Annotated in this window: 85 protein-coding genes, 1 tRNA gene and 2 pseudogenes (1 of these 88 running past the window's edge); 38 read left to right on the top strand and 50 right to left on the bottom strand. The window is 67.6% G+C overall.

Translation table 11 applies throughout. The features are described from left to right. The 3 genes from IT184_03530 to IT184_03520 all read right to left on the bottom strand — a co-directional run. The coding region (locus IT184_03530; GenBank protein ID MCC7007863.1) for a preprotein translocase subunit SecA at window positions 1–1,225 on the bottom strand (1,225 nt) is incomplete at its 3' end. A gap of 208 nt (window positions 1,226–1,433) precedes the next feature. After that, window positions 1,434–2,285 (bottom strand): M23 family metallopeptidase, encoded by an 852-nt coding sequence (locus IT184_03525; protein MCC7007862.1) that lies wholly within the window; start codon window positions 2,283–2,285, stop codon window positions 1,434–1,436. A 150-nt stretch (window positions 2,286–2,435) separates the two neighbouring features. Continuing rightward, complete coding sequence (locus IT184_03520; GenBank protein ID MCC7007861.1) at window positions 2,436–3,944, bottom strand: YifB family Mg chelatase-like AAA ATPase; 1,509 nt, start codon at window positions 3,942–3,944, stop codon at window positions 2,436–2,438. A gap of 186 nt (window positions 3,945–4,130) precedes the next feature. Between IT184_03520 and IT184_03515 the strand changes: the two genes are divergently transcribed. Beyond that, the gene (locus IT184_03515) at window positions 4,131–5,033 is read left to right on the top strand and encodes a c-type cytochrome (protein MCC7007860.1); all 903 of its coding nucleotides are present in this window, start codon (window positions 4,131–4,133) and stop codon (window positions 5,031–5,033) included. Beyond that, entirely contained in the window at window positions 5,030–6,706 is a 1,677-nt protein-coding gene (locus tag IT184_03510) for an acido-empty-quinoprotein group A (GenBank protein ID MCC7007859.1), read from the top strand. Before IT184_03515 ends, IT184_03510 begins: the two co-directional genes overlap by 4 nt. 33 nt (window positions 6,707–6,739) lie before the next feature. On the opposite strand, the gene IT184_03505 is transcribed toward IT184_03510, so the two are convergent. From IT184_03505 to IT184_03495, 3 genes are all read right to left on the bottom strand, one after another. Continuing rightward, complete coding sequence (locus IT184_03505; protein MCC7007858.1) at window positions 6,740–8,410, bottom strand: transglycosylase SLT domain-containing protein; 1,671 nt, start codon at window positions 8,408–8,410, stop codon at window positions 6,740–6,742. A 166-nt stretch (window positions 8,411–8,576) separates the two neighbouring features. Continuing rightward, a complete protein-coding gene (locus tag IT184_03500; GenBank protein ID MCC7007857.1) occupies window positions 8,577–10,262 on the bottom strand; it encodes an aldehyde dehydrogenase family protein in 1,686 nt (561 codons plus the stop codon). Between the two features lie 45 nt (window positions 10,263–10,307). Next, a complete protein-coding gene (locus IT184_03495) occupies window positions 10,308–10,595 on the bottom strand; it encodes a BMC domain-containing protein (protein ID MCC7007856.1) in 288 nt (95 codons plus the stop codon). 78 nt (window positions 10,596–10,673) lie between these two features. Here IT184_03495 and IT184_03490 point away from each other — a divergent pair, with 78 nt between their 5' ends. The 10 genes and pseudogenes from IT184_03490 (at window position 10,674) to IT184_03445 (ending at window position 20,655) form a co-directional block, all read left to right on the top strand. Next, entirely contained in the window at window positions 10,674–11,561 is an 888-nt protein-coding gene (locus tag IT184_03490; GenBank protein MCC7007855.1) for a hypothetical protein, read from the top strand. A 138-nt stretch (window positions 11,562–11,699) separates the two neighbouring features. Further along, window positions 11,700–12,917 carry a type II secretion system F family protein gene (locus IT184_03485; GenBank protein ID MCC7007854.1) on the top strand — a complete coding sequence of 406 codons (1,218 nt, stop codon included), beginning with the start codon at window positions 11,700–11,702 and terminating at the stop codon, window positions 12,915–12,917. Window positions 12,918–12,919: 2 nt separating this feature from the next. After that, entirely contained in the window at window positions 12,920–14,560 is a 1,641-nt protein-coding gene (locus IT184_03480) for a type II/IV secretion system protein (GenBank protein MCC7007853.1), read from the top strand. 8 nt (window positions 14,561–14,568) lie between these two features. Beyond that, window positions 14,569–15,507: a pilus assembly protein PilM gene (gene pilM / locus IT184_03475; GenBank protein ID MCC7007852.1), complete on the top strand. Its 939-nt coding sequence runs from the start codon at window positions 14,569–14,571 to the stop codon at window positions 15,505–15,507. A gap of 4 nt (window positions 15,508–15,511) precedes the next feature. After that, on the top strand, window positions 15,512–16,105 hold the full coding sequence (locus IT184_03470) for a hypothetical protein (protein MCC7007851.1): 594 nt from the start codon (window positions 15,512–15,514) through the stop codon (window positions 16,103–16,105). Then, complete coding sequence (pilO, locus tag IT184_03465) at window positions 16,102–16,683, top strand: type 4a pilus biogenesis protein PilO (protein ID MCC7007850.1); 582 nt, start codon at window positions 16,102–16,104, stop codon at window positions 16,681–16,683. Before IT184_03470 ends, pilO begins: the two co-directional genes overlap by 4 nt. After that, window positions 16,680–17,282, top strand: coding sequence for a hypothetical protein (locus IT184_03460; GenBank protein MCC7007849.1), 603 nt, complete (start codon window positions 16,680–16,682; stop codon window positions 17,280–17,282). Before pilO ends, IT184_03460 begins: the two co-directional genes overlap by 4 nt. Before the next feature lie 33 nt (window positions 17,283–17,315). Continuing rightward, complete coding sequence (locus tag IT184_03455; protein MCC7007848.1) at window positions 17,316–19,715, top strand: hypothetical protein; 2,400 nt, start codon at window positions 17,316–17,318, stop codon at window positions 19,713–19,715. Window positions 19,716–19,731: 16 nt separating this feature from the next. Then, window positions 19,732–20,214 carry a type II secretion system protein gene (locus IT184_03450; GenBank protein MCC7007847.1) on the top strand — a complete coding sequence of 161 codons (483 nt, stop codon included), beginning with the start codon at window positions 19,732–19,734 and terminating at the stop codon, window positions 20,212–20,214. 66 nt (window positions 20,215–20,280) lie between these two features. Then, window positions 20,281–20,655 (top strand): annotated as a pseudogene (locus IT184_03445) (type II secretion system protein GspG). Window positions 20,656–20,679: 24 nt separating this feature from the next. On the opposite strand, the gene IT184_03440 reads toward IT184_03445, so the two are convergent. Then, window positions 20,680–21,417 (bottom strand): Ig-like domain-containing protein, encoded by a 738-nt coding sequence (locus IT184_03440; GenBank protein ID MCC7007846.1) that lies wholly within the window; start codon window positions 21,415–21,417, stop codon window positions 20,680–20,682. Between IT184_03440 and IT184_03435 the strand changes: the two genes are divergently transcribed. Beyond that, entirely contained in the window at window positions 21,416–22,216 is an 801-nt protein-coding gene (locus tag IT184_03435) for a hypothetical protein (protein MCC7007845.1), read from the top strand. The genes IT184_03440 and IT184_03435 overlap by 2 nt on opposite strands. On the opposite strand, the gene IT184_03430 is transcribed toward IT184_03435, so the two are convergent. Together IT184_03430 and murQ are read right to left on the bottom strand one after the other, a co-directional pair. After that, window positions 22,217–23,272 carry a beta-lactamase family protein gene (locus IT184_03430; GenBank protein ID MCC7007844.1) on the bottom strand — a complete coding sequence of 352 codons (1,056 nt, stop codon included), beginning with the start codon at window positions 23,270–23,272 and terminating at the stop codon, window positions 22,217–22,219. Window position 23,273: 1 nt separating this feature from the next. Further along, window positions 23,274–24,221, bottom strand: a complete 948-nt coding sequence (gene murQ / locus IT184_03425) for an N-acetylmuramic acid 6-phosphate etherase (protein MCC7007843.1) — start codon at window positions 24,219–24,221, stop codon at window positions 23,274–23,276. 149 nt (window positions 24,222–24,370) lie between these two features. Here murQ and xerD point away from each other — a divergent pair, with 149 nt between their 5' ends. The 3 genes from xerD to IT184_03410 all read left to right on the top strand — a co-directional run bounded on the left by xerD (window position 24,371) and on the right by IT184_03410 (window position 28,239). Next, complete coding sequence (gene xerD, locus IT184_03420) at window positions 24,371–25,300, top strand: site-specific tyrosine recombinase XerD (GenBank protein MCC7007842.1); 930 nt, start codon at window positions 24,371–24,373, stop codon at window positions 25,298–25,300. 80 nt (window positions 25,301–25,380) lie between these two features. Further along, window positions 25,381–26,529 (top strand): methionine adenosyltransferase, encoded by a 1,149-nt coding sequence (locus IT184_03415; GenBank protein MCC7007841.1) that lies wholly within the window; start codon window positions 25,381–25,383, stop codon window positions 26,527–26,529. Between the two features lie 42 nt (window positions 26,530–26,571). Continuing rightward, on the top strand, window positions 26,572–28,239 hold the full coding sequence (locus tag IT184_03410; GenBank protein ID MCC7007840.1) for a CehA/McbA family metallohydrolase: 1,668 nt from the start codon (window positions 26,572–26,574) through the stop codon (window positions 28,237–28,239). Here the strand turns inward: IT184_03410 and IT184_03405 are convergent. The 6 genes from IT184_03405 to recN all read right to left on the bottom strand — a co-directional run bounded on the left by IT184_03405 (window position 28,223) and on the right by recN (window position 36,041). Beyond that, window positions 28,223–30,532 carry an LptF/LptG family permease gene (locus IT184_03405; protein ID MCC7007839.1) on the bottom strand — a complete coding sequence of 770 codons (2,310 nt, stop codon included), beginning with the start codon at window positions 30,530–30,532 and terminating at the stop codon, window positions 28,223–28,225. The two genes, IT184_03410 and IT184_03405, sit on opposite strands and share 17 nt — an antisense overlap. Window positions 30,533–30,871: 339 nt before the next feature. Next, on the bottom strand, window positions 30,872–31,684 hold the full coding sequence (locus IT184_03400) for a ParB/RepB/Spo0J family partition protein (GenBank protein MCC7007838.1): 813 nt from the start codon (window positions 31,682–31,684) through the stop codon (window positions 30,872–30,874). Between the two features lie 13 nt (window positions 31,685–31,697). After that, window positions 31,698–32,453: a ParA family protein gene (locus IT184_03395; GenBank protein ID MCC7007837.1), complete on the bottom strand. Its 756-nt coding sequence runs from the start codon at window positions 32,451–32,453 to the stop codon at window positions 31,698–31,700. A gap of 83 nt (window positions 32,454–32,536) precedes the next feature. Beyond that, window positions 32,537–33,019 (bottom strand): bifunctional nuclease family protein, encoded by a 483-nt coding sequence (locus tag IT184_03390; protein MCC7007836.1) that lies wholly within the window; start codon window positions 33,017–33,019, stop codon window positions 32,537–32,539. Between the two features lie 9 nt (window positions 33,020–33,028). Beyond that, complete coding sequence (gene miaB, locus IT184_03385) at window positions 33,029–34,321, bottom strand: tRNA (N6-isopentenyl adenosine(37)-C2)-methylthiotransferase MiaB (protein ID MCC7007835.1); 1,293 nt, start codon at window positions 34,319–34,321, stop codon at window positions 33,029–33,031. A 28-nt stretch (window positions 34,322–34,349) separates the two neighbouring features. After that, on the bottom strand, window positions 34,350–36,041 hold the full coding sequence (gene recN, locus IT184_03380) for a DNA repair protein RecN (protein ID MCC7007834.1): 1,692 nt from the start codon (window positions 36,039–36,041) through the stop codon (window positions 34,350–34,352). Window positions 36,042–36,154: 113 nt separating this feature from the next. On the opposite strand from recN, the gene IT184_03375 reads away from it, so the two are divergent. Genes IT184_03375 through IT184_03345 form a run of 7 tightly spaced genes read left to right on the top strand, consistent with a single transcriptional unit; the run spans window position 36,155 to window position 41,538 of the window. Then, window positions 36,155–36,916, top strand: a complete 762-nt coding sequence (locus IT184_03375; protein MCC7007833.1) for a MotA/TolQ/ExbB proton channel family protein — start codon at window positions 36,155–36,157, stop codon at window positions 36,914–36,916. A 26-nt stretch (window positions 36,917–36,942) separates the two neighbouring features. Then, window positions 36,943–37,413, top strand: a complete 471-nt coding sequence (locus IT184_03370) for a biopolymer transporter ExbD (protein MCC7007832.1) — start codon at window positions 36,943–36,945, stop codon at window positions 37,411–37,413. Next, window positions 37,410–38,171, top strand: coding sequence for a TonB family protein (locus IT184_03365; protein ID MCC7007831.1), 762 nt, complete (start codon window positions 37,410–37,412; stop codon window positions 38,169–38,171). The genes IT184_03370 and IT184_03365 overlap by 4 nt, the downstream gene beginning before the upstream one ends. After that, on the top strand, window positions 38,171–39,577 hold the full coding sequence (locus IT184_03360) for a PD40 domain-containing protein (GenBank protein MCC7007830.1): 1,407 nt from the start codon (window positions 38,171–38,173) through the stop codon (window positions 39,575–39,577). Before IT184_03365 ends, IT184_03360 begins: the two co-directional genes overlap by 1 nt. A gap of 19 nt (window positions 39,578–39,596) precedes the next feature. Then, window positions 39,597–40,187 carry a peptidoglycan-associated lipoprotein Pal gene (gene pal, locus IT184_03355; protein MCC7007829.1) on the top strand — a complete coding sequence of 197 codons (591 nt, stop codon included), beginning with the start codon at window positions 39,597–39,599 and terminating at the stop codon, window positions 40,185–40,187. Between the two features lie 12 nt (window positions 40,188–40,199). After that, a complete protein-coding gene (ybgF, locus tag IT184_03350; protein ID MCC7007828.1) occupies window positions 40,200–41,054 on the top strand; it encodes a tol-pal system protein YbgF in 855 nt (284 codons plus the stop codon). A 31-nt stretch (window positions 41,055–41,085) separates the two neighbouring features. Further along, entirely contained in the window at window positions 41,086–41,538 is a 453-nt protein-coding gene (locus tag IT184_03345; GenBank protein MCC7007827.1) for a single-stranded DNA-binding protein, read from the top strand. 84 nt (window positions 41,539–41,622) lie between these two features. On the opposite strand, the gene IT184_03340 is transcribed toward IT184_03345, so the two are convergent. From IT184_03340 to IT184_03290, 11 genes are all read right to left on the bottom strand, one after another. Next, a complete protein-coding gene (locus IT184_03340) occupies window positions 41,623–41,976 on the bottom strand; it encodes a cupin domain-containing protein (protein MCC7007826.1) in 354 nt (117 codons plus the stop codon). Between the two features lie 28 nt (window positions 41,977–42,004). Then, a complete protein-coding gene (rapZ, locus tag IT184_03335; GenBank protein MCC7007825.1) occupies window positions 42,005–42,955 on the bottom strand; it encodes an RNase adapter RapZ in 951 nt (316 codons plus the stop codon). Window position 42,956: 1 nt separating this feature from the next. Then, window positions 42,957–43,502: an HPF/RaiA family ribosome-associated protein gene (locus IT184_03330; GenBank protein MCC7007824.1), complete on the bottom strand. Its 546-nt coding sequence runs from the start codon at window positions 43,500–43,502 to the stop codon at window positions 42,957–42,959. Between the two features lie 21 nt (window positions 43,503–43,523). Then, window positions 43,524–44,951, bottom strand: coding sequence for an RNA polymerase factor sigma-54 (rpoN, locus tag IT184_03325; GenBank protein ID MCC7007823.1), 1,428 nt, complete (start codon window positions 44,949–44,951; stop codon window positions 43,524–43,526). A 29-nt stretch (window positions 44,952–44,980) separates the two neighbouring features. Then, window positions 44,981–45,712, bottom strand: a complete 732-nt coding sequence (gene lptB, locus IT184_03320; GenBank protein ID MCC7007822.1) for an LPS export ABC transporter ATP-binding protein — start codon at window positions 45,710–45,712, stop codon at window positions 44,981–44,983. Then, window positions 45,712–47,847, bottom strand: coding sequence for a hypothetical protein (locus IT184_03315; GenBank protein ID MCC7007821.1), 2,136 nt, complete (start codon window positions 47,845–47,847; stop codon window positions 45,712–45,714). The genes lptB and IT184_03315 overlap by 1 nt, the downstream gene beginning before the upstream one ends. Further along, entirely contained in the window at window positions 47,844–49,580 is a 1,737-nt protein-coding gene (gene recJ, locus IT184_03310) for a single-stranded-DNA-specific exonuclease RecJ (protein MCC7007820.1), read from the bottom strand. The genes IT184_03315 and recJ overlap by 4 nt, the downstream gene beginning before the upstream one ends. After that, the gene (locus IT184_03305) at window positions 49,580–50,566 is read right to left on the bottom strand and encodes an acetyl-CoA carboxylase carboxyltransferase subunit alpha (protein MCC7007819.1); all 987 of its coding nucleotides are present in this window, start codon (window positions 50,564–50,566) and stop codon (window positions 49,580–49,582) included. The genes recJ and IT184_03305 overlap by 1 nt, the downstream gene beginning before the upstream one ends. Window positions 50,567–50,582: 16 nt before the next feature. Then, a complete protein-coding gene (gene dnaE / locus IT184_03300; GenBank protein MCC7007818.1) occupies window positions 50,583–54,077 on the bottom strand; it encodes a DNA polymerase III subunit alpha in 3,495 nt (1,164 codons plus the stop codon). Between the two features lie 4 nt (window positions 54,078–54,081). Next, window positions 54,082–55,617 carry a glutamine-hydrolyzing GMP synthase gene (guaA, locus tag IT184_03295; GenBank protein ID MCC7007817.1) on the bottom strand — a complete coding sequence of 512 codons (1,536 nt, stop codon included), beginning with the start codon at window positions 55,615–55,617 and terminating at the stop codon, window positions 54,082–54,084. A gap of 129 nt (window positions 55,618–55,746) precedes the next feature. Next, window positions 55,747–55,908: a hypothetical protein gene (locus IT184_03290; protein ID MCC7007816.1), complete on the bottom strand. Its 162-nt coding sequence runs from the start codon at window positions 55,906–55,908 to the stop codon at window positions 55,747–55,749. Between the two features lie 46 nt (window positions 55,909–55,954). Here IT184_03290 and IT184_03285 point away from each other — a divergent pair, with 46 nt between their 5' ends. Further along, complete coding sequence (locus IT184_03285; protein ID MCC7007815.1) at window positions 55,955–57,007, top strand: PQQ-binding-like beta-propeller repeat protein; 1,053 nt, start codon at window positions 55,955–55,957, stop codon at window positions 57,005–57,007. Here the strand turns inward: IT184_03285 and IT184_03280 are convergent. Then, complete coding sequence (locus IT184_03280; GenBank protein MCC7007814.1) at window positions 57,004–58,011, bottom strand: hypothetical protein; 1,008 nt, start codon at window positions 58,009–58,011, stop codon at window positions 57,004–57,006. The two genes, IT184_03285 and IT184_03280, sit on opposite strands and share 4 nt — an antisense overlap. A gap of 89 nt (window positions 58,012–58,100) precedes the next feature. On the opposite strand from IT184_03280, the gene IT184_03275 reads away from it, so the two are divergent. After that, the gene (locus IT184_03275) at window positions 58,101–61,946 is read left to right on the top strand and encodes a HAMP domain-containing histidine kinase (protein ID MCC7007813.1); all 3,846 of its coding nucleotides are present in this window, start codon (window positions 58,101–58,103) and stop codon (window positions 61,944–61,946) included. Here the strand turns inward: IT184_03275 and pssA are convergent. The 4 genes from pssA to tsaB all read right to left on the bottom strand — a co-directional run bounded on the left by pssA (window position 61,876) and on the right by tsaB (window position 64,902). Next, the gene (pssA, locus tag IT184_03270; protein ID MCC7007812.1) at window positions 61,876–62,673 is read right to left on the bottom strand and encodes a CDP-diacylglycerol--serine O-phosphatidyltransferase; all 798 of its coding nucleotides are present in this window, start codon (window positions 62,671–62,673) and stop codon (window positions 61,876–61,878) included. The genes IT184_03275 and pssA overlap by 71 nt on opposite strands. After that, window positions 62,657–63,304 carry a phosphatidylserine decarboxylase gene (locus IT184_03265; protein MCC7007811.1) on the bottom strand — a complete coding sequence of 216 codons (648 nt, stop codon included), beginning with the start codon at window positions 63,302–63,304 and terminating at the stop codon, window positions 62,657–62,659. The genes pssA and IT184_03265 overlap by 17 nt, the downstream gene beginning before the upstream one ends. Window positions 63,305–63,375: 71 nt before the next feature. Beyond that, the gene (locus IT184_03260; GenBank protein MCC7007810.1) at window positions 63,376–63,627 is read right to left on the bottom strand and encodes a YdcH family protein; all 252 of its coding nucleotides are present in this window, start codon (window positions 63,625–63,627) and stop codon (window positions 63,376–63,378) included. Between the two features lie 78 nt (window positions 63,628–63,705). Beyond that, window positions 63,706–64,902 carry a tRNA (adenosine(37)-N6)-threonylcarbamoyltransferase complex dimerization subunit type 1 TsaB gene (gene tsaB, locus IT184_03255; protein MCC7007809.1) on the bottom strand — a complete coding sequence of 399 codons (1,197 nt, stop codon included), beginning with the start codon at window positions 64,900–64,902 and terminating at the stop codon, window positions 63,706–63,708. Between the two features lie 110 nt (window positions 64,903–65,012). Between tsaB and mutS the strand changes: the two genes are divergently transcribed. The 3 genes from mutS to IT184_03240 are packed head-to-tail and all read left to right on the top strand — an operon-like array spanning window position 65,013 to window position 70,274. Next, a complete protein-coding gene (mutS, locus tag IT184_03250; GenBank protein ID MCC7007808.1) occupies window positions 65,013–67,595 on the top strand; it encodes a DNA mismatch repair protein MutS in 2,583 nt (860 codons plus the stop codon). Beyond that, window positions 67,592–69,184: an ABC transporter substrate-binding protein gene (locus IT184_03245; protein MCC7007807.1), complete on the top strand. Its 1,593-nt coding sequence runs from the start codon at window positions 67,592–67,594 to the stop codon at window positions 69,182–69,184. The genes mutS and IT184_03245 overlap by 4 nt, the downstream gene beginning before the upstream one ends. Before the next feature lie 13 nt (window positions 69,185–69,197). Further along, the gene (locus IT184_03240) at window positions 69,198–70,274 is read left to right on the top strand and encodes a deoxyhypusine synthase family protein (protein ID MCC7007806.1); all 1,077 of its coding nucleotides are present in this window, start codon (window positions 69,198–69,200) and stop codon (window positions 70,272–70,274) included. 13 nt (window positions 70,275–70,287) lie between these two features. On the opposite strand, the gene IT184_03235 is transcribed toward IT184_03240, so the two are convergent. Continuing rightward, window positions 70,288–71,007 (bottom strand): tetratricopeptide repeat protein, encoded by a 720-nt coding sequence (locus tag IT184_03235; GenBank protein ID MCC7007805.1) that lies wholly within the window; start codon window positions 71,005–71,007, stop codon window positions 70,288–70,290. Between the two features lie 73 nt (window positions 71,008–71,080). Next, window positions 71,081–72,025, bottom strand: coding sequence for an ATPase (locus IT184_03230; GenBank protein MCC7007804.1), 945 nt, complete (start codon window positions 72,023–72,025; stop codon window positions 71,081–71,083). A 148-nt stretch (window positions 72,026–72,173) separates the two neighbouring features. Between IT184_03230 and IT184_03225 the strand changes: the two genes are divergently transcribed. The 3 genes from IT184_03225 (at window position 72,174) to IT184_03215 (ending at window position 73,965) form a co-directional block, all read left to right on the top strand. After that, window positions 72,174–72,482: a hypothetical protein gene (locus tag IT184_03225; GenBank protein ID MCC7007803.1), complete on the top strand. Its 309-nt coding sequence runs from the start codon at window positions 72,174–72,176 to the stop codon at window positions 72,480–72,482. A 366-nt stretch (window positions 72,483–72,848) separates the two neighbouring features. Then, window positions 72,849–73,193, top strand: coding sequence for a hypothetical protein (locus tag IT184_03220; GenBank protein ID MCC7007802.1), 345 nt, complete (start codon window positions 72,849–72,851; stop codon window positions 73,191–73,193). A 610-nt stretch (window positions 73,194–73,803) separates the two neighbouring features. Next, complete coding sequence (locus IT184_03215) at window positions 73,804–73,965, top strand: hypothetical protein (protein ID MCC7007801.1); 162 nt, start codon at window positions 73,804–73,806, stop codon at window positions 73,963–73,965. A gap of 192 nt (window positions 73,966–74,157) precedes the next feature. Here IT184_03215 and IT184_03210 read toward each other — a convergent pair whose 3' ends face one another. Together IT184_03210 and IT184_03205 are read right to left on the bottom strand one after the other, a co-directional pair. Continuing rightward, complete coding sequence (locus IT184_03210) at window positions 74,158–76,848, bottom strand: ABC transporter permease (GenBank protein ID MCC7007800.1); 2,691 nt, start codon at window positions 76,846–76,848, stop codon at window positions 74,158–74,160. A 14-nt stretch (window positions 76,849–76,862) separates the two neighbouring features. Then, entirely contained in the window at window positions 76,863–77,192 is a 330-nt protein-coding gene (locus IT184_03205; GenBank protein ID MCC7007799.1) for a PadR family transcriptional regulator, read from the bottom strand. A gap of 468 nt (window positions 77,193–77,660) precedes the next feature. Here IT184_03205 and IT184_03200 point away from each other — a divergent pair, with 468 nt between their 5' ends. From IT184_03200 to IT184_03190, 3 genes are all read left to right on the top strand, one after another. Beyond that, complete coding sequence (locus IT184_03200) at window positions 77,661–78,710, top strand: hypothetical protein (GenBank protein ID MCC7007798.1); 1,050 nt, start codon at window positions 77,661–77,663, stop codon at window positions 78,708–78,710. A 502-nt stretch (window positions 78,711–79,212) separates the two neighbouring features. Then, the gene (locus tag IT184_03195) at window positions 79,213–79,548 is read left to right on the top strand and encodes a PadR family transcriptional regulator (protein ID MCC7007797.1); all 336 of its coding nucleotides are present in this window, start codon (window positions 79,213–79,215) and stop codon (window positions 79,546–79,548) included. Window positions 79,549–79,550: 2 nt separating this feature from the next. Beyond that, the gene (locus tag IT184_03190; protein ID MCC7007796.1) at window positions 79,551–82,169 is read left to right on the top strand and encodes an ABC transporter permease; all 2,619 of its coding nucleotides are present in this window, start codon (window positions 79,551–79,553) and stop codon (window positions 82,167–82,169) included. A 188-nt stretch (window positions 82,170–82,357) separates the two neighbouring features. Here IT184_03190 and IT184_03185 read toward each other — a convergent pair whose 3' ends face one another. From IT184_03185 to IT184_03140, 10 genes are all read right to left on the bottom strand, one after another. Next, a complete protein-coding gene (locus tag IT184_03185) occupies window positions 82,358–85,498 on the bottom strand; it encodes an efflux RND transporter permease subunit (GenBank protein MCC7007795.1) in 3,141 nt (1,046 codons plus the stop codon). A 7-nt stretch (window positions 85,499–85,505) separates the two neighbouring features. Further along, a complete protein-coding gene (locus IT184_03180; protein ID MCC7007794.1) occupies window positions 85,506–86,693 on the bottom strand; it encodes an efflux RND transporter periplasmic adaptor subunit in 1,188 nt (395 codons plus the stop codon). 88 nt (window positions 86,694–86,781) lie between these two features. Further along, window positions 86,782–87,081 carry an NIPSNAP family protein gene (locus IT184_03175; protein MCC7007793.1) on the bottom strand — a complete coding sequence of 100 codons (300 nt, stop codon included), beginning with the start codon at window positions 87,079–87,081 and terminating at the stop codon, window positions 86,782–86,784. Between the two features lie 326 nt (window positions 87,082–87,407). Further along, entirely contained in the window at window positions 87,408–88,844 is a 1,437-nt protein-coding gene (locus IT184_03170; GenBank protein MCC7007792.1) for a HAMP domain-containing protein, read from the bottom strand. Continuing rightward, entirely contained in the window at window positions 88,841–89,512 is a 672-nt protein-coding gene (locus IT184_03165; protein MCC7007791.1) for a response regulator transcription factor, read from the bottom strand. The genes IT184_03170 and IT184_03165 overlap by 4 nt, the downstream gene beginning before the upstream one ends. 108 nt (window positions 89,513–89,620) lie before the next feature. Further along, window positions 89,621–91,627, bottom strand: a complete 2,007-nt coding sequence (locus tag IT184_03160; GenBank protein MCC7007790.1) for a VCBS repeat-containing protein — start codon at window positions 91,625–91,627, stop codon at window positions 89,621–89,623. Window positions 91,628–91,747: 120 nt separating this feature from the next. Beyond that, window positions 91,748–92,482 carry a hypothetical protein gene (locus tag IT184_03155; protein MCC7007789.1) on the bottom strand — a complete coding sequence of 245 codons (735 nt, stop codon included), beginning with the start codon at window positions 92,480–92,482 and terminating at the stop codon, window positions 91,748–91,750. A gap of 71 nt (window positions 92,483–92,553) precedes the next feature. Then, window positions 92,554–94,293 (bottom strand): sodium:solute symporter, encoded by a 1,740-nt coding sequence (locus IT184_03150; protein ID MCC7007788.1) that lies wholly within the window; start codon window positions 94,291–94,293, stop codon window positions 92,554–92,556. A gap of 15 nt (window positions 94,294–94,308) precedes the next feature. After that, window positions 94,309–95,967 (bottom strand): bacillithiol biosynthesis cysteine-adding enzyme BshC, encoded by a 1,659-nt coding sequence (gene bshC / locus IT184_03145; protein MCC7007787.1) that lies wholly within the window; start codon window positions 95,965–95,967, stop codon window positions 94,309–94,311. A gap of 73 nt (window positions 95,968–96,040) precedes the next feature. Continuing rightward, on the bottom strand, window positions 96,041–97,372 hold the full coding sequence (locus IT184_03140) for a PP2C family protein-serine/threonine phosphatase (protein ID MCC7007786.1): 1,332 nt from the start codon (window positions 97,370–97,372) through the stop codon (window positions 96,041–96,043). Window positions 97,373–97,539: 167 nt separating this feature from the next. Here IT184_03140 and IT184_03135 point away from each other — a divergent pair. The 3 genes and pseudogenes from IT184_03135 (at window position 97,540) to IT184_03125 (ending at window position 99,652) form a co-directional block, all read left to right on the top strand. Then, a pseudogene (locus tag IT184_03135) lies at window positions 97,540–98,251 on the top strand (ABC transporter ATP-binding protein). After that, on the top strand, window positions 98,248–99,168 hold the full coding sequence (locus tag IT184_03130) for an ABC transporter permease (protein MCC7007785.1): 921 nt from the start codon (window positions 98,248–98,250) through the stop codon (window positions 99,166–99,168). Before IT184_03135 ends, IT184_03130 begins: the two are co-directional and overlap by 4 nt. Next, on the top strand, window positions 99,146–99,652 hold the full coding sequence (locus IT184_03125; GenBank protein MCC7007784.1) for a hypothetical protein: 507 nt from the start codon (window positions 99,146–99,148) through the stop codon (window positions 99,650–99,652). Before IT184_03130 ends, IT184_03125 begins: the two co-directional genes overlap by 23 nt. A gap of 104 nt (window positions 99,653–99,756) precedes the next feature. On the opposite strand, the gene IT184_03120 is transcribed toward IT184_03125, so the two are convergent. The 3 genes from IT184_03120 to IT184_03110 all read right to left on the bottom strand — a co-directional run bounded on the left by IT184_03120 (window position 99,757) and on the right by IT184_03110 (window position 100,796). Continuing rightward, window positions 99,757–99,833: transfer RNA gene (locus IT184_03120), tRNA-Arg, on the bottom strand. A 148-nt stretch (window positions 99,834–99,981) separates the two neighbouring features. After that, entirely contained in the window at window positions 99,982–100,500 is a 519-nt protein-coding gene (locus IT184_03115; protein MCC7007783.1) for an adenine phosphoribosyltransferase, read from the bottom strand. Between the two features lie 20 nt (window positions 100,501–100,520). Beyond that, complete coding sequence (locus tag IT184_03110) at window positions 100,521–100,796, bottom strand: acylphosphatase (protein ID MCC7007782.1); 276 nt, start codon at window positions 100,794–100,796, stop codon at window positions 100,521–100,523. Window positions 100,797–100,897: 101 nt separating this feature from the next. On the opposite strand from IT184_03110, the gene IT184_03105 reads away from it, so the two are divergent. After that, window positions 100,898–102,715: a TonB-dependent receptor gene (locus tag IT184_03105; GenBank protein MCC7007781.1), complete on the top strand. Its 1,818-nt coding sequence runs from the start codon at window positions 100,898–100,900 to the stop codon at window positions 102,713–102,715. A gap of 102 nt (window positions 102,716–102,817) precedes the next feature. Here IT184_03105 and IT184_03100 read toward each other — a convergent pair whose 3' ends face one another. Together IT184_03100 and IT184_03095 are read right to left on the bottom strand one after the other, a co-directional pair. Then, window positions 102,818–104,782 (bottom strand): VCBS repeat-containing protein, encoded by a 1,965-nt coding sequence (locus IT184_03100; GenBank protein MCC7007780.1) that lies wholly within the window; start codon window positions 104,780–104,782, stop codon window positions 102,818–102,820. A gap of 39 nt (window positions 104,783–104,821) precedes the next feature. After that, window positions 104,822–106,870 carry the 3' portion of a PQQ-binding-like beta-propeller repeat protein gene (locus IT184_03095; GenBank protein ID MCC7007779.1) on the bottom strand. The gene runs 330 nt beyond the window's last position, so the window shows 2,049 of its 2,379 coding nt (coding positions 331–2,379); its start codon lies beyond the right edge, outside the window; it ends in the stop codon at window positions 104,822–104,824.

Below are 106,870 nucleotides of genomic sequence, written 5' to 3'. Positions count from 1 at the left end.
TCGCGAACTCCTCGGCCTCGGTTTCGGCCGTGCCGGTCATCCCGGAGAGCTTGTCGTACTTGCGGAAGTAGTTCTGGAACGTGATGGTCGCGAGCGTCTGGTTCTCGCGCTCGATCTTGACCTTCTCCTTGGCCTCGACGGCCTGGTGCAGGCCGTCGCTCCAGCGGCGCCCAGGCATCAGCCGGCCCGTGAACTCGTCGACGATCACGACCTGCCCGTCCTTGACCATGTACTCGATGTCGCGGCGGAACAGCGTGTGGGCGCGCAGCCCCTGCTGGATGTGATGCAGCAGCGGCATGTTCACCGGGTCGTAGAGCCCGCCAGAGCCGGGCGCCAGGCGATGCGCCACGAGCTTCTCGGCCTTCGCCATCCCGCCCTCGGTGAGCTGCACCGTCTTGTGCTTCTCGTCGACGAGATAGTCGCCGGTGCCCTCGAGCCGCTCGCGATCCTCCGCCTTGACGTTGCCTTGCGTCACGGCGCCGGGCGTCAGCTTCGGGATGATGCGATCGACCTCGTAGTAGAGGTCCGTGGACTCCTCGGCCGGCCCCGAGATGATGAGCGGCGTGCGCGCCTCGTCGATCAGGATGCTGTCGACCTCGTCCACGATGGCGAAGCGATGGCCGCGCTGGACGAACTGCGCGAGCTCGAACTTCATGTTGTCGCGCAGGTAGTCGAAGCCGAACTCGTTGTTCGTGCCGTAGGTCACGTCGGCGCCGTAGGCGACCTGACGCTCTGCGTCGTTGAGGTCGTGCTGGATGACCCCGACCGTCATGCCGAGGAATCGGTAGATGCGCCCCATCCATTCGGAGTCGCGCCGCGCCAGGTAGTCGTTGACCGTGACGACGTGCACGCCCTTGCCTTCGAGGGCGTTGAGAAAGGCCGGCAGCGTCGCGACGAGCGTCTTGCCCTCACCGGTCTTCATCTCGGCGATCTTGCCGCCGTGCAGCACCATGCCGCCGATGAGCTGCACGTCGAAATGACGCATGTTCAACACGCGCCAGCCTGCCTCGCGCACCACCGCAAAGGCCTCCGGCAACACGTCGTCGAGCGGCTCGCCACGCGAGACGCGCTCGCGCAATGCCGTGGTCCTGCCGCGCAGATCGGCGTCGTTCAGATCGCGGACGGACGATTCGAGCTCGTTGATGCGCGCCACGGCCGGCCGCAGGCGCTTGAGTTCCCGTTCGTTCTGCGTGCCGATGACTTTGGCAAGTAGCGTGTTGATCATTCGGAGGATGCCCCTGATGCCGGAGGGCGACCAGAGGACACGGACGCGGCGCCGGCGTCAGGAGATTCCAACGATTCTACGGCACAGGCACGACCAAGGGCAAAGGGCAGAGGGCAAAGGGCAAAGGGGAGGGCAAAGGAGAAAGGAAGGGTAAAGGGAAAAGGGAAAAGCGGAAAGGCGCGGCGAACGGCGCCGTGCGACGGCCGGACTACGGACGCGCGAGCAGGCGGAGCGGGTTGACTGGCCGGCCGTTGAGGAGGATCTCGTAGTGCAGGTGCGGGCTCGTCGCCCGGCCGGTCGCGCCGACGTAGCCGACGACGTCGCCGCGGTGAACTTGCTGGCCGGGATGCACCGCCACTCTCGACAGGTGACCAAAGCGCGTCGAGATGCCGTACCCGTGATCCACCAGCACGGCGTTCCCGTAGTTGCCGCTGTAGCCTGCGGATCCCACGGTGCCATCCGCGGTGGCGTGCACGGGCGTGCCGCGGTCCGCCGCGATGTCGAGGCCGGCGTGGAAATCCGCCCCGCCGTCGAACGGGTCCTTCCGGTCGCCGTAGGTCGACGACAACCACCCGGCGAGCGGCCAGATCGACGGCGTCGCGCGCGCGAGCGCCTGCTGGCTCTCCACCTTGCTCTTGACCGACGCCAGACGATTCTCGATGGCGCCGAGCAGGCCCTTGAGCACGTCGAACGTGCCTTCGGGTGATGCCGATGCCGTCGACACTTCAGGGACGGGCGTCGGGGCGGTGCCGCCGCCGGCGGCCCGCGATCGAATCACGGCCGGAAGCTTCGACAGCGCATGACGGGCCGCCGGATCGAGCTCGGCCTGGTTGCCGAGCTGGGTCAAGGCGGACTGGAGCGACGAAATCTGCTCGGCCAACTCGCCGGTCGCCTCGCGGTAGCTCTCGTTCTCGACGCGCAGGTTCTGCACGGCCTGGCGCAACGCGTCCAGCTCCGCCGGATCGCTGCTGCTGGCGCCCAGCCCAATCAGCAGCGGCACCGCCATCAGCCCAATCGCCGACAGCGCCAGCACGCGCCGCGTCACGGTCAGCCGCCGCACCGCCCCCGAATTTCGGTTCGCGATCAGAATTGTGTAACGAGGCGATCGCATGGGCCCGTCAGATCCTCTCCCAAAGAGCAGCCGGTCGAAACCTCACAAAACCTGGAAACACTAGCATAGGTAGGGCGGCAACTCCTATGGAGTTCGCCACTAGGCCATCGAGTCGGGCAGGCGGAACTGCAAGGCTTCTGCCACGTCGGCGGGCGAGATCTCGGATCGAGCCGCCAGGTCGGCGATCGTGCGCGCCACGCGCAGCACGCGCGTGACGCCGCGCGCACTCATGCGAAATTTCGCCGCGCCGCGGCCGAGGATCGCCTCGGCCGCCGCGTTCCGTTCCAGCCGGCACGCCTCGCGAAGCGCCGCACCCTGCAGACGCGAATTTACACACCGCTGCCGGGCGATCTGCCGGTTTCTGCACAGGACGACGCGCTCGCGGACGGCGGCCGTGGGCTCGTTCGGCTGCTGACCCTGCAGATCTCGCCACGGCACGGCCGGCACCTCGATCGCGAGATCGAAGCGATCGCGCAGCGGCCCGGACAGCCGGCGGCGATAGCGATCCACGACGGCAGGCGGACATCGGCAGGCGCGCTGCTCGCTGTCCAGATAACCGCATGGACACGGGTTCATCGCGCCGACGAGCATGACGTCGGCCGGGAACACGACCGACCGGCTGGCGCGCGCGATGTGCACGGCGGCAGACTCGAGCGGTTGGCGCAGCGTCTCGAGCACCCGCCTCGAGAATTCCGGGAGCTCGTCGAGGAACAGCACGCCGCCGTGCGCCAGGCTCAGTTCGCCCGGCCGCGGGGCGGCACCGCCGCCGATGAGGGCCACGTCGGAGCACGTGTGGTGCGGCGCCCGGAACGGACGGCTGCGAATGAGCCCGCTCCCTTCGGCGAGCAGGCCGGCGACCGAGTGAATGGCCGTGACCGTGAGAGCTTCATCGAGGGCGAGCGGAGGCAGAATCCCTGGCAGCCGCCGCGCGAGCATGGTCTTGCCGGCGCCGGGCGGACCGCAGAGCAGAAGGTGATGGCCGCCCGCCGCGGCGATCTCGAGGGCACGCCTGCCCCTCAACTGCCCGTGGACGTCGGCGAGGTCCTCGAGTGGGGCCGCTTCGCCGCTGCACGCCGGGATTGCCGGACAGGGCGGCCGGTAATCGGACGTGAGCACACGCACGGCCTCGGCGAGCGACTCGACCGGACAGAGCGACGCCGGCAGCGCAATCGCGGCCTCGGCGCTGTTGAGCCGCGGAAACATGAGCGGCACGTTCTCGTCGCGCGCGGTCACCGCGATGGGCAGCAGGCCGCGCATGGCCGGGACGCCGCCGTCGAGCGACAGCCCGCCGACGACGAGGTACTCGGGCGCGTCACGCGTCGGGAGCACGCCGCCGCCGGCCAGAATGCCCAGCGCGATCGGCAGATCGAATGCAGCCCCGACCTTCCGCAGGTCGGCAGGCGCGAGGCTGACCGTGATCCGCTGGAACGGAAACGGGAAACCGGAGTTGCGGATCGCCGATCGGACGCGGTCGCGGCTTTCGCGTACGGTCGCATCGGGCAAGCCGACCACGGTCAGGCCGGGCAGTCCGGGTGACACATCCACCTCGACCGACACCGGCACGGCGCGGACGCCAACCACGGCGGCCGTAGCGACCCGAGCGAGCACGAACGGGACGGAGGCAAGATGCCGACCAGGCTTGCCGCGCGTTTCACGGCGCTTCCGTGAGGGCTTCGCATCGATTGCCACCTTTCAGGCCGAGGAGCCGTTGCAGGAATCGCGTACCGAACGGCGCGCAGGGCCGCGCAGGTATACTTCCGGTCTACTCAACGCTGTCGAAGCACGAGGTGCGTCGTGAACGTCCGAACGCGAGTCAGACGAGTGCAGGCGACGATCGTGGCGGGCGTGCTCGCTGGCGTGCTCGGGCACGCACAGGGTGGCCCTGCGCCGGCGCCTGCCGCTGGCGGCCGGGGAAGAGGCGCCGGAGCTGCGGGGGTGCAGGGCGGCGGCCGTGCGGCACCCACACCACGGCTGGACTACCCGCAGCGGGACGTCGATGCCTCGGCCGTCGAACGCGGCAAGGCCGTCTACAGCGTCAACTGCGCCTTCTGCCATGGCCCCGACGCCCGCGGGGGCGACGGCGGCGGTCCCAATCTGCTTCGCTCTCAGCTCGTGCTGAGCGATCAGAAGGGCGAGCTCATCGGCGAGGTCATCCGGAACGGCCGGCCCGGCACGACCATGCCGCCCATCGCGCTCACGCCACAGCAGATCACGGACATCGCCGAGTACCTGCACAGCTTCCGTGTCGGCGGCTACGACATCTCCCGCGTGACGCCGGTCAGCATCATCGTCGGCGATGCCAAGGCCGGGGCCGTCGCGTTCCGGGCGCGCTGCAGCGCCTGTCATTCGGCGACGGGCGATCTCGAGGGCATCGCCAGCCGATACCCCGAGCCTCGGCAGATGCAGGACGCCTGGCTCATGCCGACGACGGCGGGCGGGCGTGGCGGCACGACGAAGCCCGTCACCGTCACGGTGACGCTCCCGTCCGGCCAGCGGTTCGAAGGGCCGCTCGTGCGCATCGACGACTTCACGGTGGCGCTCCAGTTGCCCGATGGCACGTCGAAGTCGTTCACGCGCCGCGACAGGACACCGTCGATCGAGATCCACGATCCGTTGAAGCCCCACCGCGAGCTGTTGCCGCAGTACTCGGACGACGAGATCCACGACATCACCGCCTATCTGGTGAGCCTCAAATGACGCCGAATCTCCGCTCCCTGTGCGTGCTCCTGCTCTTGGCGCTGCCGCTCGCCGTCGGCAGCCAGGCGCTGTGGCTCGATCACGCGGAGCTGCTCAAACCGCTCGCCGACACGTGGCCCACGTACTCGGGCGACTACACGGGCAAGCGTTTCAGCGGGCTCACGCAGATCACGACGGGCAACGTGAAGCACCTCACGCTCAACTGGATGGCGCGCGTGTCGACCGCCGCCGGCGGAGGCGGGCGCGGCGGCGGCGTGCCGACGATCATCGGGGGCGAGGGGCCTGATGCGGGGCTGACGGCCGGGAACGCGACGATCAAAGGGTCGGTCCTCATGGTCAACGACGTTCTGTACGTCACGGCGCCCGACCATGTGTGGGCGGTCGACGCGCGCGACGGACGCACGCTGTGGCATTACGTCTGGAAGACGCGCGGTGGCACGCACATCGCCAACCGCGGCGTCGGCATCTACGGGGATTGGCTGTTCTTCGAGACGCCTGACAACTACCTCGTCAGCCTGGACGCGCGCACCGGCCGGGAACGATGGCACACGGTCATCGCCCCGTTCGAGCACCAGTACTTCTCGACGACCGCGCCCGTCATCGTCGGCAACCACGTGATCGCTGGAACGGGCAACGACCTCGACTCGCCGGGGTTCCTCCAGTCGTTCGATCCGGTGGACGGGAAGCTCCAATGGAAGTTCTACACGACGCCGCAGAATCCCGGCGATCCGGGCGCGGACAGTTGGGCATCGCTCGACGCGGCGCGGCACGGCGGCGCGCAGCCGTGGATGCCGGGCTCCTACGATCCCGAGCTCGGGCTCTACTACTTCGGCACGGGCAATCCCACGCCGGCCTACGTGACTGGTCCGCGCGGACCCGGCGACCATCTGTACACGGGTTCGCTCATCGCCTTGAACGTCGAGACCGGCAAGATGGCCTGGGCGTATCAGACCGCGCCGCGCGACACGCACGACTGGGACTCGGCGCAGACGCCCATCCTCTACGACGGTGAGCTCAACGGCCGGACGCGGAAGCTCATCATGACGGCCGCGCGCAACGGCTACTTCTTCGTCCTCGATCGCGTGACGGGCGACCACCTGCTGACCAGCACCTATGCCGACGTGATCAACTGGAGCACGGGCTTGAACGACAGAGGCCAACCGATCCCGAACCCGAAGAAGGACCCGTCCGTTGGCGGTTCGCTCGTGTCGATGACGACCGCGGGCGCGGTCAATTGGCAACCGCCGAGCTTCAGTCCCCAGACGGAACTGTTCTACGTGCCCGTCGCAGCGACCTACGCGATGTTCTACCTGACCGAGACCGATCCGCGAGGGGCCATGGGCCTCGGCGGAGCGGCGCAGACGCCGCTCGCCACGAACAGCAATTACCTGGCGGCGATCGACTACAAGACCGGCAAGACGGCCTGGCGGCACGAGTATCCTGGCTTTGGAACCGGCGGGGGCAACGGCGTGCTCAGCACGGCGGGCGGCCTCGTGTTCGCCGGCGACATCAGCGGGAACATCGTCGCCTACGACGCGAAGAGCGGCGCGGTGCTGTGGCGATCGCGCATCGGCGCCGTGACGAACGCGCCGCAGACGTACCTCATCGACGGCCGGCAGCAGGTGCTCGTCGCCGCCGGCGACGCCGTCTTCTCGTTCATGCTCCAGGATTAGGGCCGGCCTCGACGGCCGCGGACCGCCGTGCCGTTACCGCAGCGTCAGCCGATCGCCGACGTTGATCTGGTTGCCGCGCATGCCGTTCAACTGCTTCAGCGCGGCGACGGTCGTCTCGAACCGGCGGGCGATCCCGAACAGCGTGTCGCCGCGCTGCACGCGGTAGGTTGTCTGGCGACCGGCTGCCGAGCCCGAGGCGGTCTGTGCGGTTCTCGCCGACGACGTTGTCGCGCGGGCGACGGCCGTAGCCGATGAGGTGGTCGCGAGCGGGCTCGCGGAGCGCTGCGGAATCATCAGGCTCTGGTTGGCGCGGACCCGCGCTCGCGAGCCGAGGTCGTTGGCGGCGCGCAGCTCCGGCACGGGAATCTTGTACTTGCGGGCGATCGCGGTGAGCGTCTCGCCTCGCCGGACGGTGTGGAAGTTGAACTTGACGAAGAGCGAGGGATCGGCGGTCACGAGCTTCTGGCGCAGCGTGACGGCCGTGCCGAGCGGCACTTTCAGCTCGTGGTCGCCCATCGGCGTCGTCGTGCGGCGCAGCTCGGTGTTCAACGCGCGGAGCTGATCGACCGACACGCCGATCCACTCCGCGATGATCTTCAGGTCGAGCGCGTTCGGCACCGTCACGCGTTCGTAGGCGAGCGGATCCCCGGCGCCGACGGTGAAGCCGTAGAGCCCAGGGTTCCTGGCGATGACGGTCGCGGCCATGATCATCGGGACGTACTCGCGCGTCTCGCGCGGCAGGTATCGCGTCGAGGCCGACAGCGCCCAGAAATCGGCCGTCCGCGCGCGCTTGATTGCGGTCTGCAGGCGGCCTGGCCCGGCGTTGTAGCTGGCGAGCGCGAGGTTCCAGTCGCCGTCGAACATGGTGGCGAGCGATTTGAGGTACTTGGCCGCGGCGCGCGTGGCCTTCTCCGGGTCGGCGCGCTCGTCGATGAACCAGCTCTGGTCGAGCCCGTGTTCGCGGGCCGTGCCCGGCATGAACTGCCACATGCCGCGTGCGCTCGCTCGAGAGAGCGCCGTCGGCTTGAACGCGCTCTCGATGAGCGGCACGTAGGCCAGATCCGCGGGCACGCCTTCGGCCTTGAAGACGTCCCGAATCATCGGCAGATAGGTGAGGCTCCGTTCGAGCCCGGCCTCCATGAAGTCGTGCAGCCGCCCCTGGAACAACTCGACGTACGACAGCACCTTGTCGTTCGGCTCGATCTCGAGGTCGAACGACGCGCGCTGCAGTTCGCTCCGCACGGTTTCGGCGGTCGTGGCGGCCGGCGTGGGCCGTTCGAACATCGCCGCCCCGAGCAGCTCGTCGATTGCCGCCGGTTCAGATCGGGTTTCGGTGAGGCCGTCGCCCTCGCGAACGGCGATCAGGTCGAGCGCGCTGATCCGATCGAGCAGTCGATCGAAGGCCGCCGCGAGCCGGGGCTCGCTGCGCGCGCCGTCGGGCAGCGCCAGCAGCACGTCGACCGCGGCGTCGAAATGGCCGCGGGCCGCCGTCAGCCGGCCTGCGCGAAGCTCGCGCTCACCGGCGCCGACCTCGGATTCGACGCGCGTCAGCGTGACGGCCGTGGGATCGGGAACGATCGGCAGCTCCGGACCGCCGAAGCTGGCAGCGGAGGGCGTGACCTTGAAGCTCGTGGGCGCGACCGCGGGCGTGACGTTCGGCCGCGCATGCGCACCGCACCCGACGAGCAAGCCTGTGACGAACACGACTGGCAGTCGGGTGATGCGCGGCATGCGTCTAGGGTCGCGTGCTCACAGGAAGGTCTCGCACCGACGATACCCTAGCATCGGCCGTGCCGGCCGGTCAATCAGGCGAACGGCGAGTTTTGCGGGCTGCGACGTCCTGCTCGGCTTGCCATTCCGGGTCCGTGGATTACGATTTCGGCCACTCGGCCGCGACGAAGACCCGGCGCGCCTCGCCGAGATCGCGCGCCGACGGCGTGATGATCGTGCGATCGCCGATCACGATCTTGCGGCCGCTCTTCAGCGCCTCGCGCACATCGTCCTCGCACACGAAGGCGGCGACCGGTTGAGCGGCCACGTCCGCTGCTGTCGCTGGCGCGGGCGGCGCCGCCGGCGCCTGGAGGAACGCGTTGACGTGGCGCTGCATCGAGGCGACGTCCACTTCGTGCGTGGTGACCCGGCTTGGCGTCTTGGGCAGAGCCGGCGAGGGAACTGGCTCGAGCCGCCGGCCGGTCGAGGGCGCGTTGATCGGGCGAACCTCGTACGCCAGCCGCTTGATGTTGAGCAGGTGGCGCGGCGAGATGTTGTCGGACGTGATGTTCCCGCCGTAACCGCCGCACCCGAGGGTCATCGCCGGGTCGAGACCGGTCGTCAGGCCGATCGATCCATGGGTCGTCGGCGTGTTCACGACGATGCGAAACGCCGGCTTCTTCAAACCGAACTCGAGAATGACCTGCTCGTCGCGCGAGTGGATCGACATCGTGTGGCCCATGCCGCCGTACCGCAGGATCTGCTTGCAGCGCTCACAGCCCTCGCGCCAGTCGGCGACGACGTAGTACGAGAGCACCGGGCAGAGCTTCTCGATCGAGAGCGGGTAGTCGCGGCCGACCCCGTCCAACTCGGCGATGAGCACGCGGGTCGCCGGCGGCACCGCGATCCCGACGGTCGAGGCGATCGCGAGCGCGGACTTGCCGACGAGCGCGGGATTCGGCAGCCGTTGCGGCGTGACGAGCACGGCCGCCAGCGCGGCGGCCTCGGCGGGCGACAGAAAATGCGCGCCCTGGCGCACGAGCTCGCGCTTCACGGTGTCGGCCACGTCGCGATCGACGACGACCGAGTTCGGTGACGAGCACAGCACGCCGTTGTCGAAGCACTTGCCGGCGACGACGTCGGCGGCGGCCTTGGCGAGATCCGCCGTCCGCTCGATGTAGCACGGCGCGTTGCCGGGCCCCACGCCGTACGCCGGCTTGCCCGCGCTGTACGCAGCCCGCACGAGCCCCATCCCGCCGGTCGCCAAGATGACCGAGACGGCCCGGTGCCGCATGAGCTCCTGGGTACCTTCGGGCGTCACCGTCTGCATCCAACTGATTGCGCCGTCGGGAAGGCCGGCCTCGACACCGGCGTCGGCCATGACCTCGGCGGCGCGCGTGATCGACTTGGCCGCCGATGGATGCGGGCTGATGACGATCGGGCACCGCGCCTTGATCGCAATCAGGATCTTGTAGATCGCCGTGGACGTCGGGTTGGTCGAAGGGACGATGGCGGCGACCACGCCGAACGGCTCGGCGATCTCGACCACCTTGCGGGTCTCGTCGCGATGGATCACGCCGACCGTGCGCATCGGCCGAATGAAGCGATACACGTGGTCCGCAGCGAACAGGTTCTTCTGGACCTTGTCGGCGACCACGCCGTAGCCGGTCTCTTCGACGGCGAGCTTCGCGAGCTCTTCGACGCGGGCCATCGCCGCTTGTGCAAGACGGTCGACCAGCCTGTCGATCTGATCCTGGGTGAATTCGGCGAGGACGGGTGCAGCGTGTTTGGCACGCTCCGCCAGGCGCCGCGCCTCCTGGACGGATGACAGATCGCGATCGCTCACCGGTCGCTGAGCGGGAGCGGGATTGGCCGCGGCCACCGGCGTGCCTCAGGCCTTCTGGCCCGCGCGAGGCAGCACGCGTTCGACCTCGGCATGTGGCCGGGGAATGACGTGCACGGACACCAGCTCGCCGACGCGCCGCGCGGCCGCGGCACCCGCATCGGTCGCGGCCTTGATCGCGCCGACGTCACCGCGCGCGAGCACCGTGACCAGGCCGGCGCCGATGTACTCCTTGGCGACGAGCGTGACGTTGGCGGTCTTGACCATCGCATCGGCGGCTTCGATGGCACCGATGAGGCCGCGCGTTTCCACCATGCCGAGGGCGTCTGCTGTCATGCGGAGATCGTGTCGAAAAGCGCCGCAAGGCTAGCATATTGAAGCGCATGCAGCAATACAGTAGGATGCAGGGCCGTGATGACGCGCACGACGCCTGCAGCGGCGCTCCTCGTGATCGTCGCCGCGCTCGCGGCGGCCTGCTCACGCGGTACGCCAGCCCCTCCGGTCGCCACGGTCTCGCTCACCGCGAATCGCACGCGGCTGCCGCTCGGCAGTCCGATCGACCTGACGTACCGGTTCGACGTCGCACCGAACGGCTCCATTCCGGGCGACTATCGCGTCTTCGTCCAGGTGAAGAACCCGGACGGCCAGCCGCTCTGGCAGGACGATCACGATCCGCCGATCCCCACGTCCCAGTGGAAGCCCGGGCAGAAGATCGAGTACACGCGCACCCGCTTCGTCCCGCTCGTGGCGTATGTCGGCGACGCGACCGTCGAGATCGGGTTGTACAAGGACGACGAGCGGCTCCCGCTGATGGGCCCGAACGCCGCCGACAACGAGTCGTCCGCCCGCTCGTACAAGGTGGCGACGCTTCAATTCCAGAACCAGTCGGAGAACGTGTTCCTCATCTTCAAGAACGGCTGGCATCCTGACGAGTACGCGCAGGACAACCCGGCGCTGTCCTGGAAGTGGTCGCAGAAGTCGGCGGTCGTGTCGGCCCGCAATCCGAAGACCGACGTGACGGTGTACATCGAGTACGACGCCCGTCCGGACCTCTTCCCCGAGGCGCCGCAACAGGTCGCGCTCAAGGTGGACGATCAGACCGTGCAGACGTTTCCCGCCGCCGCGACCTCTCCGGCGATCGTCCGGGTGCCGGTGGCCGCCGCACAGCTCGGCACTGCCGACATGGTGGATTTCCGCCTCGACATCGACAAGGCGTTCGTGCCCGCCAAGCTGCCGTCCGGCGGACGCGACACGCGCGAGCTCGGCATCCGCGTCTACCACTTTTTCGTCGAGCCCAAGTAAACCGCTCCGAGAACCGTCCTTTCACGAAGGAGACGGCGGCCAACCGGTCGCTCCGATGGTCTAAAGGACCTGAGCCGGGGCTGGTATCCTTGAACGACCCGCAGCCAGCCCGGCGGGCACGGGAGGCGCATTCTTCGCGTGGAGTTCCGCTGCAGAGTGGCGACGGCCACCGGCCAGATCACCGAAGCCACGTACGTGGCGGAGAGCGAAGCACGGCTGAGGGTCGACCTCGAGGAACGCGGTCTGTTTCTCCTCTCCGCCCGTTCCGCCGCACGGGCTGCCTTGCCTGCACGGTTCAACCTGCCGCTGCCCAAGCGCCGCAAGGTTCCGACTGCCGACTTTCTGGTGTTCAACCAGGAACTGGCGACGCTGCTGAAGGCGGGCCTGCCGCTCGTGCAATCCATGGACATCCTGCGCAAGCGCGTGCCCAACGCCACGCTGCGCGCCGCGCTCGACGACGTACACGAGCGCGTGCGATCGGGCACGTCGCTGTCGGACGCATTCGAAGTGCAGCAGTTGTTCCCGGGCGTCTACACCGCCTCGCTCATGGCGGGCGAGAAGAGCGGCAGCCTGGAGCAGGTGCTGCGGCGCTACGTCCAGCACGCGAAGGTGTTGAACGCGGCGCGGTCGCAAGTCGTGTCCGCGCTGATCTACCCGGTCATCCTCGTCCTGCTCTCGATCGCCGTGGTCGGGCTGATCGTCTTCAAGGTCGTCCCGGAATTCGCCGCGTTCTACGCGCAATACGCCAACGCCGATCTCCCGTTGTCCACGCGGATCGTCGTCGCGTTGTCCATGAACGTGGTCGCGAGCGGAGGGCTCATCGCGATCGCGGTCGCGGCCTTCGTCGCTGCCGCCGTCGTCGTGCTGCGTCAGCCGGCGCAGCGGCGGCGCCTGCACGCCGCGTTGTTGCGGATCCCGTACTTCGGTCCGCTCGCGCGACGGTTCGCGACGGCGCAGCTCGCGCGCACGCTCGCCACGCTGCTCTCGGGCGGCATCCCGCTCGTCCAGGCCATCGACATCGCCGCCTCGGCCACCGGGAACCTCTCGATCGCGGAGCACCTCGATCTCGTCGCGCGCGAAGTGCGGGAGGGGCGCGGGTTGTCGGCCGCGCTGAGCGATCGTGGCGTGTTCCCGGACGTCGCGGTCGAGATGGTGGAAGTGGGCGAGTCGACCGGGTCGATGGCCGAGATGCTGAACAGCGTCGCGGACTTCTACGATGAGGAGAACCAGACGAGCCTGACCCGCTTCTCCAATCTGATCCAGCCGGTCCTGCTCATCGTCATGGGTGCGGTGATTGCCGGCCTGCTGCTGTCGCTCTACATGCCGCTCTTCCGGCTGTCCTCGCTGACCACCTGACCATGGCCGATCCGACTGCGCTTCCCGAGCCGATCGCCTCGCCGCCGGCGCCTGCACCCGACCCGGTCGCCGAAGAAGTCACCGCCCGGCGGCTGGCAGAGCGGTACGAGCTGGAGTTCGTGGACCTCGATCAGTTCCACATCGATCACGCGCTCTTTCGGAGCATCCCGGCGGATCTCATGCTGCGCTACGGCTTCGTGCCGTACCGGCGCGACGGCCGGACGCTGCGGATCGTCGTCTCCGATCCGCGCGATCTCCAGACCATCGACGAGGTCGGCGTCCAGCTCGGCGTGGCGATCCGGGTCTGCGTCGGCACGCCATCGGCGATCCAGGCCATCCTCAAGAAGAGCGAGAGCTCGCAGCGGGTGCTGGAGGAGGCCACCGAAGGCTTCCAGATCCAGATTCTGCGGGGCGACGAGGACGGCCAGGACAACCTGACGGTCGAACGGCTCACGTCCGACGCCAGTCCGGTCATCCGGCTGGTGGACTCGCTGATCTTCACGGCGCTGCAGCGCCGCGCATCCGACATCCACATCGAAACGCAGGACGAGGCCGTCGTCGTCAAGTACCGCATCGACGGCGTGCTGCAACCGGCGGCGAAGTCGATCGACAAGCGCCACCATTCGACCATCATCTCGCGCATCAAGGTAATGGCCGAGCTCGACATCGCCGAGAAGCGGGTCCCGCAGGACGGCCGGTTCAAGCTGCGCGTCAAGGGAAAGACGATCGACTTTCGCGTGTCGATCATGCCGAGCGTGCACGGCGAGGACGCCGTGATCCGGATCCTCGACAAGGAGTCGATGAGCGAGCAGTTCAGCGAGCTGCGCCTCGACATCCTGGGCTTCCCGTCCGAGGAGATCCGCCGGTTCCGCAAGTACATCCGCGAACCCTACGGGATGGTGCTCGTCACGGGCCCGACCGGCAGCGGCAAGACGACCACCCTGTATGCGGCCCTGTCGGAGATCAAGACGGTCGAAGACAAGATCATCACCATCGAGGATCCGGTCGAGTACCAGCTTCGAGGCATCACGCAGATTCCGATCAACGAGAAGAAGGGCCTGACGTTCGCGCGGGGGCTGCGATCGATTCTGCGGCACGATCCCGACAAGATCATGGTCGGCGAGATCCGCGATCCCGAGACGGCGCAGATCGCGATCCAGTCGGCGCTGACGGGCCATCTGGTCTTCACGACCGTGCACGCCAACAACGTGATCGACGTCCTCGGCCGCTTCCTGAACATGGGCGTCGAGGCGTATCAATTCGTGTCGGCGCTCAACTGCGTGCTCGCGCAGCGGCTGGTCCGCCGCATCTGCAGCCATTGCCGTCAGCCGGTCGACGTCTCGCCGGAGCTGCTCGCCGAGTCGGCCATCGATCCCCCCGTGGCGCGGGCGCAGACGTTCTACGAAGGCACCGGCTGCATCGAGTGCGGTGGCACCGGCTTCCGCGGACGAACGGCGATCTGTGAGCTGATGGATCTGACGGATCGCATCCGTGACATGATTCTCGACCGCCGCCCGACCTCCGAAATCAAGCGAGCCGCCCGCGAGGAGGGTATGACGTTCCTCCGGGAGTGCGCGGTCCGTCGAGTGTTCGACGGCGTGACGACTCTGCGCGAGATCAACAAAGTGACGTTCGTCGAATGACCGCTCCGGTGAAGACTTCCTGGCTGGCCGCTCCGCCGCCACCGGTCGCGATCGAGATCGCGAGCCGCCGCGTGACGGTCGCCTCGGTCGCCGAGTCCGGCGGCACGCTCGCCATCCGTGGCCTGGCGATCGAAGCGCTGCCCGAAGGCGTCGTCACGCCGGCGCTGACCGGACCGAACCTTCCTGGACGCGACGTCGTCGCGACGGCCGTCGGCCGCGCCCTGCAGCGCGGCGGTCTCGGCGGCACGAAGCGCGCCGCCTTGATCGTGCCCGACAGCGTGGCGCGCGTGTCGCTGCTTCCGCTGGCGACGATTCCGGCTCGCGCGTCGGATCTCGATCGAATCGTCCGCTGGCAGCTCCGCAAGACCACGCCGTTCCCGCTCGATCAGGCGCAGGTGACTTGCTTCACGGCGAGCCGTGGAGTGGAGGCGACGACGATCGCAGCCGTCGTGGCGCGGCGCGACGTCATCATGGAGTACGAAGCCGTGACTTCGAGCCTCGGCATCCATGCCGGGACCGTCGATCTCGCGAGCTTCAACGTCATGAACGCGGCGATCGCGTCGTCGGGATCCGCCGGAACCGACTCGCTGCTCGTCCATGCATCGACGGAGGCGACCACGCTCGCGATCCTCAGGGGCGGCGAGCTGATGTTCTACCGTCATCGCACCGCCGTCGAGGACGAGCCGCTCGGCGCGCTCGTGCACCAGACGGCGATGTACCACGAAGACCGGCTCGGCGGGGGCCGGTTCGCGCGCGTCTGGGTGGCGGGCGACGGCCTTCGCCCCGAGGTGCGCGACGAGATCAGCCGGCGGCTCGGCGTGGACGCCCAGATCGTCGACGTCCGTCCCGCCATCGCCCTGCCGGACCATGGCGCCGTGTCGTCCGACGTGCTCGATGCGCTGGCCGCCCCGGCGGGCATGCTGCTCCGCGACCGGAAGGCGGCCTGATCGCATGCTGCGCGGCAACCTTTCGACCCGGCCGTTCTACAACGAGCGCGCCGTGACGCTGGCGATCGGGCTCGTCGCGGTGGTGGTCCTCGCGCTGACGGCGTTCAACGCCACCGAGCTGGTGCGGCTCGCCGGCGAGCGGCAGCGCGTGCAGCAGCTCGTCGATCGGGATCTCACCTCGGCGGCGCGGATCAGAGAGACGGCGATTCCCGCCGAACGCGATGCGGATCGCGCGGTGTTGTCGACCCTCGCCGCCGCCACCAGCCTGGCCAACGATCTCATCGATCAACGGACGTTCTCGTGGACGGCGTTCTTCGGGCTGCTCGAGCGCACCCTGCCGGTCGATGTCCGGCTCGTCGAGGTCTCACCGCGCGTCGAACAGGGCGTGTTCCGCGTGACGATGACGGTGGTCGCGCGTGATCTCGCCGATCTCGGTGCCTTCGTCGACGCGCTGCGGGAGACCGGCTCGTTTCGCGAGGTCGCGGCCATCGACCAGCGCGCGAACGACGACGGCACGATGGGCGCTACGGTCGCAGCGGCGTACGACCCAGCGCGCGGGCCTCGGGGCGAGTCGGCCGCGCAGGGGAGCGGCCGGTGACGCTCTGGGCGCGCATCGTGCAGGAACGCAAACGGGTGCTGGTGCCGCTCGCACTCGGGCTGCTCGTGAACGTCGCCGTGCTGGTGGCGGCCGTGCTGCCGCTTCGCTCCGCGATCGCTGCGACGGAAGCGCGGTCGATCGAGGCGATGCGCGCGCTCGCCGACGCCCGTCGGCTGGATCATCAGGCCGCCCAAGCGAAGGCCAGCAGGCTCCGCGCGGACGAAGAGCTGCGCACGTTCTACACGAAGGTGCTGCCGTCGAGCTTCCAGGCGGCCGAGACCACGACCAATCTCTGGCTTGCGCAGGCCGCACGCCAGGCGGGGCTCCAGTTCAAGGGATCGCACTTCGAATGGAACGAGGTGCGCGACACGGCGCTGTCGCGCACCTCGGCGCGCATCACGCTCGAGGGCACGTATCCGAGCATCCGTCGGTTCCTGTACGACGTCGAGAACGCCGAGGAGTTCATCATCGTCGAGCGCGTCGAGCTCGCGGACCAGAGCGAACAGCCGGGGGCGGCCGGTCGTCTCGAAGTGTCGCTGATCGTCTCCACCTACTTCCCGACGACACCAGGCTCATGAAGCTGCTGCCACCGCCAGGTCCGGAACGGCGCCGGCAGATCGGCGCGCTCGCGCTCACGGTGCTGCTGCTCGGCGCCGTCTTGTGGTGGAGGTGGCCCTCGACCGACGTGCCGACCAGCTCGCCGGCCGTCGCGTCAAAACCCGCGGGTGCGGTCGCGGTTCCTGCTGTTGCTTCCCGCACTCGCGCGGATGCGCGCGCGGATGCGCTTCCGGCGCCGTTGAAACTGACCGAGCTGGAATCGGCGCCGGAACGGGTCGACGTCGGGCGAAATCCCTTCGCGTTCGGATTGCGGCCAACGCCGCCTCCGCCGCGCGTCGACGCCGTCCTGCCCCCGCCGGCCGCGCCTGCGACGCGCCTTCCGGCCGAGCCCGCCGGGCCACCGCCGATTCGGCTCGTGCTGACCGGCATGCTCGTGTTGCCCGGCGGCGGCCGCACGATGGTCACGCTGCGCGATCCGGATACGGGCGCATCCTTTCGGGCCTTCGAGGGCGACGTGCTCGATGGCCGATACCGTATCGTGAGCGTCGGTTCGCGGTCGGTCACACTGTCGTACATCGACGGCACCGGCCGGCGCACCATTTCGCTGGGGGGCGGATAGCCCGGATATGACTCAGCCCGAGGAACGTGTCCCGTGAACAAGCGAGCAGGACGAGGAAGAGGAACGGCGCTCGTCACCACGTTGGCCGCCGTGCTCGTCGCGGCGTGTGCGACGGGCGGTGCGATGCGCAACGCCGAGCGCGCCGTCCGCCGGGGCGACCTCGACGCGGCGGTTGCCTACTACCGGCAGGCGCTCGCCGCCGAGCCGGGGCGCGTGGATCTGCGCATCCAGCTCGAGCGGACCACGCGGCTCGCGGCCGTCGAGCACGTGAGGCGCGCGCGAGATCTCGAGCGGCAGGATCAGATCGCCGGCGCGCTGGCCGAGTATCGGCTCGCGGCGGATCTCGATCCGGCCAGCACGGTGGCCGGCACGAAAGCCGTGGAGCTCGAGCGCCGCCTGCGCGATCTGAGCGAGTCGGCGCGCCCGCAGCCGCGCATCGAGACGCTTCGGCAGCAGGCCGCGCAGGGCTCGCCGATTCCACGGCTGGATCCGCGCGCGCCCATCGCGGAGCTGCGGTTCGCGAACATCTCCGTACGCGACCTGCTGAAGGTCGTGGCGGATCTGACCGGCGTCAACGTCACCTACGATCAGGCGCCCGGCTTCGAGGCGCTGGTCTCGCGTCCGTACACGATCGACGTCCGTCAGATCTCCCTCGAGGAGGTGCTCGCCCAGGTACTGCAGTCCAACGGGCTGACGTTCAAGGTCGTCAACAGCCAGACCATCTTCGTCTACCAGGATACGCAGCAGAACCGGCAGCGCTTCGAGGATCAGTACCTCCAGACCTTCTACATCTCGAACGTGAACCCGCAGACGGATCTGCTGCCGATCCTCCAGCAGCAGATTGCGACCGGCGCCACGGGCGTGGCGCCGCGGATCACGGTGAACCCGTCGGCCAGCACGATCGTCGTACGCGCCACGGCGCCCGTGCTGCAGCTCGTCGAGCAGATCATCCGGGCCAACGATCGCCCGCGGCCGGAGGTGATGGTCGAAGCGGAGATCCTCGAAGTCGATCGCAGCTTCATCCGCCAGCTCGGTCTCGACCTGAGTCAGTACGCGCTCGGATTCACGTTCTCGCCGGAAGTCGCGCCACCCAACACGTCGTCGAGCGCCGGCGCATTCCCGGTGATGCCGCCGCCGTTCAACCTCAACACGATCAGCCGGGGCGCGAGCGCCGCCGACTTCTACCTCACGTCGCCGACGGCGCTCGTCCGCCTGCTCGAGTCGAACTCCACGACCCGTGTGCTGGCGAAACCGCAGAGCCGGGGCCGCGCCGGTGAGCCGATGCAGCTCAGCCTCGGCGACAGCATCCCGATTCCTCAGACGAGCTTCCAGGCCGCCGCAGCCGGCGGCGTCGCGACGACGCCGGTGACGTCGGTCACCTACCAGGAAGTCGGGATCAACCTGCAGTTCACTCCGCGCGTCACGTATCAGGACGAGATCGTGCTCGACGCGCTCCTCCTCGAGAAGAGCGGTCTCGGCAACTTCATCATCGTCGCGGGGCAGTCGTTTCCAACGATTGTCCGGCGGCGCGCGACCGGCTCGCTGCGCCTGCGCGACGGCGAATCGAACCTCATCGCCGGTCTGCTGCGCGACGACGACCGGAAGTCGCTGAAGTCGTTCCCCGGGATCGCGCGCATCCCGCTGCTGCGGGCGCTCTTCGGGAGCAGCGACCAGCAGGTCGACCAGACCGACATCATCATGATCATCACGCCGCACATCGTGCGGTCGCACGAGCTGACGCCCGCCGATCTACGGCCGGCCTACGTCGGCACGGGCCAGAACATCGGCACGAGCACGCCGCCGCTGATCTCGCTCGACGCGATCGGCGCGGGGGAGCCGGCGGCCCCCGGCGCGCCGTCACCAACCGCGCAGGCGCCCGCCGCACAGCCCGGCAACGGCCCGCCGGCGCCCGCCGCTGCCGAACCGCCGCCGCAGGCTGCGGCGGCGCGCGCACCCGGCGTCGTCGCGATCGAGGCCTTGCCGAACGCCGGCGCCAATCCTGCCCCGGCGCCATCGGGCGTCGCGCGAGTCACGCTCACGCCGCCGTCCGCTGAAGGCGCCTTGCTCTCCGGAAGCGGACCCCACATGATCGCGGTCACGATCTCGGGTGCACCGCCGCTCTCGTCCGTGGCGCTGTCGATCATGTTCGACGCGACGGCGGTGCGCGCGTCCGCCGTCATACCAGGATCGTTCATGGCGCAGGGCGGCGTCACGCCGGCGTTCGTCCCGCGCATCGACAACGGGCGGATCGACATCGCCATCGCACGGCCACCGGGGCAGTCGGGCGCGACGAACGACGGCGTGCTCGCGGCCATCTCGTTCACGGCGGGCTCGTCCGGCGCCTCGGAGATGACCATCACGGGCGTGGCGACGTCGGTGAGCGGCCAGGCCGTCCCGGTGGAGTTCACGGCAACCCGTCTGGTGATCAAGTAAGGCAGAAGGACGAGTCATGCGCACGTGGTTTCGGCGCTCGTCGCCGGGGTTCACCTTCATCGAGCTGATCATCGCGACGGCAGTGCTGATGGTGCTGGCGTCGGCGGCGCTGCCGCTCGCCAGGGTGTCGATTCGACGCCAGAAGGAAGCGGAGTTGCGCCGCACCCTGCGCGAGATGCGAACGGCGATCGATCGGTTCAAGGACATGGCCGACCTCGGCGCCCTCTCGGCCACCGTCCTGCGGCTCGGATGCGAGAGCTACCCGCCGAGTCTCGACGTCCTCGTCGAGGGCGTGCAGCGGACCAACACCGCCGCCGACATCAAGGTGAAGTTCCTCCGGCGGATCCCGGTCGATCCGCTCACCGGCCGGACGGACTGGGGCTTCCGTTCCTACACGGATCCGCCGGAAACCAGGACGTGGAGCGGCCAGTGCGTCTTCGACGTCTACTCGAAGGCCGAGGGCACGGCGCTCGACGGTTCACGCTATCGGGACTGGTAGCGCGTCGTGCCGATACCTTTCGCCCGGTTCCGCCAGACGCGCCGCAGCCCGTGGACCGGCCACGCTGGCTGGACGCTCATCGAGCTGCTCGTCGTGCTGTCGATCATCCTGATCCTCACGGCGATGGCCCTGACGCAGTACCGCAACTCGATCCTGCAGGCGAAGGAAGCGGCGCTGCGGAGCGACTTGTATCTGATGCGCGATGCGATCGATCAGTACTACGCCGACAAGGGCAGGTACCCGGAGACCTTGGACGCCCTGGTGACGGAGCGCTACCTGCGGACGGTGCCGAAAGACCCGATCACGAACGAAACGGACACGTGGCGGACGGTGCCGGCCGAACGCGAGTCCGGCTCGCTGTCGGCGGCGGCTGGGATCTATGACGTGAAGAGCGGATCCCAGGACACGGCGATCGACGGCACGCGCTATGCCGACTGGTGATGGGGCCGCGTCATGGGCGCACGGCTAGCGAATCGTGATCTGGATGGTGCCGGCGAGCGACGTCGCCGATCCGCCGCTCGTCGCCGAGACCGTGGCCGCGGCCGTCGTGGTCAGCGTCGTGCTCGCGTATCCGCTGGCATCGGTGACGGCGGTTGGCGGTGCCACCGATCCGCTCGTGGTCGTGAAGCTCACGGGGATGCCGGCGACGCCGTTGCCCTGTTGATCCTCGACGCGCGCGAACACGACGGAGGACCCGCCGCCGGAGGGCAGCGACTGCGGGTTGGCCGTCATGGCGAGGCGAGTGGCGCCGGCCGCGCCGATGTCGATCTCGAGCGTGTTCATCGCGCCGCCGGAGAACGCCGTCACCTTCGCCGTTCCCGAGCGGCCGTCGCCGTAGAGCTTCACGGTCGCGCGGCCGCGGCGCGTCTCGGCCTCGCTCGGCTCCAGGCGGCCCAGCGTCGTCGAAAACATCACGAGCGTGCCGTCATGGACCGGCGTGCCGATGCCGGCAATCACCTCGCCTCCGCCGCCGTCGGTCGACGCACCCTGGGCGCCCTCGATGACGATCGCGATGATCTCGGCCGACCCGTCGACCGGGACGAGGTTCTCGGACGCGAGCAGCGTCAGCGCAGACCCCGACGGGGCCGTGAGCGGCACGCGGTCGCAGGACGTCGACAGGAACGCGGGAAGCGCGAACAGCAGCGCCGCGCAACGCCACGTGCGGAACTCGGACCGGCGGCGGAACATCATGGAAGTCGTCATGGATAGTACGAGGGGCACGCGGACCGGTCAAGGCGGCGCGGCCGCACCCACCAGCCATTCAGACGCGCGCGGCTACATCATGGTCGCCCTGCTCATCGGCCTCGCCGTCACGGCCGTGTGGATGGGCGCGCTTCTGCCCGCGTGGCGGCATCAGACGACGCGCGAGAAGGAGGCGGAGCTGATCTTCCGCGGCGAAGCCTACGCCCGCGCCATCGCGTTGTTCTTCGTCAAGAACCAGACGCTTCCGCCCAACCTCGACGTCCTCGTCCAGCAGCGGTACCTTCGGCGGAAATACACGGACCCGATCACCGGCAAAGACTTCTTGCCTCTCGGCAGCGCGCAGGGGTTCGCCGTGGCCCCGGGGCAGACCGGCCGACTCGGACAGCCTGGGACGGGCGCGCGAGGTCAGACGCCGGCACCCGGCCAGGGAGTGGCGGTGGCGCCGGTTTCCGGGTTCTCCGGGATCTTCGGCGTGCGCAGCACGAGCACCGCAACCTCCATCATCGTCTACCAGGGACAGACCACGCACTCGCAGTTCCCGTTCGACTATCAGGTCGCATTGCAGCGGATTGGGGCGCGGGCGGGCGCGGGTCCAGCGATCACGGCACCGGGCCGCGGAGGCCGCGGCGGCGAGCTGGCGCCGGTCGCGCCTCTGCGCGGGGGACGCGGATTCGGAGGGAATGCCCCAGGGCCGCGCGGTGCGGCGCCGGCACGCGGCACGGCGCCGCCGCCAGTCTTCGGTGCACCATCGCCCGGACCCGCCGATCAGTCCGGCGGCCGCGCCGGTGGACGCGGCTGATCAGCGATCTCGCCGCTCCAGTGCGGCGGCGATCGCGTCGTGGATCCTGGGACGCCAGGCGAGCCACGCCTCGTTCGTCCGCGAGGGATGCACGCGGTTCGCGAGCAGCGCGACGTAGAGATCGCGCGCCGGATCGATCCACAACGACGTCCCCGTGAACCCCGTATGGCCGATCGCCGACGGGGACAGCAGCCGTCCGCAGGACGAGGTCGGCCGCATGGTGTCCCACCCGAGCGCCCGTGAACTGCCGGGGACGGCCGACGGCCGGATGAACTCGCGCATCAAGAGGGGCGATCCCAGCGGCGTTGGCTGGCGGAACGTCTCGAGCACGAGCCGCGCGAACGCGCCCACATCGGCTGCCGTTCCGAACAGGCCGGCATGCCCCGCAACGCCGCCGAGCGCCGCCGCGTTCTCGTCGTGGACTTCGCCTTGAAGGAGGCGGCCGCGCCAGCGGTCGTCTTCGGTCGGCGCCGTGCGGGCTCGAACGTCTTCGGACACGCCGAACGAGAAGCTGGCGCCACAGACGGCGGCGATGTCCCCGGCTTGCGCGTCGAGGGGACGGCCGTCACGCCGCTCCACGGCGAAGCCGAGGAGCATGAAGCCGGGATCCGAGTAAACGGCAGCGGTCCCGGGTGGCCGTTCGAGCGGCAACGTCGCGAGGGCGTGCGTGTAGCCGTCGCGCCCGCGCGTGTGCTCCCACAACCGTACGTGCCCCGGCAGTCCGCTCGAGTGATCGAGCAGGTGACGGAGCGTCACGGCTTGGCGATCGGCGGCGCGCCATTCGGCCAGCAGGGCAGACAGCGGCGTGTCGATCGCCAGCGTCCCGCGAGCGACCGCGCGCATCACGAGCGACGTCGTCGCGATCACTTTCGTCAGCGACGCGAGATCGAACGGCGTCGTGAGCTTCGCGGGAGGCGCGTCTGGCGCGTAGGTCAGGCAGCCGGCGGCGTGTTGCCACAGGACGTCCTCGGTCCGCCCGACTTCGAGCGTGACCGCCGGAGAGGCTCGGCTGGCGATGGCCTCGGCGATCAGGCCCTCGGCCTCGGCGAACCGCACGTCAGTGGCCGGTGTCGAGCAGGCGCCGCAGCGTGGGCTCGAGATCCTCGCCGAGCGCCGTGCGCATCGAGTCGTCGGCGGCGCGCAGCCGGCGCAGCGCTTCGGCATAGCCGGCGCCGGTCTTCTGCATCACGATGGCGGCCTTGACGTTCCACCTCGCCTTGCGGAGCAGGGAACCGGCGTCGTCCGGCGCGATGCCGGTGACGATGGACACGATGCGGCGCGCGCGGTCCTTGAGCTTCTCCGAACCGGTGAGCACGTCCACCATCAGGTTGCCGTACGTCTTGCCGACGCGGATCATCGTGATCGTCGTCAGCATGTTGAGCACCATCTTTGTCGCCGTGCCGGCCTTGAGCCGGGTCGATCCCGCGATGATCTCCGGGCCCACGGCGGGCGCGATGATGAGATCCACGTAGTTCTGCAGCTCGGTGCCGGGCCAGCAAGTCACGAAGATGATCCGGGCTCCTTTGTTGCGCGCGGCCGTGAGCGCCCCGCGGACGAACTGCGTCAGGCCGCTCGCCGACACACCGATCACCACGTCCCGCTTGTTCACGCGCAGCCGGCCGACACTGCGCGCCCCTTCCTCGAAGTTGTCGTCCACGCCCTTGCGGCTGCGGAACACGGCGTCCTGCCCGCCCGCCATGATGGCCTGCACCAGCTTCGGCGACGTCCCGAAGCTCAGCGGCATCTCCGCGGCTTCGAGGATGCCGAGCCGGCCGCTCGTGCCGGCGCCCACCAGAAAGAGCCGTCCGCCTTTCTTGAGCGCGTTCGTGACGATCTCGACGCCGTGGGCGATCCGCTCGCGTTCCTTGTGGACGGCGGAGACAACCCGACGGTCCTCGTTGTTGATCAGGTCGATGATCTCGAGCACCGGCATCTTGTCGATGCCGAGCGTGTCAGGGTTGATCGCTTCGGTGGGAACGTCCTGCCACTTCGAGTGGTATGCCAAGCTGATTGTCCGTGAGCGGCGGTGCCCGAGCCGCCAGCGTCAAGCGTAACCCCGGGCGCAGCCGGCTGTAAACGTACCGTGTCGCGGCGCGGGCCCGATCCCGCGAGCCGTCTTCACCCGCGCGCGCTCCTGCGTCATCATGAGCCCGCGTGGCCAAGGCATCGAATCCCGCCCCGGGTCCTGACCGAACGTCGGCGGCGGCCGTGGCCGCGTACCTTCGCCATCTCGAGGTGGAGCGTCGCGTCGCCGGTCACACGCTCGCCGCCTATCGCCGCGATCTCTCGAAGTTGGTCGCGTACGCGGCGAGCCGGGAGCTGACGATCGGTGCGCTGTCGCGACAGGATCTCGAGGCGTTCGTTCGTGCCGCGATGGGCGAGGGGCTCGCCCCGGCATCCGTGGCGCGGCTCGTGGCCTCGCTCCGCGGCTTCTACCGGTTCCAGCGCGTCGTCGGCGCGCTTCCGGAGAACCCGGCCGACGATCTGCGCGCGCCGCGGACGTTTGCCGCGCTGCCACGGTTCCTGTCGCTCGAGGACGTCGATCGCCTGCTCGCCGCGCCGGACGCGTCCACTCCCGCCGGCGTTCGGGATCGGACGCTCATCGAGGTGCTCTACGCGACAGGGCTTCGCGTCTCGGAGCTCGTCTCGCTCCGCATGGCGGACGTCCGCACCAGCGAAGGATACGTGCAAGTCGTCGGCAAGGGCGGCAAACCGCGGATCGTTCCGCTCGGCGACGTTGCGGCCGCCTGGGTGCGGCGGTACGTCAGCGACGTGCGGCCGGCGCTCGCGAGCCGGCGTGACTCTCCCTGGCTCTTCCTGAACGCGAAGCGCGGCACCGCGTTGTCGCGCAGCGGCTTCTGGCGGCTGCTGAAAGGCTACGGCCGCAAGGCGCAGATTCGCGCGCATCTCAGCCCGCACGTCCTGCGTCATTCCTTCGCGACGCACTTGCTCGAGCGGGGCGCCGACCTGCGCGCGATTCAAGTGATGCTCGGTCACGCGGACCTCTCGACGACCCAGATCTACACGCACGTGCTCGAGGCTCGGCTCCGGCACGTCTACGACGCGTTCCATCCCCGCCGCTGATTGACCCGCCCGGGGGGCTCTGGTACCGTAAGCCGATCGGTAGGCGCCGCTCAGGCCCGCCGGCAAGGAGACCGACTTTCATGGCGCGTGGCCGACATTTGTTCACGTCAGAATCCGTCACCGAAGGACATCCCGACAAGATTGCCGACCAGATCTCGGACGGGATCCTCGACGCGATCATCGCGCAGGATCCCGCCGCTCGTGTCGCGTGCGAGACGCTCGTCACGACCGGGCTCGCGATCGTGGCCGGGGAGATCACGACGAGCGGTTCCATCGACTACCAGACGGTCGTCCGCAACGTCATCCGAGACGTCGGGTACACGCGCGGCAAGTACGGGTACGACGCCGATACCTGCGCGGTGCTGTCGGCCATCCACGAGCAGTCTCGTGACATCGGCCAGGGCGTCGACACGGGCGGCGCGGGCGACCAGGGCTTGATGTTCGGCTACGCGTGCCGCGAGACCCCCGAGCTGATGCCGCTGCCGATCATGCTCGCGCACAAGCTCGTGCGCGAGATGTCGACGCTTCGTCGCGCCGGCGCCGTGAAGTACCTCCGGCCGGATGGCAAGTCCCAGGTCACCGTCGAGTATCAGGACGACAAGCCGATCCGGATCGACGCCATCGTGCTCTCGACCCAGCACAGCGCGGACGTCGCGCAGGAAACCATCCGCAAAGACCTCACCGAGTGTGTCGTCCGCAAGGTGATCCCCGGCGACATGATGGACGCCAAGACGAAGATCTACGTCAACCCGACCGGCCGATTCGTGACCGGCGGCCCGCACGGCGATGCCGGCGTCACGGGCCGCAAGATCATCGTCGACACGTACGGCGGCTATGCGCCGCATGGCGGCGGCGCCTTCTCGGGGAAGGATCCGACGAAGGTCGATCGCTCGGCCTGCTACATGGCGCGGTACATCGCGAAGAACGTCGTGGCGGCCGGCCTGGCCGACCGCGCGCTCGTGCAGTTGGCCTACGCGATCGGTGTGGCCGACCCGGTCTCGGTGCTGGTCGACACGTCGGGAACCGGCAAGGTCTCCGACGAGAAGCTGACCGAGCTCGTCCGGCGGCACTTCGAGATGACACCGCGCGGGATCATCGAGAGCCTCGATCTCCGTCGCCCGATCTATCGGAAGACCGCAGCGTTCGGCCATTTCGGCCGGACGGAGCCGGAGTTCACCTGGGAGCGCACCGACAAGGCGCCCGCCCTCAAGAGCGACGCGGGGCTCTGACGCCCACGCACGGTCTCTGCCGTGCACGGCTCTCTTCGTTTCGTGTTCGCCACGACGGCCGGCATCGCCGCCGTCGTGGCGCTCGCCGTCATCCTCACGCTTCCGCCAGCGGCCATCCGCCTCGAACCCGACCTGCCGCGCACGATGGCGATGGGCGCCTATCACGTGCACACGTCACGATCGGACGGCACGGGCGATCCCGACTCCATCGCGGCGGCGGCAGCTGGGGCCGGATTGTCGTTCGTCATCCTGACCGATCACGGCGATGGCACACGGCCGCCCGATCCTCCGACGTACCGCCATGGCGTGTTGAGCATCGATGGACTCGAGATCAACACGACCGCGGGTCATGTCGTCGCGCTCGGCCTCGGGGCCGCGTCGCCGTACCCGATCGCCGGGAGCGCCCCTGATGTGCTGGAAGACGTTCACCGCATGGGCGGCGTCGCCGTGCTCGCGCATCCGGATTCGCCGAATCCGCAGTTGCGATGGCAGGCCGGCGCAGCAACCGCCGACGGCCTGGAGTGGATCAACGTCGATTCCGAATGGCGCGACGAGGGCGTGCTCGACCTGCTCGGCACGGCACTCCACGGCATGATCCGGGGACCGGCCGCGATGGCCGCGTTGTTCTCGAGGCCCGGGCGGACGCTGGCCCGTTGGGACGCCGAAGCCGCCCGACGCCCGATGTTCGGAATCGCCGCCCTCGACGCCCATGCCAACATCGCCTGGCGCGGCGGCCGCGAGCCACGGCCGCGCGGGTTGCCGTTCCCTGGCTATGTGCTGATGTTCCGAACGCTCGCGCAGGTGGTCGACCTCGACGCGCCGTTCTCGGGCGATCCGATCGCGGACGCCGGCCGCCTGCTGCGCGCGATCGCCGCGGGACGGTCGTACTCGATCGTGCGCGGCTTCGCCGATCCTGCCGCACTCCAGTTCTCCGCGCGCGCCGGCGACACGCGGGTCACGATGGGCAGCCGCGTCGACGCGGGTCAGCCGCTGACATTCCGGGCGAGCATCACGGGTGACCCCGGAGCGCGGATCGCGATCCTGCGCCAAGGCCGGCTGGTCGCCCAAGGCGTCGGATCGGTGGAACACACGGACGCGACACCCGGAGTCTATCGCGTAGAGGTCTCGCTCCCTGGCAGGAGTGCCCCGTGGCTCGTCTCCAACCCGATCGTCATCGCCGCGCCGATTCCCCCGAACCAGGCACCGGAGCCGACACCGGATGGGGAAGTCGTGTCGTTGTCGCTGGACCCGTCGGTGTGGACCGTGGAGCGTGAACCGTCGTCGGCCGGCACGGTCGCTCGGGAACCCATGGGACTTCGCTTCACGTTCTCGCTGGGGCCCGGCACGCCGCGAGGTCAGTACGCCGCACTCGTGCGGAGCGTGCCGGCCGACATCGGCATCGACCGGATCGAATTCGTCGCCAGCGCCGATCGGCCGATGCGCGTGTCCGTGCAGATCAGGACGCCGGACGCCCTCGGCGGCCAACGGTGGCGGCGCTCGGTGTTCGTGGACCGGATACCTCGCCCGATCCGCGTGCCGCTGGAGGAGTTCGAACCGGCGGACGCCCCGACCAGTCGACGCCCGGTCGTCGCGCGCGTGCAGTCGCTGCTGTTCGTGGTCGACACGCTCAACACGCTCACGGGTGCGAGCGGCACGCTTCGGATCAGCGACGTCGGCGTCGGCACGCCACCGGTCACGTCCGAACGGTGAGCGTCAGGTAGGCGGCGGCCGCGAGAAACAGGATGTTGGCGGCCCAGGCGGCCAAGGCCGCCGGCAGCAGCGCGGCTTGGCCCACCGCAAGGAAGAACGTGTCCATCATCCAGTAGACGGATCCCAGGATCACTGCGACGCCGACACCGTACAGGGCACCGCGGCGGCCGGTCGTCGCACCGAACGGGATCCCCAGCAGCGTCATGACGACGGCCACGAACGGGAACGCGACGCGCGACTGCAGCCGCACCTGCGAGTCGGCGAGCGTCAAGCCGCTCTGCGCGAGCTCCCTGACCTGACGCCGTAGCTCCCCGTACGTCATCAGCTCGACATCCTGGTTGAGCAGGCCGGGAAAGCGCGAGGGCGGATCCAGGTTCAGCACGCGATCGTGGAACGTCTCGCGCACGGAGCGGTCGGCGCCCGCGAACCGCTGAACCCAGCCCTGTTCGGCGCGCCAGCCTTGCCTCGTGTAGGTCGCCTTCGTGACCCACGCATGGCTGGCGAGCTGGAATGGATCGTCGGTGGTCTCGAACACCGACAGCCCGTAGAGGACTTGCCGGGGCGAGTCGAAGGCCGTGTAGTAGTAGATGCGGCGCTTCGAATCGAGCAGCCAGTTCGCGTGCTGGATGGAGGCGGCGATCCGCGGCGGGTTGCCCTTGATCGTCTCCTCCAGCGTCTCCGCTCGCCGGTTGGCGTGCGCCAACACCCGATCGTCCAGCAGGAACAGCCCGGCGCCCCACACGAACGCCAGCACGACGAGGGGCATGGCGGCCCGGTACAGGCTCACGCCGCACGAGCGCATGACCACCAGCTCGCCCGAACGCATCAGCCCGCCAATCGTGGCGAGCACCGCGAGCAGAATGGCCATCGGCATGACATACGCGATGAACTGCGGCGTCGAGTAGTAGAAGTACTGGACGAGCATCCACGCATCCGCCTGGCCCTTGAAGAGCCGTTCCGACTTGTCGATGAACGTCCCGATGTAATAGAAGGCCAGCAGGCCCAGAAACGACACCGCGACGACGTTGAGATATCGGCGGCCGACGTAGAGGTCGAGCAGCCTCGGTCTCGGCAGGTGCCAGGCCGGCAGCCTGACGACGATGACGATGCGCGGCGGCGCGGCGGCGGTCCGACCGGAACGGAGGGGCCACCGGAGTCGGGGCAGCGTCAGGGCCATTTCGCGGCCGGCGGATCGGGTACGAAGCCACAGGGCCAGGATGCCGACGATGGCGAGCACGACGTTCGGCATCCAGCGCGCCCATTCGGCGGGGAACTTGCCACCCTTGGTGAGGTTCTCGAACAGCGCCATCACGCCGTAGTAGGCGCAGATGACGGCGATGCCGAGCGTGAAGCCGCCGAGCTTGCCATCTTTGCGCGTGTGCAGGCCGAGCGCGAGACCGATCACCGCGAACACGGCGCAGGCCACCGGGAACGAGAACATCTGGTGGCGCTGCATGATCTCGTTGTGCGGCGACAGCCCGGCGTCACGTTTCCGGACCTCCTCGGCGCGAAGATCGGCGATCCCCATCTCCGTTCGGCCGCGGACCACTGACAGGTTGCCGTCGGGGAAGACGGAGTCCGCGGGCACGGCGAACCGGAGATCCTGGGCCGTCGCCGTGTCGTAGACGCCATCCTGCCGCCCGGCGATGTAGCGATAGGAGAGGCCTGGCAACACGATGGCGACCTGCCGCTCGTCGGGATCGATCTCCAGGCGACCGCGATCCGCCACGGTCAGAACCGGTGCGCTCGGCTGGCTCACGTCGGCGAGCACCACGCCAGCCCACCCGGCGCCGTTCTGCAGGCGCTCCCGGACGTACAGCATCTTGCCCGGAAAGCCCTGGTAGAAGACGCCAGGCTTGATGTCGCCCTCGCTCTGGCGAACCAGCAGCCTGAAGGTCTCCTCCCGGAACCGCTGGTTCGAGTCGGGCACGAGGCGCGTGAGCGTGTAGAAGTTGGCGAGCCCGGCAACCACCGCGAGGAGCATGAGCGGCCGGAGCAGGCGCAAGGGGCTCACGCCACACGCCAGCAGCGCCACGCCCTCACGGTCGCCGGAGAGCCGGCCGAGGGCCATCAGGACGCTGGCCATGAAGGCCATCGGAATCGTGATGCCCAGCGCCTGCGGCAGCAGCAGCATCAGGAGGAACGCGACCGTGGGCAGCTCGATCCCCTTGGCGAGCAGCGCCTGGGCGTGATCGAGCATCGGCCGGACGGCGAACAGGAACGTGAACAGGCCGAGGGCCAGAGACAGCGGGCCGAGGGTCTCGCGGAGGACGTATCGGTCCAGGGTCTTCACGTCAGCGCCACGATAGCACGCGCCTCAGGCTCGAACGTCGGCGGGGCCAGACAGCCGCACAGAACATCCACAGGCCGGTCTTTCGAACGATATCGTTAAGGTCTGATAAGAAGTGTTATGTTGACTAACATCACAGATCCGGCGGCGGGCTCGACGCCGACCAAGACGTCAGGCGCGCCAAAGCCCCCTGGCTGCCGGCGAATAAGACATCGCACCGACCCTCTGTCCTAGAAGCTTCTTAGACCGGGCCTCATCCGCCGCTTCGGCCTCAAGTCGGCCCACGCAGTCAGACGAACTCGCCGGACCTTTCTTGGATACCCATGCAGCCGGATGAATGCGCTAAGCGTTTGCCTTGAGCTCGGCAAGGATGCCCTCGAGCGCTTCGATGACCTCGCCCCGGTCGACATCGGCTTTCCGGAATTGCAGCTTCAGATTGAAGTGCTTGGATTGGGGCCTGTACTGGAAGATGAACGCCTTCGGTCGGCCGCGTTTCGGCACGCCGGCCGAGGCCACCTGTCTCGCCCGATCTCTCGTCACGCCCTGGCCGCCATTGCGGGTCAACTCTTCGACGAAGGCGATCATTTTCTCAGGAGACTGTTGCCTAACTATCTGGAGAAGCAATGACTTAGAGGTAATGTCGGCGAGCCGACAAAGGTGGCGGACCTCGCTGGGCATCTCGGAGAGCGCCAGCGACTCGGTGATCGAGGTTCGCGACTTGCCCAGCTTCTTGGCGAGCTCCTCGTGTGTGTAACCAGCACGACCCGCGAGGCTCGCCATCGCCTCCGCTTCCTCGAACGGGCTCAAGTCCTTTCGCTGGAGGTTCTCGACGAGCGCCAGCTCGATCACTTCCCCATCATCCACGTCGCGGATCACTACGGGTAGCTCGCGCAGGCCGACACGCACGGCGGCCTGGTATCGGCGTTCACCTGCGACGATCTGGTACCGCTCACCTCGCTGGCGAACCACGAGCGGCTCGATGATCCCTTTCTCGGCGATCGAGGACATCAGCTCGGACAGGTCACCCATGACCTGACGAGGCTGGTCGGGGTTGGGATCCACCCGGTCGATCGGCACGAGCCGGCCGATCGGTGACCCTGCCGAGCTCGCGAGCGCCTCGACGTAGTGCTCGTCGTGTCGCATCTTCAACGTCATCGGAAGACCGCGCTTAGACACGATCCATGACCTCCTCGCAGAGACGGTAGTACTCGCTCGCGCCAGAGGACTCTGGCGCGAACTGAAAGATGGATTCCTTGTAGGCCGGGCTCTCTTCCAGACGGACGCTCTTGGTGATCACGGTCCGAAAGACCTTGGTGCCGAAGACCTTGTCGATCTGAGTGCGAATATCGCGCGCCAACGCGGTCCGCCGATCGTGCATCGTGATCACGACGCCGAGAATCTTGAGCGAGGGGTTTGCGCGGCTGCGCACTTTCTCGATCGTCTCGAGCAAATCGTCCGTTCCCTCGAGCGCGAAGTACGACGACTGGATGGGGATGAGCAGGTGCGTCGCCGCCACGAGCGCGTTGACGGTCAGCAGCCCCAGGGCGGGCGGACAGTCGATCACCACGGCGTCGAAGGCCGGCGTCAGCCTCGCGAGCTGGTCCTTCAGCTTGAAATGCGAGTCGAGCTCGCCGACCAGCCGCGCTTCGAGCTTGGCCAACGAGATCCTCGCTGGGGCCACCCACAGGTTCTCCTGGGTGGAGGGTTTGACGACGTCCGCAACGGAGACGTGGGGATCGACAAAGGCGTCGTACATCGAACGCTCGACCTGGGCGAGATCGAGGTAAGACATGGTGCTGTTGCCTTGCGGGTCGAGGTCGATGAGCAGCGTGCGTTTGTTGCGAAGTGCCAGCGCGGCCGCGAGGTTAATCGCTGTGGTGGTCTTGCCGACGCCGCCCTTCTGGTTGGCGATCGCAATGATCATGCAGTGCCTTCTGACGGTCGGATAAGGAGGGTCGAAGCAGGGCCATTGTAGGAAGGCGCTTGGGGTCTGTCAAGAAAACAGCACTACATCTTGTAGCCCAGGTCCTCCGGATCGAGGCTTTCGAGCCATCGCTGCAACTGCTCGTGGTCGGCGCGCTCGGACGAAACGTCGACGCTCCTCACCTGATCCAGAACCTTCGCGTGGACGAAGAGCCTGGCCTTGGCGCGCATCGCCAGCGCGATCGCGTCGCTCGGCCTCGCGTCGATGTAGAGCCGCTCGCCGTCCCGCTCGAGCTCCAAATACGCGAAGAACGTCGCGCCGCGCAGGTCGGCGATGACGACACGCTGGAGCGTGGCGCCGAGATCGCCGATCACATCGCGCAAGAGATCGTGGGTCATCGGCCGCGCCGGAGCCGTGTTTTCGATTTGCAGGGCGATCGCGTTGGCTTCGACCGGGCCGACCCAGATTGGCAGAACCCGCTCGCCGGCTGCGTCGCGGAGGATGACGATCGGCACGTTCTGGACCGGATCGATCATCAGCCCTTTGATGAACATCTCGTGCAACATGACCAAACCTCAGACTGCTGAACCCATAGCCTCGCCGCGCAGGCCATAGGGGGTCGACGCGGTGATGCGAACGTCGACGATGCGCCCGAGCCAATCGCTGGGGCCGCTGAAGGTGACGACCGCGTTGCCGGACGTGCGGCCGCCCAGCTCGCCCGGGCGCTTGTCGGAGATGGTGTCGACGAGGACCCGATGTCGGCGACCGACATGGCGCGCGAAGCCTTCGGTCTGTATCTCGCGCTGCAGGGCCTGCAGCACCATGATCCGACGCGTCTTCTCCGCTTCCGGCACGTCGTCCGGCATCCGCTTCGAGGCGAGCGTGTTCGGCCGCACCGAGTACTTGAACGAGAAGATCGCCTGATACCGAACTCGACGGACGAGATCCAGGGTCAGGTCGAAGTCTTCGTCGGTTTCGCCGGGGAAGCCGACGATGAGGTCGGTGGACAGGTCGATATCGGGGATGGCAGCCCTGGCGGAGTCGACCCACGAAAGGTAGTCGGCGCGGGTGTGCCGGCGACGCATGCGCTCGAGGATTCGATCCGAACCGGATTGCACGGGCAGGTGCAGGTGCTTGCACACGGCGGGCAGGTCGCGCAGCGTGGCGATCAGCCTTGGCGTGACGTGCCGGGGATGAGGGCTGGCAAAGCGCACCCGGTCGATACCCGCGACGGCGCTCACGCGCCGGAGGAGCTCAGGGAAGTCGCAGTCAGGATCGTCGGGCGCCCGGTAGTGGTTGACGATCTGGCCCAGCAACACGACCTCGACACGGCCAGAACTGGCCGCCTCCTCGACTTCGGCGACGATGTCGTGGACCGGACGCATGCGCTCATGTCCCCTCGTGTACGGCACGACGCAGAAGGCGCAGTACTCGTTACAGCCCTCGATGACCGTCACGAGCGCGCGGACCGGGTCGCCGCGGCGGACGACGCCCAGCGGGAAGGAAACATCGGTTTCGAGATCCGGCCTCACTGAGGCGCGGCCGGCGTCGCGCACCTGGCGAAGCACATCCGGCACGGCGTCGAGCTGCTGCGGACCCATGACCACGTCGACGAACGGTGCCCGAGCCTGAATGCGTGCACCTTCCTGCTGGGCGACGCACCCGGTGACGGCGATAGTCGGCTTGGTGCCTCGCGCCTCGGCGGCGTGTTTGATGCCTCCGAGCGCGGCGTACAGCTTGTCCTCCGCCCGTTCACGTACGCTGCAGGTATTGACAACGACGAGATCGGCGGAGGCGAGATCGGACGAAGGCTCGTAGCCGTCGCGTTCGAGCAGCCCGGACAGGCGCTCGGAATCGTGGACGTTCATCTGACAACCGAACGTCTCGATGAAGTACCTACGCGCCACGCTTCTGCCCTTTCGCTTTCGCCCGGTCGACTTTCGCTTTTGACTTGTCTTCGCTTTCGCCTCTGGCCGCGATGAGCTCCCGCGCGGACGACAGCAGACGGGGCGACACCTCGGCACCCGCGATCATCCGCGCGATCTCGAGCTCTCGTCCCTGCCGGTCGAGCCTGGTCACGGTGGTCGTCGTCCTGCCGTGGCGGACCTGCTTGGCGATCTGGAAATGCGTCCCAGCCCGCGCGGCAATCTGGGGCAGGTGCGTGATGCAGAGCACCTGATGGCGCTCGCCGAGCGCCTGCAGCCTCGCACCGACGGCATCGGCGGCCGCGCCACCGATCCCGGCATCGACCTCGTCGAATACGAGCGTGCGGCCGCCTGGACTGCTGTCGACGAGGACGCGAAGGGCGAGCATGATGCGCGACAGCTCACCGCCGGATGCAATGCGCGCCAGCGGCCGCGGCTCCTCGCCGGGATTCGCCGACAGAAACAGCTCGACCTTGTCCATCCCGGTCTCGGCCCAGTGATCCTCGCGATCCACGGTGCTCACCCGCACGTGCACGCGCGATTGAGGCATCGCGAGATCGGCGAGCGCGCGCTCGAGGGCGCTTCCGAGCGCAACCGCGGCTTCACGTCTCGCCGCGGAGAACGATCCGGCGGCGGTTCGGAAGGCGGCCGCCGCGGCGGTCGCGTTCGCCTCGAGCTCCGCGACGCGGCCCTCTCCGGCGCCGAGTGCCGTCAGCTCGTCGGCCAGTGCCTCCCTGCGCCGCAGCACGTCGTCGAGCGTCGGCCCGTACTTGCGCTTCAGCCGTTCGAGCGCCGCCAGCCGGTCCTCCACGGCCTGCAGACGATCGGGCGACGTGTCGAGGTCCGACGCATAGGAGCGCAAGAAGAACGCGAGATCTTCCAGGCTCGACTTCAGCGCCGCGCGCTCGTCGAGGTACTTCGCAAACCGCGGATCATAGGCGGCGAGATCGGCCAGCCGTTTCCAGACGAGGGCCAGCGAGGACAACGCGGCCGATTCCCCCTCGTAGAGCGCCGAGTATGCCTCGGCCGACAGGCGTGCCAGCCGATCGGCGTTCGCGAGCATCACCTGCTCGGCGCTCAGATCGTCATCTTCCGATGCCTTCGGTGCTGCGCGATCGATTTCCTGGAGCTGGAACGCAGCCACGTCGGTCCGCGCACGCTTCTCGCGATCATCGAGCCGCGATCGATCGAGCGCAGACGAAGCCTGACGCCACGCCGCGAAGGTCGTCGCCGCCGCGGCGGTCAGGTCGGGGCGGCCGAGGAACGCGTCGAGGTACCCGAGGTGTTCCGCAGGATCGAGCAGCGTCTGATGCTCGTGCTGCCCATGGAGATCGACGAACTGCTGGCCGAGCTCCTTCAACGCCGCCGACGTCGCGAGCGCGTCATCGATGAATGCGCGGCTGCGGCCCTGGCTGGAGACCTCGCGGCGCACGATGAGCTCCCGGCCATCCGGCCGCTCGAAGACGGCCTGAACCGTCGCGGTGTCCTCGCCGGTGCGGACGAGATCGGCGCTGGCGCGTCCTCCGACCAGCAGATCGATGGCTTCGACGAGCACCGACTTGCCTGCTCCCGTCTCGCCGGTCAGCAGGTTGAGGCCGGATTCGAACTCCACTTCGAGGCGATCGATCACCGCCAGGTGGCGGACGCTCAGGAAGCGAAGCATGTCGAAACCGGAACTCCCATGATATCAGACCTTTGACAGCCCTCGGCCGAAGTGCTACCCTCTCGAAGTCCGCGCTGTTCCCAGCGGCGCAATCACCACGTGAAGTGGAGGGCGTGTTGCGCGTGCTTGGATTGTTGATCCTGGCCCTGCAGGATCAAGGCGTCCCAAACCCGGCCGAAGCGGCTCCCCGAACCGACATCATCTCACTCGTCGCGAACGCCGACTGGATGGTGAAGGTCGTCCTCGCGACGCTGCTGCTGTTCTCCGCCATCTCGTGGGGCATCGTGGTGTTCAAGCAGCGGCAGCTTCGCCGCGCGACGGCACAGACCACGAAGTTCCTCGAAGTGTTCCGCAAGAGCTCTCGATTCTCGGAAGTGCAAGCCGTGTGCCCCAGCCTTCCGGCGAGCCCGCTCGTCGGGCTGTTCCAGTCGGGCTATGCGGAACTGAACGCGCAGTTGCGCGGCGCCCCGGAAGCCGGCCGGCCGGCCGAGAGCACGTCGCGTCCAACATTGAAGAGCCTCGACGCCGTCGATCGTGCCCTGCTGCGCGCATCGGCGGCCGAGATCTCCAAGCTCGAGTACCGCGTGTCGTTTCTCGCAACGACGGCGTCGATCACGCCGTACATCGGTCTGTTCGGCACCGTGTGGGGCATCATGACCGCGTTCCAGGGTATCGCCGGGGCGGGTTCAACGAGCCTGGCGGTGGTGTCCCAGCCGATTTCCGAAGCCCTCGTCGCCACCGGCGCCGGGTTGTTCGCGGCCATTCCGGCCGTCTACTTCTACAACGACATCACGAGCTCCGTGAAGAAGTTCGCCAACGAGATGGACGACTTCTCCATGGAGTTCCTGACCATCGCCGAGCGGAACTTCAAGTAACGCGGCCGGCTGCGGTAGGACCGATCATGCCCAGACTCGAGCCGATGGTCACGAGCGCCTCCCGGGGCGGACGGCGCGCGCGCGGGGCCCGCGTCTCGACCGCGCTCGCCGAGATCAACGTGGTGCCGCTCGTCGACGTCATGCTGGTGCTCCTCGTGATCTTCATGGTCGCGGCACCGATGATGCAGCAGGGGTTTCCCGTGAACCTGCCGCAGTCACGGCAATCTCGCGCCGTCACCGCTCCCATCACCGTCACGGTGCCGCGAAGCTTCCGGACCGATCGGCGCGTGCAGATCGGCGACGAGTTCGTCAGCTTCAACGTCCTCGCGGAGCGCATCCGTCAGGCCATCGACGCCCGCGGATCGAAACGCGTCATCGTCGCTGGAGACGGCGCGCTGACGCTGTCCGACCTGTCGATGGTGCTCGACGAGCTGAACGCCGGCGGCGTGGAGAACGCCAGCATCCAGACACAGCCGGCCACGAGCGACACCCGATGAACACGGCCGCACATCCGGCGCTCCGTCCGTCCCCTCAGGACATTCGAGGCCTGAACCGGATGCTCGGCTGGTCGATTGCCGTTCACGTCGGGATCGTGCTCGCGCTCGTCTTTCTGCCACGAGACTGGATCGCGGCGCCCCCGAAGCAGCCGTTGACCATCACCCTCGGCGGCACGCCGGGTCCGCGGTCCACCGGCACGACGAGCATCGGCGGGCGCACCGTCGAGCAGGCCGCGCCGCCACCGCGGCGGGCCGAACCCGTGCGCCCGACTCCCCCGGCCCCGCCGGCCATCGTCCCCAAGCCAACGCCGCCAGCCACGAAGCCGTCTGAGACTCGGAAGCCCGAACCGGTACCGGCGCGTCCGCCGACGACCGGTCAGCAGGTGACGCAGGGCAACACCCCTGTCGATACCGGGGCGCGCGGGCAGGGGGCTGGCCTGACGTTCGGTGGTGGCGGAACCGGCGGCGAGACCGACTTGAGCAGTTTCTGCTGTCCGGAGTACCTGCAGCTCTTGATTGGCAAGGTCTACGAGACCTGGCGCAAGGACCAGCCTGAACGTGGCACGGCGGAAGTCCGATTCACCATCGACCGCGGCGGACGCGTCTCGAGCGTGGAGGTCGCCAGGAGCAGCGGCAGCAGCATCCTCGATCGGATCTCGAGAGCGGCCATCACGGACCTCCCTCCATTGCCGCTGCCGCCGGCCTACACTGGCAGCGTGCTCACGATTCGCATGGTGTTTCCCTACGAGGGGCGTTGATGAAAGCGAGACTTCCACTCCGCGTGACTGCAGCGGTGGCCGTGCTCGGCGGCACGGTGGTCGCCTTGGCTCGTCCCAACGACGTTGCGCTGTCGCCCGTGCCGCTCGGACAGAACCAGCAGTCCGAGGTGACGATCGTGATGTCGAACCCGGCCTATCACCCGCGCGTCGGGGTGCCGGACTTCCTCAGCACGACGAACGACGCCGAATTGGCCACGATCAGCCGGACCATCGCGGACGTGCTCTGGAGGGATCTGCAGTTCGAGCGCGAGTTCTACATGATCCCGCGCGCCTCCTCCACATCGATCCCGTCGACGCCGCCCGAAGCGATTCCCTACGAGCGCTGGGCGGAGCTCGGCGCCGACGCCGTGCTCCACGGCAGCGTCTCCCGTAACGGCGCTGATCTCGTGGTCGACATCCGGCTGATCACCGTCAAGGGCGACGCCCGCGGCCGGCAGACGTTCGGCGCGCGGTATCCGAACTGCCGCGCGCAGAACCCGCGCGGCTGCGCCCATGCCATCGCCGACGACGTGCACAAACAGGTCCGCGGCCTGGACGGCGTCGCCCGCACCAAGATCGCGTTCGCCTCCGACCGCCATGGCAGCCGCGTGGCGGGGCGCCCGAGCCAGACGGCCGCCGCCAGCAAGGAGATCTACATCTCGGACTACGACGGCGCGAACCCGATGCGCGTGACCGTCAACGGATCGCTGAACTGCTGCCCGGCCTGGTCAGCGGCTGGCAACCTTCTCTCGTACGTGTCGTGGCAATCTGGCCTGCCGGACATCTACGTGGCCAATCTCGCGCAGCCTGGCCGTCCGGCCCGGCCTACGGCGTCGAACGTGGCCACGTCCAACTGGACGCCGGCGTGGTCGCCCGACGGCACACGGCTCGCCTTTGCTTCCCCTCGCTCGGGCAACGTCGAGATCTACGTCGTCAATCGGGACGGCACGGGACTCCAGAACATCACGAACAGCCCGTCCAGTGACGACGGGGCGCCGACGTGGTCGCCGAACGGCGCACAGATCGCCTTCACGTCGAACCGCGCCGGCGTCAATCAGCTCTACATCATGAACGCCACCGGAACCGGCGTGCAGCGGATCGTCTCGGAGCAGGTCGATCGTCCGACGTGGTCGTCGTTGAACTTCATCGCCTTCACGGTGGGGGCCGGGCCGGGGCACGACGTCGCCATCTACGACTTCGCGAATCCCGGCGTGAAGGTGCTCACCGACGGCGTCGGATCGAACGAGAGCCCGGCAGTCGCTCCCAACGGACGGCACATCGCGTTCGTCACGACGCGCTGGGGACGTCAGCACATCGCCACGATCGATCGCACGGGCGAGAACCTGCGACAGGTCACCGAGGCCGGCAACAACACCTATCCGAACTGGCAGCCGATCTCCCGATGACCGGGCGAAGGACAGCATCATGAGTGCGTCGAGCCCGAAATTCCTGGCGGTCGTCCTGATCGCTCTCGCGGCGGCCTGCGGCGGCAAACGTCAGCCTGCCACCACCGCAGCGCCGCCGTCGGCTCCCGCCGCGTTTCCCTCCGCCGGACCGGTGCCGCCCGCGCCCGGCCCGCCGCCAGCGGTCTCACCCGTGCCCCTGGCCGATACGCCGATCGCCTCGACGCCGCTCCTGCCGTGGGATGCGCAGCCGCTCGACGTGATCAACGGTCCTGATTCTCCGCTCAAGGCAGTGTTGTTCAAATACGACAGCGACGAGCTGACGCCGGAGGCCAAACAGGCGCTCGAAACCAACGCGGCGCTCCTGAAGACCTATCCCACCTGGGTCGTCACGATCGAAGGCCACTGTGATGAACGCGGCACGGCCGAATACAATCTGGCGCTGGGGGATCGGCGGGCGCTGGCGGCCAAGACCTATCTCGTGTCGCTCGGCGTCGGTCCGGATCGGATCCGCACGGTGAGCTACGGCAACGAGTTTCCGTTCGATCCCGGCCACACCGAATCCGCCTGGTCGCAGAACCGGCGAGCGCATTTCATGCTGACGTCGAAGTAGGAAGGACGCGACATGCGAACACGAGTGCTTGTTCTCGCCGTGCTGTTGTGCCTCCCGGTGCCCGGCGGGGCCCAGAGCCGCCAGGACCAGCAGATGAGCGCAGACCTGCGGATCCTGCAGGAGCAGGTCGCCAGGCTGCAGTTGGCCAACAATCAGCAGGCCGAGCAGTTGCGGGCGCTCGCGAAACGCCTCGACGACCAGGCGGCGGCCGGCCAGAAGCAGTTCGCCGACCTGCAGGTGCTCATCAACAACGTGTCCACGACCGTCAACACGGTCCGCGAGAAACTCGACGACAACAGCGTACGCGTGACACAGCTCATGCAGGAGCTGCCGTCGCTGCGAACGGGTCTGACGTCGGTGGCCGAACAGCTCAACACCCTCGTCAGCCTCCTTCAACCGCCTCCGCCGATCGTCAACCCGGACGGATCGCCCGCGCCCGGCGTGCCTTCATCGTCGAGCGCGCTCGGCACCGCGCGCGTTCCGGAATCACCGACGCGGCTGTTCGACGCGGCGAAGGCCGATTACGTCAGCAACCGCATCGACAGCGCGATCGAAGGCTTCACCGAATTCGTCGAGAAGTTTCCGGACGCGCCGCAGGCGGCCGAGGCGCAGTTCTGGATCGGCGAGTCGTATCGGCAGAAGCGCGCGCTGAAAGAGGCGATCGCGGCGTACGACAAGCTCATCGGCACGTACAAGACGGCGCCGGAAGTGCCCGAGGCGCAGTACATGAAGGGGCTGTGCTACCTCGAGCTCGGGCAGCGCACCGAGGCGCGACGGCTGTTCGAGCTCATCGTGAAGCAGTATCCGGGCACGTCCGCCGCGGCGCTCGCCCAGCAGAAGCTCGTCGCGCCGGCGAGCGGACGCTAGCCATCAGACCGTTTCAGGAGCAGACACCCTCATGGGCAGTGTGAACAAGGCAATCCTCGTGGGCAACCTCGGCCGCGACGCCGAGATGCGCTTCACCGCCGGCGGCACGCCGGTCGCGACCGTGAGTCTGGCCACGACGGAGCGCTACACGGATCGGGAAGGCCAGAAGAAAGAGGACACCCAGTGGCATCGCGTCGTCATCTGGGGAAAGACGGCCGAGTCGCTCCACGAGTACCTGACGAAGGGCAAGCAGATCTACGTCGAGGGGCGGATTCAGACGCGCGAGTGGACCGACAAGGACGGCAAGCAGGCACGCACGACCGAGATCCGCGCAGACCGCGTCGTGCTGCTCAGCAGCGGTGGGGGCGGCACGGGCGGCGGCATGGGCCGCGGATCGCGCGAGCGTCAGCACGGTGGTGCGACGGCCGATCACGAGCCGGAAGCGCCGATCGACGCGCCGAGCGACGACGACATTCCCTTCTAGCATCGGGATATCGGATCATCGCATCGAAGGATCGGGACATCGGATCGTCGACATCCCGATGATCCGGTGCCCCGCTGATTCGACTTATCGGTCGCCCCTGCCGTAACGATCCTCGAGCCGAACGACGTCGTCGAGTTCGGGCGTGGAGACCTCGAACACGTCGCAGTCCTCGATCGCCGTCATGCGGTGGATCGTCGGCGGCGTGACGTGCACGCAGTCGCCGGGCGACATCTCCCGTCTGGTCAGCGTCCCGTTCACGTCGAGCTCGAACAGCATCCTGCCGGACCAGAGGTAGATCGTCTCGTCCTTCACGTTGTGGTACTGCAGGCTCAGGGCGTGCCCCTTGTCGATGTGGATGATCTTGCCGACATAGCGGTCGGTCTTCGCCCAGCGCAGCTCGTAGCCCCACGGCTTCTCGACCCGTACGACATTGTCCATCTCCGGCTCCTGTGAATCGATGGCGGCGTCAGCTCTCGTCGACGTCGCGGTGCCGCACGCGAAACTGCGTGCCGCGCAGATGCTTGAGCCGCCCGACGATCGCCTCGGCGATCGCGACCGATCGGTGGCGGCCGCCGGTGCACCCGACGGCGATCGTGAGGTAGGCCTTGCCCTCGTGGATGTACTGCGGAATCAGGAATCGCAGCAGGTCGACCGTGAGCCGCAGGAACCGGCGGCTTTGCGGCGTCTCGAGCACGTACTGCCTCACGCCGGCATGACGGCCGGTGCGCGGCCGCAGCGCCCGCACGAAGTGCGGGTTCGGCAGGAAACGCACGTCGAAGACGAGATCGGCATCCTCGGGCACACCGTGGCGGAACCCGAAGCTCAGCACCGTGACGACGAGCGGCGAGATCGTGCGCGTGCCGCCGACCGTTTCCCGGATCCGGCGTCGCAGCTCGTGGACGGTGAGGCTGCTCGTGTCGAGCACCTGGTCGGCGAGCCGGCGAATCGGCTCGAGCAGGCGGCGCTCTTCCGCGAGGCCCTCGGCTACGGTCCGGTTGAGCGCCAACGGATGCGGGCGGCGCGTCTCGCTGAAGCGGCGCAAGAGCGCGCTCTCGGCCGCGTCGAGGAACACGAGCCGCACGGCGCCTGGGGCCGAACGCTTCAGTTGGCGGTAGAGCGCCGGGAACCTCGAGAGGCCCTGGCCCTCGCGGACATCGATGACGACCGCCGCGCGCCGTTCGCCTTCGGGCGCGTGCAGCGTCAGGTCCGCGAACGTCGGCACGAGTGCAACCGGCAGGTTGTCGACGCAGAGATAACCGAGGTCCTCGAGCGCACGGATGGCGTGAGACTTGCCCGCGCCAGACAGGCCGGTCACGACCACGAACGACGCGCGCGGCCCGGCCGCCTTGGGCGACGGGCGGCGTCTGGCGATTGCCGGCGCCCGCCGGCGGGTCGCGGCGGTCGCTGCCCGGGCCATATCAGACGCCGGTCGTCTCGATCAGTCCGAACGCGCCGTCTGCACGGCGGAAGAGCACGGCGAGGCTGTCGGACGTCGCGTGACGGAACACGAGCACCGGCGCCTGGCTCGACGCCAGCTCGAGCGCCGCGTCCGCGACGGTCAGCGGCCGCGCGGTGTAGCCGCGCGAGCGGACGACCTTCGGCACGGTCACCGGCGGCAACGCCGGCTCAGGCGCCGGCTTCTCGGCCACCGGCTGCGCGGTGCGATCACGACGCTTGGCCTTCCAGCGCTCCGTGAGCCGCCTGGCTTGGGGCACGAGCTTGTCCACGGCGGCGGCCGCGGCGCCGACGACGAGCGCGTGGCGGCCGACCGCGTGCAGCCGGTGGCCTCCGCGCGCGTGCACGCTCAGCTCGCAGACGACCATCTGCCGCTCCTGCAGGAGCACGCAGGTCGCGGACACGGCGTTGTCGTTCAGCACGCGCTCGAGCGCGCGCATCTTCTGACGGATTTCTGTCCGGGCGGGCTCGGACACCTTCAGGTGCCGGCCGGTAATCGTGAACGTCATGTGTCTGCCGCTGCGGGTCGATCAGTAGAGCATCTTGCGCTGATTGGACGTCGGGATCTTCAGTTCCTCGCGGTACTTGGCGATGGTGCGGCGCGCCAGCACGAGCCCCTCCTTCTGCAGGATGCTCATGATCTTCGAGTCGCTCAGCGGACGGCGGACGTCCTCGGCGCCGACGATCTTCTTGATGCGCTGCTTGATCGTGACCGACGACACGTTCTCGCCGTAGGAGCTGCTGATCCCGCTGTGGAAGAAGAACTTCAGCTCGTACACGCCCTGCGGCGTGTGCATGTACTTGTTGTTCACGACGCGCGAGACGGTCGATTCGTGCATGCCGATGTCGTTCGCCACGTCGCGCAGCACCAGCGGGCGGAGGTGCTCGATGCCGTGGTCGAGGAACGCGCGCTGGAAGTTGATGAGGCTCGTCGCGACCTTGAGAATCGTCTTCTGCCGCTGGTCCACGGACTTCAGGAGCCACAGCGCCGCACGGAACTTGTCCTTCACGTAGGCCCGCGTCTCGTCGGAGACTTCCCCGCCCTTGTCGAGCAGCCGGCGGTAGACCGGGCTGATCCGCAACTGCGGGAGGCCGTCCTCGTTCAGCACGGCACGATACCCGTCGTCGGTCTTGATGACGTAGACGTCCGGAATCACGTACTGCGAGTCGGTCGGACTGTAGCGGGATCCCGGCTTCGGATCGAGCCGCTTGATGACCTCGATGTGCTGTTTGACTTCCTCCGGCTCCATGCCGAGCACGCGCGCGAGCTCCGGGATCTTGTGATTCTGCAGGAGACGGAGATGGTCCCGGATGATGGTTTCGACCGGCGAGCCGGCGAGACCGAGGTGCTTGATCTGCAGCAGCAGACACTCTTGCAGATCGCGCGCGCCCACGCCAACCGGATCGAACGCCTGCACGTGCTCGAGCGCGCGTTCCACGGCGGCGGCGTCCCAGTCGCCGAGCGCGGCAATCTCGTTGACCGACGCCACCAGATAGCCGTCGTCGTCGATGTTGCCGACGATCGCCGTGCCGATCTCGCGAATCTCGGGATCGCTCGCCTGCAGGCTGAGCTGCCACATCAGATGATCGGCCAGCGAGCCCTTGCTCGACAGCGTGTTCTCGATCGGCGGCAGCTCTTTGACTTCCTGCGGCTGCCGCGGCCGATAGCCGTCGTCGAGGTACTCACCGAAGAAGTACTCGTAGTCCTGGTCGTCCCACGGGTCGTCTTTCCGCTCGTCCTTCTTCTCCGGCTCGGGCTGATCGGCGGCCGTTTGCAGGTCCTGCGCGGGATCCTCGACCGGCACCTCTTCGAGGAGCGGATTCTCGGTCATCTCCTGGTTCAGCAGCTCGGACAGCTCGATCGTCGTCATCGGCAGCAGCTTGATCGCCTGCTGCAGCGACGGCGTCAGGATGAGCTTCTGAACGAGCCGCGCGTGGAGTTTCTGCTGAATCGCCATGGATGCCGTTCGTCGGTGTCAGCTCAATCTTAGTCCAGCCGGAATTCCGCTCCGAGGTAAATTCTCTTCACGTCCTCGTCGGCGGCCAGGCCCGACGGGGTCCCGCTCCTGAAGATCACGCCGTCGTGAACGATGTACGCCCGATCGGTCATCTTCAGCGTCTCACGCACGTTGTGATCCGTCACGAGGACGCCGATGCCCCGGTCCTTGAGATGTACCACAATCTTCTGGATGTCGGCGACGGCGATGGGATCGATGCCGGCGAACGGCTCGTCGAGCAGGATGAACTTCGGCCGGTTGACGAGCGCGCGGGTGATCTCGACGCGCCGGCGCTCGCCACCCGAGAGCGTGTAGGCCTTGGCGCGCGCGAGCGGCGTCAAGCCCAGTTCCTGCAGCAGTTCCTTGAGCCGCGCTTGCCGCGTCGCGGCGTCGAGCGGCAGCGTCTCCAGGATCGCCAGGATGTTCTCCTGGACCGTCAACCCTCGGAAGACGGACGGCTCCTGCGGCAGGTACCCGATGCCCTTGCGCGCGCGCACGTACATCGGATCGGCCGTGACGTCCTGCCCGTCGAGGAGCACGCGGCCCGCGTCGGGTCCGGTCAGCCCGACGACCATGGCGAACGTCGTCGTCTTGCCGGCGCCGTTCGGGCCGAGCAGGCCGACGACTTCGCCCGACGACAGCTCGAGGTCCACGTTCCGCACGACCGTACGGCCGCCGTACGACTTGGTCAGGCCTTCAGTCCTGAGCGTCGATGCCGACATCACTTGCCGGCCGCCAGAAAGGCCGGACAGGCCTGCTTGGACGTGGACGTCGCCCCCGCGGGATTGTCGGCGACCGGGAACTCCGGCGCGCGGACGTCACGGCCGATGCGCACGAAGTTGCCGGTCTGGCTCGTACAGGTGCCGTCCGCATCGCGCGTCCACAACGTCAGCGGCTTGCCCCACAGCCGATAGACGTCGGCGACCGCGTCGTAGAGCAGCCGATCGCCCAGCGCCTGCCGCCCCTGCTCGACGCTCGTCCGAACGTTGCCGGTCGCCTCCAGCCGCTCGAGCGTGCGCCCCTCCCCGGTCAGCGTCAGCACGATCTCCGCCGCCACGGTCTCGTCCTCGTGGCTCTTGAGTGTGGCCGGCGCGCCGGTATACGTCACCGTACGCTTCTCGTCCTCGTAATGAAAAGTGGCCGCCGTCGCGCGATAACGCGTCGAGGTCGTCGACGTGCCGCTCGCGATCGCGAATACCGACTCGACCTGCCCTGTCGCGCTGAGATCCTGGGCGGGCTGAAGGAAGACGATGTCCCGGCCGAGGACGAAGCTGTCGTCGCTCTGCTTGAGTTGCGCGCGGGCCGCAGCGTCGCCCGCGTAGCGAAATCGCTCGGCGCCGGCCTCGTACCAGAACTCTGCACCGGTCCCGTAGAGCGGCTGGCTCGCGTCGAACATGGCGCTGCGACGTCCAGCCCCGGCGCTCCGGCTCACCGTCGTCACACCGCGCCTGGCATAGAGGTCGTTCGAGTCCAGATCGACGACGATGCGCTCGAGCGCTTCGACGATGACCTGACCGTCCTCCACGCGCGCCCGGCGGCCGGACGCGCCGCCGGGCCGCAGCTCCAACTCCGCCTGGCCGGCGCGATACTCGCCGATATCGGCCGTGCCGGTCATGTTCTGGCTCTTGAACGTCACGTCCCGCTCGAAGAGCGCCGCGTCGATCATGTCGAGCTGCCCCTTGACGGCGAGCGACAACCGCTGCGAACGTCCGGTACGCCGGGAAGCCGGCCGCCCTGCCGTCGCGCCCGCTGACTCGGTGAACTCCACGCCTCCGTCGAAGACCGCGGCGGTCAATCCGGCCTGATCGCTGCCCGACGCGGCGAGCGTTGCGCCCGTGATGGTGCGGCCCGCATTCGTCGCCGAGGGCGGCAGCGTCACCGAGACACGCTGCGACGCGTCGAGGCGCGTCAGCGTCGCGCCGTCTGGCGCCATCCTGAAGCTGATTTCCTCGCCGCGGATCACGCGCGTCCCTTGACCGCCACGCTGCGTCATCACGGCCTGCCGATGGAGCGCACCGCGCCGCAATGCGGTCCCGTCTTCATGGAAATCGAGCTCGAGATCCTGGGCTTGTAGATCCGGCATGTCGGACGTCCGGCCCGGCACCGGCTGCACGCGCGCATGACCTCGAAGCTCGATCGTCCGAAGCTGTTGCTGGCCGTCAGCCAGATAGACGGTGGCTCGATCCGCCGTCAGCGTCTCGGACTCCCGCCCGATGCGCGCCCGTTGTTCCAGCAGCAGCGTGCTGCCCCCCGCGACGACCGTGATCGTGCCGGCCGAGGCGTCGATGGGCGTGCCGCCGCCCTCGGGCGCGATCGTCAGCGACGCCTCGGCCAGCAGCTTGAAGGCGCCCGCATTGCGTTCGTACGTGCCGCCTCTGCCACGTCCCGTCATGCGGCCGCGCGTGATCGTGGCCGGTCCGGGGATGGACGCCATCCCGTTCGTGTCGTCATACGTGCCGGCATCGCCTTCGAGCGCCGCGCCGTCCGGCGAGCGGAATCGCACATCCCCCTCGGCCGTGAAGACCGACGGCTGCTCGCGATTCGCACCAGCGAACGTGCCCTTCACGCGGCGGGCGGTCAGGCTCGCGCCGTCTTCGAGCTCGAGCGCGAAGTCGTCCCACTCCATCCGGTCGTCGTAGCGGCGGACCTGCCCGTACTCCAGCCGCGCCACGAGCCGATTCCCCTCGTGACGCACGGTCTCGCCCGCGCCCGACTGGTAGCTCGCGGCCGGATCGGCAGGCGTCGTCGACGCCTGCGGCGCAACGGCCGGCCGGTCCTTCGTCAGCAGGACGATGGCAGCCGCCGTGCCGAGGCCGATGACGGCGACGATCACGCGCGCCGGCTTCTGCCACCTCACGCGGGCGCTCCGAAGGGCACGCGCACGTCGGCGACCGTCAGCTCGGTGACGCGCTCGCCTCGATACTCGCTCTCGTCCAGCGAGTACGCGAGCTCGAGGCCGTACCGGTTGGTGGAGAGGTAGTCCTCGCGATCCGCCGCTCGCCAGGCGATCGCGCGAAACGCGCGCCCGTCCTGCTTGACGAAGAGCGACAAGTGGCGGTCCTTCAGACGCCGAGGCGGCGCGACCAGATCGACCGGCGCCGCGCGAAACACCGGCTTCGGATTCGCCGCGCCGAACGGGCCGAGACGGCCGAGCGCGCGCACGACCTCGCCCGAGATGTCCCGCAGCCGCAACGGCGCGTCGATGCGAAGACGAGGCACGAGGTCCTCCGGGCTCAGACGAGCGTTCGCCATCGCGCACAGCCGCATCCGCAGCTCGTCGATGCGGTCGGCGTCGAGCGTCACGCCGGCCGCCTGTCGATGGCCGCCATAGCGGACGAACAGATCGGCGCAGGCATCGAGGCTGCCGAGCAGGTCGAAGGTGGGGATGCTGCGGGCCGATCCCACGGCCACGCCCTGATCGATCGACAGCACGAGCGTCGGCTTGTGATACAGCTCCGCAAGCTTCGACGCCACGATCCCGATGACCCCACGATGCCACTGATGGCCGGCGACGACCAGGAGGTTCTGGCCGCCGAGCGACGGATCGCCGTCGATGGCACGACGGGCGTCCGCCAGGATCGCGGCTTCCTGCTCCTGTCGAGCCGTGTTCTCCTCCGACAACCGGCGTGCGAGCTCCCGCGCGCGTTTCCGGGTGTCATCGTCCCGCCCGCGCAAGAGCAGCAGGTCCACGGCGAGGTCGGGAGACTGCATGCGGCCGGCGGCGTTCAGCCGCGGCGCGAGCATGAAGCCGACATGAAAGCTGTCGAGCGCGCGGCCGGCCAGACCGCTCTCCTCGAGCAGCGCTTCGAGGCCCGCGCTGTGCCGCCCGGCCGACAGGCTCCGCAAGCCGCAGCTCGCGATGATCCGGTTCTCGCCGACGAGCGGCACCACGTCCGCCATGGTGCCGATGGCGGCGACCTTGACGAAGTGCGGCAGCACGTCTGTCCCGCGCCCGCTGGCCAGCAGCAACCCCTGCACGACCTTGAGCGCGACGCCGGCGCCGGCCAGGTGCTTGTCGGGGTACGAACAGTCCGATCGCTTCGGATTGAGGATCGCGAGCGCCGGCGGCAGGGCCTCACCCGGCTCGTGATGATCGGTGATGATGAGGTCGAGCCCCAGATCACGGGCACGCGCAGCAGCCTCGGCCGCCCGAATGCCGCAGTCCACCGACACGATGAGGCGGGCGCCCGCCGCGTGCAGCCGGTCGATCGTCGCCGACTGCAGCCCATAGCCATCTCGATGACGATTGGGCACGAAGTGCACGACGTCGGCGCCGACGAGCTCGAGCGCGCGGCGCAGGATCACGGTGGCGGTCATGCCGTCGACGTCGTAGTCGCCGTGAATGCCGATGCGCTCACCGCGGGCGGCGGCACCGAGCAGCCGATCCACCGCCGCGCGCATGCCCGTCAGCCGGAACGGATCGTGGAGCTGGTCGAGCTCGGGATGCAGGAAGCGATGCGCCTCGGCCGGATCGTGGAAGCCGCGCTGACAGAGCAGCCGCGCGATGACCGCCGGCACGCCGATCGCGGCGGCCATCGTCAGGACGCGCTCGTCCTCGACGGGCACGTCTTCCCAGCGTCGCCGGAGCATCACTCCGCGCGGCGCGGCGACGCGCCGACGTCCTCGAACGCCTGGCCGAGCTGCCCCATCCGGCGGAACTTCGCATAGCGCGCGTCGAGCCGCTCGGCGGGCGTCAGATCGCCCAGCCGATCGAGCTCGGCCGCGACAGCGTCGCCCACGAGCGTCGCGGCGACGTCGTAGTCCTGGTGCGCGCCGCCCACCGGCTCCTCGACGATCCCATCGATGAGCCCGAGATCGAGCAGATCGGGCGCCGTGATCTTGAGGGCCTCGGCCGCTTCGACCTTCCGTGCGCTGTCCCGCCACAGGATCGCGGCGCAGCCCTCGGGCGGGATGACGCTGTAGATGCTGAACTCCTGCATGAGGATGCGATCGCCGACGGCCAGCCCCAAGGCGCCGCCGCTGCCCCCTTCGCCGATCACGACCACCACGATCGGCGTATCGAGCATCGCCATCTCACGAAGGTTGAGGGCGATGGCTTCGGCGACGCCGCGCTCTTCGGACTCGATGCCCGGATAGGCGGCCGGCGTGTCGACGAAGACGATCACCGGCCGGCGGAACTTCTCGGCGAGGCCGCAGAGCCGCAGCGCCTTGCGGTAGCCTTCGGGCTTCGCGTACCCGAAGTTCCTGACGATCTTCTGCTTCGTGTCCCGCCCCTTCTGATGGCCCATGACGGCGACGGGCGTCCCGCGGAACGTCCCGAGGCCGGTGACGATCGCCTTGTCGTCGCCGAAGCGCCGGTCGCCGTGCAGCTCGACGAACTCGGTGAAGAGCCGTTCGACGTAGTCGAGCATGCAGGGCCGATTCGGATGGCGCGCCACGAGGACGCGCTGCCAGGGCGCGAGCGACCGGAAGATCTCGGCGCGCAGCTCCTGCGCGCGCGCCTCCAGCCGCTCGATCGAGGCCAACCGGTCGCGCGTCTCCGGCATCCGACGCAGCGCCTCGACTTCCTTCAGGAGGAGGGCGACGGGCTCTTCGAAGTCGAGGGTCTCGGGCATCAGCGCGTCCGTCCTCTCACTTCAGCACGACCGCGCCGGCGCCGCAGATCGCCTCGACGTCGCGGACGAAGACATCGCTCGGCCGGATGCGCCGCGCCGTCGCCGCGCGGACGCGCAGCCTGCCCGGCTCGCCCTTGACGTCCACGACCACCGATACCCGCCGATCGCCTTGATGGCGCTCGAACACGTCGGCGAGCTCCCGCAGCCCGACGCGCTCCAGGCCCTTGCCCGCAAGCCGAATCTCGACTTCCTTCACCGTCCGCTCACGCACGAGGTCGAGCGGCACGATCTCGCTCACCACGAGCCGGCTCGACTCCTCGCCGCGCTCGTACTTCCCGCGCACGAGCAGCATGGCATCGTCGGCGACGAGGCCGCCGTAGCGGGTGAACGCCTCGGGAAACACGACGGCTTCCACCTTCGCCATGTCGTCCTCGAGCGAGAACACCGCCATCCGATCGCCCCGCTTGGTCTTCAGTTGGCGCAGGCCGGTGACGATGCCGGCGATGGCGCAGTCCGGCTCGGACTGGGTGAGCATCTCGAGCCGCCGTCCTCCGGCCGCGGCGATGGCCGCCGCGTATCGTTGCAGCGGGTGCCCGGAGAGGTACAAGCCGAGCGCTTCCTTCTCCGCCGCGAGCGCGTCGGTCTCGGTCCAGGGCGCCGCGGACGGCAGGGCCGTTTCGTCGAGGCTTCGGGCGTCCGCTGCCAGATCGCCGCCGAACAATTGGCTCTGCCCCTGATCGCGATCCCGCTGGTGCCGCGCGCCGTGGTCGAGGATGCGGTCCAGGCCCGCGATCAGCCTGGGCCGCCACGCGAGGTAGCCTTCGCGGCCGCCCGGCGACAACGAGTCGAACGCGCCGGCCTTCGTGAGCGCATCGAGCACCTTCTTGTTGACCGCGCGCAAATCGACCCGCTCGGCGAGCTCGAAGACTGAGCTGATCCGGCCGCCGAGCGCCTGTCGCGCCTCGAGGATCGACCGGATCGCGCCTTCTCCCGCGCCCTTGACGGCCCCGAGCCCGAATCGAACGCCTTCCGGCTCGACCGTGAAGGCCAGGCGGCTCGCGTTGATGTCCGGCGGCAGCACCGGGACGCCGAGCTCTCGGCACTCGGCCAAATAGAGGGCCACCTTGTCCGAGTTCTGCGATTCGATGGTGAGCAGCGCCGCCATGAAATGGCGCGGATAGTTCGCCTTCAGGTACGCCGTCTGGTAGGCGAGCAGCGCGTAGGTCGTCGAATGCGACTTGTTGAAGCCGTAGCCGGCGAAGAACTCGATGAACTCGAAGACCTTGGTCGCCTTCTTCTCGGGGATCTTCCGGTCGGCGCAGCCCTGCATGAAGCGATCGCGCTGCGCCTGCATCTTGGCGGCGTCCTTCTTGCCCATCGCGCGCCGCAGCTCGTCGGCTTCGCCGAGCGTGAAGCCGGCCAGCTCGCTGGCGAGGCGCATGACCTGCTCCTGGTAGGCGATGACGCCGTAGGTCTCCCGCAGCACGCCCTCCATCTGCGGCAGCTCGTACCTGATCTCGACCCGGCCGTGCTTGCGCGCGATGTAGTCGTCGACGACGCCGCCGCGCAGCGGGCCCGGCCGGTACAAGGCGTTCAATGCGATCAGATCCTCGAGGCACTGCGGCCTGGCCTTGCGCAGCGTGTCGCGCATGCCCGAGCTCTCGAACTGGAACACGCCGTGCGTCTGACCGTTCTGGAACAGTTGATAGGTCTTGGCGTCGTCGAGCGGGAGGTGGTCGAGATCCACCGTCACGCCGGTCGTTTCCTCGATGTGCTCGACGGCATCGTCGAGCAGCGTCAGCGTGCTGAGGCCGAGGAAGTCCATCTTCAGGAGACCGACGCGCTCGATCTCCTTCATCGCCCACTGGGTGGTGATCTCGCCCTCGTCCTTCTGGCTGCGATAGAGCGGGACGAACTCGGTGAGCGGCTTCGGGGCGATGACGACGCCCGCGGCGTGGACCGAGGCGTGACGCGTCATGCTCTCCAGGCGCTTCGCCACGGTCAGCAGCTCGCGCACCCGCGGGTCGCTCTTCTCGAGATCGGCGAGCGGCGGCGATTCCTTCAGCGCGAGATCCAGCGTCATGTCGAGCTGGCTCGGAATCAGGTTGGCGACGCGGTTGACCTCGGCAATCGGCATCTCGAGCACGCGGCCGACGTCGCGCACCGCGGCCTTGGCCTTCATCGTCCCGAACGTGATGATCTGGGCGACGTTCTCGCGGCCGTAGCGCTCGGTCACGTACTGAATGACCTCGCCCCGCCGCCGTTCGCAGAAGTCGATGTCGATATCGGGCAGCGTCACGCGCTCGGGATTCAGGAAGCGCTCGAAGTACAGGTCGAAGTGCAGCGGATCGACGTCGGTGATCCGCAGCGTGTAGGCGACCAGGCTGCCGGCGGCCGAGCCTCGGCCCGGACCGACCGGGATGCCACGTTCGCGCGCGTACCGGATGAAGTCCCAGACGATGAGGAAGTAGCCGGGGTAGCGCATCCGGCGGATCACGTCGATCTCGAAGGCGAGCCGCTGCTCGTACTCCGCCAGCGTGTGCCGCAGCTCGCCGCGCGCCTCGAGCGCACGCCACTGGGGCATGCGCGCCTCGAAGCCCTGGCGGACCACCTCCTCGAAATAGGAATCGACGGTGTAGCCGGGAGGGACCGCGAAGTTGGGCAAGTGGGCCTCGCCCTTGGGGAGCGTCACGTCGCACCGCTCGGCGATCCGCACCGTGTTCGTCAGCGCCTCCGGGTAGTCGCCGAACACCTGCCACATCTCGTCCGCGGTCTTCAGGAAGAACTGATCGCCGTGATAGCGCAGCCGCTTCTCGTCGCTCACGCTCTTGCCGGTGCCGATGCACAGCAGGATGTCGTGCGGATGCTGATCGCTCTGGCGGAGATAGTGCACGTCGTTCGTGCACACGAGCGGCATGCCGAGATCGCGCGCGATCGGCAGCAGGCCCGCATTGACGATGCGCTGCTCCTCGATGCCCTGATACTGCATCTCGAGGAAGAAGTTGCCGGGGCCGAGGATGTCGCGGAACGTCGCGGCGGCGCCGATGGCCTTGGCCGCCTGATCCGTGCGGATCCGCGTGGCGACTTCCCCCTTGAGACAACTGCTCAGGCCGATCAGCCCGCGCGAGTGCTGCGCGAGCAGATCCTTGTCGATGCGGGGCTTGTAGTAGAACCCGTCCATGTAGCCCGCCGATACCAGCTTGACGAGGTTGTGGAAGCCCTCGTTGGTCTCGGCGAGCAGCACGAGATGGTTCGCGGTCTCGCCCGGCGTGCCGGATCGATCCGTCCGGCTGCCCGGCGCGACGTACACTTCGCAGCCCAGAATCGGCTTGATGCCGCGCTTGCGCGCCGCATCGTGGAACACGACGGCCGAGAACATGTTGCCGTGCTCGGTGACGGCCACGGCGGGCATCTGCAGCTCGACAGCCCGATCGAGCATCTCGCCGATGCGGCAGGCGCCGTCGAGCAGCGAGTACTCGGTGTGCAGGTGGAGGTGGACGAACTCGCGCATCCGCCTATTCCCACTCGATCGTCGCGGGAGGCTTCGAGCTGATGTCGTAGACGACGCGGTTGATGCCGCGCACCTCGTTCACGATCCGCGACGAGATCGCCGCGAGCAGATCGTGAGGCAGCCGCGCCCAGTCGGCCGTCATCCCGTCCTTGCTCTCGACCGCGCGCACGGCGACCGTGTACTCGTAGGTGCGCTCGTCGCCCATGACGCCCACGCTCTGCACGGGCAGCAGCACCGCGAAGGCCTGCCACAGCCGGCGATACCAGCCGCCCTTGCGCACTTCATCGACGACGATCGCGTCGGCGCGCCGGAGCAGGTCCAGCCGCTCGCGCGTGGGCGCCCCGAGCAGCCGCACGGCGAGGCCAGGCCCCGGGAAGGGCTGCCGCCACACGAACTCGTCGTCGAGGCCGAGCGCCGTGCCGACCGCGCGCACCTCGTCCTTGAACAGCGCCCGCAACGGCTCGACGAGCGTGAAGCGCATGCGCTCGGGCAGGCCGCCGACGTTGTGATGGCTCTTGATCAGCGCCGACTGCCCGACGACCGAAACGCTTTCGATGACGTCCGGGTAGAGCGTCCCCTGGGCGAGGAAGTCGAAGTGGCCGAGCTCGTGCGCCCGCCGCTCGAACACATCGATGAACGCCGACCCGATGATCTTGCGTTTGCGCTCCGGATCGATCACCCCCGCCAGCCGCTCGAGGAAGAGCTCCGATGCGTCGACGAAGTCGAGCGGCAGCCCGAGCCTCGCGAAGCGCCCCCGCACCTGTTCCGCCTCGTTCAGCCGCAGCAGGCCGTTGTCCACGAAGATGCAGGTCAGCCGATCGCCGATCGCCCGGTGCAGCAGCACCGCCGCCACCGTCGAGTCCACGCCGCCCGAGAGCCCGCACACCACGCGGCCGTTCCCGACCTGCGCGCGGATCTTCTCGATCGACTCGTCCACGAACGACGCCATCGTCCAGTCGCCGCGGCAGCCGCAGATCGTGAACGCGAAGTTGCGGAGGATGTCGAGACCGTGCTCGGTATGCGCCACCTCCGGATGGAACAGCAGGCCATACAGCCGCCGCTCGGGATCCGCCATCGCGGCGACCGGTGCGTTCGACGACGTGGCGGTGACGGCAAAGCCGTCGGGCGCCTGCGCGACGAAGTCGCCGTGGCTGGCCCAGACGCGCAGCGATTCGGGCAGCGCGTCGAACAACGGCCCGCGTGCCGCCATCGTCACCGTGGCGAGCCCGAATTCGCGATGCGGCGCGCTGCCCACCGTGCCGCCGAGCTGGTGCGTCATGACCTGCATGCCGTAGCAGATCCCGAGCATCGGCACGCCGAGGCTCCACACGCCCGGATCCGGCGTGGGCGCCCCCGCCTCGCGCACGCTGCGCGGTCCACCCGACAGGATGATCCCGGCGGGTTGACGGCGCCGCATGGCCTCCGCCGACGTCGTGTGCGGCACGATCTCCGAATACACCGACAACTCTCGAAGCCGACGCGCAATCAACTGGGTGTACTGCGAGCCGAAATCGAGGACGAGGACGAGCTGATGAGTCACAGATGCGGCTGGGGCGATGCAACGACGAGACCGGCGCCCGTCGGAACGTCGCTATTATAAGCGGGTGTCGAGAACCCGGGCCACGATATGTTGGGGTCTCGCGCTGACGATCGGGTGCTCACTACCCCATCAGGTGGAAGCGCGTTCGTTGCGGGGAATCCAGAGCCCCATCCCACCGCCATCGTCTTCGCCGGCGCCGGATCCCTCGTCGCCCGATCGGCAGAGTGAAACGCCAACGCCCGCCGCCGCTTCGTCGACGCCGCCGTCGAGCACGCCGCCCGCGAGCGACACGGCGCCTCGGCGCCCGGAGGCGCCGACAACGGCTCCAGCCCAGCCTTTGTACAAGCCGGCCTGGATCGAGAGCCTCCGGGCGGCCGCGCCACGGCACCTGTCGCTGACGCCCGCTCACGTCATCAGCTCCGGCATCGACACGCCCATCGAGGCGCGCGCGCTGGCGGATGGCCGCGTCGCGTGGACGTCCGACATCCGCGTGAGCGTGCGCCCGCTAGTGTTGCCGGGCCTGCTCGCCGCCGCAACGACAGATGCCGTGGTCGCAATCGATACGGCCGATGGCCGGACGCGCTGGACCGCCTCCGCGCCGGCGCCGATCGCCCTCGCCTCCAGCGACAGCGTGATCCTCGCCGCCGGCGCCTGGGGACTCCGCGCGATTCGGGCCGCGGACGGCGCCGTCCTCTGGGAGGCGGCCGCGACCGGCGAACCCGCGGCGGTGATCGCCATCGGCGCGTCCGTCGCCGTGGCGTACCAGGATCGCGCGCTCGTCGCGTTCGACCTGGGCTCGGGCCGCCTCCAGTGGCGGACGCCGCTCGACATCCGGCCCACGGCGCTCACGGCCACGCCGGAACGCATCTTTCTCGTAGCTGGCGAAGGCTATGTGTGCGCCTACCGCACGGAGGGCGGCGCGCTGGACTGGTGTTTTCCTGTCAGGGTCCGGCCCGTCGGCGCGCCGCTGACCGACGCTCGACACGTGTACGTCGCGTTCCTCGATGCGATCATCCGGGTCTTCGACGCCGAGAACGGCGCGCGGCGACGGACACTGTCGGCGATCTCGCGGCCCATCGACGGCCCGCAGATTGCCGGCGCGCTGCTCGCCGTGCCGCTCGTGACGTCGGAATTCGTCGTCTTCAACAGCGCCGAGGATTTCAAATTGACCCGCGTGCCGGGATTCGATTCCGCCGAGACGCCGCCGACGTTGCAGGCCGGCGCGATTGCCCCGGACGGTTCGGTCATCGCGATGATCATGACGTCGCCAGCGCGCACGTCGCTCGTCCTGCTCCAGAAAAGCGCGCCTGCGGCGCCGCCGCCCGCAGCCACTCCTCCGCCGGCTCCTGCGGCCCCACCGATGCCGGGACCGACCCAGCAGAAACCCTAGGGGAGGACCTCTCCTCCACTACCGGTATCAACGGCGCCGCCACGCGTCTCGGAGAATCGCCGGTACTGCGTCTGGTAGGCCGACAACGCGGCGAGCGCCAGAAACTGGAAGCTCACTCCCCGCAGCAGCCACGCCACGGCTTGCAGCGGCACGACGACCAGGCCGAGGAACGGGATCCACGCGGTCAGCGCCATTCCGGCCGCGGCCACGAGCGATCCGGCGGTAGCGAGCAGCACGACGCCGCCGATGACGCTGAAGATCCCGAGCACGTGACGCGCGTCCTCGGTCACGAAGCGCCGGAGCCGTGCGACCGCGGCGCGCACCGAGCAGTCGTCGGTGACGACGATGACGCGCAGTAGGTCGTAGACGAGATTGACGAGCGTGATGGCGACGACACTCGTGCTCGTCGCGAGGAGCACGAGCAGCGGCCAGGCCGGAAGCCATGCCGAGCGGCTCGCCACCGACAGCCCGTAGCCCAGCACGACGAGGCACGCCCCTCCGATCGCCACGTACACGAGGCCGAGCCAGAGCGCCAGCACGAGCGCGCGCCCGCCGAAACGCCGCGCCCCCTCGTAGACGGCGGCCAGGCTCCACGCCGACGCTTGCGACAGCGACACCAGCACCGATCCGGCGACGTGGACGTCGGCAGCGGCACGTTCTCCGGCGACGAGCACGTTCAGCGTCCCTGCCTTGACGACGAACATGATCGCCTCGCCGCCGACCCCGACGATCGCGAGCGCGACGAGAAACGTGATGAGCGCGACGGGCGCCGTCGACAGCGAGCCGAGCACGAGGTCGGCGGTCGCCCGCAGCCCTTCGCCCACGACCGTGTCGAGATCGGACCCGACGATGGCCGTCACCATCAGCGCGCCGCCGAGAATCGGCACCGTGAGCGTGAGCTTGTAGAAGGACTCGAGCACGAAGTCGACGAGCACCACCGGCCAGTTCGCTGCGGTGACGATGGCGCCGCGCTTCAGCGCCGCGCCGAGCGGCAGAGTGGACATCGGGAGGGACCGGCGCGCCGGCGGCCGCCGAGTATAGCATCGCCGGATTTGGTATTCTCGGCGGCAATGCCTTCCTTCGGACGCTGAACGTGTCGTCGCCGGTCCGCGTCGTGCTGTCCGCGCTCGTGATCGCGGCCGTCCTGCTGGCCGGCGGCGGCAAGGCCTGGGAGCTCTGGCGCTTCGGGACGAACGACGCCGCGACGATCCAGAGACTCGAGACGGAGATTCGCGAGCACATCCGCCGGCAGGCGGACGAGGTCGAAGCGCTCGCCCGTCGCGTCGTCGCCGACGCGATGCCCTTCGTCGACGCGACCGAGAGCGGCGCCGAGCTGTCGGTGCTGTTCGCACGGCTCGAAGTGCTGGCCGGACCGTCGCGGCCCGGGGCGATCACGGCGACCGTGTACGTCCCCGATCCATCGTCGGGATTCCGGATGCTGGCCTGGAGCGACGGCCCGGCCGGGGATCTCGCACCGCATCTGCTCGCAGGGCCTTCGACGCTCGTGGTCGTGCCAGGTCCCGTCGGCCTTCGCCTCGTCGCCGTGCGCCCGATCGAGCGTCAGGGGCGGCGCGTCGCGACCGTTGCGGCCGAGCGCGTGCTCACGTCGGCGACGCGGGACGGCACGCCGATGCTGCCTACCGCATTCGGCCCGATCACGATCATCCCGACCTACGCCGCCGGGGCGTTGGCCACGCCGAACGCGTTCGTCATCGATCGGCCGTTGCTCGAAGTGCACTACGCGCAAGCGGACATCGCCGCGGCCCGCGCGCGATTCCAGTCGCGTGCGCTCGCCACGGCCGCACTGCCGCTCGTGGTCGCGCTCGTCGTGTTGAGCGGCCCGCTGGTCGGCCGGCGTCGAACCGGCATGACCTGGTCCACGTGGCTGATCGCCTCGGGCGGCGCGGCCGTCCTCGTCGGCGCGGCAGCGCTGCTGCTGACCGCGGTGATGGACCGTCTCGATGCGCCCGACGTCGCGGTGCGCCTCGGTCGCGCCGGCGCGCTTGCGGCCATCGTCGGGCTCGTTGCCGGCGGCGCCTGGTGGCGCCGCTGGCCACGGCGTACGCCGGCCAGCGCGCAGCGGCGCTTCGTCGCCGAACAGCTATTCGCCGGCGCGCTGCTCGCGGCCGCCATCGCCGGTGCCTGGGCGATTCTCAGCGGGCAGATTCCGCCGAGCAGCCTGGCAGCCTGGCACTCGGCGTTGTTTCCGTTCGACCTGATGGGGTTGTTGAACGTGTGGACCGTGCTCCTGACGGTGCTCGCGATCGGCTGGGCGGCCGCGGCCGTGCTGGCCATCGCGGCAGAACGCTGGCGGCTCGCACGATCCGCGGCGTGGAGCGCCCTCGCGATCGGCTGCTGGACGCTGCCCGTGGCGGCACTGGTCGCGTCATCACCCAGGTGGCCGACACCGCCTGGCCCGCCAGCCCTGAGCATGACGCTCCTCTTCGCCGGCTTTGCCGTCGCCGCACCGCGGCTGCGCCGTCGCTATCGTCACGCGACGCAATCGAGCCGGCTCGTGCTGGGATTCCTCGCGCTCGTCGTCCCGCTGGCGGGCTTGTATCCGCTGGTCGCCTCGGCGATCGACCGCTCGGCGCGCGCCGTGATCGAAACGGAGTACTCGCCGCAGGCGGCCCGCCAGTCCGACGACATTCGCAGCCTGCTGCGCAAGGTGCAGGACGAACTCGATCGCCTGCCGCTCGCGGCGCAGGTCCGGCTGACGCCGGCTCAACCGATCGAGAGCCAGAGCGCGTTCCTGATCTGGAACCAGACGGCGCTGAAGAGCACGCGCGTCATCTCCGACATCGAGCTGTACGGCCGGGATCGGTCGCTGCTCAGCCGATTCGCCCTCAACTTTCCCGAGTACGTGGCTCGGACGACGACGCAGAAGTGGCCGGGCGCCGGATGCGAGTGGGAAACGTTCGGCGAGGTCACGCGATTCGGATCGTCGAACCGCACGATGCTCCACGCGCAGAAAGGCCTGTGCGATCCCGAGCAAGGCTTCGTCGGCGCCGTCGTGGTGCACGTGGCGCCGACCGACTACGACGCGCTCCCGTTCGTCGCCTCCGCGAGCCCCTCCTCGGATCTCGTCCGCGTGGGCGGCACGCGAGCCCCGCGCGCCGGCGGGCCCGTCGGGCTCGAGCTCGTCGTCTACGGCTGGAGTCTGCAACCGATCTTCACGACCGACGACGGCATCGCGTGGACGATCGACGACGCGCTGTTCCGGCGGATCTACGGCGACGGCAGGCCGTTCTGGACCACGCTCGACGCCAACCGGCGCCGCTACCACGTGCATCTCCAGCAGAATCGAGCCGGCATCTACGCCCTGGGGTACCCCGCGGCGACGCTCCGCGATCACGCCGCGCGGCTCGCCGAGATCGCCGCCGTAGCGGCGCTCTTGTTCATCATCGTGCAGGCAGCCGCCGTGCTCTACGTGCCGCTGGTGCGGCGGACCCGCGCGCCGCTGCGCGTGCTGATTACCGAGGTGCGGACGAGCTTCTACCGGAAGCTGTTCCTCTTCTTCGTGCTGGTCGCCGTCGGCCCGGTGCTTCTGTTCGCGCTCGCGTTCAGCGGCTTCATGCAGGCGCGCTTCCGCGACGACATCCAGGGCGAGGCAGCGAGCGTCGTGGCCGTCGCACGGCGGGTCTTCGAGCAGATCGCGGTCAACGAGCAGTCAGGCGCCCAGCCGCCAAGCGACGACATGATGGTGTGGATCCGGCAGGTGATCGAAGAAGACGTCAACCTCTTCGATGGCCCCGCGCTCGTCGCGACGAGCCAGCGCGACCTGTTCAACTCCGGCCTGCTGCCCGGACGCACGCCGGCGACGGTCTATCGGAAGATCGCGCTCGAGCGGCTGCCGTCGTTCGTCACGGAGGATCAGCAGTACCTCGTGGCCGCCTCGCCGCTGCCGGCGCTGGGCCCCGGCGCCGTGCTGAGCGTGCCGCTCGCACCCCGGCAACGCGAGATCCAGCAGGAGATCGACGAGCTCAATCGCGGCGTCCTCGTCGGATCCGTGCTCGTCGTCCTGTTCGCCGCCGGCCTCGGCGCCTCGCTCGCGGGCCGAATCGCGGATCCGGTGGCGCGTTTGACGAACGCCACACGGCGGATTGCCGCGGGCCAGCTCGACGTGCGGATTGCCGCCGACACGGCCGACGAGCTGCGGCGGCTCGTCGACGACTTCAACACGATGACGGCTCGGCTCGTCGCGCAGCGTGCCGAGCTGGCGCGCGCCAACCAGTTGAAAGCCTGGAACGAGATGGCCCGGCAGGTCGCGCACGAGATCAAGAACCCGCTGACGCCGATCCAGCTCGCGGCCGAGCATCTCCAGCGCGTGCACGGCGATCGCGGCCGGCCGCTCGGCGAGACGCTCGACCAGTGCATCCGGACGGTCCTCGGCCAAGTGCGCCTCTTGCGCCAGATCGCGTCGGAGTTCGCCAACTTCGCGAGCGAGCCGACGTCGAGGCCCGAAGCCGTCGACCTTGGCGCGCTCGTCAACGGCATCATCGAGCCGTACCGGCCGGGGCTGGCGGGGAACGTGGCGATCGACACGACGCTGACGGCTGGCGTGATCGTGCGCGCCGATCGCACGCTGCTCGTGCGCGCGCTGACGAACCTCGTGGAGAACGCGCTTCAGGCGATGCCCGACGGCGGCGCGCTGCGCGTGACGGTCGAGGCGTCGCGCGAGGTGGCGACGATCGTCATCGCCGACTCGGGCGTCGGCATGGACGAACAGACCATCGCCCATGCGTTCGAGCCGTACTTCTCGACCAAGACCGGCGGCAGCGGTCTGGGGCTGGCGAACGCGCAGCGCAGCATCGAGCGCGAGGGAGGCACGATCGCGCTGGCGAGCACGCCGGGCCAGGGGACGATCGTTACGGTGACGCTGCCGCGGATGGCGGCTCCTCACGATGGCTCCGCACCTTCGTCAGCACCATCTCGATGAACGCGGAGAAGAAGTAGCCGTAGGCGAGCACGAGCAGGCTGATGCGAGGCTCCGTCGCGATGAGCGCGATCAGCACGGCGAGCAAGAAGATGCCGGCGTAGCGCCGGCTCCATCCGAAATTGATCGTCTTGAAGCTGCGGAACTTGATCGTGCTCACCATGAGCGCGGCCGGTACCAGCACGACGGTCATGGCGGCAATCGACTGCGGCACGAGCGGATAGGACCAGATGTAGACGGTGGCGGCCGGGTACGGCCATGCGAACACGGTCGATGCGATCACGCCCGCGGCCGGCGGCGACGGCATGCCGACGAAGTAGCGCTTGTCCACTTGGCCAGACGACTGGATGTTGAATCGCGCGAGCCGCATGGCGGCCGCCGTGACGTACACGAAGCCCGCAGCCCAGCCGACACGACCGAGATCCGAGAGGCCCCACGCCATCGCCAGCACCGCCGGCGCGACGCCGAACGAGATGATGTCGGCCAACGAATCGAGCTCGAGCCCGAACGCGCTCGTCGTCCTCGTCATGCGCGCGACCCGGCCGTCGAGCATGTCGAGCACGACGGCGAAGCCGATGAACGGGGCCGCGGTGACGAGCTCGCCCCGCATCGAGAAGATGATGCTCGCGTAGCCGCAGAACATGTTGCCGACCGTGAAGATGCTCGGCAGCAGGTAGATCCCGCGGCGGAAGTGCGGGTCGCGGTCGCGGCGCTCAATCGCCTTCGCCATGAGGCTCCTCCGGAAGCCGGGCGATGGGGGTCTCGCCCCCTCGCACCCGATCGCCCGCGGCCACGAGCAGCTCGGCCGACGTGGGCAGAAACACATCCATCCTCGACCCGAACTTCATGAGCCCGATGCGGGCGCCGCTCTCGAGCACGTCACCCGCGGCGATGCGGCAGACGACGCGCCGCGCGAGCACGCCGACCACCTGGCGCACCACGACCCTCGTGCCATCGTGGTCCAGCCAGATCTCCGAGTGTTCGTTCCGAAAGGCGTCGGAGCGAAACGCTGCCTTGAACGACCCGGGCACGTACGAGACGCTGAGGACCCGGCCGGCGACCGGCGAGCGGTTGATGTGGACGTCGAAGACCGACAGGAAGATGGTCACCTGCGTCCACTCGCCGCCCGGCGCTTCACCGGGTCGCGCCGGTCCGGCGTGCATCACCTTGCCGTCTGCGGGCGCCAGGACGATCTGGCGATCGGCACGCACCAGCCGATCAGGATCCCGGAAGAAGAGCAGCACGGCGAGCGGCAGCATCGCGAGCCCGGCTGTGGCGGCCGACGACAGCCACCAGGCCGACACGACGGCGGGCACGGCCGCCATCGCCACGAACGGGACTGCCGCGCGATCAATTCTCACGGGAGGTGGACATGTACACGAAGCCGGCGTGCGGGGCGCAGGACGCCGTCCGCGCCCCGCACGCCGGGAGACTACTGTGGCGACGACGCGCCGTGGGCGTGATGCCGGACGATGTGCTCGATGCGATCCTTGAGGGCCAGCTTGCGCTTCTTCAACGCGACTTCTTCGACTTGCTGCTGTTCGGTGAGATACGGCACCGTGGCGAGTGCTCGCAAGTGCTCGTCGAGGCGGTGATGCTCCAGAACCAGTTGGCGGAATTCGTCGTGATTCTCGAGCAGCACAGCCCGAACCGTGTCATCGACTGAGAGCTGAGCTTCTGCCATGCTCGCCTCCTTCAGGTGTGAACGGAGCCTAGCACCCTTCACGGGCGGAGGGCAAAGCCGAACGCGGCCCGGCGTCCGTCACGGCGGCCCGCGCCGTTCGCCCCGATGCCCCTGGAGGGCCCTCTTCCAGAGGATGATCGCATCTTCCCGCGGATCCTGGTAGTAGTCACGCCTCACGCCTTCGACGACGAACCCGAGCCCTTCGTACAGCCGGCGTGCCGCTTCGTTGGAGGTGCGCACCTCGAGGGTCGCTGCCGAGGCTCCCGCGTCGGCGGCCTCTGCGAGCACGTGCGTCAAGAGCCGCCGCGCCAGACCACGCCGGCGGCGCGACGCGTCCACGGCCAGGCTGTTGATGTGCAGCTCATCGAAGACCATCCAGCAGGCGCAGTACGCGACGACCGTCCCGCCGGCATCCTCCATCACGTACAGCCTGGCCACGTCCGTGTGCTGGAGCTCCCAGCGGATCGAGTCCGCGCTCCACGGATTGGCGAACGTCTGCCGCTGAAGCGCTTCGACGGCCCCCAGGTCGTCGCGGCTTCCGAGCCGGCGGATCGTGTGGTCGCCAGCCGCACGGGCCTTCGGCGCGGACGCGTCCGGCGGCCTCAGGTAGATCGGGCGCAGCGCGTGCGGCGCCGCGGCCTGGCCCGCTCGGCGCGCGGCAAGACGCGCCGTCGTGTCGGCGAGCGGCAACGGCGCGGCGACGATCTGCGCCTGCGGCACGACGCGCGCGAACACGTCCGCGTAGCGAAGCCCGCCGTCGCCGACGATCGTGACGGCCCTGCTCCCGGCTTCGGCCGCAATGGCGGCCGCAAGGTCGGACGGCCGGCTCGCCGCCGGTTCCAGCAAGACATCACATCGATCGATCGTGACGTCCGCGTTCCCGACGCGCCACGCGGCGCTGAAGACCTCGCCGCGCTGGCCGTCGAGACAGGCCACCAGCACGGCCGGCCGGTCGTTGGGACCGACCAGGTTCGTTTCGGCCAGCGCCTCGAGCGTCGGCACGCCGATGGCCGGGCGGCCGGTCGCGAGCGCGAGGCCCTGCACGGTCGCGAGGCCGACGCGCAGGCCGGTGAACGAACCGGGGCCGCTCGCCACCGCGAAGAGATCGACGTCGCGAATGTCGCGCCCGTACGCGGCGAGCCACCCCAGGACGTCCGCCGGCAGGCGATGTCCGTGCGGCCGCGTGGCGTCGCCCCCCGTCGACACGCAGGTGCCATCGATCGCGAGCGCGACGCTGCCGGCACGCGTCGCGGTCTCGAGCGCGAGAATGACCATCGAGTGCAGATGTTATACTCGCGCGAATCCGGCGCCGACCGGGTGCCCTCCCGCTGCTCGACGTGACCATCTCTCCGGCTTCTCCGTCCGCGCACACGGCCACGCCGGCCATGCGGCAGTACCTCGACGTCAAGCGGCAGCATCGCGACGCGATCGTCCTGTTCCGCATGGGCGACTTCTACGAGATGTTCTACGAGGATGCGCTCACCGCGTCGCGCGCGCTCGAGTTGACGCTCACGTCGCGGGCGAAGGACAGCCAGGGCGGCGCGATCCCGATGTGCGGCATTCCGTTCCACGCGCTGGACGCCTACCTCGGCCGCCTGATCCGCAAGGGCTATCGCGTGGCGATCTGCGACCAGGTCGAGGACCCGCGGAAAGCCAAGGGCATCGTCCGCCGCGAGGTCACGCGCGTCGTCTCGCCGGGCACGTTCACCGAGGCCTCCTATCTCGAGGCGAGGGAACCGGCGTTTCTGGCCGCCGTGCACGCCCCACCGAACGGCACCTGGGGCCTGGCCTGCCTCGACGTGTCGACCGGTGCCTTCGAGGTCGGCGAGTTCACAGGGACCGACGCGCGCCTGGCGCTCGCCGCCGAGCTGGCGCTGCTGCGCCCCAGGGAACTGCTGATCGCCGACGAGACGGATGCCGCGATCGTGGCCGGCGATCCGGCGGCGTACCGCGTGACGCGCGTCGACGGCTGGACCTTCGATTCGGCGCGCGCGCATGACGCGCTGTGCGGGCAACTGCAGACGGCGTCGCTGGCCGGCTTCGGGCTGGAGCAGGCGCAGGCGGCCATCGCCGCCGCCGGCGCGCTCCTCGCCTACCTGCGCGAAACCCAGCGCAGCGATCTTTCTCACATCCGCAGCATCTCGCTTCGCGTGGCGAGCGATGCGCTCGTCATCGATCCCGTCACGCTGCGGCATCTGAACGTGCTCGAGGGCGCCGACGGCGGCCGCGCGGGGTCGCTGCTCGACGCGATCGACCGGACCGTGACGGCCATGGGCGGACGCCTGCTGCGGCAGTGGCTCGTGCGCCCGCTCGTGACGCTCGCGCGCGTGCAGGATCGGCTCGACGCCGTCGAGGACTTCGCGTTCCGCGTGACCGAGCGAGGCAAACTGCGCGAGGTGCTGCGGCCGATGCACGACCTCGAGCGCCTGGTGGGCCGCATCTCGTTGGGCACGGCGAGCCCCAAGGATCTCGCCGCCCTCGGCCAGTCCCTCGCGCTCGTGCCGCGCATCCGCGCTGCCGCGGATCTGGCCGCACCGCTCGTCCGCAGCCTGGTCGCCGAGCTGGACGAGCTCGCGGACGTCCGCGATGCGATCGAGCGCACGCTCGTGGCCGAGCCGCCGGCGCTCGCGCGCGACGGCGGTCTCATCCGCGACGGCGTCGACGCCGAGCTGGACGAGCTCAGGGCGATCAGCCGAGGCGGCAAAGCCTCGATCGCGGCCATGGAGGAGATCGAGAAAGCCCGCAGCGGCATCGCGTCGTTGAAGATCCGCTACAACCGCGTCTTCGGGTACTACATCGAGATCACCAAGGCCAACCTCGGCCTGGTCCCGCCCGACTACATCCGCAAGCAAACGATCGCGGGCGGTGAGCGGTTCATCACGCCGGCGCTCAAGGAATACGAAGACAAAGTGCTCGGAGCCGACGAGCGCATCGCCGCCCGCGAGCTCGAGCTCTTCGAGGCGCTGCGCCTCGGGACGGCGGCGGAGGCGCCCCGCATCCTCGACACGGCACGAGCCGTGGCCTCGCTCGACGTGCTGGCCGCGCTCGGTGAGACCGCGGCCGCCTCGAATTTCACGAAGCCGTTCCTGCACGACGGCGACGAGTTCTTCGCTACCGACGCTCGCCATCCGATCGTCGAGCGGCACGCGTCGGGCGCGTTCGTCCCGAACGACGTCCACCTCGACGGCACCAGCCGGCAGGTGGTGATCCTCACAGGGCCGAACATGGGCGGCAAGTCGACGTACTTGCGGCAGGTCGCGCTGCTCGCGCTCTTGGCCCAGGCTGGATCGTTCGTGCCGGCCCGCACCGCGAAGCTCGCGCTCGTCGACCGCATCTTCGCGAGAGTCGGCGCCTCCGACAACATCGCGCGCGGCCAGTCCACGTTCATGGTCGAGATGCAGGAAACGGCCGCGATCCTGCACGCCGCCTCCTCTCGGAGCCTCGTCATCCTCGACGAGATCGGCCGCGGCACGGCGACGTTCGACGGCCTCAGCCTGGCGTGGGCGGTCGCCGAGCACCTGGCGACCGACGCGCGCGCACGCCCGAAGACGATCTTCGCGACGCACTACCACGAGCTGACGGATCTGGCCGACGCTTTTCCTTCCGTGGTGAACTACCATGTCGCCGCGCGCGAATTCAAAGACGACATCGTGTTCCTGCACAAGATCGTCCCCGGCCGATCCGACCGAAGCTACGGCATCCAGGTCGCTCGCCTCGCCGGGCTGCCCGCCCGCGTCGTGGCGCGCGCATCGGAGATCCTGCGGTCGCTCGAGCAGGACGAGCTGGCGCGCGGCGGACGGCCGAGCCTGAGCGGCGCGCCGCCTGCCGCGCAGCGGCAGCTCTCGCTGTTCCAGCCGCCCGCAACGCATCCGGTGATCGAACGGCTCACGGGCGTGGACGTCGACCGGCTGACGCCGCTCGAGGCGCTCAATCTGCTCTCGGCGCTGAAACGCGAGGCCGAGGCGTGACGGGCCGGCGCTGGCTGACCCTCGGCCTGCTGGCCGCGGGCGCCGCCGCCTGCCAGCCCGCACCCGCCCCGCCGCGCGACACGATCGTCATCGCGCTGCAGACGTCGCCGACGAACCTCGATCCTGGCATCGGGCTGGACGAGTCGTCGCAGCGCGTGCACAGCCTGCTCTTCAGCTCGCTCTTGCGCATCGGCGACGACCTCCGGCCCGTCCTCGATCTGGCCACCCGCTTCGAGACGACGGATTCGCAGACCTACGTTGCCGAGATTCCTTCGGGCGTGCACTTCCACGACGGCCGCGAGATGACGTCGGCCGATGTGGCCTACACGTTCCGGCGGTTTCTCGACCCGGCGTTCGTGTCGGGCCGCAAGGGGGCGTTTCAGGACCTCGTCGCGGTCGATGCGCTCGATCGCTACAGCGTGGCGTTCAAACTGCGCGCGCCATCGGCGGCCTTTCCTGCCAACCTGACGAACATGGGCATCGTGCCGGCGGACAGTGACGCCGCGATCGGCCAATCGCCGCTGGGCAGCGGGCCCTACCGCTTCGTCGAGTTCGCCCCCGACGACCACGTCACGCTCGCCGCCTTCACCGGCTACTACCGTGGTGCGCCGAAGAACGCCGGCGTGACGTTCAAGGTCGTGCCCGACGAGACGATGCGCGGGCTCGAGCTGCGAAAAGGGGACGTGGATCTCGTCGTCAACGATCTCTCACCGGACTTGATCCACGGGCTGCGGGCAACGCCGGGCCTCTCGGTCATCAGCGGTCCCGGCACCGACTACGCCTACATCGGCCTCAACCTTCTCGACCCGGCGCTCCGGGATCGGCGCGTCCGGCAGGCGATCGCGTACGCGATCGACCGCGAGGCCATCGTCCGATACCTGCGCCGCGATCAGGCGCGGCCGGCAGCCGGCATCGTGCCGTCGATGTCCTGGGCCTCTGCGCCCGATGTGCGCTCGTTTCCGCACGACGTCGCCAAGGCCCGGACGCTGCTCGACGAGGCGGGATATCCCGATCCCGACGGCGACGGACCGGCCCCGCGCCTGACGCTGTCGCTCAAGACCTCGACGTCGGAGGTCTACCGCGTGCAAGCGGCCGCCCTGCAGCAGATGCTCGCCGCCGCCGGGATCGGGATCGAGATCCGATCGTACGAGTTCGCGACGCTCTTCTCGGACGTGATCAGGGGCAACGTCCAGCTCTACACGCTGATCTTCACCGGCGGATCGGTCGCCGATCCCGACATCCTGCGCCGTGTCTTCCATTCGTCGCAGACGCCGCCCGCCGGCTTCAACCGCGCGCACTACGCGAACGCCGACGTGGACCGTCTGCTCGACCTCGCATCGGCCGCCTTCGACGAGACGGAGCGGCGCCGCGCGTACGTCGACGCTCAGCGGCTGATCGCGATCGACGTGCCGATCGTCAGTCTCTGGACGCGCACGAACGTCGCCGTCGCCCGCGCCGACCTGTCGGGCATCCGGCTCACGCCCGTCGGCGATCTCGACTTCCTGCGCGACGTCTCGCGCACGCCGCGCGCCGCGCGCCGGACCGCGCGCGCCATCCCGCCACACGACAGCCATCCCGTCGTTCAGTAGAATAGCGACGGACATGGGCCGTCGACGCAAGTCCAGGTTTCTCCGCAAACCGGTGGAACCGTTCGTGCCGGAATCCGGTCTCTCGGCCGACGCCGTGCTCGATCGCATGGAACGCACCTCGTTCCAGGGGCGCAATCTCGGCACGGCCCGGCGCATCTGGGAACGGATGCTGGCGAGCGACGTCACGATCTTCCTCGGCATGGCGGGTGCGCTGTCGGCCGGCGGCATGCGCATGGTCATCGCGCACCTGATCGAGCGGCGCTACATCGACTGCCTCGTCTCGACCGGCGCGAACCTGTATCACGATCTGCACGAGACGCGCGGCCGCCGCCACTTCATCGGATCGCCGCAGCTCGACGACGCGGCGCTCGCGGCCGAGCGGATCGACAGGGTCTACGACACGCTCGCGAGCGAAGACGACTTCTCGAAGAACGACGAGTGGATCGCGGCGTTCGTGCTGAAGCTCGAGCGCCGGCCGTACACGAGCCGCGAGCTCCTGTTCAAGCTCGGCGAGTACCTCTGGAACGAGACCGGAAACGTCGGCATCCTCACCGCCGCGTATCAGGCGAGGATCCCGATCTTCTGCCCTGCGATCGCGGACTCGTCGATCGGCATGGGGCTTTCGCAGGCGAGACACCGCGACCCCTCCGCCGGGATGGCCGACGTCATCGGCGACATCGTCGAGTCCGCCAACATCGTCATTCGCAAGCCATCGACCGCGACGATCGTCCTCGGCGGCGGCACGCCCAAGAACTTCATCAATCAGGCCAGCGTGCAGGCGGAGTACTTCGACGAACGGGTCGGCGGGCACAAGTTCGCCGTCCAGATCGTGACGGACGTTCCCTACTTCGGCGGCGCGAGCGGGTCCAGCCTCGAGGAGGCCCAGAGCTGGGGCAAGCTGTCGATCGAGTCGGAGCGGGTGTCCGTGCAGGCGGACGTGACGCTGGCGCTCCCGCTGCTCGTCAGCGCCCTCGAGAGCACCTCTCACGAAGCCGTCCAGCGCCGGAAGAAACCCGACTTCGATCCCTCCGGGCGCGTGATGGTGATGAACGGCCAGCCGCTCGGGGAGAACCGCTTCCTGGAGCCCTGAGCGGGCTGCGCGGTCAGTTCAGCGCGGCAAGGCGCTGGCGTGCCTCGGGCACGTACGGCGATTCGTGGAACTCGTCCACGACACGCTTGTACGCCGCCTTCGCATCGGCGGGCTTGCCGGCTTTCATGTACGCGTCGGCCAACTGCATCAGGACGCCGTCCACCGGTAGCGCGCTATCGCGCTCGGCCGCAAGGTCGGTGTACAGCTTCACCGCGTCGTCCACCTTGCCTGCGGCGAGCTTCGCCTGCGCGAGCCCCATCCTCGCCATCGGCGCGTAGAGCGTCGAGTTGGTGGCGATGACTTTGTCGTACAGCGCTTCGGCTTCGGCCGGACGTCCGAGAAGCAGCAACTGGCCGGCGGCCTCGTAGTTCGCCGTGATGGCCGCGTCCGATGACGGGTAGGCCGCGGCGACTTCCTGGAGCGCTTTCAGCGCCGCTTCCGCGCGGTCCTTCGGCGTCGCGAAGGTGCCGGGTGCCTGGCGTGCGCCTGGAATGTTGGATGGCGGCGCGATGCCGGCGTTCGCGGTCGCCTGGGCGATGCCGAGCAGGGCACCGGCCTTGTCGGCCTGCGCGCCTCGCCACCAGAAGAAGCCGCCGACGCCAGCCACCAGCACGATCGCGATGACGACGGCGAATACGACATTGCGCTGGTATTCGCCTACCGTCTGGATCACCTGCTGGGCCGTGCGGGCCAGCTCGTTTTCCTTCAGTTGATGCCGTTCTTTAGCTTTCATGACCCGTCGTGTCCCGCTCCGGTGCGGTTCGCCAGCTTCCCGCGGAAACAATCGGAGAGTATGTCACAGCTCCCTACCGGCGAGGCGCTGGCGTCACATCGAGTCCGGCGGCACGATAGGCTTCGATCAGGGCGCCGATCTCCGGGCCGTGCCGTGGCGCGATGACCGTCGTCCGGGATATCGCCTCGACCCGCCGCCGGAAGGCTTCGAGCACGCGCCGGCTGCGGAACACGCCGCCGACGTACGCCACTCGTACCGGTTCGCTCACGTCGAACAGCCGCTGTCGGACGACGGCGACGAACCCCGCGAGGTGCTTCGCGGCGTCGTCGAGGATCTCCATGGCCACGGGATCGCCGGCCTCCGCCGCCTCGTCCACGAGCCGAGAGTAGCCGGCGATGCGATCGCGCGGGAACTCGGGCGCATAGAACCGCCGCCGCATCTCGTGGATGTCGTCGACGCCCGTGGCAGCCCGAAAGCGCTCGTGCAGCACGGTGAACGGGCCCCAGCCCTCCTCGTAGCGTGTCGCCGCGCGGAGTGCCTGGCGCGTGATGTCGAATGCAGCGCCCTCGTCGCCAAACACGTATCCCCAGCCGCCGGCCCGCGCCGTCCGATCGCCGTTCCGGCCGAAACACATCGAGCCCGTTCCCGCGATCATCACCACGCCCGAACCGCCCTCGAGCGCGCCCGACAGCGCGATCGTCGCATCGTCGACGATCCGGAGCGTGCTTGCGGCGACGATGTGACGGACGAGCGGCTCTTTCGCGATCGCGCCTCCGGTGAATCCCAGGCACGCGGCGTCGAACGTCACGTTCGCGCGCCGAAGACCGGCCTGATCGCACGCCAGATCCACGGCGGCCGTCACCGCTTCGACGAACCGGTCGCGCCGATCGACCTCGCCGACGTAATTCGAGGGACCAGCATGCCCATAGCCGAGCACGTGGCCAGCCTCGTCGCCGATCACCGCCGTCGTGTGCGTCTGGCCGCCATCCACGCCGAGGTAGCATCGGGCACCACTCATGGCCGGCTCGCTCGTGTCTGGCACTTCGCGATCGCAGCATTGCGTCGGCGCGGACCCGAGAGGGCGGCGCGACGTGCAAGCGCAGGGGAGAGAAGCACGCGTCAGAGTCTACGCGAGAGCTCCAACTCGCCGGTAGAATGGGCTCACGATGGACCTTCGCTCGCCGCACAGGATCTCCCCGGCAGAGTGCGATTCGCTGCGCGCGGCCGCGAACGAGCGCCAAGCGGCCGTGGCCATGCTGAAGCGCCGCGTCACGGACGAAGGGCTCGCGCGCCAGCTCGACATCGCAGCCAGGCTCTTCGATGACGTCAGCACGCTCTTCCTCGCCAAGGTCGAGCCCGCGCACCCGCGGGCGAGCGATGAGCAATGGTTGCGCGGCGCGGACGCGCATTTCCGGGCCGCGTGCGTGTTTCTCGACGGACTGCGAGCGGAAATCGAGTCGTCGCCGACGAGGTGACGAACGCGAACTAACCGGGCCAGCCAGCCGGCCGCGCCACTCCCGTTGGCGCGCCAGAGCCGCTCCGACAGAACTTCGGTCGAGCGACGTCGCCGTCAGAGGCAGCCGATACTGCACTCCTGCACGGCCGCGATGGCTTCCCCTTTGTCTCCAAAGTGATATAACAGTCCAGCAACGCGGCGAGCCCGTGCTCGCCGTCGCGCTCGAGAGCCCGGGTCGAACCAGCTTGGAGGCTGTCTCCCGACCGGGACGTCGCCGTTGATGGGTTTCATCCGTTCTCTCTTCGTTCGTCCTCGTCCGAAGCGTGACGCGCCCGCGATCCGCGCCGTTCCGCTTCCCGCCATCACGAAGCCGGGAAGCACGCTGATGCCGGTCCGGAGCGAGCGGGACATGCAGGACCGGCTGCGCGCCCTGCGCCAGACGAGCGCTCACGACTGGATGTTCGTGCTCGCCACTGGAGACATCGCCGAACGAGCTGGTGGCGCCGTTGTGCCGGTGACCGATCTCGAACGGCACCTGCTCGGCTACGTTCCGGTGTCGGCCATCGCCGGCGCCGCTCGCGCGCTCGTGCAGGCCAGGGCGGTCCTCTGCCCCGCCAGGTTCGAGACGACGGCCGAGTCCGGCGAGCTGAGCCTCGCACTCGACGGCGAGTTCCTGATGCGCCGGCTCGACGATCGCCTCGCGGCGATCGATCCCGCGACATCGCAATAGCTGTTGTCGTTGATAGAAGAAACGACGCGCCACCGGCAAGAGGCTCGCCGGCGATAGCAGGTTGGTGCGCCCGGACCGATTTGAACGGCCGCCCCATCGCCGGGAGGCCGTTCGACGGACCTCAACCAGCCGCGGGCGCAGCACGACCTCGCAAGAGGATCGCCGCTACGAGGCCGGCCACGGCGTGCCTCGACGTCCTACGCGACGTCTTTCTGGACTTGCGCGGCGAGCACCTCGTCGATCAGCGTTTGGAACGCCGACGCCTCGGCGGCGCGGCGGCGCACCTCCTTGCGGAACGACTCGAGGACATTCGGATTCAGCGAATGGCAATGAGCTCACGCGGCTCTTTCCCAATCGTCGGACCGCCCACACGGCGCATCGGCGGTAACTGCTACGGCTCCGTGTGAGGCTCGGGCGCTTCGCCGAGCGTGCTTGGCGCGCTAGCCCCCTCTTGACGCTGTGCCGCGGTGGCCAAGCAGGCCGTCATCTGCGGCTGCCAGAGACGCCACCACTACACCCCTCGGCCGGCGCGACGTTCGCTCGCGTGGGCTCGGCGAGAGGAGCATTTCCAGGGAGGCTTGGAGACGCGCTCACCAAGGATTGACGCAGGGTGTCCTATCTCGGCAGCGTCTTCCGGCTTGGCGGCCCTGATCACGCACCGTACGTCTATTCCATCGCCATCGTCGCGGTTGTCGTCTTCGTGGAGTCGTTCATCCCTGCCTGGCGCGCAACGCTGATGTCGCCGCTAGTCGCGATTCGCAATCGACTGTGAAGGTGCGTGTTGTGAGTGACGTCTCCGCGGAGAGACGTGAAACAGCGTAAGAGGGACTGCCCCACGACCGGAGTTTCAATCAGATCCTCGAACTGATTTTCGAGGATGGGCAGGCCAATGTTCATGAATGAACGACAGGAGCGCCCACCAGGTGCGCCCACCGCGAAAGGGCAATAGCGCGCCTGAAAGCGTCTACGGCGCCTTCAATACCCGAATCGGATCCACATGGATCGCCCTGCGGATGGGCGCCACGGCAGCAGCGCCGCAGACGGCAACCACGAAGACGGCAACCGCCGCGAACGTGAGCGGATCGCGCGGGGGCACGCCGTAGAGCAGCCGAGTCATGGAGCTCACGAGGAGCGCGGCAAGGATCAATCCGCCGGCGAGACCAGCCGCGGCGACCAGCACCTCCTGCCGCATCACGAGGGCGACGATCTGGATCGGCCGTGCGCCAAGCGCCGCACGTACGCCGATCTCGCGCGTCCGGCAGCCCACGCTGTACGAGAGGACGCCGAACAGACCGCTGGCGGCGAGCAGCAGCGTGAACCCGGCGAAGACCCCGAGCACGACGGCGTACAGCCGCGGCTGCGCGAGACCCGTGAGCAGCCGATCCTCCATCGTGACGATCGAATCGATGGCGACCGAGTGATCGATGCTCATCACCGTCTCGCGTACCAACGCCGTCAGCGTCACCGGATCGCCTTTGGCGCGAACAATAACGACCGGCGCCGGCATGCGCATACCCTCCTCGAGCTGTCGATAGCTGACGAACACCTCGGGCGACGCGCCACCGACGCCTGCCTGCGCTTGGACATCGTCCACGACGCCGACGACTTCGGGTGAACCAAGCCCGGTGCCGTGCAGCATCGGCAGTCGGACGCCCACGCCATCGCCCGGAAGATAGGCCACCGCGAACGCTCGATTGACGACGACCACGGGCACCGATGTCGCAGCGTCGGCGTCACTGAGCGCACGACCGTGAAGGACACGCATTCCGATCGCCTCGAAGTACGAGGGGCTGACCCTACGAAGATTCGCCGATACCGACCGTCGCTGGCGGCCAGGAACTGCCGGATCAATGGTGACGGCGAAGGGCTGGTCATAGGGAACGAGCGGAATCGCGCTCCCGGCCGCTGCTGAGACGACACCGGGCGCGGCCGACAGCCGCTCGATGATGGCGTCCAGCACGGCGGCGCGGCGACGACCGTCGAAACGGGCAGTCGGCATCGGCAGCACGGCCGTGAGAACACCAGCCCGCTCATAGCCGCGGTCGACCCGCAGCAGGCCGACGAAACTCCTTGCGAGCAGCGTCGCACCGATCAGAAGAACGACCGCGATGGCGACTTGGGCCGCGATGATGGTTCGGCGAAGACGGCCGACCCGCGACGCTGAGGACCCGCCTGCTGGCGCAAGGCCGTCGTCGGCGAGCGTCGCAACAAGATTCAGCCGGCGTGTGATCGACGCGGGCGCCACGGCGAAGACGAGGCTTCCGAACAGTGCCACGACGACGGCCGCCACAATCACACGCGTATCAGCCGCAATATCGCCCGTGCGCGGGAAGCTGGCGGGCAACAACTGCCGGAATGCTCCGAAGGCCCCGTACGTCAGCAGAGCGCCCAAGGTACCGCCGGCGAGTCCGAGCACGAGGCATTCCACGACGGCCTGCCGTGCGAGTCTGCCGGCGCCCGCACCAATGGCGGCACGAATCGCGAGCTCGCGGCGCCTGGAGACCGCGCGCGCGAGCTGCATGCCCGCGATATTGGCCACCGCCGTGACAACGAGAAGGCAGACCGCACCGACGAGCAGCGCGAGTGCCGGCCGCACAGCCGACGTCTGAGCCTCGAGGTAGGGTGTGGCGGTCAAGCGCGGTCTTCCCCGCGTGCCGAACACCGCATCGCCGACTCTTCCAAGGTCAGGTGCCGCCAGACCGCGCGCCGTAGCCTCGGCCGACGCCTGCGACGCCGTAGCGCCTGGCGCGAGTCGCGCGATGCCACGGAACAAATACACGGATCGCCGGTAGGGATCGGCTGGGTCGAGCACCGGACTCACCCGCCACGGCAACCAGGCCTCGACATCGTCCGTTGGGAACGCGAAGTGCTCTGGCATGATGCCGACAACGCGATATGACTCGCCGTCCAGCATCAGCGGCCGGCCCAGCGCACTCGCGCGTCCACCGAGCCGACGGTGCCAGAGTGCGAAGGACACGACAGCCACGCGATCGCCCGAAGACATCTCGTCCATCTCGGTGAACACGCGGCCGTGCAGCGGTCGAGTCCTCAACACGTCGAACAGACTCGCCGTCGTCGAGACGATACGAAGACGCTCCGCCTCGTCCGCCGCCTCGAAGGTCATGGTGCGCGTCGAGAAGCCGGCGAACGCCACGATGGTCTGTGGCGCCTCACGCCACGCGAGGTACGTCGCATTCGTCATCGTGTTCGGCGTGTGTCGTGAGGCGCCCTCGCGCGCTTCCTCGACAGCAACGAGGCGATCCGCATCCGGCCAGGGAAGCGGGCGCAAGACGACGCTGTACGCGAACGAGCTCGTGGTTGCCAATGCGGCAACCGCCACGGCGATCAGACCGACCGGCAGCAGCGCAACACCGGGCTGCCGGCATGCCTGGCGGACAGCGTAGCGAACGTCCTGCACGAGCTGCTCGACGACGGGCCGCCTCCGGCGGGCCCGGATGTCTTCGCGGACGGCGACCACGCTGCCGAAGCTCGCCCGCGCGCGGCGCCGTGCCTCGGAGGCGGCCAGCCCGGCTCGCATGCCCTCGGCGGCCTCTTGGTCCAGATGAAACGCAATGTCCCGCTGCAGTTGCTCGTCGAGCGCACGGCGGTGGAACAGTCCAGCAAGAGCGGCGCGAGAGCGATGGAGCCAACGCATCCGTGCCTTCTCGATCAGACGGTACGAATGACGACGTTGATGGCCGCAGACAGACGATTCCACGCGGCGATTTCCCGTCTGAGATGGGCGCGGCCGGCGCGGGTCAGTGCGTAGAACTTCACGTCGCGGCCGTTCTCCGCTTGACCGACCCTGCCGGTGACGTAGCCCTGGCGCTCGAGACGGTACAGCGCCGGATAGAGCGAGCCCTGTGGCACCTGCAGCACGTAGTCGGAGATCTGCTGGATACGTTTCGCAATGGCCCAGCCGTGCCGCGGGCCCAACTCGAGCGTGCGGAGAATGAGGAAGTCCAGCGTGCCCTGCACGAGATCGGTTGGTTTACCCATGTGTCTACTTTGATTATCTACAATAGCAAGCATATTGTAGATTGTCAATGTAGTCGGGTCAGGCCGGATCGTGTCTACCGCGAGCTCCGATACGCCCGCTCGGGCGAATGGCGTAGGTCTTCGGCTATCACGTCATCAGACTGGGGCGGTGCCGGGCAACCGCCCCAGGCGCCAAAGGACGACTTCCCTCCTTCCATCTAGACCGTTCGGAGCGAGCGCGCCCGCCGGTGTGCCCAGCTTCTGTGCCCACCAGATGCGACTGAATGAATCTCCTCACTCGGGCCGAACCTGGGAATCGGTCGCCCCGCGCGGGTCAGGACGAACCTGCTGGCGCGGCAGCATGGCTCTGCACGACCTGAATCATTTCGCACGGAACGGTGTCCAAGAGTCAGATTCCTGAATCCCAGTCCGCTCGTCAGCACCAGAAAGCGGCTTGATCACAGAACAACAACGGTCACGGAGCCATCATTGGCAGTCGAACTGACAGTGCGAACGCGCTCGACACAGATCTCGTCACGGGTATCCCTCTGCCTTCTCCTCCTCGGTGCTGCGTGCACACGTTACGCCGTCCCGGTCGATCCGGTCGCCGGGATTCTCGAAGCGTTTCACTCGCATCAAATCGTCGCGTTGGGTGAAGGAGGCCACGGGAGCCTTCAAGCACACGCGTTTCGTCTCGCGCTCATCCATGATGCGCGGTTCCCTTCGATCGTCAACGATGTCGTCGTCGAGTTCGGCAACTCGCGCTACCAGAAGATGATGGACACCTTCGTTCAGGGTGGTGATGTGCCACACGCCGAGCTGCGGAGGGCCTGGGAGGACACGACCATGCCCAACACGATCTGGAACGTTCCGATCTACGAGGAGTTCTTCCGCGCGGTCCGTGACGTGAATGCGAGGCTTCCTCCAGAACGACAACTGCGAGTCCTGCTCGGCGATCCGCCGATCGACTGGCAGACCATCCGGACCCACGGCGAGGCCGTCGAGTGGATCGGCCAACGGCACCATGTCATCGATGTCATCGAGCAGGAAGTGCTGCCCAGGAATCGCCGCGCCCTCATGATCTACGGGGATGGTCATCTTTCTCGAAGCGCCAAGTGGGCGGGCGCGTCATCCGCCACCCCGACCCTCGTGAATCGACTCGAGCAACAGGGGGTGCACACGTTTTCCATCTGGACGAATGTGACCGCGCAGATGGAACTCATGCAGCGCGACATTGCGTCGTGGCCAGTCCCTAGCCTGACACTTCTTCGCGACACGAGGCTTGGACGACTGAACTTCAAGTACTTCGCCGGCCTCGAGACCGAACCGCCGACGACGATGGAGGAACAGTACGACGCGGTACTTTATCTCGGCCCGGTCTCGTCGATCACCTGGTCGGAGTTGACGGCCTCCCTCTGCAGCGATGCGGGCTACACGACGATGCGTCTCGCGCGCATGGCCCTCGCGACTCCCGGGGGCGCGGCTGGAGGGGACACCGACGAGTTCAAGAAACGATGTGCACGGTTTTCAGGTCGGTGATCACCGATATTCTGCCCGCCATCTCGTTCACGCCGGTGCGGATCCGATTGCGTCCTTTCGCAAGCATCCCGGCCGCTTCGGAAGGTCGGGGCGCTGCGCCCGCGTTGCCGCGTCTTGTTGAAATCGGCCGAACCGCACCGTGAGCGCAACCGACGGCGGTCACCGCAGCCCAGTGACGGTCCTTGTGTTCGGCACGTCAGAGACATCGCCGAGTGAAGCAGCCTCCATCCCCTTCTCGAGCTGATTGCAGGAGAGTGATCGGACCAACGTTCATGCGGGTCAACGTGAGGTGCGCCCACCACCTGCGCCCCCAGGGCCACGGATAGACACTCATCACGGGTTCGACGCCGCCGAATGACGAGCGTAGGCTGACTGGACGACGCGAACGACCCCGAGCGCGGCGGAGCGGCGCAAGAGCTCCACTTCCCGACAACTTTCCGTCACGCTTGACAGCGTTATGTCGAAGCTCTAGGCTTATCTGTCGAAGGTTGATGCTACAACCATGCCGCCATCCCGGTTTCCGATTCCACAGGGCACCCTCGACATGCTGATTCTGCAGATCCTGTCGCTCGACGCCGCCCATGGGTACGCCATCGCGCAGCGACTTCAGCAGGTCTCTCGAGGCACCGTCCAGGTCAACCAAGGATCGCTCTATCCGGCGCTCCACCGGCTCGAGCAGCGAGGCTGGCTCGAAGCCGAGTGGCGACCTTCAGAGACGGGTCGCGAGGCCAAGTTCTACACGTTGACCAAGACGGGACGTCGCCAGCTCGCGGTGGAACGAGCCAGCTGGAGCCGACTCAACCACGCGGTTGAGCTGATCTTCAACGAAGGACGGTAGCTATGAGCCGGCCTCCATTTCGCCCGAGCCGCGAAGGCCAAGAACGCGATCTGCATCGCGAGCTCGCGTTCCACGTTGAGTGTCGAACTGCGGAGTTCGTCGACCGCGGACTGGACCCAAGCGAGGCGAGGCGTCGCGCCGTCGTCGAACTTGGAGGACTCACGCAAGTACAGGAAGGCGTTCGGGACTCGTGGACGTGGGCTCGACTGGACACGCTCGCGCGTGACCTGCGCCACGCGGCCAGGAACCTTCGCAGGAGCTGGGGCTTCGCGCTCGGCGCGGGCGCTATCCTGGCGATGGGCATCGGGACGAACACGGCGATCTTCTCCGTCGTGCATACGGTACTCCTCACGCCGCTCGCCTATCCCGGAGCTGAACGCATTGTCGCAGCGGAAACGCTCTGGACGAACACAGGACGGACCAATCCCAATGTCTCGGGCCCGGATTTTCTGGACTGGCAATCCGAAACTGGCGTCTTCGATCGCCTGGCACACTTCAACGGCGACGACCAGATGGCCACGACGGTCAACGGCCGCGGGGGATTCGGCAGCCTCCTTCGCGTGTCAGGCGATTTCTTCGAGGTGTTCGGACGCCCGGCGGCGGCAGGACGATTGCTGAATCGTGATGACAATGTGTCGGGTCAAGGCGACGCAGCGACACCGCCGGTGGTCGTTGGCTACGAGTGGGCCGTCGCGAACTTCGGGTCGGCCAACGGGGCGCTGGACAAGACGTTCCTGCTCTATCGATCGCCGGCGCAGATCGTTGGCGTCGCGGCGCCGGGGTTTCACTATCCCGACGAGACCAATATCTGGATTCCGGCCGGACCGACCGATCGCGCGAATCGCAACGCGGCAAACTATCGCGCCGTCGGCCGCCTCAAAGAAGGCCTAAGCCTCGCATCCAGTCAAGCCGCGATGCGGGGGGTTGGCGACCGGTTAGCAGCGCAGCATCCCGGTAACCGTTTCAAGAATGTCTCACTGACTGCGTTGCAGGAGCAGTTGACCGGTCACGTGCGCGGCACGCTGTGGATGCTCATGGGGGCGGTCGCGCTCACGCTCGTCATCGGCTGCGCGAACATTGCGAGTCTGCTTCTGGTCCGGTCGGCGGCTCGCGCGCAGGAATTCGCACTGCGTGCGGCGCTCGGGGCGGCCCGCGGGCACCTGGTGCGGCAAATCGTCATTGAGAGCAGCGTGCTCACCCTCGTTTCCGGCAGTGCGGGTCTGTTGCTGGCGCATGGACTGGTCCAGGGCTTCGTGGCGTGGGCGCCGATCGCCCTGCCCCGTGTAGACGAGTTGCGGATTGACGGTGTCGTGCTGCTCTTCGCGTGTGGCCTCTCGATCGCCTCGGTCCTGCTGTTCAGCTTGATCCCCGCGGCCCGCGCGTCGAGCCTCAATCTCACCGAGGCTCTGAAACAGGGCGGCACGAAAGGCGCCGTTGGCGGCCGAAGCCACCGGCTTCGGTCGGCACTCGTCGTCGCGGAAATCGCCGTGTCCATCATGCTGCTTGCCGGCGCGGGATTGCTCCTCCGATCGTTTCAGAAGCTGAACGAACAGGATCTGGGGTTCACGACCGATCGAGTTGTCGCTGCATACACGCAGTATGCACTGGGCGACGACCGCACAGTGGCTGTGCGAGCGGCGTTCTTTCGCGACGTTCTGGCGCGTGTTCGCGCGTTACCTAGGATCAAGGCGGCAGCTGGCGTAACCAGACTGCCGCTTGCCCAGGAACGTGGCGTATCGAACGACTTCTTCATTGACGGACAGGCCGTCCCGCAGCCGGGAGAGCGGCTTCAGGCGTTCTCGTCATCGATCACGCCAGACTTCTTCAAGACCTTGAACGTCCCGTTTCGTGCCGGACGGGATTTCACCGAGGCCGATACACCGAGCGCCCAGCGCGTCATCATCGTCAACGAATCGCTCGCGCGGGCGGCGTTCCCCGGGCAGCCAGCAGTCGGCCGCCGTATCAGTCGAAATAGCAGCGGTCCATGGCTCGAGATCGTCGGCGTGGTCGGTGACTCGAGATGGCGAGACCCGAGCGTGCCGGCACGACCGGAGTTCTATCAAGCGTCAGCGCAAGGTGCGGGCGGTTCGCTGACAGTCATCGCACGAACATCAGACGACGAGACCGCGATCGCGAGCGCGGTCCGGAGAATCGTGCAGGAGACCGACCCGACCGTGCCGGTTCGCGTGCAGACGGTCGCGGAGATGTTCGGACTTGCGCTGAGCTATCCGCGGTTTCGTACCCAACTCATCGGCGTCTTCGCGGCAATCGGCGTCGTGCTTTCAGCCGTCGGGATTTTCAGTATGCTCGCCCATCTTGTCAGCCAGCGTACACGAGAGCTCGCCGTGCGCAGAGCGATCGGAGCTGCCCCAAGCCACGTCGTGCGCCTCGTGCTCGGCCAAGGCGTTCGGCTCGTCGTGGCCGGTGTTGTTCTGGGCATTGCCGGTGCGCTTCTCGGCGGCCGGTTGCTCACGGGCGTCCTGTATGAGACGTCCCCGTGGGATGTGCCGACCTACATCGGCGTTCTTGGCGTGCTCGGGCTCACGGCCGTGCTCGCGATGCTGCTCCCGGTCCTGCGGGCGGCGAGAATCGATCCGCTCATCGCGCTGAGGTCCGAATAGGCTCTCGGCTACTCCATCCGCTCTTCGATCTTCTTTTTGAGGATGATCGGACCAATGTTCATGTGGGTGAAGGCGCAGTGCGCCCACCAGACGGCCGACTGACCGCGCGATATCCGGCGTTGGTCATCCCCGGCCGGTGTCACCGGACCGGATCACGCCAACAAGACCACTACCCGAACCCTCGCGGATCAGCTGGGAGATCGAAGCTTCGCGAACGACACCAAACGACCTACGTTCGCGAATTGCCCCATCCGGGCCCATACCGTCGATGTCTGTACGTCGTCAAACAGCGAGTAGAAGACCGGCACCGCGAGAAGCGTCAGGACCAGACAGAGCGACTGGCCACCGACAACCAGCACACCGATCGAGCGGTTGGTGCCGGAGCCGGGACCACTCGACAGCACGAGCGGAAGCATGCCTGCGACAAGCGCCACCGTCGTCATCAGGATTGGCCGTAGACGATCGCGATTCGCCTGCAGGATGGCCTCGTGTCGCGCCATGCCACCGTTGCGCAGGTTGTTCATGTGGTCGATCTGAAGGATCGCGTTCTTCTTGACGATTCCGAACAACAGCAACAGCCCCAAGCCGGAGTAGATCGTGATGCTCTGGCCGCCGATGAGCAGTGACAGCAAGCCGAACGGCACCGCGAGGGGCAGCGTCAGAAGGATCGTGATGGGATGCAGGAACGACTCGAACTGCGCAGCCAGCACGATGTACATGAAGATGAACGAGAGCGAGATCGCGATCAGGAAGTAGCCCGCCGTACGCGCCAGTTCTCGGGAACCACCAGCTGCGCCGGCCACATATCCCGCCGGCATCTGAAGGTCGGCGGCCGCGCGATCGAGGGCCGCCGTGGCCACCGATTGTGACCCGCCCGGCGCGAGGTTCGCCGACAGCGTGACCTGGCGCTCCCGATTGATCCGCTGGATGGAAGACGGGGCATCCGACGGACGTATCCGCACCACGTCACCTAATGCGACGGGAGTGCGACCGGCAGCCGATACGCTCAAGCGTTGGAGCCCTTCCGGCCCGGTTCGGAATCGTTCTTCGGCGCGAAGCGTGACCTTGAACTGGTAACTCTGGTCGTCAAACGTCGACACCCGTTGGCCGCCGACGAGCGTATTCACGGTCTGAGCGATGTCCTGGACGCGGATACCGAGATCGGACGCACGTTGGCGGTCGATCTCGACACGAAGCTCGGGTCGTCCGGCCCGCAACGACGAATCCGGCTCGACGAGCCCAGGGATAGTCTTTATCTTTTCCATCAACGTCGCCGCATACGCCGTCAGCCGCTTCAAGTCGGGTCCGCGAATCGCGTACTGGATGCCTCCGCCTCCGCCTGGCCCACCAGTGCCACCGACGCTTGTGTACAGGTCTGACGGATAACGTCGTAGCAGCTCTCTCACGCGCACCATCACGTCTTCCTGCGAGACGTCGCGAGCATCCAGGGGAACGAGCCTGACGTTGATCGACCCCGCGTTGACGCCGCCAACGCCGCCACCTCCTCCGAGCCCCCCTCCACCGCCGCTGGCACCACCCGTGACCAGGGTGTCCGTGATCTCCGGCTGCGCGCGCAGGTCATTCGCGATCCGTTGCACGACTGTCAATGTTGCCGCCAGCCCGGTTCCCTCTGGCGTCCTTACGTTCACCTGAAATTCCGATCGGTCGTCGGTCGGCGTGAAATTTGCGCCCATCACCCTCGCGATCGGAACGGTGCTGACGATGACCAGCACGCAGATAGTCACAACGGACCACCGATGCGCCATGGACCAGCGCAGGAGGACCATGTACGTCCGGTCGATGGGACGGAAGAATACAGTCTCCTTCGAGCTTGCGTGACTGGCACGCTCACGTGTTTTGATGAATCGCGAGGCCAGCATCGGCGTGAGGGTGAACGAGACGAACAGCGACACGCCGATGGCAAAGGCCGCGGTGAGTCCGAAGGAGGACATGAAGCGGCCCACGATTCCGCCCATGAATCCGACCGGGACGAAGACCGCCATGAGCGACAGCGTTGTGGCCATGACGGCCAGGCCGATCTCTCGGGTGCCCTCGATCGCCGCTTCGAACGGACGCATCCCCTTTTCCTCGATGTGGCGGAAGATATTCTCGAGGACGATGATCGCGTCATCGATGACCACGCCAACCATCAGGGTCAGCGCCAGCATCGTCAACTGATTGAGCGTGTAGCCGAGCGCGCGCATCAACGCGAACGTCGAGACGATCGAGATCGGAATCGCCAGTGCGGCGATCACCGTCGTGCGGGTGTTGGCCAGGAACAGAAAGATCACGCCGGCCGCCAGGAGACCGCCAAGCAGCAGATGTTCTTCGAGCGACCGGACTGCGGCCTCGATGAAGATCGACTGGTCGCTGAGCACATACGTCCGGATGTCCGACGGCAGCGTCGCGGATAGTTCAGCGAGCCGTGTTTTCACGTCGCCGGCAATGGCGACCGTATTCTGACCCGATTGCTTTGACACCACGAGCGTGACCGCCGCTTCCCCATTCAGGAACGACGCACTGCGAAGCTCTTCCTGCCCATCGACGACGGTTGCGACATCCGCGATCCGCTCCACATACTGGCCACGCGTGGCTACTGCGACGCCCTCGAAGTCCTTCGGATTCGTGATCCTCCCAAGGGTGCGAACCGTCAGTTCCTCGCTGCCTTGCTGGACCCGTCCCCCGGGCAACTCGATGTTCTGCTGCCGCAACGCTGTCGCAATGTCGCTGACCGTGAGGTTATGTGCGCGCAGGCTATCGGGGTCGACGCGAATCTGTATCTCACGGTCCGCGCCCCCGACAATTCGCACTTCGCCAACGCCGCTGACGCTCTCGAGCGCCTGCTTGATCCGTTCGTCCGCCAGCCGCGTCAAGTCGCGCAGCGGACGACGACTGGCCACCACGATCTGAAGAATGGGCTGTGCGCCAGGATCGAACTTCTGCACGACAGGCTGCAGGGCCGTGTCGGGCAGATCTCGAATGACGAGGTTGACTTTGTCGCGAACCTCCTGGGCGGCTACGTCGCTGTCCTTGTCGAGCAGGAATGCCACCGTGACTTGCGACGACCCTTCGACGGACGTCGACCGCAACTCGTCGATGCCGCTGATCGTGTTGACGGCCGCCTCGATGGGCTTCGTGATTTCGGTCTCGATCTGCTCAGGTGACGCGCCGGGATTCTGCACCGTGATGGACACGGTCGGCACATCGATATTCGGTAGGAGGTCTACCCCAAGGCCGAAGAACGAGTACAGCCCGACGACCGTCAAGGAGACCACCAACATGGTGGCGAACACCGGCCGGCGGACACACAGTTCAGCGAGAGCGTGCATACGACATCTACCTCCCGTCGTTCCGGTTGCCCGTTTGCGGTCCTTCGGACACGGTCGCCACCCGAGCTCCGTCATACAGTTGGTCCAGCTTGCCAACCGCGACGACGGTTCCTGGGCGGAGACCCGAGTCGATTCGCACCTTGTCGCCAACGCGGTCGCCTGCCTGCACGACAAGCAGGCGCGCCGAGCCGGACTCAACGGCGAACACGCCGTACGACGTCCCGTCAACGATGGTGTGCAGCGCGTTCGTCGGGACGAAGACCGCCTTTTCTAACAGTGGAAGACGAACATGGGCCGTGGCGAACATCCCGGGGGTCAACCGGCCGTCCTGGTTGGCGAAGCGCGCTTCCGCAGTCATCGCGCGTGATGCCGGATCGATGGCCCGGTTGAGCGCAGAGACAAAACCATCAAAGACCGTTTGTGAATAGGCGCTGACTTCCGCGCGCACGGGCATGCCAATCCGAAGTGTCATCGCCTGAGCCTCGGGCACCCGCAGCTCAAGCTTGAGCGGCTGAATACGGATCACGGTCGCGACTCTCGAACTCGGCGCGACGTATTCGCCGACGGAGACCGACCGCGCGCTCACGTAGCCGGACAACGACGTCCGAACCGTCGTATCGTCGACCGCCTTCTCCGCGATGGCGACCTGCGCGCGAGCGGCTGTCACGGCCGCGTCCGCCACGACAGCTTGCGTGGCCAGGGTGTCGGCCTCACTCCGCGCGACGAGTCCCTTGGCTTGAAGGGCGGTCCGCCGCGTCGCATCCTCGCGTGTCCGCGCGGCAGAGGCTTCCGCCTGCTTGAGAGACGCTCGGGCCTGATCCAGGCGCAGACTGGCATCCCGGCTGTCGAGCCGAAAGAGGATCTGGCCGGCCTGCACTGCATCTCCGACGTTGACCAACGTCTCTGCAATCTGGCCGGCCACCTGCGGGGTCACCTGGAAGGTCTCATCGGCCACGAACCCGCCCGTCGCCTGAACCACGGTCGGGATCTCCTGCTCCGTTGCGACCGCCGTGGCCACGGACACGAGCCGCGATTCGTCGGCGGTGGCCGTTGCCGCCTGCGCATTCTCTGCTGCGCCACGGCACGCAGAGAGCGCCAGCACGGTGCCGAGGCACGCGGCAACATGTGCGAAGGACCGCAGCCAGCGTTGCGGTGACACGTCAGCGGAGATCACAGTGGAGGCGTCGAATCTCATACAGTCTTTTCTCGAGAAGATGCGCATACCCTCGCCCGCGGTCACGTCGGGTTCGCCGACGTCACGGCGGACTCTTGAGGGCTCGTTGCTACTTCAGCGGTCCGTAGTCGGTCGCGATCATGAACTCCTGCGTGACCTGCACCGAGACCTGAAACTCCGCGCGGGACGTGGTCCATTCCGGATCGGCGAAGAACTTGGCCCACAGCGCGTCACGGGTCGCTGCGTCCTGGAACGCGAGCAGATAGATCAGCGTGTCCGGCTTCGACACCGGCTGCCAGAAGCCCACCACGTCGAAACCCAGCCGCTTGAAGGTGGCCATGAACCGCTCACGGAAACGAGCGTGGTTCACGTCGGCGTTGCCTGGCCCTTCGGGACGAACGGTGTACATGCGGAGCTCGAAGCAGCGCGACCCCTTCGCAACGTTCTTCATCTCCGCCGGCGGATTCGGACCGCATGACGCCGGGGTCGGAGTCTGGCCTCGTCCGGCGGCGGGCGCGACCTGGCCCGCGGGCGCGGCCTGAGCGGCGACGGTGGCTGCCGAGAGCACGAGCGCCGCAGCGCTAGAGATGATGAATTGAGTCCGCATCGCCTGCTCCTTTGTCGGGTGCTCGGCAGAACACCTCGGCAAGTGGGAATCGTAAGTGGGACGCCTTAAGGTTTGCTTAAAGGGGGACTCATGACGCGGGAGGAGCCGGCCCGGCCGACCGTGCTGAGCTAGCCAAGCAACGGCGACACCGCGGAGGTGTCACTTTCGGGCAAAGGTGACGACAGCGGTAACTCGACGGTGAATGTGGATCCCTTCGCCAGCTCGCTCGAGACGCGAATCGATCCGTGATGACGTTCGACGATCCACCGCGCGATGGCGAGACCGAGCCCGCTGCCACCGGCCGCCCGTGAACGGACCTTGTCGGCCCGCCAGAAACGGTCGAACACCCGCTCCACGTCGTCAGGGGCGATGCCGATGCCGGTGTCGCTGACGGCGATGACCGCGTTGTGATGCTCCACAACCAAACGCAGGTTCACGGCAGCGCCGGGAAGGCTGTACTTGATGGCGTTGTCCACGAGCACCAACAGCAGTCGCCGAAGCGCCGTCTCATCGCCGTCGACAACGACCGACGTCGAGCCCAGATTCGTGGATACCGCAATGCCCTTTTCCGATGCCAGGGCGTTGGCTTGATCCGCCGCATCCTTGCAGAGCGACGACAGATTGAGCGGCACGAGCGTGCTGGAGCGATCCTCCCCCGAGTCGCTGCGCGCAAGGAGGAGCAGGTTATCCACGAGGTTGGCGGTATGTTTTGACTCGCGCAGGATCTTCTGCATGGCGTCCACGAGTTCCTCTCGCGGACTCTCGCGGCGCAGCGAGAACTCCGCAGCCGTATGAATCAACGCCAGCGGAGCCCGAAGTTCGTGTGACGCGTCAGCCGTGAACTGCCGCAACTGTGACACAGAGTGGTCGATGCGGCCGAGCATGGCATTCAGGGTCTCGGAGAGCCGCCGCAGCTCATCGTTGGCACGAGGTACCGCCAGCCGGTCAGAGAGATTCTCAGCGCTGATACGTCTGGCGTCATGCGCGATCTGTTCGACGGGCGCCAACGCCCGGCCGGACAGCCAGTACCCGCCCAGGCTCGCCAGAATTAACGCGATCGGAATGCCAAGCATGAGCAACCGGCCAAAACGAACAAGCGACCGCTCGCCCACGGTTAGAGGTTGAACCAGCTCCGCAGTATAGCGACGGCTGTCGATGGCGATTGCCGTTGCGGCGAGCCTGACGTGTTCCTCCTGATCATTCCGCACGGTGCGAAACGTGATCCGACCGGTCTCGACTGCCGGTGGCGGCGCCGAGAAATTGTTTTCGAGGCTGGGAGACTGGTAGACCAGCCCGCCCTGCTCGTCGAAGACGCGGAGGAGGTTGTCTCGAAGGCCGATCATGCTGGCCTGGCGAATCGCGGGAACCAGCTCCGTCCGACGTAGGTGAATCTGCAGACTCGTCTGAAACAGATCCAGATCACGCTCGAGACTGCGATCGACGGAGACAGCCAGGCTGCTGCGAGCGGCAATCCAACTGAGGGCCGCCGTCGCCGTCACCATGATCGTCATGATGAGCGCGTACGCGGCCGTCAGCCGAAACCGAATCGTGGCGACGCGGCTCATGCCTCGTCTCTCAGGCTGTAGCCGATGCCGCGCTCCGTTTGAATCAGTTTGCGTGAACCGGGCGGATCAATCTTGCTCCGCAGAAAGCGGATGAAGACTTCAAGGTTGTTGTTGCCAACCTCGCGAGCGCCCCACACCGTATCGAGAATCCGATCCCGCGTCACAACACGGCCCGCCGATCGCGCGAGGCACTCGAGGATTGAGAACTCCGTCCGTGTGAGTTTCAACTCGCGGCCGGCGCGCACCGCAGTTCGCTGGCCGAAGTCGATCGCCAGATCAGCAAAACGGAATTGCCTGGCTCGGCCCGCGTCAGGAGGCCGAGTTCGCGCGCGCAGGCGCGCGGTCAACACGGCGAGCGAGAAGGGCTTCGTCAGGTAGTCATCGCCGCCCGCATCGAGGCCCCGCACGATATCTTCGGGTGCGTCCCGTCCGGTCAGGAACAGAATCGGTGTCCGAAGCCCCAGAAGCCTGGCGCGCTTGGTCAACTCAAACCCGTTGATGGTCGGCAGCATCACATCAAGCACCAGGATGTCGAACGATGTCGTCTCGATCGCCCTCAACCCTGCCGATCCGTCGAAGTAGGTCGTCACCGAATAGTGCTCTTCTTCCAGTGCTCTCCGTACGTAGTCGGCCAGTTCGCGATCGTCTTCGACAAGCAGCACCCGCATGTGCAAGGTTCCCACATCAACACCAGCCGACAGGCCTACAGGCTACTCCCGGGAGTCTTTTCTGGCCAACGCCTGGATGGATCCCCAGGCGCTGGCCAGCGTGAAGCTCTACCGCGGTTTCTTACGAGTGTTGAGGAACACGAAGGTTCCAAAGTTGTCGGACGTGATGATGTCCATCATGCCGTCCTTGTTCATGTCTCCAACCGCCAGATGCGAGCCGACGCCCGATCGGTTGTGGACCAGCTCTGGCACGAACTCGGCGCCGCCCGGAGCCTGCTTGTTACGAACCGTACGGTAGACGTACGTCACGGGTTCACCCCAGGGATCGGGATCCGTATAGCCGGGGTGCGCCATGTAGCGCTTGCCCGTAACGAGGTCGGTGATCCCGTCGCCATCGATGTCTGCGCAGGCTGACGCATGGGGTTCGGTGAACATGACGCCACCCGCGTTGTCAGACAGGAACCCGTCCATGACTTTATGTTCAACGAACGAGATCGTCGTGCCCTGGCGCTTCTGTTCGAACCACGAAATGCCGAAGCCGTGGCCCTCTTGCGGGCCAACGACGTCAGTCAGGCCGTCCCCATTGATGTCGTAGCCGCAGAGTTGCGCACCGCCGGCTCCGGCTGCCGTCGCGCCCCAGCGTGCGAACGCGGTCAGGTGATGGATCCACGCCGTCCCGCTCGCCGCGGGCTGCTCCCACCACCCGTACGGGTTGAGGTAGTCCGCGCGGCCATCACCATTGATATCTGCCACGCCCATTCCGTGGCCGAGGTTGGCGCCCCACGGTCCGGGCTCTGAGAGCGTGGTCGTCGTCCACAGGGCTGTCGGATTGGCCGGGTCCCATTTCTTCACATCGAAGCTCGAGAACTGGAGCAGCGAGTTCGCGCCTGAGTGGATCAGCTCGGGCTGATTGTCGCCGGTGATGTCCTTGAAGATGGTTTCTTCATTGCCGAGCTGCGGGAGCGTGACGTACTTCGGCCAGGACCTGGACTGTCCTTTCGGGTTCACGAAGAGCGTGCCGACGCTGTTCCCGGCCGCGCCGCTCATCTGGAGCACGTCGGGCCATCCATCACCAGTGAAGTCGTCAGCGACATTCACCATCGCGGCGAGCGGATATTCGGTCGTCTGGTTGAAGGTGACCTGCGGATAGATTTCGCCACCCACGGTGAAGTCCGGCCCAAGGTAATAGAAGGCACCAGCGGCGACATCCATGTTGCCATCGCGGTTGAAGTCCGCAATGGCCGTGCTCCATGAGTAGAAGTGCGGATCGACGTGAATGGCACGATAGTTCGTGCCGATTTCCTCCGGCGTCCACTTGTGCTTCAAGATGTCCTTCGCGGCCAGATCCTTGAAGCGCGCTTCTCCCGTTCCGCCGACGTACAGCGCGATCTGCCCGAAACCGTCCTTGGCGGCGTCGGGAAGAGGACGGTTCCCACCTGAGCCTGCGCCGTTGATTCTTGCTGAGAGCGTATTGTTCGTGATGAGAATCTCGGATTCGTTGTAGCTTCCCGGCGTAAACGTGGCTGTCGGCCGCAGCAGCGTCTTGGGTAGACGAGCCGCCAGTTCGGGAGAGGGCGTCGAGGGCATCACAAGCGTCGCTGCCGCTCCGCCGCCGGCCGGAGCCGGTGCGGCCCCCCCAGCACGTCCACCCGCCTGAGCGGCGCCTTGTCCTGCCCGGCCGGCGCGCCCGGCGGGCGCCTGCACGGCTTCCCGGCTCACTTCCTTGCCATTCGCATCGATCTTCACCAGATACGGTGCCACGTCGCCTTCAGTCAGCGACATGAGGATGCCCTTCAGGCCACCGTCGGCGGTCCTTTCTGCTCGTACCAGCAGTCCGGCCTTGCAGCTCGCGGTGCACTGCACGTTCGCGTACAACTGCAGGTTCTGAAATTCCCGAGCATCGAGAAGGAGCCATCCCCCGCTGGGCTCCTTCGGCGTCCCCACGATCTCGCCGTTCTGGACACGCCATGTCGCCGCTCCGACTGGCGTGAATCCGCTGAGGGTCGATCCGGTGAATCGGTAGTCGGCCCTGAACGTGGGACCCGCTCCGTGCACCCCAACGGCCCCAAACCCCATCACAACCGCCGTCGCCACAAGTAGCATCCTCAGGCGCATATCAGTTTCTCCTCTGCCCGAACACACGGGCCCACCTCGACACCGCAGTGTCTGCCTTCGTCAATCCTGTGTTCGGGTGCTTAGGATTGGCTTAAGAACCAGGGGATCCTGCCGGGCCTGCTATCTCGACAGCGACAGGCCGGTGACCGTGCCCTCCGTGTTGTGCGCAAACCGGATACCGTAGACGCCGTCCGTGGACTTCAACTTGCCGGGACCGACCAGGTCACTCTTCGGGTACGTGCCGACGACGGAGCCGTTGATCGTGCAGGTCACGGCATCCGCCGTGACCGACATCGCGATCTCCTGCGTCACCGGAGCTCCGGGGCCTGAGGCGCGCGCGACCGAGGGCGCCTCCATGCCCCGGCGCCCTCCCATCTGGAACGGTGCCGGGCCAAAGCCGCGAACGATGAACACGCCGTTGCCGTAGGCCGCGCAATACAAGTACTTCGCATCCGGCGTGCCCATGTCGCTGCCGGCGATCACGATGCCGTAGGGATGCGGATGGTCGTTCAGGTTCATGTACTTCGGCTCGTAGAACGTCGCCTTCACGGTGTAGACGCCGGTTGCGACGTTCTTCGGGTTCCAATAGGTCGCGGCTGGCCCGGTCGTGACCGAAAGGACGCCGTTCGACTCGCTGAGGCGGGCGTTCTGAAGCGTCAAGCCACGCTTCTCCTCGCTCGCATCGATCGCCCCGGTCCAACCGGCGGCGAAGACACCCCCATTCGTCACCGCCCGCGACGCGTCGGCTTGCGCAGCTGCTGGAGCCGGAGCTTGACGACCGGCAAGCACGCTCACCGCAGCGAATGACACGAGGGCCGTAGACACTCCAACTGCAATCACATGAGATACCCGCATGCACTCCTCCAATTGGGTGGGAGCATAGGAGTCGAACCTTAGAGAAACCTTAAAGCGCACCTATGACCGGTCTACGGCATGTCCCGGGAGCGTTGAGCGGGGTGAGGCGTGGCCCGCACGGGCGCGCGTGCCGGCCAGCCGGAGAACCCGACGCCGCAGGCGACCACCACGAGGCAACCGATGACGTTGTACCAAAGGAACGCGATGCTCGTGAAATACCAGCACACGAAGATCGTCGCCTCGCCGCAGAGTACCGCCCAGAAGGCTCCGCGCGCGGTTGTTCGCTTGGCAAAGAAGGCGAGCACGAAGACCCCAAGCATTCCGCCGTAGAACAGCGAGCCGAGCACATTCACGGCCTCGACGAGCGAGCCCAGGCCCTTGACCAACTGGGCACACCCGATCGCGTAAATGCCCCAGAACACCGTCGCCACTCGTGACGCCGTCAGATAGTGAGCGTCGGTGCGATCAGGTCGAACGTGGCGTTTGTAGACGTCGAACACACTGACCGTCGCCAACGCGCCCATCTCGGCAGAGATCGCAGCCATCGTCGCCCCGAACACCACGGCCAACACGAGGCCAACGACGCCGACTGGCAAGTAGCTGGTGACGAACGTGAGGAAGATGTAATTCGTGTCGCTCGCGCCACTCCCTCCGTTCGACACAGCCAAAGCGGCCGCCTCGCGTCGCGCGCCGTCGACGTCTCGCTGCGCGCTCTGTAGGTTCGAGACGATCTCTGAGCGAACGACGTCGGGGCTAGGCCCCGCGACCTTCTCGAGCCGCACGAGTCTCTCGGCAGCATCACGCCGAGCCGCCAGCGCTGACTCGTACTGTTCGCGAATCGGCCCGTAACGTTCCGCCAATCCCGGGGCCTGAATGAGCGCGTCGTCCAGTTCCTGAAAGATCAGCGGTGGCTTTTCGTAGATGTAGACCACGAAGACGAGCGCCCCGATGAGAAGGATGCAGAGCTGCATCGGGATCTTGGCGACCGCGTTCAGCATCAGTCCACGTCGACTGTCTCGCATCGAGTGGCCGCTGAGATAGCGCTGAACCTGGCTCTGGTCGGTGCCGAAGTACGCGAGCGCCAGGAAGGCCCCCCCAATCAGCCCGCTCCACAGGTTGTAGCGGTCATTCCAATCGAACGCAGTCGTAATAACGTTCAGCCTGCCGGCCGCGGAGGCTACGGTCAGGGCATCGCTGAACGAGACGCCGGGTGGCAGGACCCACATGGCGGATACGAGGGCGGCTCCGAGGCCGACTGTCATCACGACCATCTGTTGCAAATCCGACCAGGCGATGGCCTTGGCGCCGCCAGCAGCCGTATAGGTCACGGCCAGCCCCGCCATGAGCACGGTGGTGGCCCAATCGGGCCATCCCAGAATCAACGTCAGCACAACGGCTGGAGCGTACAGGGTGATACCGAGCGCCAAGCCGCGTTGCAAGAGAAATATTCCGCTGACGAGCGCACGCACGCGCGCGTCGAAGCGCCGCTCCAGATACTCATATGCGGTGATGACGTTCGCCGCTCGAAACAGCGGAACGGCGGTGTACGACAAGATCACCATCGCGATGGGCAGGCCGAAGTAGAACTGCGCGAACCGCATGCCGTCGACGGAGCCCTGGCCGGTCGTCGAGATGAAGGTGACCGCGCTTGCCTGTGTGGCCATGATCGACAGGCCCACCGCGTACCACGGCACGCTTCGTTCGGCTACGGCGAACGTCCGCGCCGTCTTCTGGCCGCGGGCCTTCCACACTCCATAAATCACGACGTAGGCAAGCGTCGCGGCGAAGGCGATCCAATCCCAGGCCCGCATGTCGTCGCGGCACCTCTACGGAGTCAACATATGGTGCCAATTCGTCGTGAACGGATCGACATCGAGGAGACGCTCGCACAGCGCCGGTCCGTAGCGATTCAGAAAGAAGACGCCGCCCAGGCATCGCTCCTGAGGCATGCCTTTCGGGTAGATGAGGGCGTGGGCTCGATCGAGTTGGCGCCGCACGATATCGTCCTTCCGCGTGGCGGCCTGCACGGCCTTCCGATGAAGCGCCGAAAACGACTCCTGCGCCCGTGCCACCGTGGTGTCGAGGGCGCCAGCAAGTGTGGGATCGAGATTGAGCACCAATGCGCGGATACGAGCGGCGTGTTCGTCAATCACACGACCGACGTCGGCAAATGTCGACTCGAGGCCATCCGGCAGTTCCTGAGACATCAGCCGCGTGAGGATGGTGTCGCGGTCGTCATGCAGACACTGGAAGGGCAACTGATAGCGCCTCATGAAACGCACCGTGGCGCCGTCTGCGATCGTGGCGCTCAATCGAGGGTGCAGCAACGGTGCCTCGACGTTGAACGCGGCGTACACGTCCATGAGCTCCGCCTGGTAGACGAATTCAGCCGGCCCGGCAACGTAACAGACCGTCGGAAACAACGTGTCTTGAACGACCGGACGAAGCAGAACGTTCGGGCTGAAGCGTTCAGGATTGTTAGACGCTTCACGCCTGACATCACCGAACGCCACAGGCCGGTCGCCGACAAGTAGCCCATCGCCCTGACGCCGGATGGCCTGTCGACCGTCAACGCCCAGGTAGAAGAGTGGGAGACTGTGCTCGTTCGGCAGGATCTGCGGTTCGTATCCGCGCCGGTGCATGTCCTCGGCGCGCCGCCTGACGAGCTCCACCGTTCGACCGGGGTGCTGAAGCTCTTCGACGAAGATACGTGCGGCCAATGGCTTGGCTTCCGGATCGTGGGCCTCGAACACGACCAGCCCGTGAGCCCCGAGAACGTCTTCTATCCAGCCCGCGAACGCTTCGGAAACGCTTGCGCCGGCGTGGTAGCGCCGGCGCAAGGTGTGAAGGAGCCATTCGGTGAACTCGGTGCGAGGGAGTGCGCTCTCGAGCGATGCGATTGCGGGGTCGTCAGGCGGAATCCGAAATGAACACACCGGAAAGTGGCCTGCACCAACTGGAGCATCGGCCTTCGCCTCCCGGATTTGCGACTCATCGTCCAGCACCTCGACGTGAGCGATCTCTTGCCAGTCGTGGTCCTCGTTCTCTACCCAAAACACGGGCACGGCAGGCACTCGCAGCTCGTCGCTCACCCATTCCGCCAGGCGGATGGCTGTCACGGCTTTCAAGAGCGAATACAGCGGGCCGCCAAAGAGCCCAGCCTGTTGACCGGTCACAATCGCCACCGCCTCTCTGTTCCGAAAGCGGGACGCCGCATCGACCGCCGCGCGAGGTGCCTGGCGGCGCTCCAGCTGTTTGAGCAGAACGTCTGTCAGATCGTTCCGACTGGGTGCGGACCGTTGCACGCGGGCAACGGTGGAGCGCCAGTCATCGGGGCGGAAGCTATTCCCCGAAAACAACGAGGCGACCCTCGGGAAGTTGTTGATGTAGTCGTCGACGAGACCTCGACTCCAGGCGAACTGCCTAAGGTCAACGGTTTCCGCCGAAGAGCTCGCCGCGGAGCCTGTCTCACGCACAACGAACAACGTAGCCTGGCGTCCTTAAATAGACCTTAAGACGCCGGACTACATCACGGGCTCTTCCATTTCTCAGGCGTTCTCACGCGGCCGGATCAATCGCGACGAGCATGATGGTCATGTCGTCGTGCTGGGGCGCGCGTCCCGCGAATGCCACGACGCGGGCTAGCGTGGCGTCCACCACCGCCGCCGGCGGCCCGGCGACATTCTCGGCAACGATTGCCGCCAGACGCTCCATCCCAAGCTCCTCGCCAGCCACGTTTGTCGCCTCCGGCAGTCCATCCGTGTAGACGAGAAGCCGGGCGCCGGCTGAGACATCCACTTCAACGGCTTCGAACGGCATGTCGTCCATCACACCAAGGACGATCCCGGTCGGCCCGAGTGTGTGCATCGCCGCACCGTTCACCAAGAACGGTGGATTGTGCCCGGCGTTGAGGTAACGGAACGTCCCTCGTCTCGAATCGATTTCGGCGTAGAAACACGTCACCAGTCGGTTTGACGGCGTATTGGCGACAAGATGCCGATTGAGCGCCTCGATCAGCGCCCGGTCCCGGAGGCCGGCCAGGATGAGGCTGCGTAGGCTGCCGCGCAGGAGCGTCATCAACAACGCCGCTGGGAGTCCCTTGCCCGCCACATCGGCCACGACCACGGCAATGCGACCCTCGCCGAGGTCGATGATGTCGTAGTAGTCGCCGCCCACGTCTCGAGCGGGGCGCATGCGTGACTCGATCGCGACGTTCGCGGTTCTGCACGAAGCCTCGGCCACGAGCGTCCCTTGAATCTCGCGGGCACTCTCGAAATCCGAGCGCATGCGGTTGCCCTCGCGGAATACCTCCGCGACCACCACCAGCACGAGCCCCGACACGATGATGGGCACATTCAACGGAAACGGCGCCTGAAACACCAGTTGCGCGCTCGTCAGCTCATCGACGCCAAACCTCATGCCCAGGTACTGCAATCCTGCCCAGGCGATTTGGCCGCCGATGACCATCAGGCCAATGAACCGAAGGTCCGTCGCGTTCTCCGCCAGGAACGGCCGGCCTTGGCGCAGTCCGCGAAGAACTCGCCGCAGCCGATAGAGCACGGCGATGATGACGGTCGTGAGCGGCAGAAGCACCAGCAGCGAGACGACGGCCATCGACTTCGACGCGCGTGCGAGACGGACCGTGCCGCGAATCGCACCCTCGACGTCGGCCCTCGCCCTCGGGTCGCGCCGCGCTGTCAACTGGTAGGCAGAGGGAGCGATGGTGAACGCCACGGGCACGCTGGCCGTGAAGTTGCGGTCCGCCGGTGCGATTGCCGTGGTCGCCAAGAGACCAAGCTGAAACAGCCCCACCGAACACGCGCCCAAGAGGAGGACATTGATCACTGCACCCAAGACGGACGACAGACTCCGACGTCCCAGCAGGTTCATGCGCGAATTATCGCAGACGGACGGCGAGGGGAGCGGCAACTGGGATCGCAAGGACGATCCTAAAGAAGTGTATACACTGATCCGAGAGTCTCGAACGGGCGAACGACGAACGCGACTTGGCCGTAACACGTTGATCAGACGTTCATGCAGATCCGGTCGAGGACGCCTTGATATCAGACCCAGACACGATCATTCAGCTCGTCGAGATCTCCCGGACCGTTCCGAGCGGCGTCGGCCCCCTGACAATCCTGCACCCGCTCTCGCTGGACGTCGCCCGAGGACAAGCCGTGGCAATCATGGGTGCCTCTGGCAGCGGCAAGTCCACGCTGCTCGGCCTCGTCGCGGGACTGGATGCGCCGACGTCAGGGCGCGTCCTGCTCGACGGCGTCGACATCACCCGTCTCGACGAGGAAGCGCTGGCCCGATTCCGTGGTGACAAGGTGGGGATCGTGTTCCAGTTCTTCCATCTATTGCCGTCGCTCACTGCGCTTGAGAATGTGCTCGTCCCCATGGAGATTGCCGGGGTCGCAGATGCCGCCAGGCGAGCGAACGCCCTCATTCGTGAAGTGGGCCTCGAAGACCGGTCGACGCACTATCCATCCCAACTGTCCGGTGGTGAGCAGCAGCGGGTCGCCATCGCGCGTGCCCTCGCGAACGCCCCCCCCGATCCTTCTCGCTGACGAGCCCACCGGCAACCTTGACAGCAGCACCGGACATCAAATCATCGACCTTCTCGTGGACGTGAACCGTCGTCGTGGGTGCACCCTCGTACTGGTCACCCACGATCCGGAGCTGGCGGCACGCACCAACGAAGTCCTCGTCTTGCGGGACGGCCGGCTCGTCGACCGACGGGTACCGGCGGCGGAGGTGGCGCGATGACGTTCGTGCGCCGCATGCTGTGGCGCGAGATCCGAACGTCCTGGTCTCGCCTGGGGTTCTTCTTTCTCTGCGTCGGCATCGGCGTCGCCGCCATCATCGTGCTTCGCAGCGTGGTTCAGAACGTCCGGACAGCGCTGACGGCAGAGGCGCGCAACCTGATCGGCGCCGATCTCATCCTCCAGTCCACACGTCCGCTCGGGGCTAACACGCGGGCGCGAATCGAGGCGGAATTCAAAGCGTATGGTGTGACGGGCGGCCTCGACGTCATCGAGACGCAGACGATGGCGTCGGCGGCCGAAGGAGTTGGCAACCGCCAGGTGAAGTTGGTCGAGATTCGCGGGGTTTCGGACGGCTTCCCGTACTACGGCGCGATCGAGCTCGAACAGGGCCGGGTGTTCTCGCACGATTTCGTCGCCGGCCATGGCGTCGTCGTGCAGCCTGAGCTGCTCATCGCCCTCGGGCTGCGCGTCGGCGACACGGTCCGACTAGCGGGCCAGCCGTTCGAGGTTCGAGGCACGATCGCCAAGGACCGCGCGCAGCGACGCGGCATCGCATTCGGTCCGCGTGTCTACGTCGATCTGGACGACCTCAAAGGTACCTCCCTGCTGGCCTTCGGCAGCCGGGCCAGCTATCAGTTGCTCGCGCGCCTTCCGGTAGAGCCGTCCGCCCTGACCCAACGGCTACGCGAGGTATTGCGACAGGATAGCGTCGACGTGCGGTCGTGGAAGACGCAGGAGGATCAGCTCGGTCGCAACCTCGCGACGGCTGAGAACTACCTGAGCTTGGTTGGTTTCGTGATCGTGGTACTCGGCGGGATCGGCGTCTGGAGCGTGACCCGCGTCATCGTCCAGCAGAAGGTCCGGAGCGTCGCGATCTTGAAGTGCATATCCCAACGTGTCGGTCATCAATGTTCGTGATGTCGTCGCGTCCATTCGTGAGGTTGTGGACGATGTCACCGTCGGGGTGACGGTTGTGGGGTTCGTGACGCTGCTGGCGGGAGCCCTCGTGCTCATTGGCGCGGTCGCCATGACCAAGTTCCAGCGCCTGTACGAGGCCGCCGTTTACCGGACACTCGGCGCGGGAACGCGGCTCGTGACGGCTATGGTCGCCGTCGAATATGGACTTCTTGGCATCCTGCCTGGACTCTTGGCCGCAATCGGCGCCGCTGGTCTTTCGTGGGTGCTCGTCCGCCACCTGCTCGAGATCGAATGGCGACCGGCGTTCGCGATGTTGTCAGGGGCGTCGTGGCGACGGCGGCGCTCGTCGGCCTTGTGGGCGTCGTCGCAAGTCTGGACATCCTCGTCAGGAAACCGCTCGGCACACTGCGGAGCGAGTAGGGGCAAAGCAGTTTCTCGCTGCCAGGAGACAAGTTTGTCTCGTAGCGGACCAGGGTCTCGGTGATCAGCGTCGGAGAGACTTGTACTTTATTGCACCCCAGAAGAAAGCGGACCGTTGGCACGCGAGCGCGCATCGCGGCTGTAAGTGATTCACGTTATTGAGGATGCTGGTGCGCCCGGGCCGATTTGAACGGCCGACCCCCGCCTTAGGAGGGCGGTGCTCTATCCAGCTGAGCTACGGGCGCATCGAGTGACTTCGCAGGTCTCCAGGATGCCCAACCAACGGCCGACCCGCGCGGCTGATCGCGCTGCCCAGCGAGTCTAGCATCCAGCGATCGCGCCGTGCCTGAGCCGCTCCGCCGTGCGGCGCAGACCGGTGCCCGGTTTGGCCCGTCAGTACTGCAAGACCGTCGCGACCTTCTCGTTCTTCAGACGCTCGCGGCCGTTGAGCCCAACGAGCTCGATCAGGAACTGCAGGCCGACGACCTCGGCCCCGAGCGCACGGACGAGACCGACGGTCGCGGCCGCCGTGCCGCCGGTGGCGAGGAGGTCGTCGACGATGAGGACCCGCTGCCCGCGGCTCACGGCATCGTCATGGATCTCGAGCGAGTCGGTGCCGTACTCCAGCGCGTAGGAGGCTCGCCGCGTCGAGGACGGCAGCTTGCCTGGCTTGCGCACGGGAGCGAATCCCGCCCTCAGGCGGTCCGCTACGGCCGACCCGAAGATGAAACCACGGCTCTCGATGCCGACCACGACGTCCACCCCGGCGGCCTCGTGCGGCTTGGCCATCGCCTCGACCGCGATCCGGAATCCCTCGGGGTCCTTGAGCAGCGTCGTCACGTCGTAGAAGAGAATGCCGGGCTTCGGAAAGTCCGGTACGTGCCGAATGCGCTGCTTCAACAACGTTTGCATGTCCACCTCGCCGGTCGATGTCACGGTCGTATGATAAACGGCCCCGCCTGCCCCGAAGGCGCGTCCTCATCGACGCGCACCCGATCGACACGCGCGCGCGCCGGCCCGCGGCGCATTTTGGCCTCGAATCGGACGACGGCATCGCGGTCGCCTTCGACGAACACCTCGACGCGGCCGTCGACGAGGTTCCTGACCCAGCCGCGGAGGCCTTCAGCCGTCGCAGCTTCGACCGCGAAGAACCGGAACCCGACGCCCTGCACCAGGCCGCTCAGTTCGAGACGACGAGCCACGAGCATCGCACGAGTATATCGAGAGCGCCGCGAGGTACACTGCTCGGCTGGCGCGCAAGCGGCGTCCCAGATGAGGGACCGACCAGCCAGCCCGCCGGAGGATATCCGTGTCAGCGCAGTCGACAAGGTCGAACCGCGCCGCGATCCGCGCGTTGGCCGCGGCGATGGCGAGCGTGGCGGTCGCCGGGACAGCCTGGGCCCAGGGCCACAGCCCGACGCCCCAACTCCGCATCTCCCAGGACGTCTTCGTCACGGCGTCGATCGACGCGCTTCCGCTGCTGTCGGTCCCGAGAACGATCGCCATCCTCACGCGCGAAGACCTGGAGCGCATCGGCGTCACCTCCGTCATCGATGCCCTCAGACTGCTGCCCGCCGTGGATCCGCGCGCGCGCGGGCCGAAGGGCGTGCAGACCGATTTCTCCGTCCGCGGCTCGACGTTCGGGCAGAACCTCGTGCTGCTGGACGGCGTGCGCCTCAACGACAGCCAGACGGGACATCACAACGGCGAGGTGCCGCTGACGATCGACGGCATCGATCGGATCGAAGTCCTCTACGGCGCCGGATCGGCCGTGCACGGGGCCGATGCACTGGGCGGCACGATCAACATCATCAGCCGGCAGGATGCGCACGCGGGCCTGACGGTCGAGGGCGGCCAGTATGGCTACGCGTCCGCCTCGGGATCGCTCTCGGGCCGCTGGCTGCCGTCTGGATGGACGCTCGGGGGCTGGGGTAATCGCAGTGGCGGCTTCATGTTCGATCGCGATTTCGTCCAGGGCGGCGCATCGCTGCGGGCCGCCGTAACGCCCACGCTGACCCTCGACGTGCGGCATGCCCGGCGAGCCTTCGGCGCGAACGGGTTCTACGGCGACTCCCCGTCCAAGGAGTGGACGGACCAGACGCTCGCATCGGCCCAGTGGCAGCACGTGCATGGCTCGCTGATCACGGAAGTACGCGCGTCGGCGAGGGATCATCACGACCATTTCCTGTGGGACATCGCACGTCCAGGCTTCGCGGAGAACCGGCACCACAGCGACGGTGCCGACGCTGCGGCCACCGTCACCCGCGCGTTCGCCGATGGCCGGCGCGCCACCGCCGGCGTGTCGTTCGGCCACGACTGGATCGCGTCCTCCAACCTCGGCGACCATGCCTACTCGCGCACGAGCGTCTTCGGCGACGTGTCGATACCGGCCGGCGCCCGCTCGCTCGTACACGGCGGACTTCGGCTGGACGCGTACTCGACGTTCGGACGCAGCCTCAATCCCTCCATTGCCGTGTCGACCCAGGCAACCTCGTCGCTCCGGCTGAACGCGTCGGCGAGCCGCGGCTTCAGGATTCCGACGTTCACCGAGCTGTACTACAGCGATCCGGCGAATCTCGGCACGCCCACGCTCACGCCGGAAACGAGCTGGTCGCTCGACAGCGGCGTCGAATGGTCATCTCTCGGATGGACCTGGACCGTGACGCCGTTCCGCCGCTGGGATCGGAACGTGATCGATTGGCTGCGGCCGTCGCCGGCCGACAAGTGGCGATCGACGAATGTTCGTGACGTGGCCGCCACCGGCGTGGAAACCAGCCTCGCGAAACGCTGGGGCTCCGGCATGGTTCGCCTGTCGTACGCGGGGCTGCACGTGGACGCGCCGGCCTTGACGCTGCAGTCCAAGTACGTCCTGGAGTACGCCCGCCATCAGATCGGCGGCTCCCTGTCGCTGCCGATCGGCCAGACGTTCAGGGTTGCCCTGAACGTCGACCATCGGCGCCGTTTCGATGGCCAGGCGTACGGTCTCGTCGGCGCACGCGTCACGCGCCGCTTCGCGAGAGCCGACGTCTTCGTCGATGGGTCGAACCTCCTGAACGAGACCTATCACGAAATCGTCGGCGTCGCGATGCCGGGGCGGTGGGTGACGGCCGGCGTGACGCTCCACTGACCCGGCGCGCCGGCGACGAAGGACACGCGGCAAACACGACGACGCCGGCCTGCACCAGCAGGCCGGCGTCGATTTGCCCGTCGAGCGTCGTCTGCCTGACGCCTACTTCTTGACCGGCGCCTTGCCGAAGAACACGAACGCTCCCATCACGCCAGAGGTGACGACGTCGTTGGCGCCGTCCTTGTTGATGTCGACAGCCGTCAGCATCGATCCCGCACCCGACTGGTTGTGCACCAGTTCGGGCACGAACTCGGCCCCGCCGGGCGCCTTCGGATTGCGCACCGTCTTGAACACGTAGAGCACCGGCGGGCCGTAGGGATCGGGATCCAGGAAGCCCTCGTGGTGCGAGAAGAGCCGCTTGCCCACGATGAAGTCCGGGACGCCGTCGCCGGTCATGTCGGCGAACGTGGACCCATGCGGCTCCGACAGCGTGACGCCACCGGCGTTCTTCGAAGCGAAATCGTCGGCAATCATGTGGCGCACGAACGAGATTTTCCCGGACGGATCGCGCTTCTGCTCGAACCAGGCGAGGCCGAAGCCGTGGGCCTGCAGCACCGTGACGACGTCGTTCAGCTTGTCGCCGTTCACGTCGTAGACGCCCATCTCGCCGGCGCCTTCGCTGGCGCGGCCGGTCCAGCGAGAGAACGCCTCCGGATGGAACGCCCAGAGACCTTGCCCCGACGCCGGCTGCTCCCACCATCCGTAGGCGTTCAGGATGTCCATCTTGCCGTCGCCGTTGATGTCGCCCGCCCCGATGCCGTGGCCGCCCGTGGAGCCGGGCTCGCTGATCACCGTCGACAGCCATGTACCGGTCGGGTTGGCCGGATCCGGCTTCGAGTAGCGCAGCACGCCGCCGCCGGCATGGACGAGCTCGAGCTTCCCGTCGCCGTCGATGTCCTTCATGATGCAGATCTCGCTGACGCCGCCCGGGATCACGTTCGGGTAGACATCCCAGCGCCGTGATTCGCCCTTCGGGTTCACGAAGAGCCGGCCGCCGTTGGTGCTCAGGAAGTCCACCCACCCGTCGCCCGTGAAGTCGCCGGCGAAGCCGACCATGACCGATGGGTACACCGTGGACGGATTGAGCGTTTCGGCGGCGTAGAGCGCTTCGCGGGCCGTCGTGTAGTCCGGTCCGAGGAAGACGAACGGCGGGATGATGATGTCGTTCGTCCCGTCGCGGTCGACGTCGGCGACAGCCTGCGCCCAGGAGTACTGGAACGGCGTGAGCCGTTGCATCCGGTAATTCGGCGAGACCTGTTCCTTGACGAACCGCTTGAGGTTCACGTCCTTGTAGGAGACGTCGCGGAACCTGACCTCGCCGGTGCCGCCGACGTAGAGCGCGATCGGACCGAACCGGCCCATCTCCTCGCTCACCGCTGCGCCGCTGCCTCCGATGTACCCCGTGTTCGCGATCGGGCGGATCAGCGTCGTGTCGATGATGATCTCGAGGTCGTTCCAGTCGTTCGGCTTGATTGCCGTGGACGGACGAGGCACGACGCTCGTCACGGTCGATGGCCCGCGGCCTCCGGCCCCGGCAGCCGGCGGCGCCCCGGCTCCGCCCGCGCGTCCGGCCCGGCCTGGCCCGGCCGGCCCGCCTTCGCGGCCCGCCGGCGGCGCGGTCGGCGCGAATCGAATCATGCCGTTGGCCGCGCCGAGCCTCTCACGCGTCAGCTCTTTGCCCGCCGCGTCGAGGGTCACGGCGTAGGAGCCCAGCGCGCCCTCCTCGAGCGACACGAACACGCCCTTCATGCCCGTCGGCGTCTTCTCGGCCCGGAGCAGCACGCCCGTCTTGCAGCCCGACGCGCACTTGAAGTCCGCGCCGAACTGGACGTCCTGCAGGCCCTTGTCGAGCACGAGCCACCCGCCGCCCGGCGACTTGGGCGTGCCGACGAGCTCGCCGTTGACGGCCTGCCAGTTCGCATCGCCCAGCACCTGCCACCCGGCGAGCGTCGATCCCTTGAACGTCCAGTCGGGCACGAACGTACTCCGCGTGCCCGCAATCGGCACCGACGTCGCGGCCACCAGCACGACCGCGAGCCCGGCACTCGTGAACACTTTGCTTCTCATGCTCGCCTCCTTCAGGCGATGGCGCCGCCTGGCGCCGTCCTATTTCCGCACCGGCAACGCGTACGCGATGAGGCCGGTCGGCGTGTTCGGATCCACGGGTGGCGCCGGGGCGCCGCCGCGCGCTCCTCCACCGCCACCACGCCCGCCGCCCTGGCTCGCGATCAGCGCGAAGTACTGCCGCCCTTTCGCCTCGTACCCCACGGGTACGCCGCTCGTGCTGCCGGTGAACGTGCCGGTCCAGAGCACGCCACCGGTCTGCTCGTCATATGCCCGGATCTTGCCGTCGCCGCCCGCATGGAAGACGAGGCCGCCCTTCGTGACGACAACGCCGTTGCGCGCCGCAACCCCGCCGGTGTTCGTCGGACCGCCGCGCGCGATCGTCGGCGGGTGGTCGCCGTTCGGGACCTGCCACTTGATCTCGCCGGTATTGAGGTCGTAGGCCGTCAGCGTCGTGTACGGCGGCTTCGTGTACTGCGCCATCACGTTGTAGCCGCTGGCGTAGCGCACGGTCGGTGCGTTCTCCACGTCCCCCGGATAGGCGGCGTCGCCGCCGGTCGGCCCGGCACCGCCGAACCTGGGGCCGCCGCCGCCGCGCGGCGGCAGCGCAGGCAGCGGCACACCGCCGCTGGCCACCACGGGCCCTGGCGGCAGGCTCGGAGCCGCGCCGCCCCGGCCACGCCCGAACCCGGCGCCACCGCCCCGGCCCGTCGGATTGCTGACGAACGCCGTGACGGCATCGAGATCGGAAGGCGACAGGTCAGGGAACGGCCGCATCAGCCCCTTGCCTCCGGTGATGATCGCCTTGATCGCGTCCTCCGCCATCCGGTTCGAGACGCCCACGAGCGACGGAACGCCAGGCATCGCGCCGTTCAGATCGGTGCCGTGGCACACGGCGCAGTTCTGCTGGAACACGGCCGCCCCGGTCGCGATGAGCGCGCCGGCGCCGCCCCCACGCCCGGTGTACGTCCTCACGTCCACGAGCTTCAGCAGCGCGACCTGATTGACGTTGACGACGAACACCATGCCCTTCTCGGGGTCGGCGGCCGTCGTTCCCCAGTTGGATCCGCCCTGGTTGCCGGGCATGGACACGGTTTCCTGGTCCACCGCCGGCGGAATGAAGAGGCCCCCCTGCGGCCCGGTACCGTTGCGCGCCTTCGCGACGCGCTGCTTCACGTCTTCGTACTGTTCCGGCGTCACGAGCCACGGGTTCACGTCGTCCACGGTGAAGCTCTGCTTGCCGAACGGCGCGGGTTTCGTCGGAAACGGCTGCGTCGGATGCGAGTACTCACCCGGCACGTCGGTCTGCGGCACCGGCCGCTCTTCGATCGGCCACAGCGGCTCGCCGGTCACACGGTCGAACACGTAGAGGAACCCGGTCTTGCCAGCGTGCGCCACCGCGTCGACGCGGCGGCCGTTGTGGCGGACCGTCACGAGCTGCGGAGCCGAGACGTTGTCGAGGTCCCAGAGATCGTGATGGACGGTCTGGAAGTGCCAGAGACGCTTGCCGGTCCGCGCGTCCAGCGCGAGCAGGCAGTTGCCGAAGAGGTTCGTGCCGCGGCGATCGGCGCCGTAGAAGTCGTAGGTCGGCGAGCCGGTCGGGATGTAGACGATGCCCCGCTCGTCGTCGACCGCCATCGACCCCCAGTTGTTCGCGCCGCCGACGTACTTGTAGGCGTCCTTCGGCCAGGTCTCATAGCCGAACTCGCCGGGCAGCGGCACCGTGTGGAACTGCCACACCCGCTTGCCGGTGACGACGTCGTAGGCCCGGATGTCACCCGGCGGCGAGATCCACGCTTCTCCGGGCGCCGAGCCCAGGATGATGAGGTTCTTCCAGACCTTGCCGGGGCTCCGCGATGCCACCGTCGCGCCGGTGTTCTCGGCGCGCGCCAGGCCTTCGCGTAGATCCACGTACCCGTTCGTGCCGAACGACGTGATCGACTTGCCGGTTGCGGCGTCGATCTCCTGCATGAAGCTGTTGATCCAGAAGATCAGCCGCTTGTCCTTGCCGTTGTCGCTCTGCCAGTAGTTGATGCCGCGAGCCGCGCCGCCGAGGTTGTCGTGGACCCAGATCTCCTTGCCCGTCGTCGC

The organism is Acidobacteriota bacterium (assembly GCA_020853395.1).
Lineage (GTDB): Bacteria > Acidobacteriota > Vicinamibacteria > Vicinamibacterales > SCN-69-37 > JADYYY01.
This window is presented reverse-complemented; position numbering and strand designations above follow the sequence as displayed.

Bases quoted from the DNA above. Each gene is read 5' to 3' on its own strand.
- miaB (MCC7007835.1), bottom strand. From the start codon at position 34,321: ATGAACGTCCACGATTCCGAGCGCCTGTCCGGGCTGCTCGAACGCGAC.
- IT184_03210 (MCC7007800.1), bottom strand. From the start codon at position 76,848: ATGCGTTGGCTCCATCGCTCTCGCGCCGCTCTTGCTGGACTGTTCCAC.
- IT184_03395 (MCC7007837.1), bottom strand. From the start codon at position 32,453: ATGATCATTGCGATCGCCAACCAGAAGGGCGGCGTCGGCAAGACCACC.
- IT184_03175 (MCC7007793.1), bottom strand. From the start codon at position 87,081: ATGTACACCGTTCGTCCCGAAGGGCCAGGCAACGCCGACGTGAACCAC.
- IT184_03345 (MCC7007827.1), top strand. From the start codon at position 41,086: ATGGGCAGTGTGAACAAGGCAATCCTCGTGGGCAACCTCGGCCGCGAC.
- IT184_03130 (MCC7007785.1), top strand. From the start codon at position 98,248: ATGACGTTCGTGCGCCGCATGCTGTGGCGCGAGATCCGAACGTCCTGG.
- IT184_03160 (MCC7007790.1), bottom strand. From the start codon at position 91,627: ATGCGCCTGAGGATGCTACTTGTGGCGACGGCGGTTGTGATGGGGTTT.
- IT184_03140 (MCC7007786.1), bottom strand. From the start codon at position 97,372: ATGAACCTGCTGGGACGTCGGAGTCTGTCGTCCGTCTTGGGTGCAGTG.
- IT184_03110 (MCC7007782.1), bottom strand. From the start codon at position 100,796: ATGCTCGTGGCTCGTCGTCTCGAACTGAGCGGCCTGGTGCAGGGCGTC.
- IT184_03340 (MCC7007826.1), bottom strand. From the start codon at position 41,976: ATGGACAATGTCGTACGGGTCGAGAAGCCGTGGGGCTACGAGCTGCGC.
- IT184_03280 (MCC7007814.1), bottom strand. From the start codon at position 58,011: ATGTCCACTCTGCCGCTCGGCGCGGCGCTGAAGCGCGGCGCCATCGTC.
- IT184_03165 (MCC7007791.1), bottom strand. From the start codon at position 89,512: ATGCGGGTGCTGCTTGTCGAAGACGATCGCGAACTGGCCGACTACGTA.
- IT184_03225 (MCC7007803.1), top strand. From the start codon at position 72,174: ATGGACCTTCGCTCGCCGCACAGGATCTCCCCGGCAGAGTGCGATTCG.
- tsaB (MCC7007809.1), bottom strand. From the start codon at position 64,902: ATGGTCATTCTCGCGCTCGAGACCGCGACGCGTGCCGGCAGCGTCGCG.
- IT184_03115 (MCC7007783.1), bottom strand. From the start codon at position 100,500: ATGCAAACGTTGTTGAAGCAGCGCATTCGGCACGTACCGGACTTTCCG.
- IT184_03205 (MCC7007799.1), bottom strand. From the start codon at position 77,192: ATGGGTAAACCAACCGATCTCGTGCAGGGCACGCTGGACTTCCTCATT.
- IT184_03180 (MCC7007794.1), bottom strand. From the start codon at position 86,693: ATGAGATTCGACGCCTCCACTGTGATCTCCGCTGACGTGTCACCGCAA.
- IT184_03490 (MCC7007855.1), top strand. From the start codon at position 10,674: ATGACGCGCACGACGCCTGCAGCGGCGCTCCTCGTGATCGTCGCCGCG.
- IT184_03190 (MCC7007796.1), top strand. From the start codon at position 79,551: ATGAGCCGGCCTCCATTTCGCCCGAGCCGCGAAGGCCAAGAACGCGAT.
- IT184_03360 (MCC7007830.1), top strand. From the start codon at position 38,171: ATGAAAGCGAGACTTCCACTCCGCGTGACTGCAGCGGTGGCCGTGCTC.
- IT184_03435 (MCC7007845.1), top strand. From the start codon at position 21,416: ATGGATAGTACGAGGGGCACGCGGACCGGTCAAGGCGGCGCGGCCGCA.
- rapZ (MCC7007825.1), bottom strand. From the start codon at position 42,955: ATGGCCCGGGCAGCGACCGCCGCGACCCGCCGGCGGGCGCCGGCAATC.
- IT184_03220 (MCC7007802.1), top strand. From the start codon at position 72,849: ATGCCGGTCCGGAGCGAGCGGGACATGCAGGACCGGCTGCGCGCCCTG.
- IT184_03480 (MCC7007853.1), top strand. From the start codon at position 12,920: ATGGCCGATCCGACTGCGCTTCCCGAGCCGATCGCCTCGCCGCCGGCG.
- IT184_03370 (MCC7007832.1), top strand. From the start codon at position 36,943: ATGCCCAGACTCGAGCCGATGGTCACGAGCGCCTCCCGGGGCGGACGG.
- recJ (MCC7007820.1), bottom strand. From the start codon at position 49,580: ATGCTCCGGCGACGCTGGGAAGACGTGCCCGTCGAGGACGAGCGCGTC.
- IT184_03390 (MCC7007836.1), bottom strand. From the start codon at position 33,019: ATGTTGCACGAGATGTTCATCAAAGGGCTGATGATCGATCCGGTCCAG.
- IT184_03365 (MCC7007831.1), top strand. From the start codon at position 37,410: ATGAACACGGCCGCACATCCGGCGCTCCGTCCGTCCCCTCAGGACATT.
- IT184_03185 (MCC7007795.1), bottom strand. From the start codon at position 85,498: ATGCACGCTCTCGCTGAACTGTGTGTCCGCCGGCCGGTGTTCGCCACC.
- IT184_03450 (MCC7007847.1), top strand. From the start codon at position 19,732: ATGCGCACGTGGTTTCGGCGCTCGTCGCCGGGGTTCACCTTCATCGAG.
- recN (MCC7007834.1), bottom strand. From the start codon at position 36,041: ATGCTTCGCTTCCTGAGCGTCCGCCACCTGGCGGTGATCGATCGCCTC.
- IT184_03495 (MCC7007856.1), bottom strand. From the start codon at position 10,595: ATGACAGCAGACGCCCTCGGCATGGTGGAAACGCGCGGCCTCATCGGT.
- IT184_03235 (MCC7007805.1), bottom strand. From the start codon at position 71,007: ATGAAAGCTAAAGAACGGCATCAACTGAAGGAAAACGAGCTGGCCCGC.
- IT184_03100 (MCC7007780.1), bottom strand. From the start codon at position 104,782: ATGAGAAGCAAAGTGTTCACGAGTGCCGGGCTCGCGGTCGTGCTGGTG.
- IT184_03510 (MCC7007859.1), top strand. From the start codon at position 5,030: ATGACGCCGAATCTCCGCTCCCTGTGCGTGCTCCTGCTCTTGGCGCTG.
- IT184_03305 (MCC7007819.1), bottom strand. From the start codon at position 50,566: ATGCCCGAGACCCTCGACTTCGAAGAGCCCGTCGCCCTCCTCCTGAAG.
- IT184_03470 (MCC7007851.1), top strand. From the start codon at position 15,512: ATGCTGCGCGGCAACCTTTCGACCCGGCCGTTCTACAACGAGCGCGCC.
- rpoN (MCC7007823.1), bottom strand. From the start codon at position 44,951: ATGGCGATTCAGCAGAAACTCCACGCGCGGCTCGTTCAGAAGCTCATC.
- IT184_03260 (MCC7007810.1), bottom strand. From the start codon at position 63,627: ATGGCAGAAGCTCAGCTCTCAGTCGATGACACGGTTCGGGCTGTGCTG.
- ybgF (MCC7007828.1), top strand. From the start codon at position 40,200: ATGCGAACACGAGTGCTTGTTCTCGCCGTGCTGTTGTGCCTCCCGGTG.
- IT184_03170 (MCC7007792.1), bottom strand. From the start codon at position 88,844: ATGAGCCGCGTCGCCACGATTCGGTTTCGGCTGACGGCCGCGTACGCG.
- IT184_03230 (MCC7007804.1), bottom strand. From the start codon at position 72,025: ATGAGTGGTGCCCGATGCTACCTCGGCGTGGATGGCGGCCAGACGCAC.
- IT184_03150 (MCC7007788.1), bottom strand. From the start codon at position 94,293: ATGCGGGCCTGGGATTGGATCGCCTTCGCCGCGACGCTTGCCTACGTC.
- IT184_03400 (MCC7007838.1), bottom strand. From the start codon at position 31,684: ATGACGTTGAAGATGCGACACGACGAGCACTACGTCGAGGCGCTCGCG.
- IT184_03195 (MCC7007797.1), top strand. From the start codon at position 79,213: ATGCCGCCATCCCGGTTTCCGATTCCACAGGGCACCCTCGACATGCTG.
- mutS (MCC7007808.1), top strand. From the start codon at position 65,013: ATGCGGCAGTACCTCGACGTCAAGCGGCAGCATCGCGACGCGATCGTC.
- dnaE (MCC7007818.1), bottom strand. From the start codon at position 54,077: ATGCGCGAGTTCGTCCACCTCCACCTGCACACCGAGTACTCGCTGCTC.
- lptB (MCC7007822.1), bottom strand. From the start codon at position 45,712: ATGTCGGCATCGACGCTCAGGACTGAAGGCCTGACCAAGTCGTACGGC.
- IT184_03440 (MCC7007846.1), bottom strand. From the start codon at position 21,417: ATGACGACTTCCATGATGTTCCGCCGCCGGTCCGAGTTCCGCACGTGG.
- IT184_03460 (MCC7007849.1), top strand. From the start codon at position 16,680: ATGAAGCTGCTGCCACCGCCAGGTCCGGAACGGCGCCGGCAGATCGGC.
- IT184_03240 (MCC7007806.1), top strand. From the start codon at position 69,198: ATGGGCCGTCGACGCAAGTCCAGGTTTCTCCGCAAACCGGTGGAACCG.
- pssA (MCC7007812.1), bottom strand. From the start codon at position 62,673: ATGGCGAAGGCGATTGAGCGCCGCGACCGCGACCCGCACTTCCGCCGC.
- IT184_03155 (MCC7007789.1), bottom strand. From the start codon at position 92,482: ATGCGGGTATCTCATGTGATTGCAGTTGGAGTGTCTACGGCCCTCGTG.
- IT184_03415 (MCC7007841.1), top strand. From the start codon at position 25,381: ATGGCGCGTGGCCGACATTTGTTCACGTCAGAATCCGTCACCGAAGGA.
- IT184_03330 (MCC7007824.1), bottom strand. From the start codon at position 43,502: ATGACGTTCACGATTACCGGCCGGCACCTGAAGGTGTCCGAGCCCGCC.
- pal (MCC7007829.1), top strand. From the start codon at position 39,597: ATGAGTGCGTCGAGCCCGAAATTCCTGGCGGTCGTCCTGATCGCTCTC.